86 protein-coding genes are annotated in these 115,343 nt (G+C 47.5%); 62 read left to right on the forward strand and 24 right to left on the reverse strand.

The window, feature by feature from the left end; all coding sequences use genetic code 11:
• Positions 1-626: 626 nt before the first annotated feature.
• Together M0L20_RS23485 and M0L20_RS23490 are read left to right on the forward strand one after the other, a co-directional pair.
• Positions 627-2,672: an outer membrane protein assembly factor BamB family protein gene (locus M0L20_RS23485; protein WP_248479451.1), complete on the forward strand. Its 2,046-nt coding sequence runs from the start codon at positions 627-629 to the stop codon at positions 2,670-2,672.
• Positions 2,673-2,746: 74 nt separating this feature from the next.
• Complete coding sequence (locus M0L20_RS23490) at positions 2,747-5,482, forward strand: glycoside hydrolase family 78 protein (protein WP_248479453.1); 2,736 nt, start codon at positions 2,747-2,749, stop codon at positions 5,480-5,482.
• A 239-nt stretch (positions 5,483-5,721) separates the two neighbouring features.
• On the opposite strand, the gene M0L20_RS23495 is transcribed toward M0L20_RS23490, so the two are convergent.
• On the reverse strand, positions 5,722-5,934 hold the full coding sequence (locus tag M0L20_RS23495) for a hypothetical protein (RefSeq protein ID WP_248479455.1): 213 nt from the start codon (positions 5,932-5,934) through the stop codon (positions 5,722-5,724).
• A gap of 250 nt (positions 5,935-6,184) precedes the next feature.
• On the opposite strand from M0L20_RS23495, the gene M0L20_RS23500 reads away from it, so the two are divergent.
• The 9 genes from M0L20_RS23500 to M0L20_RS23540 all read left to right on the forward strand — a co-directional run bounded on the left by M0L20_RS23500 (position 6,185) and on the right by M0L20_RS23540 (position 18,724).
• On the forward strand, positions 6,185-7,237 hold the full coding sequence (locus M0L20_RS23500) for a glycoside hydrolase family 5 protein (protein WP_248479457.1): 1,053 nt from the start codon (positions 6,185-6,187) through the stop codon (positions 7,235-7,237).
• A 100-nt stretch (positions 7,238-7,337) separates the two neighbouring features.
• A complete protein-coding gene (locus tag M0L20_RS23505) occupies positions 7,338-10,529 on the forward strand; it encodes a SusC/RagA family TonB-linked outer membrane protein (RefSeq protein ID WP_248479459.1) in 3,192 nt (1,063 codons plus the stop codon).
• Positions 10,530-10,553: 24 nt separating this feature from the next.
• The gene (locus M0L20_RS23510; protein WP_248479460.1) at positions 10,554-12,245 is read left to right on the forward strand and encodes a RagB/SusD family nutrient uptake outer membrane protein; all 1,692 of its coding nucleotides are present in this window, start codon (positions 10,554-10,556) and stop codon (positions 12,243-12,245) included.
• An 87-nt stretch (positions 12,246-12,332) separates the two neighbouring features.
• Entirely contained in the window at positions 12,333-13,190 is an 858-nt protein-coding gene (locus M0L20_RS23515; protein ID WP_248479461.1) for a sugar phosphate isomerase/epimerase family protein, read from the forward strand.
• A 2-nt stretch (positions 13,191-13,192) separates the two neighbouring features.
• Positions 13,193-14,353, forward strand: coding sequence for a Gfo/Idh/MocA family protein (locus M0L20_RS23520; protein ID WP_248479462.1), 1,161 nt, complete (start codon positions 13,193-13,195; stop codon positions 14,351-14,353).
• A gap of 128 nt (positions 14,354-14,481) precedes the next feature.
• On the forward strand, positions 14,482-15,375 hold the full coding sequence (locus tag M0L20_RS23525) for a phytanoyl-CoA dioxygenase family protein (RefSeq protein WP_248479463.1): 894 nt from the start codon (positions 14,482-14,484) through the stop codon (positions 15,373-15,375).
• Positions 15,376-15,394: 19 nt separating this feature from the next.
• Positions 15,395-16,312 (forward strand): sugar phosphate isomerase/epimerase family protein, encoded by a 918-nt coding sequence (locus tag M0L20_RS23530; protein WP_248479464.1) that lies wholly within the window; start codon positions 15,395-15,397, stop codon positions 16,310-16,312.
• A 26-nt stretch (positions 16,313-16,338) separates the two neighbouring features.
• The gene (locus M0L20_RS23535; protein ID WP_248479465.1) at positions 16,339-17,727 is read left to right on the forward strand and encodes a glycoside hydrolase family 140 protein; all 1,389 of its coding nucleotides are present in this window, start codon (positions 16,339-16,341) and stop codon (positions 17,725-17,727) included.
• An 85-nt stretch (positions 17,728-17,812) separates the two neighbouring features.
• Positions 17,813-18,724 (forward strand): ThuA domain-containing protein, encoded by a 912-nt coding sequence (locus M0L20_RS23540; RefSeq protein WP_248479466.1) that lies wholly within the window; start codon positions 17,813-17,815, stop codon positions 18,722-18,724.
• 217 nt (positions 18,725-18,941) lie between these two features.
• Here M0L20_RS23540 and M0L20_RS23545 read toward each other — a convergent pair whose 3' ends face one another.
• Both M0L20_RS23545 and M0L20_RS23550 read right to left on the reverse strand, forming a co-directional pair.
• Complete coding sequence (locus tag M0L20_RS23545; protein ID WP_354004269.1) at positions 18,942-20,012, reverse strand: substrate-binding domain-containing protein; 1,071 nt, start codon at positions 20,010-20,012, stop codon at positions 18,942-18,944.
• A gap of 520 nt (positions 20,013-20,532) precedes the next feature.
• On the reverse strand, positions 20,533-21,219 hold the full coding sequence (locus M0L20_RS23550; protein ID WP_248479470.1) for a CAP domain-containing protein: 687 nt from the start codon (positions 21,217-21,219) through the stop codon (positions 20,533-20,535).
• A gap of 736 nt (positions 21,220-21,955) precedes the next feature.
• On the opposite strand from M0L20_RS23550, the gene M0L20_RS23555 reads away from it, so the two are divergent.
• Together M0L20_RS23555 and M0L20_RS23560 are read left to right on the forward strand one after the other, a co-directional pair.
• Positions 21,956-23,851 (forward strand): YgiQ family radical SAM protein, encoded by a 1,896-nt coding sequence (locus M0L20_RS23555; RefSeq protein WP_248479472.1) that lies wholly within the window; start codon positions 21,956-21,958, stop codon positions 23,849-23,851.
• A 619-nt stretch (positions 23,852-24,470) separates the two neighbouring features.
• On the forward strand, positions 24,471-26,093 hold the full coding sequence (locus tag M0L20_RS23560; RefSeq protein WP_248479474.1) for a GAF domain-containing hybrid sensor histidine kinase/response regulator: 1,623 nt from the start codon (positions 24,471-24,473) through the stop codon (positions 26,091-26,093).
• A 108-nt stretch (positions 26,094-26,201) separates the two neighbouring features.
• Here M0L20_RS23560 and M0L20_RS23565 read toward each other — a convergent pair whose 3' ends face one another.
• The 5 genes from M0L20_RS23565 to M0L20_RS23585 form a co-directional block, all read right to left on the reverse strand.
• Positions 26,202-26,903 carry an ABC transporter ATP-binding protein gene (locus tag M0L20_RS23565; RefSeq protein WP_248479475.1) on the reverse strand — a complete coding sequence of 234 codons (702 nt, stop codon included), beginning with the start codon at positions 26,901-26,903 and terminating at the stop codon, positions 26,202-26,204.
• Positions 26,904-26,923: 20 nt separating this feature from the next.
• Positions 26,924-28,276, reverse strand: coding sequence for a DUF3526 domain-containing protein (locus M0L20_RS23570; RefSeq protein ID WP_248479476.1), 1,353 nt, complete (start codon positions 28,274-28,276; stop codon positions 26,924-26,926).
• A 1-nt stretch (position 28,277) separates the two neighbouring features.
• The gene (locus tag M0L20_RS23575; protein ID WP_248479477.1) at positions 28,278-29,726 is read right to left on the reverse strand and encodes an ABC transporter permease; all 1,449 of its coding nucleotides are present in this window, start codon (positions 29,724-29,726) and stop codon (positions 28,278-28,280) included.
• Positions 29,727-29,730: 4 nt separating this feature from the next.
• Positions 29,731-32,190: a TonB-dependent receptor gene (locus M0L20_RS23580; RefSeq protein ID WP_248479478.1), complete on the reverse strand. Its 2,460-nt coding sequence runs from the start codon at positions 32,188-32,190 to the stop codon at positions 29,731-29,733.
• A gap of 678 nt (positions 32,191-32,868) precedes the next feature.
• Positions 32,869-33,303, reverse strand: coding sequence for a hypothetical protein (locus M0L20_RS23585; protein WP_248479479.1), 435 nt, complete (start codon positions 33,301-33,303; stop codon positions 32,869-32,871).
• Positions 33,304-33,785: 482 nt separating this feature from the next.
• Here M0L20_RS23585 and M0L20_RS23590 point away from each other — a divergent pair, with 482 nt between their 5' ends.
• Both M0L20_RS23590 and M0L20_RS23595 read left to right on the forward strand, forming a co-directional pair.
• On the forward strand, positions 33,786-34,757 hold the full coding sequence (locus tag M0L20_RS23590) for a TIGR03885 family FMN-dependent LLM class oxidoreductase (RefSeq protein WP_248479480.1): 972 nt from the start codon (positions 33,786-33,788) through the stop codon (positions 34,755-34,757).
• Between the two features lie 50 nt (positions 34,758-34,807).
• A complete protein-coding gene (locus M0L20_RS23595; RefSeq protein WP_248479481.1) occupies positions 34,808-37,423 on the forward strand; it encodes an MGH1-like glycoside hydrolase domain-containing protein in 2,616 nt (871 codons plus the stop codon).
• A 101-nt stretch (positions 37,424-37,524) separates the two neighbouring features.
• Here the strand turns inward: M0L20_RS23595 and M0L20_RS23600 are convergent, their stop codons facing one another.
• From M0L20_RS23600 to M0L20_RS23610, 3 genes are all read right to left on the reverse strand, one after another.
• The gene (locus M0L20_RS23600) at positions 37,525-38,439 is read right to left on the reverse strand and encodes a helix-turn-helix domain-containing protein (RefSeq protein WP_248479483.1); all 915 of its coding nucleotides are present in this window, start codon (positions 38,437-38,439) and stop codon (positions 37,525-37,527) included.
• A gap of 44 nt (positions 38,440-38,483) precedes the next feature.
• Positions 38,484-39,317, reverse strand: coding sequence for an SDR family NAD(P)-dependent oxidoreductase (locus M0L20_RS23605; RefSeq protein WP_248479486.1), 834 nt, complete (start codon positions 39,315-39,317; stop codon positions 38,484-38,486).
• A gap of 163 nt (positions 39,318-39,480) precedes the next feature.
• The gene (locus M0L20_RS23610) at positions 39,481-40,668 is read right to left on the reverse strand and encodes an MFS transporter (protein WP_248479488.1); all 1,188 of its coding nucleotides are present in this window, start codon (positions 40,666-40,668) and stop codon (positions 39,481-39,483) included.
• Positions 40,669-42,450: 1,782 nt separating this feature from the next.
• On the opposite strand from M0L20_RS23610, the gene M0L20_RS23615 reads away from it, so the two are divergent.
• From M0L20_RS23615 to M0L20_RS23795, 37 genes are all read left to right on the forward strand, one after another.
• Positions 42,451-43,317 (forward strand): polysaccharide biosynthesis/export family protein, encoded by an 867-nt coding sequence (locus M0L20_RS23615; RefSeq protein WP_248479490.1) that lies wholly within the window; start codon positions 42,451-42,453, stop codon positions 43,315-43,317.
• A 79-nt stretch (positions 43,318-43,396) separates the two neighbouring features.
• Complete coding sequence (locus M0L20_RS23620) at positions 43,397-45,754, forward strand: GumC family protein (protein WP_248479492.1); 2,358 nt, start codon at positions 43,397-43,399, stop codon at positions 45,752-45,754.
• 31 nt (positions 45,755-45,785) lie between these two features.
• Positions 45,786-47,057 (forward strand): nucleotide sugar dehydrogenase, encoded by a 1,272-nt coding sequence (locus M0L20_RS23625; protein ID WP_248479493.1) that lies wholly within the window; start codon positions 45,786-45,788, stop codon positions 47,055-47,057.
• 72 nt (positions 47,058-47,129) lie between these two features.
• Complete coding sequence (locus M0L20_RS23630; protein WP_248479494.1) at positions 47,130-48,236, forward strand: sugar transferase; 1,107 nt, start codon at positions 47,130-47,132, stop codon at positions 48,234-48,236.
• Positions 48,237-48,257: 21 nt separating this feature from the next.
• Positions 48,258-49,400, forward strand: a complete 1,143-nt coding sequence (locus tag M0L20_RS23635) for a DegT/DnrJ/EryC1/StrS family aminotransferase (RefSeq protein ID WP_354004266.1) — start codon at positions 48,258-48,260, stop codon at positions 49,398-49,400.
• Positions 49,351-49,977, forward strand: a complete 627-nt coding sequence (locus M0L20_RS23640; protein WP_248479496.1) for an acyltransferase — start codon at positions 49,351-49,353, stop codon at positions 49,975-49,977. The genes M0L20_RS23635 and M0L20_RS23640 overlap by 50 nt, the downstream gene beginning before the upstream one ends.
• A 45-nt stretch (positions 49,978-50,022) precedes the next feature.
• A complete protein-coding gene (locus M0L20_RS23645; protein WP_248479497.1) occupies positions 50,023-51,000 on the forward strand; it encodes a Gfo/Idh/MocA family oxidoreductase in 978 nt (325 codons plus the stop codon).
• A 1-nt stretch (position 51,001) separates the two neighbouring features.
• A complete protein-coding gene (locus tag M0L20_RS23650; protein ID WP_248479498.1) occupies positions 51,002-51,853 on the forward strand; it encodes an ABC transporter permease in 852 nt (283 codons plus the stop codon).
• A gap of 14 nt (positions 51,854-51,867) precedes the next feature.
• The gene (locus M0L20_RS23655) at positions 51,868-53,139 is read left to right on the forward strand and encodes an ABC transporter ATP-binding protein (RefSeq protein ID WP_248479500.1); all 1,272 of its coding nucleotides are present in this window, start codon (positions 51,868-51,870) and stop codon (positions 53,137-53,139) included.
• Positions 53,136-53,987, forward strand: coding sequence for an FkbM family methyltransferase (locus tag M0L20_RS23660; protein ID WP_248479502.1), 852 nt, complete (start codon positions 53,136-53,138; stop codon positions 53,985-53,987). The genes M0L20_RS23655 and M0L20_RS23660 overlap by 4 nt, the downstream gene beginning before the upstream one ends.
• 9 nt (positions 53,988-53,996) lie before the next feature.
• Entirely contained in the window at positions 53,997-54,998 is a 1,002-nt protein-coding gene (locus M0L20_RS23665) for a glycosyltransferase family 2 protein (protein WP_248479504.1), read from the forward strand.
• An 81-nt stretch (positions 54,999-55,079) separates the two neighbouring features.
• Positions 55,080-55,946: an FkbM family methyltransferase gene (locus M0L20_RS23670; protein WP_248479505.1), complete on the forward strand. Its 867-nt coding sequence runs from the start codon at positions 55,080-55,082 to the stop codon at positions 55,944-55,946.
• Between the two features lie 51 nt (positions 55,947-55,997).
• The gene (locus M0L20_RS23675; RefSeq protein WP_248479506.1) at positions 55,998-56,936 is read left to right on the forward strand and encodes a nucleotide-diphospho-sugar transferase; all 939 of its coding nucleotides are present in this window, start codon (positions 55,998-56,000) and stop codon (positions 56,934-56,936) included.
• Positions 56,937-56,978: 42 nt separating this feature from the next.
• Positions 56,979-57,959: a hypothetical protein gene (locus M0L20_RS23680; RefSeq protein WP_248479507.1), complete on the forward strand. Its 981-nt coding sequence runs from the start codon at positions 56,979-56,981 to the stop codon at positions 57,957-57,959.
• A 57-nt stretch (positions 57,960-58,016) separates the two neighbouring features.
• Positions 58,017-58,874, forward strand: coding sequence for a glycosyltransferase family 2 protein (locus tag M0L20_RS23685; RefSeq protein ID WP_248479508.1), 858 nt, complete (start codon positions 58,017-58,019; stop codon positions 58,872-58,874).
• The gene (locus M0L20_RS23690; protein ID WP_248479509.1) at positions 58,871-59,578 is read left to right on the forward strand and encodes an FkbM family methyltransferase; all 708 of its coding nucleotides are present in this window, start codon (positions 58,871-58,873) and stop codon (positions 59,576-59,578) included. The genes M0L20_RS23685 and M0L20_RS23690 overlap by 4 nt, the downstream gene beginning before the upstream one ends.
• A complete protein-coding gene (locus M0L20_RS23695) occupies positions 59,575-60,426 on the forward strand; it encodes a glycosyltransferase family 2 protein (protein ID WP_248479510.1) in 852 nt (283 codons plus the stop codon). Before M0L20_RS23690 ends, M0L20_RS23695 begins: the two co-directional genes overlap by 4 nt.
• 1 nt (position 60,427) lies before the next feature.
• Positions 60,428-61,354 (forward strand): nucleotide-diphospho-sugar transferase, encoded by a 927-nt coding sequence (locus M0L20_RS23700; protein ID WP_248479511.1) that lies wholly within the window; start codon positions 60,428-60,430, stop codon positions 61,352-61,354.
• A 3-nt stretch (positions 61,355-61,357) separates the two neighbouring features.
• Positions 61,358-62,599, forward strand: coding sequence for a glycosyltransferase (locus M0L20_RS23705; protein ID WP_232563204.1), 1,242 nt, complete (start codon positions 61,358-61,360; stop codon positions 62,597-62,599).
• Positions 62,596-63,321 (forward strand): NAD-dependent epimerase/dehydratase family protein, encoded by a 726-nt coding sequence (locus tag M0L20_RS23710; RefSeq protein ID WP_248479513.1) that lies wholly within the window; start codon positions 62,596-62,598, stop codon positions 63,319-63,321. The genes M0L20_RS23705 and M0L20_RS23710 overlap by 4 nt, the downstream gene beginning before the upstream one ends.
• Before the next feature lie 37 nt (positions 63,322-63,358).
• Positions 63,359-64,165, forward strand: a complete 807-nt coding sequence (locus M0L20_RS23715) for a glycosyltransferase family 2 protein (RefSeq protein ID WP_248479515.1) — start codon at positions 63,359-63,361, stop codon at positions 64,163-64,165.
• Between the two features lie 171 nt (positions 64,166-64,336).
• Positions 64,337-65,308, forward strand: a complete 972-nt coding sequence (locus tag M0L20_RS23720; RefSeq protein WP_248479517.1) for a glycosyltransferase family 2 protein — start codon at positions 64,337-64,339, stop codon at positions 65,306-65,308.
• Positions 65,309-65,318: 10 nt separating this feature from the next.
• On the forward strand, positions 65,319-66,329 hold the full coding sequence (locus M0L20_RS23725) for a glycosyltransferase (RefSeq protein WP_248479519.1): 1,011 nt from the start codon (positions 65,319-65,321) through the stop codon (positions 66,327-66,329).
• Between the two features lie 26 nt (positions 66,330-66,355).
• On the forward strand, positions 66,356-67,510 hold the full coding sequence (locus M0L20_RS23730) for a glycosyltransferase family 4 protein (protein WP_248479521.1): 1,155 nt from the start codon (positions 66,356-66,358) through the stop codon (positions 67,508-67,510).
• Between the two features lie 36 nt (positions 67,511-67,546).
• Positions 67,547-68,977 carry a glycosyltransferase family protein gene (locus tag M0L20_RS23735; RefSeq protein ID WP_248479523.1) on the forward strand — a complete coding sequence of 477 codons (1,431 nt, stop codon included), beginning with the start codon at positions 67,547-67,549 and terminating at the stop codon, positions 68,975-68,977.
• Between the two features lie 2 nt (positions 68,978-68,979).
• A complete protein-coding gene (locus M0L20_RS23740; protein ID WP_232563197.1) occupies positions 68,980-69,915 on the forward strand; it encodes a glycosyltransferase in 936 nt (311 codons plus the stop codon).
• Positions 69,916-70,028: 113 nt separating this feature from the next.
• Positions 70,029-70,772 (forward strand): TauD/TfdA family dioxygenase, encoded by a 744-nt coding sequence (locus M0L20_RS23745; RefSeq protein ID WP_232563196.1) that lies wholly within the window; start codon positions 70,029-70,031, stop codon positions 70,770-70,772.
• Positions 70,773-70,823: 51 nt separating this feature from the next.
• Positions 70,824-71,450, forward strand: coding sequence for an imidazole glycerol phosphate synthase subunit HisH (gene hisH, locus M0L20_RS23750; RefSeq protein WP_232563195.1), 627 nt, complete (start codon positions 70,824-70,826; stop codon positions 71,448-71,450).
• Positions 71,443-72,210, forward strand: coding sequence for an AglZ/HisF2 family acetamidino modification protein (locus tag M0L20_RS23755; protein ID WP_262924003.1), 768 nt, complete (start codon positions 71,443-71,445; stop codon positions 72,208-72,210). The genes hisH and M0L20_RS23755 overlap by 8 nt, the downstream gene beginning before the upstream one ends.
• Entirely contained in the window at positions 72,207-73,364 is a 1,158-nt protein-coding gene (locus tag M0L20_RS23760) for an N-acetyl sugar amidotransferase (protein ID WP_232563193.1), read from the forward strand. The genes M0L20_RS23755 and M0L20_RS23760 overlap by 4 nt, the downstream gene beginning before the upstream one ends.
• Positions 73,361-74,452 (forward strand): hypothetical protein, encoded by a 1,092-nt coding sequence (locus M0L20_RS23765; RefSeq protein ID WP_248479524.1) that lies wholly within the window; start codon positions 73,361-73,363, stop codon positions 74,450-74,452. The genes M0L20_RS23760 and M0L20_RS23765 overlap by 4 nt, the downstream gene beginning before the upstream one ends.
• 34 nt (positions 74,453-74,486) lie before the next feature.
• Positions 74,487-75,503, forward strand: coding sequence for a lipid II:glycine glycyltransferase FemX (locus tag M0L20_RS23770; protein ID WP_248479525.1), 1,017 nt, complete (start codon positions 74,487-74,489; stop codon positions 75,501-75,503).
• The gene (locus tag M0L20_RS23775) at positions 75,500-76,681 is read left to right on the forward strand and encodes a DegT/DnrJ/EryC1/StrS family aminotransferase (RefSeq protein WP_248479526.1); all 1,182 of its coding nucleotides are present in this window, start codon (positions 75,500-75,502) and stop codon (positions 76,679-76,681) included. Before M0L20_RS23770 ends, M0L20_RS23775 begins: the two co-directional genes overlap by 4 nt.
• Entirely contained in the window at positions 76,662-77,741 is a 1,080-nt protein-coding gene (locus M0L20_RS23780; protein WP_248479527.1) for a DUF354 domain-containing protein, read from the forward strand. Before M0L20_RS23775 ends, M0L20_RS23780 begins: the two co-directional genes overlap by 20 nt.
• A gap of 22 nt (positions 77,742-77,763) precedes the next feature.
• Positions 77,764-78,516: a hypothetical protein gene (locus tag M0L20_RS23785; protein WP_248479528.1), complete on the forward strand. Its 753-nt coding sequence runs from the start codon at positions 77,764-77,766 to the stop codon at positions 78,514-78,516.
• A 14-nt stretch (positions 78,517-78,530) separates the two neighbouring features.
• Positions 78,531-79,673, forward strand: coding sequence for a non-hydrolyzing UDP-N-acetylglucosamine 2-epimerase (gene wecB, locus M0L20_RS23790; protein WP_248479529.1), 1,143 nt, complete (start codon positions 78,531-78,533; stop codon positions 79,671-79,673).
• Positions 79,674-79,786: 113 nt separating this feature from the next.
• Positions 79,787-80,296: a UpxY family transcription antiterminator gene (locus M0L20_RS23795; RefSeq protein ID WP_232563187.1), complete on the forward strand. Its 510-nt coding sequence runs from the start codon at positions 79,787-79,789 to the stop codon at positions 80,294-80,296.
• 257 nt (positions 80,297-80,553) lie between these two features.
• On the opposite strand, the gene M0L20_RS23800 is transcribed toward M0L20_RS23795, so the two are convergent.
• Positions 80,554-82,275 (reverse strand): GH39 family glycosyl hydrolase, encoded by a 1,722-nt coding sequence (locus M0L20_RS23800; protein ID WP_248479531.1) that lies wholly within the window; start codon positions 82,273-82,275, stop codon positions 80,554-80,556.
• Between the two features lie 785 nt (positions 82,276-83,060).
• On the reverse strand, positions 83,061-83,477 hold the full coding sequence (locus tag M0L20_RS23805; protein ID WP_232563185.1) for a hypothetical protein: 417 nt from the start codon (positions 83,475-83,477) through the stop codon (positions 83,061-83,063).
• Between the two features lie 506 nt (positions 83,478-83,983).
• On the opposite strand from M0L20_RS23805, the gene M0L20_RS23810 reads away from it, so the two are divergent.
• Genes M0L20_RS23810 through M0L20_RS23820 form a run of 3 tightly spaced genes read left to right on the forward strand, consistent with a single transcriptional unit; the run spans position 83,984 to position 87,325 of the window.
• Positions 83,984-84,337, forward strand: coding sequence for a PadR family transcriptional regulator (locus M0L20_RS23810; protein WP_248479533.1), 354 nt, complete (start codon positions 83,984-83,986; stop codon positions 84,335-84,337).
• 44 nt (positions 84,338-84,381) lie between these two features.
• Entirely contained in the window at positions 84,382-84,873 is a 492-nt protein-coding gene (locus tag M0L20_RS23815) for a hypothetical protein (RefSeq protein WP_248479534.1), read from the forward strand.
• Positions 84,874-84,922: 49 nt separating this feature from the next.
• Positions 84,923-87,325, forward strand: a complete 2,403-nt coding sequence (locus M0L20_RS23820) for an ABC transporter permease (protein WP_248479535.1) — start codon at positions 84,923-84,925, stop codon at positions 87,323-87,325.
• Positions 87,326-88,201: 876 nt separating this feature from the next.
• Here the strand turns inward: M0L20_RS23820 and M0L20_RS23825 are convergent.
• A complete protein-coding gene (locus M0L20_RS23825; RefSeq protein WP_248479536.1) occupies positions 88,202-89,947 on the reverse strand; it encodes a DUF885 family protein in 1,746 nt (581 codons plus the stop codon).
• A 39-nt stretch (positions 89,948-89,986) separates the two neighbouring features.
• The gene (locus M0L20_RS23830; protein WP_248479537.1) at positions 89,987-91,396 is read right to left on the reverse strand and encodes an APC family permease; all 1,410 of its coding nucleotides are present in this window, start codon (positions 91,394-91,396) and stop codon (positions 89,987-89,989) included.
• Positions 91,397-91,637: 241 nt separating this feature from the next.
• On the opposite strand from M0L20_RS23830, the gene M0L20_RS23835 reads away from it, so the two are divergent.
• Both M0L20_RS23835 and M0L20_RS23840 read left to right on the forward strand, forming a co-directional pair.
• On the forward strand, positions 91,638-94,073 hold the full coding sequence (locus M0L20_RS23835; protein WP_248479538.1) for a glycoside hydrolase family 127 protein: 2,436 nt from the start codon (positions 91,638-91,640) through the stop codon (positions 94,071-94,073).
• Between the two features lie 199 nt (positions 94,074-94,272).
• On the forward strand, positions 94,273-96,591 hold the full coding sequence (locus tag M0L20_RS23840) for a glycoside hydrolase family 127 protein (protein WP_248479540.1): 2,319 nt from the start codon (positions 94,273-94,275) through the stop codon (positions 96,589-96,591).
• A gap of 110 nt (positions 96,592-96,701) precedes the next feature.
• Here M0L20_RS23840 and M0L20_RS23845 read toward each other — a convergent pair whose 3' ends face one another.
• From M0L20_RS23845 to M0L20_RS23855, 3 genes are all read right to left on the reverse strand, one after another.
• Positions 96,702-97,943 (reverse strand): NAD(P)/FAD-dependent oxidoreductase, encoded by a 1,242-nt coding sequence (locus M0L20_RS23845; protein ID WP_248479542.1) that lies wholly within the window; start codon positions 97,941-97,943, stop codon positions 96,702-96,704.
• 80 nt (positions 97,944-98,023) lie between these two features.
• On the reverse strand, positions 98,024-99,028 hold the full coding sequence (locus M0L20_RS23850) for a 4-hydroxyproline epimerase (RefSeq protein WP_248479544.1): 1,005 nt from the start codon (positions 99,026-99,028) through the stop codon (positions 98,024-98,026).
• Between the two features lie 43 nt (positions 99,029-99,071).
• On the reverse strand, positions 99,072-99,995 hold the full coding sequence (locus M0L20_RS23855; RefSeq protein ID WP_248479546.1) for a dihydrodipicolinate synthase family protein: 924 nt from the start codon (positions 99,993-99,995) through the stop codon (positions 99,072-99,074).
• A 146-nt stretch (positions 99,996-100,141) separates the two neighbouring features.
• Here M0L20_RS23855 and M0L20_RS23860 point away from each other — a divergent pair, with 146 nt between their 5' ends.
• From M0L20_RS23860 to M0L20_RS23870, 3 genes are all read left to right on the forward strand, one after another.
• Entirely contained in the window at positions 100,142-101,017 is an 876-nt protein-coding gene (locus tag M0L20_RS23860; protein WP_248479547.1) for a helix-turn-helix transcriptional regulator, read from the forward strand.
• A gap of 448 nt (positions 101,018-101,465) precedes the next feature.
• Positions 101,466-104,495 (forward strand): SusC/RagA family TonB-linked outer membrane protein, encoded by a 3,030-nt coding sequence (locus M0L20_RS23865; RefSeq protein ID WP_248479549.1) that lies wholly within the window; start codon positions 101,466-101,468, stop codon positions 104,493-104,495.
• Between the two features lie 19 nt (positions 104,496-104,514).
• On the forward strand, positions 104,515-105,906 hold the full coding sequence (locus M0L20_RS23870) for a SusD/RagB family nutrient-binding outer membrane lipoprotein (RefSeq protein WP_248479550.1): 1,392 nt from the start codon (positions 104,515-104,517) through the stop codon (positions 105,904-105,906).
• Positions 105,907-106,278: 372 nt separating this feature from the next.
• On the opposite strand, the gene M0L20_RS23875 is transcribed toward M0L20_RS23870, so the two are convergent.
• On the reverse strand, positions 106,279-107,181 hold the full coding sequence (locus M0L20_RS23875) for a ClpXP adapter SpxH family protein (protein WP_248479551.1): 903 nt from the start codon (positions 107,179-107,181) through the stop codon (positions 106,279-106,281).
• Between the two features lie 427 nt (positions 107,182-107,608).
• On the opposite strand from M0L20_RS23875, the gene M0L20_RS23880 reads away from it, so the two are divergent.
• Both M0L20_RS23880 and M0L20_RS23885 read left to right on the forward strand, forming a co-directional pair.
• A complete protein-coding gene (locus M0L20_RS23880; protein WP_232563169.1) occupies positions 107,609-107,902 on the forward strand; it encodes a winged helix-turn-helix transcriptional regulator in 294 nt (97 codons plus the stop codon).
• Positions 107,903-108,199: 297 nt separating this feature from the next.
• Positions 108,200-109,189, forward strand: coding sequence for an acyltransferase family protein (locus M0L20_RS23885; RefSeq protein WP_248479552.1), 990 nt, complete (start codon positions 108,200-108,202; stop codon positions 109,187-109,189).
• 25 nt (positions 109,190-109,214) lie between these two features.
• Here the strand turns inward: M0L20_RS23885 and M0L20_RS23890 are convergent, their stop codons facing one another.
• The 5 genes from M0L20_RS23890 to M0L20_RS23910 all read right to left on the reverse strand — a co-directional run bounded on the left by M0L20_RS23890 (position 109,215) and on the right by M0L20_RS23910 (position 115,340).
• The gene (locus M0L20_RS23890) at positions 109,215-110,294 is read right to left on the reverse strand and encodes an FAD:protein FMN transferase (RefSeq protein WP_248479553.1); all 1,080 of its coding nucleotides are present in this window, start codon (positions 110,292-110,294) and stop codon (positions 109,215-109,217) included.
• 21 nt (positions 110,295-110,315) lie between these two features.
• Entirely contained in the window at positions 110,316-111,530 is a 1,215-nt protein-coding gene (locus M0L20_RS23895; protein ID WP_248479554.1) for a Gfo/Idh/MocA family protein, read from the reverse strand.
• Positions 111,520-113,109, reverse strand: a complete 1,590-nt coding sequence (locus M0L20_RS23900; RefSeq protein WP_248479555.1) for a beta-N-acetylhexosaminidase — start codon at positions 113,107-113,109, stop codon at positions 111,520-111,522. The genes M0L20_RS23895 and M0L20_RS23900 overlap by 11 nt, the downstream gene beginning before the upstream one ends.
• Positions 113,110-113,126: 17 nt before the next feature.
• Positions 113,127-114,443, reverse strand: a complete 1,317-nt coding sequence (locus M0L20_RS23905) for a sugar MFS transporter (protein WP_435531844.1) — start codon at positions 114,441-114,443, stop codon at positions 113,127-113,129.
• Positions 114,444-114,572: 129 nt separating this feature from the next.
• Positions 114,573-115,340, reverse strand: coding sequence for a glucosamine-6-phosphate deaminase (locus M0L20_RS23910; RefSeq protein ID WP_248479557.1), 768 nt, complete (start codon positions 115,338-115,340; stop codon positions 114,573-114,575).
• Positions 115,341-115,343: the final 3 nt, after the last annotated feature.

The raw sequence follows: 115,343 nt of genomic DNA on the forward strand, positions 1-115,343 counted from the left end.
AGCCTCGGCTTCATCGGCTTTTCCATAGATATCCCTGTGGGCCATTGCAGTCATCCCCATGCAGCCCAGACCAAGTGCAGGCACCACCAGCCCCTGGCTTCCTAAGTTTACCCGTTTCATAAGTTGGTATTATCGTTTATGTTGACCGCCACAAAAGTAGGCAAGCGCTGGGGGGGCAGAGTAACCGTTTCTTGGAGGATTGTATCCGAATTCAGGACACTAGAGCTTTATAGGCATTCAGAGAGGAACGGTTGTTGACCACGTCTTCATGTAATGCATAATCCTTTGTCTGGTTAAGAGAGTAATAGCCAGTACTCAAAGATGCTCTGCTCATTACGTTGGCAAATTTGCGACAAACTAATTCTCAAATTTAGCAGACAAGCCAGTAGATAAACGACTATTTATGGCTTTAGTGTACGTACACTATGTATATTTGCCGAAGTCAAACCCCTGTTTAAAGCAGTGGAAGCTATCTGGACAATGCGCTGACTCGTGTAGTTTGTCAATCATATACCATCATAATGCAGCATCTAATGGCATATAGGGTTTTCCTTCGAAAACGTACGCCGTATAAGTACGCCATAGCCTTTCTAAGTTTTTCGTTGTTGGTCTTTAGTTGCCAGCGGATGATTAGCAATCGTAGCAAAACCACCCATAATTTGGATTGGGCTGTTACGAATGGGGATGCCGGTGTAACGCGTTATTCAGAAGCCGATCAGATTACAAGAGAAAACGTTGCCCGGCTCAAACCAGTGTGGACGTATCATTCAGGAAATGCCAAAGGAAACGTACAATGTAACCCGTTGATCATTAACGGAGTGATGTACGTAACGACCCCGGCTCACGAGGTTGTGGCCGTGAACGCGACTACGGGACAGGAAATCTGGAAATATAATCCGGCTCGACCCAATGAGAAAATGGGTGGGATAAACCGGGGACTCGCCTTCTGGCGGGACGGTGAAAATCAACGCATTTTGTTTACCGCCAACAATTACCTCTGCGCTATTGATGCCCGTACCGGAAAAACGGTAGACACTTTTGGGCAGAACGGCCGGGTCGATTTGAATGAAGGGCTGGTCCGGCCAGCGTCCGACATGAAGATCACCTCGCCAGCTTCGCCCGTAATCTATAAAGACATTGTCATCCTGGGTTCAATGAGTTGGAGTGCCCCGGCCAACGTCAGCGGATTTGATATCCGAACGGGTAAAAAACTGTGGACATTTTATACCATCCCTAAGCCGGGTGAGTTCGGGTATGAGACCTGGGATAATCCCCATTTCTGGAAAATAGGGGCTGGGGTAAATGTGTGGGGAGGACTATCCGTCGATCCGCAAGCGGGCATGGTCTATTTCGCGACCGGGCAGCCAAAGGATGATTTTTACCGTCCTGGAAAGAAAGGTTCCCAACTCTACGGCAACAGCATTGTTGCCCTGAACGCGACGACTGGCAAACGCGTCTGGCATTATCAGGTGATCCACCGTGATCTGTGGGATCTGGATTTGCCGAGTGCGCCTATTCTGGCTGATTTCAGTTACAAGGGAAAGAAAGTGCCCGGCGTCGTACAGTTGACCAAGACGGGTACTATTTTTCTGTTCAATCGACTGACAGGAGAGCTGCTTTCAGACGTAGAAGAACGCCCGGTTCCAGCGTCCAGTTTGGCCGGAGAAAGTGCCTACCCAACCCAGCCGTACGTGAAATGGCCTAAGCCTTTCGCAAAACAGGTTGTAACGGAGGCTGATCTGACTAATCTGTCGCCCGAAGCACACGCCGATGCTTTAGCTCGATTTCGCAGCGCTGATACAGGCTGGTACATGCCGCCTTCGCAGAAAGGGGTTATTTATTACGGAATACATGGTGGGGCCGAGTGGAGCGGAGGAGCTTACGATCCAACTACGGGCATGCTGTACGTGAATGCCAATGAATTAGCCTGGCATATCAAAATGATTGATATTAATGCGAAAGAAGGCGTTGCCGGGGCGTTGCAGCAGCATCCGGGTCGGCGGGTATACCTTGAAAAAGGGTGCGTAGGATGCCACGGCGCTGAGCGGCAGGGTAACGGTGGTATCCCCGCATTAACCAGTCTGACAGGTAAGTATAAGAAAGCCGACATCGTGCAACTGGTGAAAAACGGTCGCGGAGCCATGCCTGCGTTCTCCCAAATTCCAGAAGACGAGATTCAGGCACTCGCCGAATTTTTGTTGAACATGGACAGCCAAACGGTAATAAAAAAAGAGAATCGTCAACCCGTGTACCGAGCGGCTAACTACACCAAGTTTTTGGATAAAGACAACTACCCGGCGACGGCTCCGCCTTGGGGTACGCTCAATGCCGTCAATCTGAATACGGGCGAAATAGCCTGGAAGAAACCGCTGGGCGAATACGCTGCCTTGGTGGCAAAAGGAATTCCACCAACGGGTACCGAAAATTTTGGGGGCTGTATCGTTACCAAAGGTGGACTAGTATTCATTGCCGCTACACGAGACGAAAAAATCAGAGCTTTTGACAAAGACACCGGTACCATTTTATGGGAAGCGCAACTACCTTTTGGCGGTTACGCTACCCCCAGCACGTACACCGTCAATGGCAGGCAGTACGTCGTTATTGCGGCAACTGGCGGGGGAAAGCTCGGCACAAAAACGGGCGACACCTATGTTGCTTTCGCCCTGGATTGACCGTCTCGTTTTAAGTTTAGTTTCTCGCTTATTCAATACGTACCGGGTATACAACAGCCCGTTTTTACTTCAACATGTCTGCTCTGAACCTTACCGCTATTTTTTTAAAACCTGCCTTTCAAATCGCCCGTATAAGCATCTGTATTTTGCTCATGGCTACCACCGCTTATGGACAAACGGCTGGCAAGCCGGTTCATTTAAAATGCGAACACCTGGTCAATCCGTTAGGTATTGATGCGAACAAGCCACGACTGACCTGGCGGTTGGATGACAGCCGGCGGGGAGCAGCCCAATCGGCTTACCAACTCACGGTTGGCACCGATTCAATAGCCGTGAGCCAGGGTCAGGCTAATGAGTGGACTTCGGGCAAACTAACGTCAGGGCAACAGCTTGTGCGCTATGCCGGGAAACCGTTACGTCCCTTTACCAAGTACTATTGGCGGGTAGAAGCATGGGACCAGGACGGCGTAAAGTTGGTAACGAGTAGCGTAGCCAGCTTTGAAACCGGCATGATGGATAAAAAAAACTGGCAGGGGTCATGGATCAGCGATAGCCGGGATATCAATCTTAAACCGGCTCCATATTTCCGGAGGAGCTTTCAAGCCGCTAAGAAGATTAAATCAGCCAGGGCGTATATAGCCGTAGCAGGCTTGTATGAACTATACATAAACGGTCAGAAAGTGGGCAATCATCGCCTTGATCCCATGTACACACGTTTTGATCGCCGGACGCTCTATGTAACTCATGATGTTACGTCTCTTTTGCAATCCGGTAAAAACGCCATCGGGGTGCTGCTCGGTAACGGTTGGTACAACCACCAATCGACGGCCGTCTGGTACTTTCACGAAGCGCCCTGGCGCGGTCGCCCTACCTTTTGTCTAGACCTGCGTCTTACGTACGACGATGGATCGGTTGAAACCATCACGTCCGGTAAAGACTGGAAGACGGCGCTAAGCCCATTGCTGTTCAACAGTATTTACACCGCTGAGCATTATGACGCCCGACTGGAGCAACCCGGCTGGAATACCGCAAATTTTGATGACCGCAACTGGAAGGACGTTATTTATCGGGCGACACCCTCCGAAACGATTGTTGCTCAGGCGCTTCAACCCATCCGCAACGTCGAACGGATTCCAACGAAGACGTTTAAAAAGCTTAACGATACGACCTATGTTTTTGACTTGGGGCGTAACATAGCCGGTGTGAGCCATATTCGTGCACAAGGATCGGCAGGAACCGTGCTTCGCTTAAAGCATGGCGAACGACTTTACCCGAATGGACACGTGGACCAATCAAACATCGACGTTCATTACCGGCCTGTCGGTACCAGCGATCCATTTCAAACGGATCTGTTTACCTTAAGCGGCAAGGGAGACGAGTCGTTTATGCCGTTTTTCAATTATAAGGGATTTCAGTACGTAGAGGTGACCAGTAACAAGGCGGTCGAGCTAACGGCCGCGAGTCTGACGGGCTACTTTATGCACAGCGATGTACCACCAATCGGTCAGTTAAAATCGTCTAACCCAACCATTGACAAGATCTGGTGGGCCACCAATAATGCTTACTTATCGAACCTGTTCGGCTACCCAACGGACTGTCCGCAACGGGAGAAAAATGGCTGGACAGGCGACGCACACATCGCCATTGAAACGGGTCTTTATAATTTCGATGGTATTACGGTTTACGAGAAATGGTTGGCTGATCACCGCGACGAACAACAGCCCAATGGCGTATTACCCGCCATTATTCCAACTGGCGGCTGGGGCTACGAATGGGCCAATGGTCCTGACTGGACAAGTACCATTGCGATTATCCCCTGGAATGCCTACCTGTTCTACGGCGATTCAACGTTGCTGGCGGATTGCTACGACAATATCAAACGCTATGTTGATCACATCAATGAGCAAAGTCCGTCGGGTCTAACGGAGTGGGGGCTGGGCGATTGGGTTCCGGTTAAATCAAAATCACCCGTAGAGCTTACTTCGTCAACGTACTATTACACAGACGTTTCTATTCTGGCCAAGACCGCTAAGCTGTTGGGTAAAGAAGCCGATTATGCGTATTACTCCGCGTTGGCCGATAAGATTAAGTCCGCCATCAATGCTAAATACCTGAACCGGCAAACCGCTCAGTACGGAACAGGTCTGCAAACTGAATTAAGTATTCCGCTGTATTGGGGACTGGTTCCCGAAGAATTAAAAAGTAAAGTAGCCGCTAATCTGGCTAGACGTGTTGAAGCAGATAACTTTCATTTGGACGTTGGATTACTCGGAACGAAAGCGATCCTGAACGCACTCAGCGAGAATGGCTACGCCGATGTAGCGTACAAGATAGCCTCGCAGGAAACGTTTCCTTCCTGGGGATGGTGGATCGTTAACGGAGCGACAACGCTTTACGAAAACTGGCCGATTGATGCCAAGAGCGATATATCGATGAACCATATCATGTTTGGCGAAATTGGTGCCTGGTTATTTAAAGGCATTGGTGGTATTAAGCCCGATCCGCAACGACCCGGTTTTAAACATATACTCCTTAAGCCGCACTACGTCACCGGCTTAAATCACTTTGACGCTACTTATGAAAGTCCTTATGGGACAATTCGCTCAAGCTGGAAACGGGTAGGAAAAGGTATTGCTTATACCGTGGTTGTTCCGCCTAACTCAACCGCTACAGTAGACATCCCCGTTGCCAGCGGACAACGGGTGTTTGAAAGTAAAAAGCCTTTCACCCAGGCTTCACAAAGGGGTCAGAACGCCACTAGTTCGACATACACGCTCCAATCCGGTACGTATCAGTTCGATATAGAATAACGACCTGCTGCGTTGCGTCTTGTTCAGAACCTATGCTTTGACCGTACGTTTAGCAAATAGCACAGTGACGATTCTGGGTGCAAATTTTTAATAAAATAAGTACAAATAAATTTGGTCTGTTTCTTGATAGTTTATACTTTTGACAAGCATAGTTAACGTACACTATTTTAAAGTGTACGTTAACTATTAAAGCGACTGGTTCTTTTCACACCGTATTAAGCGAAAATTGAGTTTGGCCGTCAGATAGCATAAAAACGGGTTTGGTAGATAGTATTGTAGGTGGGGCCGTGGTATCGGCGGTTGGGTGGTGTCGGCGGGGCCGCCCGCGCGGTTCTTAAAACCGACACGAATTGCTGACGCCAAGGGTCGGTTTTGAGAACCGCGCGGGCGGCCCCGCTGATATTACCATTGAAAGACATCAGATTGGGTAAAGCCAACATTTCGGACAACATAGGTTTGGTAGACTAGCTTCGTTAACAGGAGGAGGATAAAGCCGCCTTAAATCGGTACATTGAAAAAATGCACTTGGTAATAGTACGTACAGTGAACAATCAGGTAGTACAAGCTGCTTAGATAGTATGCGTATATGCTGTACCGTTAGTAATTGCTAATTCAGTTTTGTAGACTGGTATTTGCTATTGACACTGTTGAAGGGCAACGATCTGAACCTGTACAGATGCGAAACATTCGGACCATACACAGATGAAGCAGTACTTCAGCGTGAGCTTACTATTTTTAGTTTCTCTTGGTATAAACTTGCCCCGTGAGCAGGATATGTCCACGTTGACCAAACGGCCGCCTGCCGCTTTCGGTCTTAATTTAGCGGGTGCTGAGTTTGGTTCCGAGATGCCAGGTAGATACGAAAAAACGTATAGCTATCCGGGAATTGCTGATCTGGACTATTGTAAAGCCAAGGGCATGACGTTGATCCGATTGCCGTTTCGATGGGAGCGAATCCAGTCCGAGAAAAATGGTGACCTGGATGCTATGGGACTGGCAAGAGTGAAAAAGTTTGTAGAAGGCGCCAAACAACGGGGAATTTGGGTGATTCTGGATTTGCATAATTATGGCCGACGGTTCATTGACGGAACGGAGCAACGAATCGGCTCGCCCCAGCTTTCGGTAGCTGATGTGGGTGACGTATGGAGAAAACTGGCTGGTGAGTTCAAGGAGTATGACAATATTTGGGGGTACGGGTTGATGAACGAGCCCCACGATATGCTAACGACTACGCCCTGGTTTACGATTGCGCAAAGCAGTATCAGGCAGATCAGGAACGTAGATACAAAAACGGCCATTCTGGTTGGAGGAGATAGCTGGAGTTCGGCGGAGCGGTGGCCTCGGGTTAGTGACAACCTGAAAAACCTGGTTGACCCGGCAAATAACCTACTGTTCGAAGCGCATATCTATTTTGACAACGATGCATCCGGAGCTTACAAACATAGCTACGACGACGAAAAAGCTAGCCCAACGACAGGCATTGAACGCGTCAAGCCTTTTGTTAACTGGCTACAAACAAACCAGTTAAAAGGATTCATTGGCGAATACGGCGTGCCCGACAATGATCCCCGTTGGCTGGTAACGCTCGACAACTTTCTGCAATACATCCAGACCAACTGTTTAGGTGGGACATATTGGGCAGCTGGTTCGCGCTGGGGTGATTATTTCCTGGCCGTAACGCCAAGGAAAGGGGTAGACCGGCCACAGATGCAGGTACTTGAAAAGTACAAACAAGCGAATAGAACTTGTCAATAAACCAATGATCCTTCGTGCTAATCCAGCTTCGAGCAGGCTAGGCTGCTATTGCTTTCTCTTTTCTAATCTCTAGTATATACCTTCTAAACCTTGATTTCTTATGAAGCAACACTATGTATTGTGGTTCCTCCTGCAACTTTTGCTCGTCTCATCAACAGGATGGGCGCAGTCAGTTACGGTTAAGGGGACCGTCAAAGCAAACGACACGGGTGAGCCCCTACCCGGAGTAAGTATTGGTATCAAAGGAACCACAACCGGTACAATAACGAACGCGGACGGAAAGTATACGCTGACGGCTCCGTCGCCCAACGCCGTTCTGATTTTTTCGTTTATCGGCTACACTCCGCAGGAGATTAAACTGGCGGGACAAAGTACCATCGATCTGTCATTACTGCCTGACGCCAAAAATCTGAACGAGGTCGTAGTTATTGGGTATGGTACGGTCAATAAGCGGGACCTGACCGGTTCGGTTGGCGTCGTTAAAGGCCAGGACCTGCTGCGAAATATCCCGATCAGCGTCAATCAGAGCTTACAGGGGCAGGTTGCCGGTGTAAATGTAAATAAAGGTGATGGCGCTCCGGGCGGTGGTATCAGCCTGTTGATTCGCGGGGCTAACTCCTTTACGGGTAGCGAACCCTTGTACGTTGTTGACGGCATTCCGTTCACGTCAGCCGGAACGCCAGCCGGTGCGGAAGGTACGATGCAGACGATCAATGTACTGTCGAGCCTTAACCCGCAGGATATTGAAAGTATCGAGGTGTTGAAAGATGCTTCAGCGACCGCCATTTACGGATCGCGGGGGGCCAATGGCGTCGTACTCGTCAATACCAAAAAAGGTCGGGCCGGTAAAGACCGCGTGGAGTTTACGGTTAATACCAGCGCAGCTCAAGTATCGAAGAAAATTCCAATGCTTGATGCGTATCAGTATGCCTTGTTGCAGAATGAAGCCTATGCTAATGCTAGTAAATACATTGGAACGGCGCTGGAAGTACCGTTTCCAGGGCAGACGGGCAAAGATCCCGTAACGGGAGAAACCGTATACCTACCCGGTCCAACCGATTACCTGAACGGTCTACCCCAAGGCACATCCTACCCGGCTGGTTTTAAAGGGACCAACTGGCAGGATCAGATTTTTCGAACGGCGCTGACGCAGGATTACACGCTGAACGTTTCGGGGGGTAACGAGCGGGGTACGTATTCGATTTCGGGAAACTACCTCGATCAGCAGGGCATCATTCTTAACTCGGGGTTTAAGCGGTATGGTATACAGTTCAACCTGGAGCGGAACATCGGGCGGTTCCTGACCATTGGGACGAGTAACAACATTGCCTACTCAACCTACCAGTTTGGTAAAACCAACACCTCCGGCGCGCAACCCAGCCTGATTAGTTCGACCATTTTCTTCCCGCCAACGTATCCGGTCGATGATCCGAATTCAGTACTGCGCGAATCGCAGATCAACAACTCGAACCTGGCTAACCCGTACAAAACGACGCAGTCTGCCCGTGACATGACCTACTCGACCCGCGTGTACACAACGGCGTTCGTACAGGCCAATTTTACGCCGAACCTGAACCTCCGTCAGCGCATGGGCTACAACTACAACCTCAACAAACGGGAGGTGTACTACGGTCGTGACCTGAATGAGGGCCGGGCACCCGTCAATGGCTATGGTATGATCGGCGATAATAACTATTCGCAGTTTACAACCGAATCGATCCTGACCTACAAGAAGGTGCTGGCTCAAAAGCACAGTATCAACGCTGTCGGCGCGTTCACGTACGAAAAAGGGGTATCTGATTTCTACACGATGTCGGCTACGGGCTTCCCCAACGACCTCAACCAGAACTTCAACTTACGGGCGGGTCTTCGTCCGTCACCGCTGCAAAACGGTCGGAGTGATAATTCGCTTATGTCGGTACTGGGCCGGATCAACTACGGCTATAATGGCAAATACCTTTTTACTGCTTCGTTCCGCCGGGACGGTTCGAGTAAGTTTGCCACCAATAACAAGTGGGCTAATTTCGCATCGTTCGCACTGGCCTGGAACGCCGATCAGGAAGCGTTTATTAAAAATCTTGGTATCTTCTCTACCCTTAAATTCCGGTCTAGCTACGGACAGACGGGTAACCAGGGCATTGGTCCGTACGGAAGCCTGTACACGACTATCATTGCTAACGTACCGTTTAACGGGGTGGAGCAAAGTGGTTTCGCCGTCGATAACGGACGCGGACTCGTCGATCCGAATATCCGCTGGGAAACAACGTCTCAGTACGATGTAGGAACCGACATTGGGCTGCTTAACAACCGGCTGAATCTGACGGTTGATCTGTACTACAAACGCACGAAAGACCTCCTGCAAACCATCCAGATTGCACCTAGCAACGGTTTTTCGACCATGCTAACCAACTACGGTACGGTTGAAAACAAGGGGCTGGAAGTAAGTGCTACGGCGGCTCTTATGCAGGGGCCAGTCTTCAAGTGGGATTTCAACGGAAACATCTCGTTCAACCGAAACAAAATTTTAGATCTGCCAGCTGACCAGTTTGCCCCCCGACTGTACTACCAGTATGACAACATCTTTATTCAGCGGAACGGCTACTCAATCGGTGCCGTGTATGGGCTAGTCGAAGATGGCTATTACAACACGGTGGAAGAAGTGAGAGCCGACCCGCAGTTTGCTAAACTTAGCGAAACGCAGGCTAGAGCCAAGCTTGGGGAAATAAGATACAAACAAATGGACAACAACCCGTCCAGCCTCAGTGAAAGCACGGATCGAACGATCATCGGTAACACTAACCCGAATTTTACGTACGGCTTTACGAACAGTTTCAGCTGCAAAAATTTCAGCCTCAGCATTTTTTTCCAGGGCGTACAGGGCGGGAGTATCATCAATACAAACCTGTTTAAAATTCGGATGAACCAGCTCGGAAACGCACCCCAATGGGCTTACGACACCCGCTGGACGGAAGAAAACAAAGAAAACGCTAAATGGCCACGAGCCGATGCGTCGCAGCTCCGGGTTATGCTGTTCTCGGATCGCTATCTGGAGGACGCTTCGTACCTGCGGCTGAAGACCGTCAATCTGGGCTATACGTTCCGGTCGCCGTTTAAGTCGGTCGAAAGCATCAACGTGTACGGTAGTGTTGGTAATTTATTCACGATCAGTAACTACAGCTGGTATGATCCGGATGTTAACTCGTTTGGCGCCGATGCGTCGCGCCGGGGGGTAGACATGAACTCGTACCCCAATAACCGAACCTTTACCCTGGGCGTAAAAGCCGCTTTTTAACCAACACCTAAGCCTTACCTCGCCATGAAAAAAATACAAGTAGTCACCAGTTTGCTGATCGCCCTGTTGAGCAGTGCCTCCTGCAAAGAAGCACTGGAAGAAACACCCTACTCGTTTGTTGGTCCTGACCAGATTGGTACGACTACCGAAGCCGATGCGAAACTATGGGTCAACGGTGTGTTGAATACGCTGAACAGCGGATCGTTTTTTGCCTATGCCGTGTACAACCGGCCACTGGAAGTTGATGCCGATGACATTACCGGAAAAGATTTCGCTTTTCAGGCCATGGGGGCAGGTAACTTTCAGTCTACGTCCGACATCAACACGTTCTGGGGTGGCCCCTACACGCTGATCGAACGGAGCAACTACGCCATCACCAAGATTAACCGGATGACGATTGACGAGGGTGTGAAAAACAATGCGCTCGGTCAGCTATACTTTCTGAAAGGATGGGCTTACTCCCAACTGGTAAAAGCTTTTGGACCCGTCCCTATTTTCAAAAAATCGGTTACAGAAGGCGAGAACGCCAACCAGCCCCGCGCTTCCGTAAGTGATGTGTATACGCATATCGTTGAGAATCTGAAGCAGGCGGAGCAATTGCTGTATACCCGCACAAACGCCAAATACGAAGCGGGTCGGCTAAGTCAGGAAGCCGCCAAGACGCTGTTAGCCAAAGTCTACCTCACGATGGCATCGGGGGCGTTGAAGGGAGCGCAGGTTACCGTATTAGGTGGCAAACAATATGAAACCGTTGGTAACGTGAGACGCCGGATTCCACCAACGGCGCATACTTATACCAAGCAGGTGGTAGCTGGTCATGAGTCGTTCGATGCCGCTGCGTATTTTGAGTTGGCCCGTCAAAAAGCCAAGGAAGTGATCGACATGCAAAAAGCCGGTTCGCCTATCGGCCTTTTTTCAAAGTACATGGATGTCTGGAGCATTGCGAATCGCAACCGGGGAGAGCATCTCTGGCAGATGAACGCTATTTCGGGTTCTGAGCAATTCGGCAATTTCCTGTCCTATCATTACGTAGGGTTTCTGATGGCAAACGGAGCTATCGACGGAGCGCTGTACGGTATGTCGGACCACTGGTACGAGCTATTCGGCGACAACGACCAGCGGATTACGGACGGGGTTCAGCACCGCTGGCGCATGTTCAGTAATGCAGCCTGGCATTATTATCCGGGTAAAGACAGCTTGAAGGTAAAAAACAGTGCGACCGTTTCCACGCGTGAAGGCTATCTGCCAACGGATATTTATTCGCCCGATCAGTTTCACGTAGCCAAACTCAGCAAGTACGCGCAAGTTGCTGATCGCACGGTTCAGCGGGCTGATATGCCGTTTCCGTTTATCCGCTACGCCGAGACGTTGCTAATTTTTGCCGAAGCTGAAAACGAAGTAAGCGGGCCAACGTCAGCGGCTTATGACGCACTCAATGCCGTACGTACCCGGAGTGGCGCTAGTCCTGCACCCACCCTGAACCAGCAACAATTGCGATCCTATATTCTACAGGAACGTCAGCGGGAATTAGCGCTGGAAGGTCACCGTGCCTGGGACTTACGGCGTTGGGGCATCTACCTGCAAGCCATGAACGAAATTGATATTGATGCCAACAATATCATCAAGCGTCGTCAGGAAAAACACTTGCTGTTACCGATACCACTGAATGAAATCAACGGTAATACGAGTATAAATGAAAACAATCCGGGTTGGTAAGTAATGTAGTTTTTGGCGAGCCGTTGCCTTCGTACCCAAAATAAGGCAACGGCTACGACTGTTTGATGAACAATTAACCCGTATTGTATGAAAGTAGGCATCGATAGTTACTGCTATCACCGTTTGTTTGGCGAGGTGTACACCGGACAAAATCAACCCGAGCACCACCTTTCGTTTGAGGATTTTCTGACGAAAATTAATGACCTCGGCATTGACGGCGTTTCGCTGGAATCCTGTTTTATACCCCAGTTTGACGATTTGTATCTGCAAGGTGTAAAAGCGCATCTTGATGCATCCGGCATGGATCGGGTGTACGCCTGGGGCCACCCCGATGGTCTGGAAGGAGGCAGCAATGAGCGGGCATTCGACGAAATGGTACAGCACATCGAATACGCCCGGCTGATTGGTGCCGATGTGATGCGCGTTGTGGGTAGTAGCCTGATGTTCCGCTTCGAGCCGCACGAGCCGCAGTTGGAAAAACTGACCCGGATGTTTACGGAAGCGACCCAGATTGCCGAGCGAAATGGCGTGAAGCTAGCCGTTGAAAATCACATCGACTATAACTCCGACGAAATCTTGCAGCTCGTGAAAGGAGTGAACTCACCGTACTTCGGAGTAAACTTCGATTCCGGTAATTTCCTGCGGGTTTTGGATGACCCGATTCAGGCAATGGAAAAGCTGGCCCCTTACGTGTATGCGACGCACATTAAGGATTTACGACCCGTCAAGGGTGTTCCAGTCAATGAGTGGTATTTCTTTTCCTGCGTACCCACGGGTGAAGGTCTGATTCCGAATGAAAAGCTCGCACAGCTATTGAGTCAGCACAACTACCAGGGGTTTCTGGCGGTGGAGGTCGATTTTCTGCATCCCGATTACACAGACCGGGAAGAGGACGTGGTCAGGCAAAGTATTCAGGCACTCAGAACGATAACGGCAGGACTCTAAACATGGCAAAGCAACTCAACATTGGGATCGTCGGCTACAAGTTCATGGGCCGCGCCCACAGTAATGCCTGGAAAAAGGCTCCTTTATTTTTCGATGTGCCAAGCCAGCCGGTGCTGAAAGTTGCCTGCGGACGGCATCAGGCGTCTTTACAGGAATTTGCGCAGAAATGGGGTTGGGAGGAAACCGAAACCGACTGGAAGAAAATGATCGCCCGACCCGATATTGACATTGTCGATGTGGCGCTTCCTCAAAATCTTCACTACGAAGTAGCCATGGCTGCGGCACGGGCTGGAAAGCATATCTTTTGCGAAAAGCCGCTGGCCATGAACAGCCGGCAAGCCGAAGAAATGCTGCGGGTGTGCGAAGAAAATCACGTAACCCATTATCTCAACCACAATTACCGGCGTTTGCCAGCGGTTCTGCTGGCGAAGAAAATGATCGAGACTGGTAAGCTCGGTCGGCTCTTTCACTGGCGTTGTGCGTATCAGCAGGACTGGATTGTTGATCCCAACTTCCCGCTGACCTGGCAATTGCGAAAAGAAACCGCACAAGCCGGTCCGCAGTGGGATTTGAATTCGCACGCTGTCGATCTGGCGCATTTCCTGATCGGCGACATAGACACGGTTTCGGCCCTGACCACCAATTTCGTTACCGAACGTCCACTTGCCGATGAATCAACGTCGGGCAACCTGACCGCTGAAACGCTCGGTGACCAGAAAGGCCCTGTTACGGTTGAAGATGCGGCTTTGATGCTGGTTCAGTTTCAAAACGGTGCGGTCGGCTCCTTCGAAGCGACGCGTTTTGCCACCGGTAAAAAGAACGGCCTCACCTTCGAAATCTACGGCAGCAAAGGAAGTGTCAAATTCGATCTGGAGCGTATGAATGAGCTGCAATATTATTCGCTAAATGACGAGGCCGGTGAGCAAGGCTTTCGGACGATTCAGGCTACTGATCCCACTCACGCGTACATGCAGGGCTGGTGGCCGCCGGGGCACATCATTGGCTACGAACACACGTTTGTGCATGCGGTCGTTGACTTCCTTTGGGCTATCGACGGCAATAAACCAATTGAACCGAATTTTTCGGATGGCTTACGAATCCTGACCGTGCTCGAAGCGGGTCTTGAATCAGCTGCGACAGGTCAGCGCGTTAAACTCAATTAATACCAACTAAGTACTCAAGCACAAATAATTCAGAGTATTCTGCATGTACGTTTTTTGTCATGCGGACCGGTCCGCATGACAAAAAATAATCTAATGTATTTTCAATAAACTACTTAAATCTCAATGCCATGAGTGTGTCTAACAAAGAGAAATTCGAAACGGATGGCTACGTGATCATCGACGTACTGACCGAGACTGAAATCGGTGAATTTAGAGCGTTGATGGACGCGTTAATCAGTCCCAAAGTTAAATCGGCTGATACGGAGAAACGGAGTTCGTCTTTTCAGCATCTAGGTGATGAAATTCGGGATTTTGGCAAAGAAGCGCGACAATATTATTTTCATCTACTGACCAAGCCCGGAACCGAAACCATCCACCACGCCTTTCATCATCCGGTCATTTTGAAAGCGGTGGAAGAACTAATTGGACCGAACCTCATTGTTAACAATGCCTCTATTCTGGCCGCCAACGAGGGTACGGAATACTCGTTAGGGTGGCATAGGGACATCATTCAGATTCCACAGGCTGAAATCGAAGACTGGTTGTTTTCGCCCGAGCGGTTCCACAATAGTGTACAGATCAACCTACCCTTGGTGGACGAAAATTCACTCTGGGTTGTTCCGGGTAGTCATAATCGCCCGAACACGGAAGCCGAAAATCAGGCTTTCCAGGGTTCCAAGCATTATGCTCCCATTGGCGTCGAGATGCCGGGTGGAATCGCGGTCCCGTTGAAAGCCGGGCAAGCCGTATTGTACAACAACAACCTGATTCACCGGGGTTTTACGGAAACGATGAAAATTCCGCGCCGGACCCTGCACATGGGATACCACAGTGCTGCGTACCCACCAACCTGGCATTTTTACCTGCTGAATGGTGATCTGCTTACGCCGGAATACATGACAACGCTCAGTCCTACCATGCGTGGCATGATGGAAGAATACCTGGCTTGTCGTGAGCAATATCCCGACATGAGCCAAACCTGGAAACGTGAATATAATTTTCCAGATGAGCAGTTGGTGTAACTTCTTTATAATGAGGCTTGTGAAACGATTGTCCCACATTAATTCATTACTAACTGTCGCCCTTTTCCTGCTAACGATGGGCAGTCAAACCGTCAACGGACAGGGAAAGGGCAGCACGAACAATATCTACGCGCGCGATAATCTGGTGGCCTGGTGCATTGTCCCGTTCGACGTCAAAGAAAGAGGGCCTGAGGAACGGGCGCAAATGCTCAATACGCTCGGTATTACCAAACTGGCCTACGATTGGCGCGAGAAGCACATTCCTACGTTTGACGCCGAACTGGATGCGCTTAAAAAACACAACATCGATTTGCAGGCTTTCTGGCTTTATTCAGGTCCTAATCCCGAAACCGATAAAGGCTTGCTGGCCGTGCTGGATGTGTTGAAGCGGCACAACGTGAAAACGCAGATCTGGTGCATGATCGGCGGTATAAAAGGACTGGACGCCATGACGCAAGACGAGAAGATAAAAGCAGTAGCTAAACCCGTGCGCTATATTGCTGACAAAGCCGCCGAAATTGGCTGCACAGTCGGTTTATACAATCACGGCGGTTGGTTTGGCGAACCCGAGAATCAACTCGCCATCATCGACTTCCTTAAAAAGCCAAACATCGGAATCGTCTATAACTTCCACCATGCCGAGGAGCAGATCGACCGTTTTCCTGTTTTCTTACCCAAGATGCTGCCCCACCTGATGGCCCTAAACCTGTCTGGACTGAAGAGGGGTACACCAGTCAAAGTGGTGCCCATTGGTCAGGGTGACGCCGAATTGAACATGATGCGCATCCTCAAGGCAAGTGGGTACCGTGGCCCGATTGGCATTATCAACGAAGAGACTGCACCCGACGCCGAAGTGGGCTTGCGTATGAACATGGATGGCCTAAAACGCGAACTAAAGAAGATGGGGGATTCGGCAGCGCTTAAAACGTATAACTAGATTTGCTCATTAATCAATTACCCTACTTGAAAGTCTCCATTTCACCCTTTATTGCAGTACTGGTACTAAGCCTGATGGTAGGTATTACGTTGACGCCAACGGTCGCTCACGCGCAATCGGATCTTCGCGTGAGTGATAATGGTCGTTTTCTAGTGTACACCAGCGGCAAGCCCTTTTTTTACTTAGGCGATACGGCCTGGGAACTTCTCCACCGACTTAACCGGGAAGATGCCGTCAGGTACTTAACGAACCGGGCGGATAAAGGCTTCACGGTTATTCAGGCCGTTGTGCTGGCGGAACATGACGGCCTGCGCGATCCTAACGCGTATGGACAGGTGCCCTTCGTGGATACAGACCCGACAAAACCGAACGAAGCTTATTTTAAGCACGTCGATTTCATAATTGAGCAAGCAGAGAAGCTTGGGTTACATATGGCTTTGCTACCAACCTGGGGTGACAAGATCAATAAGGATAAATGGGGAATAGGGCCAGAAATTTTCGACGAACAAAACAGCTACCAATACGGTAAATTTATTGGCAATCGCTACAAAGCAAAGAAAAACATTATCTGGATAATCGGCGGTGATCGTAACCCTCGTAAGGGCTCGAATGATGTCCAGGTTTGGCGGGGGCTGGCCAATGGAATCACGGAAGCGGCTGGCGGTAAAGACAACGTGTTGATGACGTTTCATCCGCAAACGGGATCGTCGACCTGGTTTCACCAGGATGATTGGCTAGACTTCAACATGTTGCAGACGGGCCATTGCCCGGATGTGAACGTTTGGGAGAAGATAAGCCACGACTACAATTTATCGCCGACCAAACCGACCATGGACGGAGAGCCTTTGTACGAGGATATACCGGTTTGCTTTGATCTGAAGAAGAATGGCTATGCCGATGTAAACGACGTACGGCGCAAGGCTTATCAGGATTTATTTGCAGGAGCCCACGGCCATACGTACGGGTGCAATAGCGTCTGGCAAATGTATGAGCCCGGTCGGAAACCCTACATTGACCCTGCCAAACCCTGGTTTGAATCACTGGATTTGCCAGGGGCAGCCTCGATGACGTACGTGCGGAAGCTGATGGAGTCACGACCCTTTCTGGAACGTATTCCAGATCAGTCGATGGTTATAACGAATTCCGATAACCCTAAAAATCGTATTCAGGCGACGCGCGGTAATGGCTATGCGTTCATTTACTCGTCATCCGGTCAGGCATTCGAGGTAAAGATGGGTATCCTATCAGGTAAGAAAGTTAAAGCCAGTTGGTACAACCCACGCACCGGCACAGCTATGGCGGGAAAAACGTATCTAAACACGGGTATTCAGAAATTTACACCACCAACGCAAGGCAACGATCAGGACTGGGTATTGATCCTGGACGATGCCAGCCAGGGGTTTACCAGATTGTAGAGCGAAGCGAGTCTGTTTATGTACTTCATTGTCTAGAAAATCCCCTAACGCTATTCTTTGGGTGATGCTTAAAAAGTTAGTATTCATGAAAATTAGTCCGGCAAAACGAAGAACTCAAGCCATTCTACAAGTTTGGGTGAAGGTAGTCATGGTAGGGTTGATATGTAGTCTGCTGGCGAAAAGCTCGGTGGCTCAATCAGCAAAAACACCCAAAAAGCTCGTCTTGATCGCGGGTAAGAAATCACACAACCCCGGCGAACACGAATACCTCAAATCGGTACGGTTACTCAAGGTAATGCTGGACCAGGCGCCAAACGTGAACGGTATGTCAACCGAAGTACACGCCGACGGATGGCCCGCCGATCCGTCTACGCTGGATGATGCGGACGTTATTTTTATGTATGCTGACGGGAGCGATTTCGGTATGGCCAATGATCCACTTTTTGTGGGTGACCATTGGCGCATCCTGGAGAAGCAGATGAAACGAGGGTGTGGCCTGGTGCTTATGCATTATTCTACCTTTGCGCCACAGTCTCATAGCCAGGCGTTTTTAGAATGGGTAGGGGGGTATTTCGACTATGAAAGCGGAAAGCCGGGGGCTTCGGGAAAAGAAGCCTGGTACTCAGCCATCACTACGGAGACGGCTCTGTGTAAACCTGCCGTGCATCCCGTTGCACGGGGCCTAGTCCCTTTCCAGCTTCGCGAGGAGTTTTACTATAAGATTCATTTTCAGGAGAAGGATACTCGCTTGAAACCAGTACTAACCGCTAAGCTGTCAGGCGTTGACGAACAAACGGTGGCCTGGGCGGTGGAGCGCAAAAACGGTGGGAGAGGATTCGGTTTTACGGGCGGTCACTTTTATGCCAACTGGGAGGAGCCTAACTACAGAAAAATGCTTCTGAATGCCATTGTATGGGCCGCCGGGGGGCAAGTACCCGCCGGTGGGGTCGAATCAAAATTCTACACCGATAAGCAGATTCAGGAGTATTTGAGATGATTTTGTCGCTGTAAGGGTCAGCTTATGATGGTATACAGTTGCCGAATGTATCGGCCGCTGCTCCGGCAATGCGTATTGAACGACCGGTATCTGAATTGAAGCCAAGCTACGTTGACTTTATTTAACGTGAATAATCATTAGTTTTTGTCGTTCCTCGGGATGACAAAAAAAGTGGCGCCTAATGAATTAATTATCGATAAAAACTCCATTACTCGCGTTATTTCGTGTAATACTTCAGATTCGATTTCATGACAATATCGATCGGGAGGTAGTAATTTTTATTGAGCTGTTTTTTTAAAAGTACGTTTTCGTACAGCAGTTTTATGCCATTATACGCTTGAATCTTAGGCTGTTGACTGATGATAAAGTTGATGATGCCGTTTTGAAGATAGTGAATCGTTTGGGGTATAATGTCGTACCCAATAAGTGTAAGACCAGTAAGATTCTGTTTTTCAACAATTGGGGCAATGTGCTGAACGCCGTTGACGGTGAAAATGCCTTTCAGACGCGGATTGGCATGGATGAGCTTCGTTAGCTTGTCTTCGAACTCTTCCTTCATGCCCTGCCGGGATTCCATCTTAACGAGTTCAAACGAATGGGGTTGCGGAAGTTGGTCAAAGAACGCTCTGAACCCTTCTTCGCGCTGATCGAACTGAAGGTAGTTGTCGTGTTCCTGAACAATATTAACGATAAGCACGCAGGAGTCACTAGGTAAACAGTAACTAAACAGTTCAGCCGCTAGAAAACCACTATCATAGGCATTTTGCCCAATGAAACAAGTTGTGTTCTGGTCCGGAATATTAGTGTCAAACAATAGGCAGGGAACACCTCGCTCCTTACAGTCTGTAATCAGCTTCACCGACTCCTCATAAAAAACGGGTACCATAAAGACACCATCAAACGTGTCGCCTATGATCTCATCAACCTGCTCCTGAAAAGATGTTTTACTATTTTGATCAAAGTAGAATACTTTGGTGTAAACGTCGAATGAACTGATTTCTTTTTCGGCCTGAGTAACACCAACAATGTGCTCGTTCCAGAATGGTATATCAGCAGTAGCCTTAGGGAGCAACACAGCGAGCAAATATTCTTTTGTCGATTTAAGGCGACTGGCCATAAGATTGGGCTGATAATTCAGCTCTTCAATGGCTTTCAGAATACGTTCGGTTGTTTCTTTGGATACGCCACCCCGGTTATGCAAAACACGGTCGACGGGGCCAATTGAGACGTTGGCTCGTTCGGCAATATCCTTGATACCTATCGTTTTGTTCTTATGTTTGATGGCGATTTGCGTTTTCTCAAAATTAGTGAAATTTGCTTTTTATTGGGTGAAATAGTAAGTTCTATATTCGTATAATTTTGAGTAGCGCAACCATAATATTTATTAAGCATGTTTCTGTTTTTCGTGAGAGGATACTATTGGTCAGTAATAGAACGTGAGGCAGTTGGTCAACAAACAATTAGGCACAAATCTTATCGCTAAAATACTAGACTAGCTTACCCGAATCATCGATTAGCCGCTTCAATTAAACAAAGGACTTCATTTCAGGGAGCATTCTGTCAAACGATCAGCTTTACGCTATTCAAAAAAAGCTTAGACTGGTAATGGCCTGGACTAAGGTTTATCAGGTACGGACAGAAAATAAAAAGAATTAGGGCCGTAGCAGCTTGACCAGTTGGCGATGTGTATTCGTAGTCACTTTCAGTAGAAGCAACCTTTGGACGTTGCCTAATAGCAGGCTGACCCATTCAACTGAACTAGCTTCCTGGATAGAGTGTCTATACAATGTAGGAAATTGAAAAAATAATTATCGGCTTTCCTGAGCTAACAAATTGAATGAGCCAAAATTCTGAACTAACCGACCAAAGGGGGCTTGACGCTGTTGATAAGGATCGATGGAAAGACGACCGGCAGTGCCAAGATGGGTAAAAGAAGGGTTTAACAGGTTAGCCCGGTGATGGGGCGAATTCAGCCATTGCTGCACGGCATAACGTGCATACTGCGCATACGTGTAAGGCTGGCAAAGCGTTTGGCTTTCCAAATCAAGATATTGGTAGCGTTTACTCCGCCTGTTGAAACGTACCCCATACCAATCAGTGGTGTTTATGGTCGAGTATTGACCAATGTTTTCGGCTAGACGACTGATGGATTTAGTTTGGTTCTCAATCCGCTTAACCGGGTTTATAGCTATTAGTTGGTGATAGTTTTGATGACTATAAAAATCAAAGCGAATCATGGATTGGGCATGATGGCGAGCCGCTTTATCTAACGACTGATTATAAAGAAGAATGGGCATTTTTGCCGCTCGTCGCGCTTCATTAGTAGCCTGAAATAAAGCTGCGTCGAGCAAGAGCGTATCTGGCTGGTCCAGGTTGATGGGTTGATGGCAACTTGACTGAGCAAAAAACACTTCATCGTTGAGCAGGTATAGATCAGGTGTGTTCTTGGTCGAAGAAACCCATTGTAAGAATTGGAAAAGCACCCACCAGTTCATAAGATTTAGCCGGGCTAAGTAGATGAGCGCAAAAGCATTTAAACACAGCCATTTACTTGCCTCTTAGGGTGATCAATCCTATCAATCTTTCTGGGGCTTAAAGGAAGTTTTAGAGACGGACTACTTACAATAACTGTTCGCTAGACGGCTGGCTGATCGTCGCCACTGCGGTCCCGTTCGAAGCTTTCGGTTCATAGTCGACCGTAGGCGCTTTGCTGATAAAGCTCGCTTGGATGAACTAGCGTGATAATACCCGCTAATGCCTTTTACTTGTCCGTGACTTTGTTGTAATATGACTCGTAAATCCGAAAACTAATTGTGTAGCCTAACATGCCCGGACGCTTGAGTTTTAAATCAGCTTGAGCCAGAAACCAGTTCGATAATTTTCCTACTAAACTGCTCCGGCAGTTCGGTCGTCGCTGGGCTACAAAAGTTCTGACCAGCTCGAACAGCAGCATTACACACATCGGACAAATTCAGTGTGCTGCTAAATCGGACTACCTCATAGAAGCTATTTTTGGGTAGAGCCATGCTTATTTCAACGCAACTGAATCAAGGGCCAATGGCTTTGTCTTTCAGTGCGTGAGCCAGTAGGTTCGTTGTTGGTTTCTATACGGATGTTTTAGAACATCGCTCTGACAATCAAGATAACTGCCGGGAATAATCACAATTCATTATAGATCATTGAATTATTTCGTAGAATCTACGTTTTCTGAGGAGATAGTTTCACGTACTCATGATTGAAAGACCCCTTACAGATTGGTTGCCTCTGACAATGAAAGAAGTCGAGAAAAGAGGCTGGGATGAAGTTGATATTGTGCTGGTATCAGGGGATGCTTATGTAGACCATCCTGCTTTTGGAACCGCTGTGATTGGGCGCATCATGGAAAGCGAAGGCTTTCGCGTGGCTGTTATTGCTCAGCCTAACTGGAAGGACGATCTTCGCGACTTCAAAAAATTTGGCCGTCCCAAGTATTTCTTTGGTGTCACGGCGGGCTGTATGGATTCGATGGTTAACCATTACACGGCCAATAAGCGACTGCGTTCGAACGATTCTTATACGCCCGGTGGCGAAGCGGGCTTCCGTCCTGATTACGCCACGATTGTTTATACCAATATCTTAAAGAAACTGTACCCCGATGTTCCTGTTTTACTCGGTGGTATCGAAGCGTCCCTTCGTCGGGTGACGCATTACGACTACTGGCAGGATAAGCTGATGCCGTCTATCCTGGTCGATGCCGGAGCGGATATGCTGGTGTATGGTATGGGTGAGCAACCCCTGCGCGAGATCCTGAAGCTGGTACAGAAAGGCGTCCCCTTTTCCTCCATGCGGAACGTCAATCAGGTAGCTTATCTGCACGATAACCGCACGGAATTACGCGATTACAATAGCTGGAATACGGTTGAGTTGACGAGCCATGAAGAATGCCTGCGGGACAAGATAAAGTACGCAGCTAACTTCAAGATTGTTGAAGTAGAATCAAATAAGTGGCAAGCCAACCGGATCATACAACAAGTAGGTAACCAAGTGCTGGTGATCAACCCGCCGTTCAAAACAATGGACGAGGTTGAAATTGATAAATCGTTTGACCTGCCTTATACGCGTCTGCCGCACCCGAAATACAAAAAGCGGGGAACGATTCCAGCGTACGAGATGATCAAGTTCTCGGTCAATATGCACCGGGGCTGTTTCGGCGGTTGTAGTTTCTGCACGATTTCTGCACATCAGGGCAAGTTCATCGCGTCCCGAAGCGAAAAGTCGGTTCTGAAAGAAGTAGACGAGATCACGAAACACCCGGAATTCAAAGGCTACATTTCCGACTTAGGCGGTCCGTCGGCCAACATGTACAAGATGAAGGGCAAAGACGAATCGATCTGCGCCCGCTGTCAGAGTCCAAGTTGTATTCACCCGGTTATCTGCTCGAACCTCGATACATCGCACAAGCCGTTAACTGAGTTGTACCGCAAAGTTGACGCTAATCCAGCCATTAAGAAAGCCTTTGTCGGTTCGGGCGTGCGGTACGATCTGTTGGTTGACGACTTCAATAAAAATAATGAAGACGGTAACCACGATGAGTACATGGAACAGCTCACCACGCGCCATGTCTCGGGTCGGTTGAAGGTTGCTCCGGAACATACGGCGGACGATACACTGCGCATCATGCGGAAGCCATCGTTCAAATATTTTAAGCTGTTCAAGCAGAAGTACGACCGAATTCAGGAAAAGCACAACCTCAAACAGCCGCTGATTCCTTATTTCATTTCGTCGCACCCCGGCTGTGAGGAACAGGATATGGCAAACCTGGCTGCCGAAACCAAAGATCTCGGTTTTCAGCTGGAACAGGTACAGGATTTTACGCCGACGCCCATGACGGTGGCCGAAGTAATCTATTACTCTGGCGTTCACCCATACACGCTGAAACCCGTTAAAACGGCGAAAACGCGTGAGGAAAAGCTATCGCAAAACCGGTATTTCTTCTGGTACAAGTCTGAACACAAAGACTGGATTCGGAATCGGCTCAATAAGCTGAAACGTCCAGACTTGGTGGAGCGGTTGCTGGGTAGTCCAAAAAAAGAAAACACAGGTAAGCCGAAAAATCAAGGAAGCTATTTCGGTAAAAAGAAGCGGTAAAAGAGCGTTTGCAGTCTTGAGTACCATCCTTTTTCGCTTGTGTATACGGCAAGAAGGATGGTATTTCTGTTTTTGGATTTTTGCTGAAGGCATTCCTAAAACCGGCTGGTCTTTGCCGTTAGTACCTGATAAACAGGTAAGTGAAAACGGAGTTGTATCATCATCCAGCGTAGCTTATTAGCGGACCATTGGGTAATTTTACTCAGTAATTAAGTATATGAATAGTAAAAATGAGGCTTGGTCTATCAGGCGTTAAACAAATGTTTTGCTCTGAAAACGTTAGGGCGCAAAAGGAGGATAGCGCTTTAAAATAAGCTAAGTTCACCTAGTACATAGATCGCCCTATAAATTTAGTTGTGGTACTATAAGATATTGTAAATGTGTACCTTATATTAAGCGGCTCACAGGTTGCTATATGTATTAATTTTTATCGTTCTTTGCGTACTAATAACTTTATTATTGATATTTGAGTAATTAACTATATATACGTTACAACGCAAGCACCTTTGTTGAAAATGTTGTAGCGATGGTATACTAAATATTAACCAATGTAGCAGGAAGTAGATAAGCAAATATTGCTTACCTTTCATGTGTAATTGTACTTAATAATCTACTTCGTATGTTAGTTGCGCCTATTCCTGTCAATGAAACCAAACGGTTAGAGTCGTTATACCAATATAATTTACTGGATACTGCCCCAGAAATCGAATACGACCGTGTTTCTCATATTGCCTCTCAACTCTGTCAAACGCCCATTGCTATGGTTAGCTTTATTGACCGGGAGCGGCAGTGGGTCAAATCGTTTCACGGGCTGGGGGTTGAAAATATTCCACGGGAAATTTCACTTTGCGCGCATACCATTACAAACGTGCATCCATTGGTAGTGGAAGACACAACGAAAGACAACCGTTTTTTCGATAATCCAGCCGTTATTGGTCAGCCAAACATTATTTTTTATGTGGGTATTCCGCTACTCTCAGCCGAGGGGATGGCTATTGGGTCTATTTGCGTCATCGATCACCAACCCCGCAAGCTGAGTCCATCCCAACAAATGGCGATGCTGGCCTTAGCCGATCAGGTCATGTTGCTGATGGAGTTACGCCGGACAAACAATCAACTTAGTCGGGCGCGTGCAGAAGCGGAGGAGCTGGCTCGTCAAAAGGCGCATTTGCTAGCAACATTGAGTCATGAAATCCGGACTCCCCTGCATGCGTTAGAAGGGCATACGCAAATACTGCTGGATCAGCAACCCCGGACAGATCAGCAAGGGGGGCTTCAGCGTCTACAGACGACCGGGCGCACACTCGTTCGGCTCGTCAACAACATTCTGGATTACAGCAAATTACAGGCGGGTAAACTTGCTTTGGAGAAGATGCCATTTTCGCTGCAAGAGCTGATTCAGCAGGCAGTCGAGATGCAGTCCTGGCAGGCACAGCAGAAAAATCTTCAGTTGGTTACCCAGATTGATCCCAAATTACCAAACCGGCTGGAAGGCGACGCGACTCGTTTGTTGCAGGTTTTGTTGAATCTGGTAAACAACGCCCTCAAGTTTACAAAAGTGGGTGAGGTGCGCATAGCGGTGCAGGTCGAATCGATCAGCTCTTCGGAAGTAAGCCTAAGACTAGAAGTCACCGATACCGGGATTGGTATACCGGAGGCATCATTGTCTATGTTGTTCAACGAGTACACGCAGGTTTCCGCCGAAACTACCCGGCTTTACGGTGGTACGGGGCTTGGTTTAGCGATAACACGCCAGTTGTTGGAAATGATGGGCAGTAAGCTGGAAGTACGCAGCCAGGAAGGAAAAGGGTCAACGTTTGGGTTTTCGTTGGTATTACCGATTGCCGAAGCTGTAGCAATTAAACCGAATGGCGCATTGCTCAGCGCAGAAGACTTATTTCTAGCGGTCGACGACAATCCATTGAATACAAAGGTGCTATCACACTTTATCGGCAAAAATGGTGGTCGGGTAGATACGTTTAACTCACCGCTCGATGCGCTGGAAGCGGCCAAAACGACTTCGTACCGGGCCATGCTGCTAGACTTGTACATGCCCGAACTGGACGGTTATGAGCTAGCCCAGCGCTTACAGACCGTGCAGCCTGGAATCCCCATTATCGCTTTGTCCGCTGACGATAGTGTTGAAACAATGGAACGGGTAAAAGCGTCCGGGTTTCATTCGTTTTTGCGAAAACCCTTTTTACCCCACGAACTGATGCACACGCTGACCGAATTGGCTTAATTAGGCACCGCCTGATTAAGCTTTTCCTGATATTAGCCAAAACAGGCTTAGAAAATGGTATAGCGATCTGTCCGTAGCATAAACCTGTAATGATACAGTCAGGTGTCGTTATACGGTCTGTAGATAAATTGCTTCGAGTTCATTCGCCGTCAGGTCGGCGGCTGGTAACGTTTCGACCAGGTGCCCCGCTCGCATGATACCAATGCGCGTACCAACTTCTTTGGAACGAAAAATATCGTGGGTAGCCATCAGAATGGCCGTTCCTTTGTCACTTAGTTTCAATAGTAAATCCGAAAATTCGTTCGAAGCTTTCGGATCAAGGCCGCTTGTCGGCTCGTCAAGCAACAAGACCTTTGCTTGTTTAGCCAGGGCAATGGCAATGCCTACTTTCTGGCGCATACCTTTTGAATAGGAGCCAACCCGTTTAGCGTGGGCTTCGGTTTGCAGTCCAGCCTCCGCTAAAATCAAGGTCAACTCATCAAGCTTGTAGGAAAAGCCAGCCAGTTTGGAGAAGAATTGTAGATTTTCCAAGCCCGTCAGGTTCGGGTACAACATGACCGTTTCGGGTAGGTAGGCTAGAAATTTTTTGGTTTCCTTCGGATGATTGGCTACGGTTAGCCCATTGATCGTAGCTTTTCCTGATGTGGGTTGAATAAAGCCCAGAAACAGATTGATGGTGGTGGTTTTACCGGCTCCGTTCTGACCCAGCAGACAAAAAATTTCGCCCGCGTTGACCGTTAAGTTCAATGCATTCAGGGAGGGGGGAGCTTCGGGGGCGTAGCGTTTGGTGAGATCAATGGCTTGCAGCATAGTAGTAACGTATTAGAAGATTAAAGGCTGTACAAGGTTTTTCTGTAATTCCGCCAGCCTAAAGTGGCCAGCAGAGCAGTAAATAATAGCAAGGGCCCGAGAATGATTGCGGGCCGGATTGGCTCTGAATCAGAAAAGGTTTCCTCCGGAAAGTCCGTCCATCGTTCGGCTTTCACCGGAGCATTAGTGAATATTTTGGGGTAAAAATAAAGCCGTAGCTTTTCGTGGAAGCGGGTGGTGTGATCCAGAAACCGTAGCTGGTTACCCAATCCTGTACGGGCTAGCTCGTTGAGTTGAAGCTGCGTGTGAAGCGTAGGAACAAACTGAGCAATAACTCGGCTGGCGTTGTCCCGCTGTTGTAGTTTCGCCCGTAATTCGCCCGACTCCCGTGCCGACTCGTCATCACCGAGTTGCTGCATCGCATAATACCAACGCCAATCCGTTTCCATGACCGCAGTGGGAAGTTTCCTGAATTGTGGGTAATGCGTATAGAAGGCTTCCAGCGTCGTTTTTTTGTCCAAGTCCCATTTTTCGTGGTATCCTTTTCGCTGTTTCAGCGTAGTTGCCAAGGCTTCAGGAACCGGATAGCGATTCTCCAGGTAGGTGTTGATCAACGCTGGTAGTAAAATGACGAGACTCAGCCAGATACCAAGCAGCAGCATGGCACTGACGGCGGAAGTCTGTTTCTGCGAAGCGACCCAAAAACTAACGCTAAACCAGAATAGCCCATACAGCACTGAGGTAGCTACCAAGACCACAAAAGCAGTATCGAAAGAGATACCCAGTATCGGGATGGCCAGCAGCAGGATGACAAGCAATACGCCAAGCAGGGGCAACGCTCGGATGGCAAAAAGCTGTAAAACAACGGTAAACAGTTTTTGGCTCTGGACCGCTACCAACTTCCAGGTACCACTTTCCCGCTCCTCTGAGATTAGGTTATACGTAAAGGCAATGATCAACAGGGGAAACAGATAGATTAGCACAAAACTAAAATCGAGGTTACCCAGCAGCAGATTCAGAGGGTTGTTCAGGTCGGCGTCGTATTTCTGGCCTTCCAGCGCCCGAATCGTCACACTCTGCACCGACGCGTTTACGTCGCGTTGACCAATGGACAGTCCTGCCAGTGGCGATGTTTCGTTGATCAGGGAAAATTTCAGATAATACAGCAACAACCCCAAATCATCGTGGTGCAGTGCCGCCTTTTGCACAAAGTCTTTCTGTTGAAAAGCCTGCACATCGGCGATAGCCTGATTTTGCCGAAGCACAAATTGCCGACCGACCAGCAAACTGGCTATGCCCGCGATGAGCAGAAAGGACAGGCCGATCCGAACTCCTCCTGTTCGAATAAACTGCTTAAACGCTAGTGAGATCATCTTAAACGACGCGTAGATTTTTTGACTGGTGATGCACGAGATAAAGCAGGACAAACGCCCAGAAAGCTAGCGCAAAGAGAGAAATCGGTTCATTGGCCAGCACCGAGCGAACACTCATTTTAGTGTAGTGAAATTCAGGAATTTCTTCCCAATGCTTGTTGTCGATGGTAATCGGGGGATCGCCAGGGCCGGGTTTGTAATTGCTGACGTATTTCATTTGCAAGGCATTGAGTTTCTGAGCCATATCGTACCGGTATTGCTCGGCCTGCTGTCCAAAGTCGAGATAGTTGGCGTAGTCGGTACCCGACAGTGCCATCGAGAGGTTTCTGATTGCCATGAAGGGGTCCAGAAAGGCTACAGCCCGCGAAAATTCGTTCTGTTGGTCGTAGATAGTCAATAGTTCGTCGAAGTGCTGGTTGTAAATAGTAGCACTGATTTTTTCGCCCTCGGCCATTACAAAGCCACTGTAATTAAATGGTAGCTGCTGAACGGAGTCAACTCGATACGCAGCCAGCAGCGAATCTTTAAGGGCTTTATAGTGCGGATCGTTGGGGTTATGACTATTCCCTTCTTTGTGCACATCCTCGCCAACCTTGTCGAAGAAAGCCACCTTTGAAGGGGCGGCAAACAAGGTAGCTCCCAACGCTTGTGAAGCTCGGGGCAACACCAGTGTCAACATCAGCCATAGACCAATCAGCGTGACTAAAGCGGCTTTTGCTGATCGGCTACGCGCCGAAACGAGAACTGCTATTAGGCAGAAAAACGTCAGGTATACGAAGTAGGCAACGATAAGTAACCCGAGCCGGATGGCTTCATCCAGCGTTACCGAGCCGCTCTGCGCTATTAACCACAGCGCCACCGTTGCCAGCATGACCGGAATAAACAGAGTTGACATGACGCCTATCAGACCAAGGCTTTTGCCGACAAGGAGTGCCTGTCCGCTTACCCCCTGACTCAAAACGATCTTTAGCGTGCCGTTGTCTCGTTCTGAAGCGACACTGCTAAAACCCACAAAGAAAATGAGCAGGGGAAGTAACAATTGAAGAATCATGGCCAGACTAATCTCCCCAAAGCGCAGCAGTCCAGTTGAAAAACCTGCTTCGGAGAAGTTGACCGAATTCTGCTTGTGCGCTTCCAGAAACAGAGTGCTGCCCAGAAAGCTTTCCATGCCTCCATCGAACATACTCAATGGGGCTTTCGGTCTAAAAACAAAGTGGCCGTAGTGCGCCATGCGGTGGGGGTGCTTATCGGGATTGCTTAGCCAATCCTGCCGTGCCTGCTGTTGATAAGCGGCCCGTAGTTGGTTTTGCTGGCGAAAACTAACCCACCCCGAATAAGCTGCGTACGTAATCAGCAGTCCTACAAACAAGCCCAGGTAAGGGACAATCCGGTTTGTAAACACGGTATCCCACACTTGCCCGGCAATCAGTCGTTCTTTCCGTAGACGCATCGTATCAAAAGCGGTAAGTCAGGGTTAACATTGTCGTACGCGGAGCTCCTGGGAACAGGCGCAGGTAATTCTGAGCGCCGATCCAGTACGTCCTGTTGGTTAAATTGTTGACGTTGAGCGCAACCTGAACGTTACTTCGCTGGGGTGTGTAATAGACGGCCATATCGAGCAGCGTGTAAGCAGGGACCTCGAACGCCCTCGAAAACCAGGGAATCTTGCTGTCGCTGTACTGAACGCCAAGCCCAACGCCCAGATCGCTCAGTGCGGAGTTGGAGGAAAAGTTATAGCGGGTCCACAGGTTACCACTGTGTCGGGGTGTGTTTTGCTTGCGAGCCCCAATCAGTGAAGCTTCCCGATCGTTGACAATAATGGCATCAATAAAACTGTACGAGGCATTGATTTGCCAGTTGGGTGTCAGATAACCGGCAAGATCGAGTTCAAAGCCCCGGCTTCGTTCAGCGCCCCTGGTAACCAACAGGTCTGGATTGGCTGGATCATTGGCATTCATCAGCAGGTTCCGCTGGTTGATCTCGTAAATCGCCGAGGTAACATGAACCCGATTTCCAAACAAATCGGCTTTAAGACCCACTTCTTTTAAATCACTCTCCAGCGGATCGAACGTGCTGCCAGTCGGAGCGGCAACGGGTAACAACGTTACTGTGTTCGATTGGGGTTGGTAGCCTCGTAAATACGTGCCATATACGTTTACTTGAGGTGTCAGGGCGTAGGTGATGCCCAACCGGGGTAGCAAGGCAGACTTGTTGACCGTAATCGGATTCGGGGCGTTAAAATTGGTAATATCTTCATACCATTCCTGGCGCAGTCCCAGCAAAAGAATCAGGTTATGCCAGGTCAATTGATCCTGAATATAGATTGCTTTGGTTGTCGTCAAGGCGGGTTGCAGCGCCGTCCGAACGTTGAGCACATAATCCTCGACGTTCCGAATGGTGTAGGTCGGATTGGCTAAATCAAAATGTGGGACGTTCGGTTTCGGTATGGTGACACCCGCGACGGTCTGGGTCTGATAATTGGCTGCGTTGGCTACAACGAACGAAGCCGCTACCGACTCGTCTTTCAGCAGATAACCCCGCGCAGCGTTCTGTCCACCTCCTTTTAGCTTTTGCCAGCGATTCAGATCATAGCCAATCAATAGCTTGTGTTGGATCGCACCTGTATTCCCATCAAAATTGAGATAACTGCTCAGGTTGTCGACGTTCCAATATTGCTGACGTTGCACAAACTGCATGGCCGCCAGCGACTGAACGGGTTGCCCCGTAAGATCAACGCCAAATGCATTGGTCGTACGGTGTTCCTGCAAATTTTCGGTCCAGGTCTGTTTCATATAAGCCATGTTCAGACTGATCCGGTCGTTGAACTTATGCGCCAGATTTCCCATCATGATCAATTCTTTCGAGCGAAAGAAATCGTTCGGTGCGCCTAGATTCAGACTGATTGGCGTACTATTTAAATCTGTTACTCCCGCTACCGCTCCGAAAATAGGTTGCCCCCGGTCCAGGTTCCCATTCATGTTGCTGTAAATGAGTTCAGCATTGAGGGCGGTTTTGGTATTGGGGATGTAGGAAAAAGACGGCGACAGCAAAAAGGATTGGTTGCCGACCAGATCGCGATAGCTGCGGGCTTGCTGATACGCTCCGTTTAACCGATACAACAGCGTTTTCTTGTCGTTGAGCGGACCCGTAAAATCAAGTGTTCCCCGTAGCGTACTAAAGCTGCCCACGCTTAAACTTACTTCGTTCCGACGAACTGCCAAGGGTTTTTTCGTGACGAGGTTGATACTGCCTCCCGGATCGACCGACGAAAATGACGCTGAAGCGGGTCCTTTCAGCACCTCCACCCGTTCGATGTTGGCCGTTAGTGGTTGAAGAAAATAGTACTGGCGTGTACGCATGCCATTGATAATCTGACCTTCTTCGTTTTGGCTAATGCCACGGATTGCGTACTGGTTGTAGTAACTCGATGGAATGACCCCACTAACCAGTTTGACGGCGTCGGCCAGCTGAAACGCCTGCCGGTCGGCAATCAATTCTTTCGTTACCGTACTGATTGACTGTGGAATGTGTTTATTGAGTGCCGCAATTTTTGTCGCCGAAAATGAGTATTCGCTGTTGTAGTCTTTGGCTACTCGGCCCACCACTTCAACGGTTTGCAGCTCTTTGGTATCTGGAATCAAGGCTACCGTAAAAAATCGTTCTCGGGCTCTGACAGTGAGCGTTTGGTAGCCAACAAACGACACTTGTAGCATACCTTGCCCCGACAGACTAAACCGTCCGGCGGAGTCAGTAACCGTTCCGGTTTGCGAATTTAACCAGCGAACCGTGGCACCGACGATAGCTTGCTCCGTAACGGCATCCGTCACACTACCCGTGATGGTTTGTGCCTGAACGCATCCTAGGGTTATTAGGAAAAATAAGGTAAATAAGTGCTTCATGTAATAGAGTTTCATGGGAGCAAATGGCGATTAAAAAAGTGAGCCGAATGGTGTTGACAGAGGCTTCTACACGCTTCAACAAATGCAGCTGTTGGAAATGTGGACTAGATAGCTTTCTAGGGGTGAAAGCGTTTTGGCTGGTTGACGAATTGCCCGTTAACGAATGAAGTACTAGATCCTGTAATGGCAACTCTTTCCCAATCCTGATTTACAAGCAGGATTGGATATGCAATGGAGTCATAAAACGGCAACGATTATCAAATATGCAACAATGTTGCAAAAATGAGTTAAAAACTTAACAATATCAATAAGTCTGGCCTTTTTTTGCAGCTTAGTTGCATCAATACAGGCTATGAAGTCCCTATACGCACGCGAATAGCTAGCGGGAAATGTAAACCTGAGTGGTTTAGGCACTGCTGGTGAGCCTTGCGGTTCGTTCAACGGCTAAGCTGTCGGATAAAGCTAAAGGAGCACGTCTGATGGTGCGGCTGTTGGAGCTGAAACAGAAGAAAACCTGGATGATTGATCAAAGAAAGCCGTGAGCCCGATGAGAAGTAAAGGGCTGTGTTAGATGGTAAACAAATTACGACATTACAGACGTTTCCGGCTCAGCCTGTATTGACTTATATCTGCAGAAAGTAGTGAGCAGTAGGGTTGTAAACGGAGATGAGCAATTTAGAAAGTATACGCTATTTAGTTGGTTCGCACTCGCCAGATAGTACAGTTTCCAGTTGTCGAACTAGTTTTCGTTAGACCGTAGTATTTCGAGTGTTTTAGTTGGCCCTGGCAATTTGTCGCTACCTTGATGATTAACCCTTCATAATTACTGACTAAGCTATCCGGTATCGTAAACGTGTCGAGCCCGGTCATGATGATCTTTTCATCTTTAGGAGTCCATCCCCAACTTTCTGAGGTGTCTTTCAACGCAATAACGTTCCACTCAAAACCGTCAGGTATATTGCCATAGTCAGTAGCTGTTAGTCTCAAACCGTTTCCGGTATAACACTCAGGATCAATCGTTACCTGGTGAGCATATGTGCAGGCCGATACCTGTTTATCTTGCTGGCAGGCACCACTAAGGAGTAAACAAACAGAAAAACAAAGCGATGAAAATAGTGAAGTTCTCATAACGTACGTGCTTTTATAGCTTGTCTTTTCAAAACGTATAAAGCATTTAAAAATACTGCTACTGAGATGCTATAGGTTTTTAAAAGAGCAATTCACATGAGTATTTAAACTTATTCACGCGGACAAACGAATGATGCGCGACAAACAAGGAAACTATTACTAGCGAGTCGCTAATCACAAACTCATAGCTTATCTAAGACCTGTTTCTTCCGTTTCCCTGTGAAGATCTAAAAGGCGATAATACGTCAGGGAATGGCCTCAATTAGTAAAATGAGGCCTTTTCTTAGCTGAAATAGCCATAAAAGTTACGTTTTGACACCGGTTTTAAATGCTTCATTTAGACAGCGTTCGATTAGCTTGATTTCAGCAAACAAATTACCTAGCAACGCTTTCTGATTGCTTTCACGACTAATTGAAATTACTCATATCTAAAAACATTTTAACTGATCAGGGTCTTTTGATTAAAATTCCATTAAAATCAGATGATCAAAATTGGGTATCACGCTTCCCATGAACAGTTTAAGCCAAGCGAGTTGTTGTCTCGCATCCAGCAGGCGGAGCAAGCCGGTTTTACAGCTGGAACATGCTCTGACCATTTTCATCCTTGGAGTGATAAGCAGGGTGAAAGTGGTTTTGCCTGGAGCTGGCTGGGCGCTGCTCTACAGGCAACGTCGTTGTCTTTTGGCGTAGTCAATGCGCCCGGACAGCGCTATAATCCGGCTATTATTGCACAGGCTGCGGCTACTTTAGCCGATATGTTTCCGGAACGTTTCTGGATTGCCGTCGGGACGGGCCAGTACCTGAACGAACACATAAACGGAGAACGCTGGCCTTCGAAAGCAGATCGGAATACGCGCTTGAAAGAGTGCGTCGATATCATGAGGGCTCTGTGGAACGGCGAGACGGTTACCCATCGTGGCCTGGTGACCGTTGACGACGCGCTTCTGTACACACGCCCCCATATTAAGCCGCTTATTGTAGGAGCAGCCGTTACCAGTAAAACTGCCGAATGGGTAGGTAGTTGGGCAGATGCCCTGATTACAACATCCCGGCCAATCGACGAATTGCGACAGGTTGTGGACGCTTTTCGGCAAGGTGGAGGATCAGGCAAACCGATGTTTCTCAAGGTTCAGCTTTCTTATGCATCCGATTTAGAGCAAGCGCGGCAGGGAGCTTATGACCAGTGGCGCGGCAATGTTTTCCCCAATAGTGTAATGACTGAACTACGGATGCCTAGCTACTTTGATGATGCGGCATCAATGGTTGACGTTGCTGCGGTCGAGAAGTTCGTCCACGTGTCAGCTGATCATAACCAATATGTCGACTGGCTGCTTGAATACCAATCCCTAGGGTTCGAACAGCTATCGTTACATAATGTCAATCTAGAACAGCAGGCGTTCATCGACGACTTTGGTACGCATGTGTTGCCCCACGTTTTTAAGCATGTCAATTAATTAACACCCCTTACTCAACGACGAATTACCCCTAAAACAACAATTTACGAATGGATAACAACCTGGAGAAACAACGATTATCGAGACAATGGGCTAAAGAAGAAAACTGGTACAAATGGGGACCTTACCTTTCTGAACGGCAGTGGGGAACTGTTCGGGAAGATTATACGGCTGAAGGAGAAGCCTGGGATGCTTTTCCGCACGAGCACGCCCGGATGCGGGTATACCGCTGGGGAGAAGATGGCCTTGGCGGAATATCCGACGAAACCCAAACGCTTTGTTTTGCACTCTCGCTCTGGAACGGTCAGGACCCTTACCTGAAAGAACGGATGTTCGGCATTTCTAACGAGCAGGGTAATCACGGGGAAGACGTAAAAGAATTGTATTACTACCTGGATAATACGCCGACTCATAGTTACATGCGGATGTTATACAAGTATCCGCAGACGGCTTTTCCCTATGATCAGCTCGTTGACGAAAATGCAAAGCGTGATCAATCCGAGCGGGAGTTTGAACTACTGGATACGGGCATCTTCAACGACAGCGCTTATTTCGACGTAGAGGTAGAATATGCTAAAAAAGATACCGATGATATTCTGATTCGCCTGACAATCCACAACCGGGCTGACAAAGAAGCAACATTGCACCTGTTGCCTACGCTGTGGTTTCGAAATCGGTGGTCGTTTCATCCCGAAACGCAAAAGCCAACCATCGAAAAAGTTGATGCAAGTCACCTGCGGGCTGTGCACGAAAGCCTGGGAACGTACACGCTTACCTTCCACCCAACCGATACCATCTTGGTTACCGAAAACGAAACGAACCAGGAGCGCGTATTCGGTAATCAAAACGAATCACCTTTCGTGAAAGACGCTTTTCACGATGCGATAACCACAGGACAGACTTCGCCGTTCGATGAGCAACCAACAGGTACGAAATGCGCACCAGTCTACAGGCTTACACTCGACGCTGGACAGTCGACAACGGTTTGTTTGCGGTTAAGTCAGCAGTCGGATGCATCATTAGACGACGAGTTCGACGCCATTTTTGCTGAGCGCAAGAAAGAAGCGGATGATTTTTACGCACCGCTTACCGAAGGCAACACGCCCGATGACGCTCAAATCAAACGCCAGGCCTGGGCGGGTTTACTCTGGTCGAAACAGTATTACCATTACAATGTACGTCGCTGGCTGGAGGGCGATCCCGGCCACCCAATTCCACCTGCCGAACGTTGGAATGGGCGTAACGCCGATTGGCAGCACCTGAACGCAGAGCACATTATGATCATGCCCGACAAGTGGGAGTACCCTTGGTTTGCGGCCTGGGATCAGGCGTTTCAATCCATTGCCGTCGAGGATATTGATCTTGAATTTGCTAAACACCAGCTTTACCTGCACGCCGATCCTCAGTATCAGGCTCCTGATGGGCGCCTGCCGGCCTATGAATGGGATTTCTCAGCGGCCAATCCGCCCTTACGAGCAGCCATTAGCTGGCTTTTCTACCGCCGGGAGCGCGAACTAACGGACAAAAAGGATTACGACTTCCTGATAACCATGTTTGATCGCCTGCGTCCGAACTACGAATGGTGGACAAATCAGGTGAGCGGAAAAGAAGATGGGTTGTTTCAGGGTGGCTTTTTGGGGCTGGACAACATAAGCCTGTTTGATCGTAACGAAGAAATACCGGGCGGAGGAACGTTGGATCAGGCTGATGCTACTGCCTGGATGGCTACATATACGCTTTACATGATGCGTATCGCCGTTGAACTAGCTCAGAAAGATCCCGACGTTTACGAGCCACTTAGCTGTTACTACTTTGATCATTACATTCGAATTAGTAATGCGCTACAGCGGGTAGCGACGCTGTGGATCGACGACGACGATGAGGAAAGCAACAACGGATTTACCTACGATGTGTTGCACATGCCCGAGGGTGAAAAAATTCCGATTCCGCTCCGCTCCTTAGTCGGGCTGGCTAATTTGTTTGCGGTCATGACACTCGATCACGAGACAGCTTCGGCGTTACCTTCGTTCTACCAGAAAGTACAAGACTATCTTAAAAATCCGCCCTCGGAAAATCCGTGCTATTGCGTCATCAACGAAGATCCGGAGAAAGACTGTATTCTTTTCGGGCTGTTATCTGCCAATCAGCTAGAACGACTTAGTGGTTTCCTTTTCTCGGAAGCTGAATTACTCGCACCGGGTGGAATCCGTTCGCTGTCGAAAGTGTACGAAGAGCCATTTACGATGGAAATTGCCGGAGAAGAAAACGAAATTCACTATACGCCAGGCGAGTCGGATACGAAGATGTTCGGTGGTAACTCGAACTGGCGCGGGCCGGTCTGGTATCCGCTTAATTTCTTCATCGTAGGGGCCTTGCAGGAATTCGGTAATTACTACGGTGATCGTGTACAGGTGGCTTTACCATCAGGGAGCGATAACAAAGGTACGCTAAATGACGCAGCTGCATTTCTGTCGAAGCGGCTATGGCATGCGTTCCGACCGAATGAGAAAGGAGAACGTCCGTGCCACGGCACCGACACCATTTATGCGACGGACCCGCATTTCAAGGATCTGATCTTGTTCTATGAGCATTTCGATGGCGACACGTCCCGTGGCTTAGGGGCGAGCCACCAGACGGGATGGACGGCGCTCGTGACTCGTTTGTAGTAAGTAAGCCGGATAATTCTGACGCCCACACCAGTCAACCGGTGTGGGCGTCTTTGTTGATCAAAAAAGAAGGCAGATGGCTGAAAATAGGGCTACGTCTGTCAATGAAGTCGGTGCACACTACGAAAGCGAAGCGGTGATTGCCGGGTTTTATTCTTAAACAACTTGTTGAACGATTGAGCATGGGCAAAACCTAGTAAGTAGGCTACCTCGCTAACGGTCAGCTCCGTAGTGATTAGCAATTCCTTCGCTTTCTCAATCAGGCGGTTATGAATATGCTGTTGCGCGTTTTGCCCCGTGAGAGAGCGCAACATATTGCTCAGGTAGGACGGGGACATTGCTAGTTGATCCGCCAGATACTGGACCGAGGGTGGTCCCGATTCCGCTAATAGCACGCTGTTCACATAGCGATTCAATGCGTCTTCGAATCGCGCCAATAAGGTTTTGTTGACAAGCTTACGGCTGATAAACTGACGGTTATAATAGCGGGCGCAGTAATCAAGCAATACCTGAATCTGTGAGCTAATGATATCATACGAATACGTGTCGATGGCCGCACCGATTTCCTGTTTGATTGTACTCACAATAAAGTCCAGAATGGTTTCTTCCTTTGCCGAGAGATGCAATGCTTCGTGGACCGCATAAGAAAAGTAATCGTACGTTTTAATTTTCCGGGCAAGCGGAGCATCCTGCACAAAATCAGGGTGCATCACCAACCACCACCCCGTCAGGCGAAGGTCATCAACAATCTCGGTGGTAACCACCTGACCCGGTGCAAAGAACGTCATCACACCCTCGTCAAAATCATACGTGTTCTGACCGTATCGCATCTTTCCCTGAAAGTTTTTCTTTAAGGCAATGCAATAGAAATTGTATATCACACTACGTAGCTGCTCGTCGGAGAAACAGGTTATTTGAGAAAAGTCAATGACGCTAACTAGAGGGTTATCCGGTTTGTCGATACAAAGTAGCTGATGCAACTGGGAAATGGATTGGATGAAATAAGGAGAAGCCATCGGTTGAGTTACAAATCGTTTAAAACCTAATGTAGAGCTTGACCTTAATCAAAATTTGTCGATAAACTTACGGTTTTCCAGGCATCAAACTCTTCTTTTTCGCGCTGGCGATGGGTCTGGATTAACTCGTATGTATCAGGCCCTAGCAGTAAATGCAGGGGTGGGGCAGGATGATTGACTAACTCCATCAAAATGGTGACGAGTTTCTGAGGGTCACCCGCCTGTTGGCCGCTGAATTCACCCCATTGCTGCTCGGCTTTGTCGAGTTCATAAGCTGCTATCCGGTTTTTGGCAAACTGCATAGAGCCTTTGTCCATAAAGTTGGTTCTGAACTGACCCGGCGCGACTACTGTCACCTTTATACCGAACGGTTGAGTTTCCAGCGCGAGCGCTTCCGAGACACCGATCAAGGCAAACTTAGCCGCATTGTAAGCTCCCGCATTACCATAGCCGACATAGCCTGCATTTGACGAGATATTAATTACATGCCCGTTGTTCTGATTGCGCATAGGTGGAATCACAGCGCGTATTACGTTGATCGCGCCAAACAAATTGATATCCATTGATTGACGAAATTCTTCATCGGTCACTTCTTCGAGGCTACCAAGCAAAGCATATCCAGCGTTGTTAATCACGATATCCAAGCGGCCAAAGCGGTCAATAGCCTGCTGAACAGCGCTTATCACACTAGCTTCGTTCGACAGGTCTACGGGCAAAGCCAGCAGGTGTTCGTGAGGGCCACCCAGTGCATCAAGTAAAGTGTCTGGTTGGCGCGTTGTAGCGATCACGTTGTGACCCGCCTGCAATAGCTCTTTGACTAACATGAATCCGATTCCCTTGGAGGTACCGGTGACAAACCAGGTTTTCGGCTGATTCATAATTTTGATAGAGTTTGATTACAGGACAAAGTTCCGCTGTTTCCAATCCGTAAGAGTAGCCGAAATGAAGTTAGTTGTAGCCATAGTCGGGCTAGCTTTCAATAAAAAATAGCTGTCTTCTGGAAAACAGCTATCCCAACAATTAACCTGTGGCAGTAATGGCTCAGCTTTTTTTCAGGCCATAACTTAGTGCTACCAGCAACAAAATCAAGGTTATAAAACCTAATGCAATACTCAACGAAGCCTGTTGAGCGATAAAACCTAGCAAAGCCGGACCTGCCAGCATTCCCGTATAGCCAATAGTTGTAATAGCAGGTAAACTCACCGTTGGCGAGACACCAGGTAACCTCCCTGCTTCGCTGAAAAATACGGGTACAATATTAGCCGCACCCAAGCCTAGCAGGATAAAGCCGATCAGCGCCCCTGCTATCCAGGGACTCAAAACCGCGATGCCCAAACCCACGGCTCCCAACAAGCTACCTCCGACCACAACCGTTCTACTGTTCAGACGGGCTACCAGCCGATCACCGACCAAACGCATCGTTGCCATGGCAACCGAAAAGGCCGAGTAGCCAACGCCCGCTAACTCCGGCTCAATTCCTTTGGTATCCCTTAGAAAGATTGCACTCCAATCAAGAACAGCTCCTTCGGCCAGAAAAACGGCAAAACACATTAACCCCAGAAAAATAACCCGACTGTCTAACCAACCCATCCGCTGGTTAGTGGTTGTTGGCTTCTCATCGGCAGCCGAGAAATGCGCAATCGCCTGTTGTTCTACTTTTAAAGGAAAAAGAGACTGGTATTGCGTCAGCGTAATAAGTATCATCAGCGCGGCAATACTCGTTGCGGCATAGACGGGGTTTAGTCCGAGCTTAATCAAAAAGCCTAAACACAGCGAACCCAATAAGCCGCCCACGCTGAATAAGCCGTGTAATGACGACATAATCGGCTTACCGTAGAGGTTCTGCACTTGTACCCCGTGAGCATTCATCGCCACATCAATAGCGCCAATACTTTCTCCGAATATAAACAGCGTTAAAGCCATGCCTATCGTGGAGGAAAGAATAACCAGTAGGGGTAAGGCGACCGCCATCACCAGTGCCGCACCAGCCATAACAGTACGGCTGCCCAGGCGAGCAACCAGCCAACCCGACGTGGGCATCATCAGCATGGATCCACCACCCAGTAGCAGTAATAACAAACCTAAATTGGCGTCATTTAGACCTAAGCGATCTTTGGCAAACGGAACCATTGGCGCCCAACTGGACATGCCTAGTCCGCAAACAAGAAAAATCAGTTGGGTGGCCAAGCGTGCCTTAAGTACTTGTCCTGGTTGTGTAGCTACACTCATGAAGCAATAAAATCAAATGGGTTTATACCCTGAACGTCGAAAACGAGTGCGCTAATTTAGCATTTGTACTCTGGTGTTGTCACCTTGTAAGAAATTATTCATACTTCAGTACCAAGTATTCGTGGCTATTGATGAATTAAGTTGATCTTTATTTACCGTTGTACGAAGTCCCATATTTTAGCCGATAATTCGTATGCTGACAGATCGTGCGGTCAGGTTTTACTTATCTATGAAATAATGATAGAACTATTACTGCCTAAAGTAAACTCGCAAAAAACTTCAGTTAAATAACTTACTAGCGTAATTCCAACTTTGCTTTTATAATTGTTTGATTGCTATACTAAATTTGTGCATCAATTTATGAATTATTAAAAATAGCTTTCTTAGTTTAAGCTAAGTGTAAAATAGGTAGTATAAAACTAGTTAAAAAGTTGAATTGTGAAAGATAGACTGATAGTAATAAGTATTCCACCTTGTATTTATACATAGAAGTTTTTTTCAATAGTTAGACATTGATCAATTTCTATAGATTGGATATGTATAACGTTTTGATTTTTAAAATAAGAATTTGTTTTTGCAAAGTAATGACTCGCTAAATAAAGGTAATATTCCATACTGACCGTTACTATTAATAAATAAAGTTAAGACACTTTATAGATATACACTAAAAATGAGATGTCAAATATCAACATTAAACAGTAAAGCTATCATATGAAATATTTAGTTTTGTTTGGCTACTCATTAAAAAATTATTGATTTTCATTGAGCAGCTTGTTGATCAAAAAACAGTGTTATCTTTTTTATTTGTTTTAGTTCTAGATAGCCGGTTATAGACCATTTTTCGGAACCAGATAGTATATTTTGCTAACTCCACAATTTTTTAGAGAATAAATACGGCTTTAAGAGTCGAAAAGATACTGTTATGAGAAATAGCTAACAATACGTATAGAAAGTGTAGAAATAGTAATGCAGTGAGAAAGTTGTGAAAATAAAGTTTTAATTATAATCAACTGATTAACAACAGGTTTATTCTTTAAAAGTTTGTCTGGTAGGACACTTAAAGCAGCTTCTACGTATAATCCTTTTGAATAAATAACTTACGCATTTATTAATCACAGAGTATATGATAGCGAAAAATATTAAACAAAAATTCATGTTTAAGTATATCTGGTATGTATGTGGACAATTATTGAAGATAGTAGGTTACCGTCCATTAAAAGACAATAATAATTTATGTGTTGACACTAAACAGTTGTGTAGATAAATTGCACCTAGGGGCTAGTGTAGAAAATTAAGTATAGTTTAAAATAATTTTTACGTTCAACACTAGAAAATTAAATACCTGAACTTGTACACAAACAATCAATTATATATTATTATTCTGATGGGATTATGTTCATGTGAATGTTTATGTTTTCTCACCGATGAAGGAATAGTTTACTTTAGTTGTAGGCATCAACTTGCATTTATGCACCGGTTAATAAAGTGGAATTCTACGATTTTTTATTATAATTATTTTCATTTTACATTTGTCTACTGTTTCGCAGGCGGTAGAAACTGATGCTTTGAATAGTCCTTGTACTTACCGAAATAAAGACTGACGGATAGAGAAGTTTCAGAGATCCAATATGATCTCGCCAGTAAAAAATCACTTCGTTTTTGTAAATTTTTGAGTGGAAGTCTTCGTATGGGACTGAAGTGGCGGAGCCATACCAAAAACAGTACATGTGAACGTCTTTTTTAACTTATCATATAAGGTTTTCACTCGATCTCTATTCATTTATGATTGCAAGTTTTGTGGCTATTTTTAGGGCTGCTACTGGTTTTTTTTTAGTCTGTATTGCTACTTTTCTTTTAGGTTCATGCGTGGTCGTAAAGCCTGTTGTACTGCCTGCCAAACTTGAATATTTTCAAAGTAAAGACTCGTTGTTTCCCGCCACCATCCAGACAATTGCGCCAAGTGTATCACGGATACAGGTGGGCGATATCCTCGGAATTATAATCAGTAGTCTGAATAAGGATTTGAATGAGATTATGAATGCATACAACATTAGTTCACTGCCAATCGCCAGTTTTACACCTGGGGCAGCATCAAGTGGAGCTAGTGGTCAGCCGCTGGGGTATCCAGTCGATTCGCTGGGGTATGTATCGATTCCTTTACTGGGCAAACAAAAACTGGACGGGTTAACGATTCCGCAGGCAGAAGAAAAAATTCGTGTAGAAGTTGGGAAAACCATTAAGAGCCCGGCGGTGAGCATCCGGTTTGTAAATCATAAATTTACCGTTCTGGGCGAAGTGAGCCGGGTAGGTACGTTTAACCTGCTGAACGACCATACTACAATTATTGAAGCAATTACGGCAGCCGGCGATTTGACCATCTTCGGTAAACGAGATAGTGTCAAAGTTATTCGTAGCGTTGCTAATCGACGCGAAATTGGACTGGTGAGTCTGCGTAATCGGGATGTTTTTTCGTCACCTTACTTCTACGTGCAAAACGACGATATTATCTATGTGGAGCCGACAAAACAGAAGACAATACCAGAGTCACAGCCACCGCAGAAGCAGCCAAGTCTGTTTGTACAGCGCGCTCCCTTCTACCTCACTTTTGTCACAACCCTTGTGACAGTGGTTTATCTGTTTTCACGATAAACATACGTTGGCGTTTCTTTATTAAACCTGGCAGATTAACTTATCTGGGCCAAATTGCCTAGTTGGGTTCGGATTGTATATGAGTCAAGACGATCAGGCTTTTATTGACGACCAGGAGGACACTAGCATTCTCGACTACGCTTTTAAATACCTGAGATACTGGCTTTTAATTCTGGTGTCAATGGTGATCAGCTTAGGGTGTGCTTATTTTTATCTGAAGTTTTACACGCCAGTTTATGAGGTTAATGCTACGTTGCTGATTAAAGACACCAAAAAGGTAAACAGCGATGTACTGGAAAAACTGGACATGGAAAGCTCCAGCAAACTGGTGGAGAACGAAATAGAAAAGCTGAAATCGCGGGTTTTGCTTGGTAATGTAGTTGATAGTCTCAAATTAGGTGTAACCTACTGGCGAGAAGAAAATCTGCGTGATAGTGAGCTGTTTAACGAATCTCCTGTTCAGATTAGTGATACCAGACTAACCGACTTCGCTTATAGTAACCCGTTGTTTATCCAACTAGACTCAGCGAACGAATACACGCTCTTTGATCGTGAACGAAATAACTTGGGTCGGTTTGCCTTCAATCAGCTGGTAGAAACCAAGTACGGCAAGTTCAAAATTAATAATCACGATAGTTTAGCTAAAGCTCACCTTACAAGCGTAAAAGTTGTTTTTCAGAACCGAGATGCGCTGATCAATAACCTGACGAACCAGCTTCAAATCACATTACTGAATTACGAGAGTAGCCTTATTTCGTTGAGTCTGGAGACCACCATACCCGCCAAAGGTAAAGCGATATTGTCCAGATTGGTGGATGTATATACCGTTTCATCGCTAGATGACAAAAAGCGGGAGGCTGCCAGTACCCTGAGTTTTATTGAAGAACGCCTGAAACTTGTAACGGCTGAATTAGGTGGAGTCGAACATAACATCGAGCACTATCGACGAGTCAAAGGCATCACAGACTTAAGTTCTGAAACGAATCTTTTACTAAACAAAGTAAAGGAAAACGACTCTAAACTGAATGAACTAGAGATTCAGGTAAAAGTGCTGGACGGCGTTGAAGGGTATCTCAACAGTGCGCAAGTGGGCGTTGTGGCTCCGGGTATAATGATGGGTTTTAACGATCCCGTTCTAAAATCGTACATTGAACAGCTAGCCCATCTGGAAGCCGAGCGTAGTAAATTAGCCCAAACGGTTCAGCCGGGTAATCCGTATCTGGAATCAATTAACAACCAGATGCACACTGTAAAGCAAGCGGTTCGGGATAACCTCAGCAACCGAAAACGCGGTCTGAACGCCAATAGACGTGGTTTGATTAATCTCAATAACCGGCTGGAAGGAGCTATTGCGGCTATACCACAAAAAGAGCGTGAACTTGTTGGAATCAAGCGGCAGGCCAACATTAAAGAAAACCTGTATCTGCTCCTGCTGAAAACACGCGAACAAACGGCAATCCATTACGCATCAGCCGTAGCCGACAGTCGCATTGTAGACGCCCCGTATTCGACCGGTGAGCCAATTAAACCCAAAACAAAAAACATTTATCTGATGGCGTTACTGCTGGGGTTCGCTATTCCGATTGCTTTTATCACGTTGAACGATTTATTGACCAGTAATATACAGTCGAAGCAGGAGGTTGAACGTAAAACTGGATTGCCCATTTTTGCCGAGATCAGTTCGAAGCCGAAAGGTAAAGGAAAAGAGGTTGTCGATGTCCACGCTCGTAGCCTGATGAGTGAACAAATCAGAATGCTTCGTTCCAACCTGCACTATCTATTTTTAAACACAAAAAAAGAATCGGGGCGGACTGTGCTAATTACTTCTTCCACGTGTGGTGAAGGCAAAAGTTTTATTACGCTTAACCTGGCCGCTTCTCTGGCTATGTTAAACAAGAAAGTAGTCATACTCGGACTTGACTTGCGCAAGCCAAAACCAGACGACTATCCCGGCACAACAAACACCGCTGGTATCTCGTCCTATCTGGTTGGTGAACTGGAAATTGAGGATATTATCCTCGACACAAACACACCTAATTTATACATTATCCCCAGTGGATACACACCGACGAATCCGTCGGAACTGATTGCTAATGGCAGAGTTGACGAGTTGATACATTCATTGCAACGCTCGTTCGATTACATTTTGATTGATACCGCCCCCGTTGGGTTAGTTACCGATGCCACGTTACTCGCTCCTTTTGTGGACATCTGTTTCTACATTGTCCGGCACAAAGTAACGCCAAGGTTCTACCTGAAAAACCTTAATGACTTACACAAGCAAGGTATTTTCAAATCGTTACATGTTGTTTTCAATGCCGTTGACTACAAGCATTCGTCCGATCACAGATACGGGTACGGACACGGTAGTAACGGTTATTACAAGGAGGATACCAGAAGTAAAGGTTGGTTGAGACGCCTGCCAGCTCGCCTGTAAGTTCACGCCATTTGTCCATTTCCAACATAGTATGGCCCCTTTAGAAGAAGTATCAATTGCCGTTATAGGGCTGGGATACGTTGGCTTACCGCTGGCAGTCGAATTCGGTAAAAAGTACCCGGTTATCGGTTTTGACATTAACCCGGAACGTGTTAATCAGTTGATGACCGGCCATGATCGGACGCTGGAAATAAGTGAGGAACAGATTGCCGTTTCGCGACAGCTTTGTTTTACCACCGACATCAATAGGTTGCGTTCCTGTACGGTCTTTATTATCACCGTTCCAACACCCGTCGATAACTTCAAAAAGCCCGACCTGAGTTACCTGCTCAAAGCATCGGCTGACGTTGGTAAACTGCTTAAACCCGGCGATACGGTGATCTATGAATCGACCGTTTATCCGGGCTGCACCGAAGAAGATTGTGTGCCCATATTGGAAAAATGCAGCAAACTGACTTACAATCAGGACTTCTTTTGTGGCTATTCTCCCGAGCGCATCAACCCCGGCGATAAGGAACAAACGCTCACTCGTATTCCTAAAATCACGTCTGGATCAACCGCAAAAGCGGGCGAGTTTATTAACCAGCTTTATAGTTCTATTATTGTAGCCGGCACGTACAAGGCACCATCTATCAAAGTTGCTGAAGCGGCAAAAGCCATCGAAAACGCGCAGCGTGATCTCAACATCTCTTTTGTGAACGAACTCGCTCTCATGTTCGACCGGATGGGGATCGATACCAATGACGTGCTCGATGCTGCCAGTACCAAATGGAATTTCTTGAAATTTAGGCCGGGGCTAGTGGGCGGCCACTGCATCGGGGTTGATCCGTACTACCTCGTTCACAAAGCGCAGAGCCTGGGCTACTATCCACAAGTAATTGCATCCGGACGGTTGGTCAACGATAGTATGGGGGTATTCGTCGCGAAGAAGATCCTGAAGAAACTTATAGCCAACGGGCTACAAATTCAGCGAAGCCGGATTCTGGTGCTGGGCTTTACGTTTAAAGAGAACTGTCCTGATACGCGTAATACTAAGGTGACCGACATTTATTATGAGCTTACTGATTTTGGCATTCAGGTAGATGTGTATGACCCCTGGGCTAATCCCGAAGCCGTGAAACATGAACACGGAATAGACCTCCTAGAGCAGATAGGCAGTCGCCGGTACGATGGAATTATACTGGCGGTTGCGCACAAGCAGTTTATGGAGTTAGACATAAATGGCCTCAAAAAAGACGAAAAGTCTGTTCTCTTTGATGTCAAATCGATTGCAGATAGAAGCTACGTCGATATTCGGCTATAAACATGTACAGGCACAGGATGCCTTGGCATGTCATACAGCACTCTTCTTTTTTGCACCTATACCCGCACCAAAATGTCTGTTAATGAAGCTATTCTACCAGAACGTTATTCGGGTGGCGCTCCCCAACCCCCATTAATTTCGTTACCGATCACTGTCACGACAACTGATCGTCATCTGTTACACAGGCAAATACCAGCGGTATTGAACCAGTATGCACGGCAGGAGTCATGGCAGTTTGTTTGTTTGGAGGAGGTGCACCAAAATAAGCTCCAGCCAACTATACAAAACCTGTACATCGATGAGATGCTGCTCAAGGCACATGGGCCCAATTGGCTTTTCGGACAAGTGCGCAGAACCTTGGCGAGTGATAGTTACTTTGCTTTTCGGGTGACAACGGCCGAAAATATAAAAGCCTGTATTCAGCAACGATTGTCGGGTGTGTCGTTTTATGGCTACTATGGCGTACATTTCCTGGTCAGGCGGGCGTTGCCTAAACTCAAAGGGTTTCGAAAGATTTGTCGCTTGCTTAACGCACCCGTCGATATGTCGAAAGCGGAGATCATAGGACGTTTGATGTACAATGGTTTTGAGCTTGTTGATATCGTTGAAACCGTCGACGAGACACTGTTCGTTGCCAAAATCAACCCGCTAAACAATCCAAGTGAGTCGAAACCCGAATCGAACGAAGGGTGTCTGTTTCGTATGCAGCGGATCGGCAAACACGGAAAACCAATTACCGTGTACAAGTTTCGGTCCATGCATCCGTACGCGGAGTACGTTCAGGAATACCTTCACAAAACCAACGGCATTGATCTCGGCGGAAAATTTAAAAACGATTTTCGAGTCAGCACGGGAGGTCGTCTGATACGCAAGTATTGGATTGACGAACTGCCCATGTTAATCAATCTGCTTAAAGGCGACATTAAATTATTGGGTGTACGGCCTATCAGTGAACATTATTTTAGCCTGTACCCGGAAGCCGCCCAGCAACTCCGGCGTCAGCATAAGCCCGGTCTGCTCCCTCCGTATTATGCCGATCTACCGACAACGTTCGAGCAGATTGTGCAATCAGAGGTGAACTACCTCACCCGTTATGAACGTGATCCTGTCGCAACTGATTTAACGTATTTGCTGAAGATTATGAAAAACATAGTCATTCATAAAGCGCGCAGTAAATAACGAAGTAACGAACCAATGCCCATGCTGACCAGTTCCGTGGAGTCTATTCAGATGGTTGATCTGAAAAATCAGTATCTGAAAATTAAGCCCGCCATTGATGAGGCCATTCAGGAGTGCGTTAATTCGGCGGCTTTTATCAAAGGGCCACAGGTAAGCGCGTTTGAACAACAGTTAGGACACTACCTAACTATTGGGAACGTAGTAGCCTGCGCCAATGGTACCGATGCCTTACAGGTAGCCATGATGGCTTTAAATCTTCAACCCGGCGACGAAGTGATTGTGCCGTCGTTCACGTATGTGGCAACTGCTGAGGTGATTGCTTTATTACGGCTGCAACCGGTCATGGTTGATGTAGATCCCAAAACGTTCACAATTTGTCCGTCAGCAATTGAACAGGCAATAAGTCAGAAAACAAAAGCTGTCGTTCCTGTGCATCTGTTTGGTCAGTGCGCTGATATGGAACGAATCTCCGATTTGTGTTCTGCTTACGATCTGTTTGTTATTGAGGATGCTGCTCAGGCGATTGGTGCTACTTATTCCTACACAAATGGCAACACGGTTTCGGCGGGGGCAATGGGTATGCTCGGAACAACGTCCTTTTTTCCCTCGAAAAATCTGGGATGCTTCGGCGATGGGGGAGCGGTGTTTACAAACAATGACACAATTGCCAGCCACGTTAGAATGATTGCCAATCATGGTCAGGCTAAAAAGTACGAACACGATGCTATCGGCATCAACTCCAGACTCGATTCAATTCAGGCCGCTATTTTACTCGAAAAGCTGAAATTTCTTTCAACGTATACACTATACCGTCAGCAGGTTGCCGACATGTATGATGCCGTTTTTAGCGGTATAACAGCAATAGAAATTCCTTACCGGATGCCTGGCTCAACGCACGTTTTTAATCAGTATACGCTCAAGGTACCGGCAGCAGAACGTGATGAACTAAAAGCTTATTTAGATGATCGGAAAATTCCGAGCATGATCTATTATCCCATGCCGCTGCACAAGCAGAAAGCGTATCGGGGGTTGGGTCGGGTGGTCGGCGAATTGTCCGCAACAGAAGAGTTGTGTAAGCAAGTGATTTCACTACCCATCCATACGGAGTTATCGAATGAACAAATCCAATACATTACTGAGTCAGTCACTACCTACTTCAACTGAGCCTGTAAATGCTGTATTGATCCATCCAACGGCTGTTGTTGATGAGGGTTGTCAGCTTGGCGAAGGCACCAAAGTATGGCACTTCTGCCACATTATGTCCGGTTGTATCATTGGTGCAGATTGTAACATTGGACAGAATGTCGTGATTTCACCGCAGGTAGTGCTTGGCCGGAATGTGAAGGTTCAGAATAACGTATCCATATACACGGGAGTTACCTGCGACGACGATGTATTTCTTGGGCCATCCATGGTGTTTACCAACGTAATTAACCCCCGCAGCGCTATCAACCGACGGGGACAATACCTGAAAACGCACGTTGGCAAAGGCGCGAGTATTGGCGCAAATGCCACCATCGTCTGCGGTCATACCATTGGTGAATACGCTTTTGTGGGAGCAGGAGCAGTCGTAACCAAAGATGTGCCGCCTTACGCGTTGGTCGTTGGGAATCCTGCCCGGCAGGTAGGCTGGGTAAGCGAATATGGTCATCGACTCACTTTCGACCCAGACGGACGAGCTACCTGTCCCGAGAGTGCAATAAGCTATGCGTTAACAAACGGACTTGTCCATCCGATCTGATTAATATAAACAGTTTTCATTGATTACGGCTAATTGTCTTCCTCTATGCACACTTTTGCCCTGATTGGTGCGGCAGGCTTTATTGCTCCCCGCCATCTCAAAGCCATCAAGGATACTGGCAATCAACTGGTTACAGCCTTCGATAAGTTTGATTCGGTCGGCATCATGGATAGTTATTTTCCAGCAGCTGAGTTTTTTACCGAATTCGAACGATTCGACAGGCACATTGATAAACTACACAGATCGGGTCAAGGGGTTGATTTTACGAGTATTTGCAGTCCTAACTACCTGCACGATGCACATATCCGGTTTGGGCTACGAAACGGAGCTAACGTTATTTGTGAAAAACCGTTGGTACTAAATCCGTGGAACATTGATGGACTGGCCGAAATGGAAGCCGAAACTGGCAAGCAGGTCAATAACATTCTGCAATTGCGGTTGCACCCAAGCATCATAGCGCTCAAAGAACGGGTGTGTAACGGACCAGCCGACAAGATATATGATCTGGATTTGGCTTACATAACCTGTCGTGGCAAATGGTACAACATTAGCTGGAAAGGAGATCCGGCAAAGTCGGGCGGTATAGCTACCAACATTGGGGTGCATTTTTTTGACATGCTTACGTGGATTTTTGGGCCGGTTAAATTAAACCGTGTTCACGTTCACGAGGAAAACACAGCCGCTGGGTATCTAGAACTGGCTAAAGCACGGGTTCGCTGGTTTCTGAGCACCGACTACGATAACCTGCCCGAAGCCGTGAAAGTTGCCAACAAAAGTACGTTTCGTTCGCTCCAACTGGAAGGTGAAGAAATCGAATTTAGCGACGGATTTACGGATCTACATACGAAGAGTTATGAAAACATTCTGGCGGGAAAAGGCTTTGGATTGGCCGAGGCTTACCCTTCCATTGATATCGTACATAACATCCGGAATGCCAGTCTTGCCCGCTTAAGCAGTGATTACCATCCGATGGCGCGTAAACAACGTTTGCTAGTCGGCTATGATGCGGCAATCAATGGCTGATATGAACGCTGATAAACCAGTTTACGCTCATTCCATTACGCCCCAGCGCAGCTTACTCGACTTGCGTTTGGCTGAAATCTGGCAATACCGCGATCTGCTGTTACTGTTCGTCCGACGCGATTTTGTGGCGAAATACAAGCAGACGATTTTAGGACCTATTTGGTTTTTCATTCAGCCCATTTTTCAGACGGCTGTTTTAGCTATCGTTTTTGGCGGTATGGCTAACCTTTCGACCGATGGTGTTCCCCCGATTTTGTTCTACCTGGCGGGAATAACAGCCTGGAACTACTTTTCTAATTGTTTACGAACCACTTCGAATACGTTTACAGCCAATGCATCTCTCTTCGGAAAGGTATACTTTCCAAGGGCCGTAACCCCCTTGTCCATTGTGATCAGTAACCTGATTCAATTCGGCATTGGCCTTTTGTTGTTCCTTCTGATCTATGCATTCTACGCATCTGATGGCAATCCGTTACAACCCAACAGAGTCCTGTTGTTGTTGCCCCTACTTATTGTGATCATGGGCGCAATGGGTCTGGGTTTAGGGATGCTGGTTTCGGCCATGACGACCCGTTACCGCGATCTGCAATACTTGGTAGAATTTGGCGTGCAATTGCTGATGTATGCAACGCCAGTTATTATTCCCTTATCGGCTATTCCTGAAAAATACAAGCTCCTCATGCTGATCAATCCAATGACCGGAGTCATTGAAACATTTAAATACGGCTTTTTTGGGACCGGAACGTTTTCCTGGGGCTCACTCGGTTACTCCGTTGGTTTTACCGTAATCTCTTTTCTACTCGGACTGATGGTATTTAATCGAACTGAGAAAAATTTCATGGATGTCGTATAAGGCTGATTTCGTGTATGAAACCAATTATTAAAGTAGAAAATGTGTCTAAACAGTATCGGCTGGGTGCAATTGGAACCGGAACCATACGCGATGATGTGCAGCGATGGTGGCACCGCGTCCGGGGAAAGGAAGACCCATTTCTAAAAGTAGGTGATACCAATGACCGAAGTACGAAAGCTAACAGTGACTACGTCTGGGCGTTGAAAGACATCAATTTCGAGGTAATGCCCGGCGAAGTGCTCGGCATCATTGGCAAGAATGGAGCGGGTAAATCGACGCTGCTTAAAATACTCTCGAAGGTAACCGGGCCAACTACCGGTCGTATTGACTTTAATGGCCGTATCGGTAGCCTGCTTGAAGTGGGCACTGGTTTTCATCCTGATCTGACCGGACGCGAAAATATATTTTTGAATGGAGCTATTCTTGGCATGACCAAGCGGGAAATCCGCTCTAAACTTGACGAAATCATCGACTTTTCGGGTTGCGAACGTTACATCGACACTCCCGTCAAGCGTTATTCGAGTGGAATGACCGTTCGTTTAGGCTTTGCCGTAGCCGCCCACCTCGACCCCGAGATTCTGATTATAGACGAAGTTCTGGCTGTTGGGGATGATGAGTTTCAAAAAAAAGCGATCGGCAAGATGCAGGAGGTAAGCCGCAATGAGGGGAGAACGGTATTGTTCGTAAGCCACAGCATGGGAGCGATAAAAGCTTTGTGCAACCGAATAGTTATTATTAGTAACGGAACTGTTGGTTTCGTTGGGGATGTCGATGAAAGCATCAATAAATACCTTGAGAATCAGGATAGAAACAGAGGAAATGTATGGATGCGAAATAAAAGAAGTGGTAAGCTAAAAAACAGTAAACTTAGTATTCTTCGGGTAGAGCAAAGTTTAACCAACCGTATCCTTTCGCTAGACATAGATTATGTCAGTAACGATATGCATAAAGATGCTTTTGTGGCGGTTGATATAGTCAATCAGCAGGGAGTAGCCTTGATGCAAGCGTTGCCTACACTGAGAAAATTGATTCCGTATTCAGCGCTAACAAATAGATTTTTTATCACCATTGATTTGCCTAAACTGATTCCCGGTGAATATTTTACAAACATCTGGATTGGTAGCCATAATACGGAGACACTGGATTGGGTTGAATTTGCTACATCATTTACAATATACAGTTCACCAACTGAGGGCAGAACATTTCCGCATACAGCCGATCACGGTTATATCGTACCCGACTCCAAATTGATAGTACACCAGAGTAGCCCCCAGATTGTATCATGAACGTCTACCGTAAACTGCGAAGGTTCGTAGCTAAACAACTTGGATATCTGGCAGCTAAAATGGAGCCTTTTTCGAGCCAAGATGATTTATCAAAATTTAAGGGGTACTATTCTGATGCCGTTGAGGATGCGTCAACTATTCGATTGACTAGGAATGGCCATACCATAACGCTGCGAAAAGCATCAAGCGACTTGATGGTGTTTGAGCAACTTTTTATTTACAAAGAGTACTCGGAGTTAGTTGACTTAATACGATTAAATAAAATTTCGATAAGAACGGTAATAGATTTAGGTGCGAACATAGGGTTAGCTACAATCTATTTGCGGGAAAATTTTCCAGACGCCACATTCATATGTGCCGAACCCGACGAACGAAACTTTGAGTCTCTTCAAGCGAATTTATCAGGCTATGATAAGACTGTACTGTATCAAAAAGCTATATGGAGCACACAAAAAAATATTTACCTCAACAGAAATTTTAGGGATGGCAAAGATTGGGCAATCTCCGTATCTAATAACAAGTCAGGCTCCTACGCAGAAGTAAATACAATGACAATTGACGAAATCATTCTGCATAACAATCTAGACGAGATCGATTTAATAAAGATAGATATAGAAGGAGCTGAAGCTGAGTTATTTAAGGGGAGTGAACAAAATGATTTTCTCGACAAAGTGAAGGTAATAGCGATAGAAATACATAATGAGTTCAATGTAAGAGACAGCATTATATCGCAACTGATAAATCATAACTTTCTTTTGGTTGAGTCCAAACAGACCTTGGTTGCTATCAGCGCTAGCTGTATACAGAATAGTATGAACCATGTGACAAACAATCAGTCTGTTATTTAAACTGGCTTCATGCTGTTTTCTATTATTACGTGCGCTTATAACCCTAACCCTGCTGTTCTGGCAAAACTCGTCAAGGCGGTTAACGCACTGCGCATTGATACACGTTTCGACTACGAGTGGTTGATTGTTGATAATGGGAGTAAGCCTTTCGTCAACGATGTTTTCTTACTCAAGAAGAGTTTATCCGAGCAAAAACATATTTCCATTATCAGGGAATCTAAAGCCGGCTTGACTAATGCCCGAATTACTGGTTTGAACCAAAGTAAAGGCGACTGGATACTTTTCCTGGACGATGACAATGAACCCGTTGACGATTATCTGCTCCACGCCTATACTCTGATTCATAAATATCCATTTGTAAAATGTTGGGGTCCAGGACATGTAAATGTTAGGCTGCTTGACCCGCGTATCCAGTCCTGGATTGCTAATCGAAAAGACATGTTTCAGGAGAAGCATATCAATAACGTAATCTTTTCGAATGAGAAAATGTGGTCTATCTGTCATCCTGCCGGTACAGGAATGCTTATTGACAAAAACATACTCACAGGCTACGTAGAAAGTGTAGAAAAAGGACGATATACACTGACTGACAGATTAGGCAAATCTCTTTCAAGTGGAGGAGATACGCAGATCGTTTTTCATGCTGTTGATCAGGGTATGCATGTTGGTTTGGCACCTGATTTGGTGATCAATCATAATATTGAGCCAAGAAAAAGCACATTTAAGTATTTAAAAAAACAGACTTACGCCGGTTGCAAGTCATTCATAAAAGCACATAATGAAGTGCTGACTAACAACAGGTATGAACTTATCTATAAAGACAATGTGGGCGTAGCCAAACGGGTTGCTCGCTGGTTGATTGGAAATTACAAACAACTCTTTAGCCCAATCGTCGCGTTAGATTTCTTCGCCCTGCTTGGGAATTTACACGCGCCTTATTTTGCGTCAGACCAAAACCCACCTCGTTTACTAAAGTGGCTCGTTTATGTGTTTGTTAATGATAAAAAGTAGTAATAAGGTCTGATCATCAGCGTATTCCTGGAATTTGTTTAGGCTGGTTAAGATGTTTACAGCTTTAACTATTACTATAAATTGATTCAGCAAGTCAAAAAAATTCTGGATATAAGACGGCTAGATCCCGCAACGGCAGCTGCCATGCTTGGGTTATTGCTCAGGAAAAGGGCTGGTCTGCAATTGTCAGAACAGCAGCTTCAGGATTTAGAATTCTTCGATTGCCTTCGTCTGGCGAACGGGTATATCAGTCAACAGGAACAATCTTCAATTACAATATCCTTTCGTGGTATTTACAACACACCCGTTCGCTTAAGAACTGGATCTGATAGCAGTGATGTGGCTGTTTTTAAACAGATACTTGGCTGGGAAGAATATAAACCGGTTGTAGAGACATATAAAAATCATTTTGGGGCAGACGCGGCTTCTATCATAGACGCAGGCGGTAATATCGGGTTGACGTCAGTGTATTTTTCGGCTCATTTCCCGAATGCGTCAATTGTTAGTGTAGAGCCCGATATAGATAATTTCAACGTATTAACGGCAAATCTGGCCCAAAAAAACGTAACCTGTGTTTGGGGTGCGGTCTGGTGTCACAATGGTCAGCTAACATTAGTTAACGATTTTAGAGATCAACTTAGCTGGTCTCGTCGGGTCCAAGAAGTTGAGCAAAATACAAACCACGTCGTACCGGCTTATAGCATAATGCACATCAAGGAACAGCATAACTTTGATTGTATTGATATCTTAAAAATTGATATCGAAGGGGCCGAAAAAGAACTCTTTGCTGAACCTACTTTTCTGAAATATACGAAGTGCATTGCACTCGAAATCCATGACGAGTTCGATTGTCGTCAAACCATTTATCAATGCCTGTCCGATTACGGGTTCGACTTCATCAACACGGGCGAGTTGACGATTGGAATTAACCGAAATTTTCTGGCGTAGAACGTTTCTGGCGTTTGGTCCATAAAAGAGAATTACTAACGTGCTGTTTTTATGCAGGTACCGATTCTATTCATCATTTTCAATAAAAGAGAAGAGACCAAGCGAGTTTTTAACGTTATTCGAAGTCAGCAGCCAAAACAACTTTTTATTGCCGCCGACGGCCCCAGGGTTGATAAAGAAGGTGAGGTAGATACTTGTCGATATGTGCGGGAATGGGTGCTAGGGCAGATTGATTGGGAGTGTGAGGTTAATACCCGATTTCTCGACCAGAATATCGGATGCGGGCGTGGGCCATCCAAAGCCATATCGTGGTTTTTCGAACACGTCAATGAAGGTATAATTCTCGAAGACGACTGTTTGCCTAATGAAGCGTTTTTCCGGTTTAGTGCGGAGCTGCTCGAACGATACCGGAACGATTCGAACATTTCAATCATCTCGGGCAACAATTTCCAACCAGTACAGCCTATGCAGCTAGGGGCTGACTATTACTTCTCGCTGTTTCCGAGTACCAACGGATGGGCAACCTGGAAACGAAGTTGGGACGCTTATGAATACCATATCGCATCCTGGCCAACGCTGGACCAGAAGAGATTTCTAAACTCACTTTTTCGGGAAAAGAAATACCAGTTGTTCTGGAAACAACTCTTCGATTGGGCGTATGAAAAAAAACCGGATGATACTTGGGACATCCAATTCCATTACCACTGCATGAAGCGAAATCAACTTGCGGTTATACCGGCGGCAAACCTGATTTCTAATATTGGCTATGGTCCCGACGCAACACATTCGAAAGATCCTACTAATTATTTTGCGAATGTGCCCACTCATGATCTAGCGTTTCCGGTACGTCATCCAGGCAAAATTCAGCGTAATTATGAAGCTGATGAATTCATTCAAAACACGCTATTTGGTGCTATGGATGTTGATACCCGTTTCAAGAAATTCAAAAGGTTGATAAAGCGAATAATTCGTTATAAACAAACTGCCTGACGATTCGCGCGGTTGCGCTGACAGGTTGTAAAATAGCTGAGTATGAATGTGGTTGAGCGAAAAACCTTGTCGTTATTAAAAATACTAGTTAATAACCTGCATCCTCAAAACGGATCGTACGATGGTGTATCGTACCATTTCGAAGATGCCCAGTTTCGGGGGCAGGTCGCGTCTGACTTAATTAAAGAACGGATCACAGCGGGTAAACCTTTGATGGTTGCCCGCTTTGGAGCAACCGAACTTGCATTCCTGACAACGTATCTTATAACAGAAGAAAAGAGCTGGTGGCTTCGAAAAAGGCTTTACTATGTTCGTAACCAGATCCGAGCATTCGGCTGGGAAAATAGGGTTATCGATGATATGATAAATGTTTCGGGCTTCTTTCCGTACAGTTTAACAAACGCTCACCGATACACCAGCTTAGTGTTAGAGGATATACGACAATTAGATATTTTGGGTTCTTGGCTATACCGCGAGCGGTTGCTTACTCCCGAACTTCGTCATGTAATAAAAGTGCAACTGCCAGACCTTGAGCCTTATTATCATCAAAATCCCTGGAGCGAAGTGCTAGCCGGGAAAAAGGTTTTGGTAGTTCATCCGTTTGAGGACACCATCCGAAAGCAGTACTTGCTTCGCCATCTTTTATTTGACGATAAGCGCGTTTTACCTGACTTACAGTTGGATGTATTAAAGGCTGTGCAAAGTGCTGGGCAATCAAAAACGCAGTTTGCTGACTGGTTTCAATCGCTCGACTACATGAAAGCACAAATGGATCAGCGAGACTATGACATTGCTATTGTTGGATGCGGTGCTTACGGGTTTCATTTAGCGGCTCATGCGAAACGAAATAATAAAATTGGTATTCACTTAGGCGGGGCTACCCAAATGCTTTTCGGCATAAGAGGCAAGCGCTGGGAGAAGTACGATGGTAGTCGCGAGTTGATGAATGACCATTGGGTAAGGCCCTCGGATAGCGAAAGACCCCAAAAATTTACGTTGATTGAAGACGGATGTTACTGGTAAGTTTTGCTACCAAGACCCTCATCATTCGAAAAGCGTTCGGCAGATGTCTTGTGAGTTATGAGTTTAGTATCGGTTATTACTGTTAATCTGAATAATGTTGACGGGTTAGCTAAAACAATCCAAAGTCTCCTCGATCAGACATTTGTTGATTATGAATTTATTATAATCGATGGCGGCTCCACCGATGGTAGTGTTGAACTAGTGAAATCACACGTTGATAAACTGGCGTATTGGGTATCCGAACCCGACAAGGGTATCTACCATGCGATGAACAAAGGAATACAAGCATCTACAGGTGAGTACTGCCTGTTTTTAAATTCGGGTGACTGGCTTGTGGAGTCAACAACGCTGGCAACTGTCTTTGCCAAGAGGCCGCAAGCCGACATCGTGGCAGGCGACATTTATTTTTTCGATACCCAGACGAGCGCGATTAAATGGTTCGTCTCTTCACCCGATAAGCTCACTGCTAAAACCTTGTTTCTGGGTACGTTGCCTCATCAAGCCACCTTTATTCGGCGCAGTTTGTTTGACGCCGTTGGTTTGTACAATGAACACTTGAAAATCACGTCCGACTGGTTGTTTTTTTTAGAAGCGCTACTCATTCATGGTTGTTCGTACCAGCATTACCCCGTTACAGTTGCGAACTTCAACATGGACGGAATAAGTTGCAACCCCAACACAGCCTCGTTGCCGCGCCGAGAGCAATTGAGTGTTCTGCAACAACGATATCCATTATTCGTGGCTGATTATGAAGAGCTTAGCGGCCTTGAGAGCCAGAGCCAACTGTGGTTACAAAGCCGAGAATATCAGGTTTATCACTTTCTGAAACGTGCGGGCGTTATCCGCGTAGGCGTGTTTGGTCACCGCTTGAAGCGTTTTCTACAGCGAACTTTTTTTAATCAGCGTACTTCGTGAGGAAATTAGTAAAGAACGTCGCCCAGCGGTTCGGCTACGACATCCTGCATCTGCCAACGGACCCGATTGTCCGGCAGTGGCTCGACTTAATAAATGCCTTCCAGATTAACCTAATTTTTGACGTGGGCGCCAATACTGGACAGTTTGGACGAAGAGCCCGGACGTTAGGTTATTCAGGGGAACTTGTCTCGTTTGAACCAATTGCTGATACACACCAGCAACTACAGACGAATGTGGCTTCCGATCCAAACTGGAAAACGGTGCATTGTGCAATAGGTCATTATGATGGTTCTACTGAAATAAATGTGTCGACAAATTCATACAGTAGTTCAATACTTGATATGCTGCCCGTGCATATTGAAAGTGCTCCTGACGCCGTCTACACTCGACAGGAAACCATTCGTGTGCAGAAAATTGATTCAATCATTGATCAGTATTACAGACCTGGCAAAAACTTATACGTAAAAATCGACACGCAGGGTTTTGAGCGACAGGTATTTGAAGGAAGTCGGCAGTCGTTCAACAAAATCAAAGGATTCCAGATGGAACTTTCGCTCCAGCCAATGTATGAAGGGGAAACGTTAATGGATGAAATGATAAATCTGCTGCGGGAGGAAGGATATAAGCTAAAACTTATCGATAGTGGACACCGTAATTATGAAACAGGCGAACTGCTACAAGTGGAAGGCTATTTTTTTCGATGAAGACTACGCCACTCCTGTCAATTATTACGGTTAACCTAAACAACCGGGCAGGCCTAGAGCAAACAATACAAGGTGTTATAAATCAGAAATTTACGAGCTTCGAGTTTTTAATAATAGATGGTGGTTCCAATGACGGAAGTCACGAAATAATTGACTTCTATACCGATGCGATTAGTTATTGGGTATCTGAGCCCGATAGAGGTATCTACCATGCGATGAACAAAGGCATCGAACGGGCAACGGGGCAATATTGTCTTTTTCTCAATTCGGGGGATTGGTTCGTAGATGAGCAGGTTCTTGAACGGTGTTTTAACGAAAGACAAACGGCTGATTTATTGATTGGTGGTTGTCATGTATCAAAAAATGGACGCATCATTCATACGTATAAACCGACTGGAGAAATAACATTCAATTCATTTTATAAAACTACGATTCCACACCAGTCAACTTTCATAAAAAAAGCGCTTTTCGATAGGCTGGGTAATTATAGGGAAACATACAAGATCCACGGTGACTACGAATTCTGGATTCGATCCGTTATTACGCATCAATGTTCTGTCGCTATGCTTGATTGCGTCGTTGCCGATTATAATTTGGAGGGCCTCTCGAACAGACATGAATATAGCGTTCAATCGCAGGAAGAGATCCGGCAGATTCTCCAACAGGTAGTTCCTGAACGGGTATTAGCTGATTATGAAACCTGGATGGCCAAAAGGATTGAATTAAGCATGTGGGAGTGGGTAAAATCGAAAGGACTGCTTTATGGAACAATACAGTTCATATATGATCGAGCGGTTGGAATAGTCGCTTTGAAGCAAAGATTGTTCGCGCGTAAGTCTGACCAATAATATGTTCGAGATCCCTATCTTACTACTTATTTTTAATCGCCCCGACACCACCCAGCGAACATTCGACGCCATTCGTGCCGCAAAGCCTCAATACCTGTTTGTAGCTGGTGATGGCCCACGCTCCGAAAAACCGACGGATGTAGTGCGGTGCCAAGCTGCGCGGGCAGTAATCGAACAGATTGACTGGCCCTGTACAGTTAAGACGTTATTCAGAACCGAAAACCGGGGGTGTGGCCGTGGTCCGGCGGAGGCAATCACTTGGTTTTTCGAGCAAGTTGAAGAAGGTATTATTCTGGAAGACGACTGTGTACCAGACCCCAGTTTCTTTCCGTACTGTCAATCATTGCTTGAAAAATACAGGCATGATGAACAGGTATATATGATTACGGGTACCAATGCCTTACGAAAATGGGGTTACCAGAAATGCAGCTACTTTTTTAGTTATATGGCTCATAGTCTGGGGTGGGCTACCTGGCGAAGAGCCTGGAACGCCTTTGACTATGAGATGACTGGCTGGGACACTTCTGCCGGCCAGCAAAAGGTGAAAAACACGCTATTTAATCAAGCGTATTTCAATCATTATCAGACCGAATTTTCGAAGTATCAGGCGACAAGACCGGATGACGTCTGGGACTTTCAGTGGGCTTTTGCCAGATGGGTAAACGGCGGGAAGACAGCCGTTCCAGCCGTTAACTTAGTTGAGAACATAGGCTTTAATGCTGATGCAACGCACTCGTTTTACGAAAACGATCTGTTAGCCAATATTCCCTTATATCGTATGGACCTCCCGTTAAAGGCACCTGCAAAAAAGCTGGATAAGCTGTTTGACTGGTATCTGTTTGAGCGGTTTATCAGCCAGGAAAAGCGCACTACTTTTAAAAGGGTAACCCTTAAACTGATCAAGATTTTAACAGCATCAACGGTTTGATTAATGAAAAAAGTAGTACTAAATCTTTCGGCTTTTGACTACGGTGGTGCAGGCAAGTTTACGCTACATTTCAATGATCTCCTGAGAAAGACAGATTGTAATACGTATTTGGTTGTTATGGATGTGAAGACCAGTTATCCTCATCTGATACCCTATCCTAAAGGTCTTGAAAAACCTATCGCCAAACTGCAAAGAAAATTAGCAAAGCAGCAGTACACGGAATCTGATACAGCAAATGACTATTATTTTTATACACTTTATGATCGGTTTTCTACGATAACAGCCGGTAAAATACTGGCTTTGCTACCTGTTAAACCAGATGTTATTATTGTTCATTGGGTTAGCGATTTTATCAATGCTGAGACGTTGCATGAATTACAAAAGCGGTCTGGTGCCAAAGTATACATCTTGATGCTGGATAACGCTCCAATCACGGGGGGATGTCATTATCCCTGGGATTGTGCAGGTTTCGAAACAGATTGCAGCGGTTGTCCGGCGATGCTGAAAGCAAGTATCAAAGCGATTCCAAAAAAGAATTTAGCGCTCAAAAAACAATACCTTCCCGATGACGTGACACTACTGGTTTTTTCTGATAATGACCTGAAGAGAGCCAGAAATTCTGCCTTGTTTAAGCATAAATCAATTATAAAATTACCGGGATACCTTGTCGATGAAACCAAGTACAGACCAGGGAATCAGTCGGATGCAAAAGCTTTTTTTAACATTGACGAAAAACAGCGAGTCGTATTTTTTGGCGCTACTTCACTAGTCGAAAAACGAAAGGGAATGCATTTGTTAATTAATGCATTAGAACACATTGAAGCGAAAAATGTAACGTATCTAGTTGCTGGGTCGGCACCACTATCCGAAGAGCGTCCTCAGTTTAAGCTGGTAGGTAATCTAACCGAAGAGCAACTTATAAAGGCATATCAGGCTGCTGATCTTTTCGTCTGCCCCACCCTGGAGGATTCTGGACCAACAATGATCAATCAGGCAGTCATGTGTGGGACGCCAGTCGTTTCCTTTGAAACAGGTATTGGTGGTGATTTAGTCTATACCGGTAAGACAGGTTACCGGGCCAAGCATAATGATTCTCAGGACTTAGCGGCTGGTATCAACTATCTGTTGAACCTATCGGAGTGCGAGTTACAACAACTTCGTCAAGACAGTCGAAATTTCGTGATCAATATGTATGGTGGCAACGAAAGCTATCTCGAGAGGATGTCCCAACTGATACAGACATGAACCAGGTATTTAACTCGCTGTTAGCTCCAGCCACCGTCATTGGTAACGGTATGATTGCGCAACGCTTTAGTAAATATACAGGTCAAACTGATATTGTACTATTTGCCTCTGGCGTGTCGAACTCAAAAGAGACTCGTACGGCACCCTACATCCGAGAACGGGTACTCTTAGAAAAAACACTAGCCAAACTGACCGACCAGTTGTTCGTATACTTCAGTACGGCGAGTGTAAATGATCCAACGGAAAAAAACAGTCCTTACATACTTCATAAACTGGCCGCTGAACAACTGATAAGCACTTGGGCACCGAACTATTTGATTGTTCGGGCATCAAACGTAGTTGGTGGATTGGGAAATCGATACACCATTATGAATTATTTCTGGGAGCATATTCAACAAGGCAAGTCATTTGCCATTTGGCAACACGCAACACGTAACCTGATTGGCCTTGATGATCTGTATTTGGCGGTCGAACAGGCCGTTCTCTGTGGTTCCTATCAAAATCGAATACTTACTCTCGTTAATCCATACTCTGTAAAACCGCTTCAAATTGTTGAAGCTATTGAGACGTATATAGGTAAGCGTGCGGTGTTTGAGAAAGTTGAAAAAGGTATTTCTTTCGACATTCGCACCGATATTGAGCAACTGCTAGATGTAGAAGAAAGCTACTGGCAACCTGACCAATATATACATCGGCTGCTTTCAAAGTACTATGAATTATAGTCGCATTTCTGTGTCAAAGCAGTAAGTGTACATGTATATGCCTAGGCTATCCATCATTACCATAAACTATAACAATACGGTTGGTTTAGCAAAAACGATTGAAAGTGTGATCACGCAAACGTCAACAGATTATGAATACATTGTCATTGACGGAGGGTCAAGAGATGGTAGCCTCGACATAATAAAAAAGTACGAAAAGAGCTTAAGTTATTGGGTATCTGAGCCGGATCGCGGTATTTATCACGCTATGAACAAAGGGATAAGGCAGGCGACGGGCGATTATTGCCAGTTTTTGAACTCAGGCGATTATTTGATTACTCCTGAGGTAACTGAACGCATGTTGACGGATATGCCCAGCGATTGCAGCATTGTGTACGGTAATGAAATTAGAGACATTGGTAACAAATGGGTAGTTAAAAAAAGCTACGCCGGTCGGCCAATTACGTTTCTGGACCTGTACCGAGGCACAATTTTTCACGGCTCAGCTTACATCAAACGATCGCTCTTTGATAAGTATGGTCTATATGACGAGTCGTTTAAGATAGTCTCTGACTGGAAGTTCTACCTCGTTGCCGTTGGATTGCAAAATGAACAGGTAGCTTACTGCAATATCGATTTAGTTTGGTTCGACAATACAGGCATTAGTACCTTAAACCAAGCGCTGGATCAATACGAAAGAGCTGCTGTGCTAAAGCAAGAATTACCTCAACGCATTCTGGCTGATTACGAGCGTTTTGCTACGGATAGTATTATTTTAGGCCGTCTAAAAGCCAATCGGTTCACCTGGTTTTTGGTTGTCAATCTGTACAGAGTCCTGTTCTGGACTGATAAGCTGTTCGCCTAATAAGCTTAGCTAGTAACCGCTGGATGAAAAACAAAAATCGTTGACTAAAGTCAACGTCGCTTATGCCAACCGACTGCTAAATGTTGTTTCAAAAGTTAGGCTTGTTTTGGCGGATGCACACTTAAGCTTGAAACACCTTGCAACAGTGAAAAAAAGCTAAATGCAGAGCCTATGTTCTCGGTTGTCATTCCACTTTACAATAAAGCCGACTACATTGAAAAGGCTGTGGTGTCTGTATTACAACAGACTTACTCAACTTTCGAGCTAATTATCATCAACGATGGATCTACTGATGACAGTTGGCAACGAGTGGCTCGCTATAATGACGCTAGAATTCAGCTCATTGACCAACCAAACGCAGGTGTATCTGTGACTCGCAACCGGGGTGTTTTGGTCGCTAGCTTTGAGTATGTAGCTTTTCTGGATGCTGATGATTGGTGGGAGCCAACCTTTCTGGAGCAAATGGCACAACTGATTCAGAAATACAACGAGGCTATTCTGTTTGGATGCAATTACTACTATGTCAAACACGGCAGATGCAAAGTTGAGCCGAAGGGCTTAACCGAAACATTTAGGGATGGCTATATAGACTATATCTCGACGTATAGTTCGCAGTTTTGCGTATTGCTTAATTGTTCATTTGTGGTCGTTCAAAAGCAGGCTTTTCTAGTCGTTGGTGGCTTCAAACCTAACCTCCGGTTTAGCGAAGATTTCGATCTGTGGATACGCCTGGCTTTAGTTGGGAAAGTGGCTTATCTGAACACGCCTTTGGCTTACTCCAATCAAGACGTTATTGCCCAAAGCCGCGCCATTGGGGGGTACAAGTTGTATCATCCGGATGCTCATTTTATTTTCAATGCCGATTACCTAAAAGCTGCCGAGCAGCAATCAGTAGCGTTGAAACGGTTGCTCGACGGTCTGCGGGTTCGTACACTACTGCCGTATTATTTAGCCAATAAATACAAATCGGAAGTACAGGCGATTTTGGCGAAGGTCGACTTTCCTCAGCAACCTGTTTATTACCGGTGGACCTATCAAACCCCAAGACTATTATTGCAACTCTATTTCAGGCTAATGAAAATAGGAGCTCGAAGCAAACAGAAACTTGTGCGATTGGGCCGTCGTATTCCTACAACCCCGTAAATTTCTTTTCATGCCGCGTGTTTATATCGATCCGAGAGCTAACATCGAGTACAGCGCCTTTTACATCAAAGGGTTGTACGATCTGTTTGGTCGAACGAATGTACGTTTTAACCAGCACTATTTTTCCGAATTGCCCGACGATTCAAATCTGAACTTCGTGGTTCAGCAGGACAATATCATTATCCGCTACACAATCGACTACAATGATGTTTCGGCCATCAGCCAGGTTGCTTACTGCTGGTGCGACTGTTACGGGAAGATAAATCTGCGGGCGGGTTTGTTCGAGGACGATCAGCAGAAAATAGTTAATATTCCACCAAGCTTTGGTATTCGAATATGGGCTCTAATTCCTACGCTGTGGTTATGCTTTGTCAATATGCTTCGTACCGGTCTTTATTCGAAGCGGTTTGTATCAGGTTACGCTAAACAAATCAGGCATTTACCGATCACAGAGTACAGTCCAGGTGAAGTGAAACCGGACTACGCTTTTTCGTTCAATACGTTGTGGAATAGTGATGAGTGGATCAGGAACGACGAGACTGTAAACCAAAAACGCTACAATTTCTACAAGGTTGTCACGCAGCAATCGGGGTTAAACAATGAGGTTGGTTTTATCTACAGCACGAAGCGAAACTTGAATCCGCTCTTTCAGTCTTTTGTAACGGACAAATGGTTGCCTAAAACAGAGTACTTAGCGAAAACAAAGCAGTCGGTGCTTGTTTTTAATACGCCTGCCTGGGATCTATGTCATGGCTGGAAACTCGCTGAATACCTAGCGCTAGGCAAAGCCATCATAACAACGCCATTGGTCAACGAATTGCCCTTTGAATTGATTAATGGTAAGCATGTTCATTTTGTTTTGGGCTCAGAAGGTGAAATTCGGCAGGCTGTAGAGCACGTGCTTTCCGACACAACCTACCGAGAATCGCTCGAACAGGGGGCTCGGCAGTATTACCTCGATTACGTTCAGCCAAGAGCTGTTCTACAGCGCCTGCTGACAAAACACTTGGTTGTCGTTTGAGTAACCGAATCTCTCCGTTAATACACGTGTATAAAGTAATTCAGTATGGCGTCTATCCGCAAAGCTACGACCTGATTAAAGGGGGTATGGAAGCGTCGGTTTATGGGCTGACCAAGGCACTAACGCAACAGCCAAACGTACACGTAAAAGTAATTACCTATCCTGATCAACAATACCTGGTGTTTGAACGTGATTATTCGACGGCTAACCTTGAGGTGGTACGACTCCCTAACCGCTACGCTTATACAGTACTTTCGGTATTATCGGTTGGTACGTTGATTCGCGAAATCAGAAATTATGGACCGGATATGTGCCACCTGCACGGTACGACACTGCTGGTTTTTCTGATATCAATATATCTCCGATTGTCGGGGTGTAACTACGTGGTAACAGTGCATGGTATAGCCAATGTAGAATACCAGAAAGCCTATGAACGCAACCGGCGTAAAACCTTTTTAGTGAAGCAATGGCTTTACGGTTTTATTGAATGGCTACTTATCAACAATACAGCGAAGATAGTTGTCGACACCGATTACGTCAAAGAATGGGTACAACGACACCGGCTGCTGCCTTGTCGACAGTTGATGGTTGTTCCGCAAGGAATTGACGAACGCTATTACCAGCCGTCAATAGGCAAGCAGGAGCAACACCTTGTTTCTATTGGGTCCATCTCGGAACGCAAAGGATTTGAGTATACCATTCGTGCGTTTGGGCAGGTGCGGACATCCCTGCCCGGTCAGCATCTGTATATCATTGGCTTTCGAAACGATGAAGCGTACTATCAGAAGTTGATCCGCTTGATTGAAACATTGGCGCTACAGGATTGCGTACACGTTATTACCGATGCGAGCCAGGACCAGCTTTTGGCCTATCTGCAACAGGCTGCCCTTTTTATTTTGCATTCGCACGAAGAGTCGCAGGGTATTGTGTTTTGTGAAGCAATGGCACTCGGTAAGCCCATTGTAGCGACCAACGTAGGGGGTATTCCGTACGTAGTGAACCATGGTCTTAATGGGTTCCTAACGACCTATGGTGATGTTGATACCTTCGCTCGTAGTATTGTACAGATACTAATCGACAAACCGCTTCACGATTACTTTAGTCAAAACAATTTGATTCAGGCGGAGCAGTACCGCTGGAGTCATATAGCAGCAATACTCATCAACTTGTACAAAAGCTGAAGGATACAATTAACGCTCTACTTTTTGTTTATTTCCATGCGAGCTCCAGCAGCGTTACTTGGCTACCTACCTCGATTTTTTACGCAAAAAAGCATTACGGCTTTTTTTACCGCTTTTCTGCTTTGTTCAGCTTTCTTTTTTAGTCGATTATTACCACCCTTGTGGATTTTGTTCGGGTTTGCGGAGGTTTACTGCTTTTTCTTTTTTCTTCATAAACTGACCCGGCGATGGAGCCATGTTTCGAACGCCGTTTTTGAAAAAAAACTCTTCCGGACTTCGCTTTGGATTCGGATTGTCTGGGTTGTTTTCAGTTACGTTTTCTATACCACTATGTTGGGCGAACCGTTTGAGTTCGAAGCCGGCGATGCAAAGGGGTATCACGGGGAAGCGCTCTGGTTACTCGGTCTTATTAAGGATAACAAATGGAGTCAATACGTGTCGTATATCGGTAAGAATTACTCGGATATGGGTTATCCGATGTATTTGGGCCTTGTCTATTACATAGCAGGCGAAAACCTGCTGATTCCCCGTCTACTAAAAGCAGTGATCGGCAGTTTTGGGGCGCTCATTACCTACAAACTCGCTCGGAATAACTTTGGTGAAGCGACCGGACGAATGGCTGGTATCATGACCATGCTTGTTCCCAATCTGATTTACTATACCGGCTTGCACCTGAAAGAAACGGAAATGGTTTTTGTGGTAGTAAGCTTTATTTATTTGGGGGATCGGGTCATTCGATCGCGCCGATTGAGACTTGCTGATTTTGCCCTGCTCAGCTTGCTCGCTATCGTCTTGTTTTTCTTCCGAACAGTATTGGCGGCCTGCCTGATCGCTTCAATGTTCATAGCGGCTGTATTTACATCAAGCCGAATTTCGGGATTAGCCAAACGGATCGGATTAGTGCTTATCCTGTTAACCGGAATTATCCTCTTGGCAACCACACCGTTAGCGGACAATGTAAACGAATACCTGGCGAATAGTAGCAATAACGTTTCGAGCCAGATGCGTAATTTTTCTGCCCACAGAGCGAAAGGGGAAAATAATAAACTGGCCGTTTATGGCTCCACCAGTGTATTTCTGCCGCTGATGCTTATGGCTCCCTTTCCCACGTTAGTCAACATTGCTGAGCAGCAGAGTGCCATGATGCTGGCCGGCGCTTACTTCACCCGAAATGTGTATGCTTTCTTTGTTTTCGTAGCGCTCATTACTTTGTTCAAGCAAAGAAAACTACGCGAACATGTACTGTTACTGGCGTTCATTACTTCGTATATTCTCATACTAGCCTCAAGTGGTTTTGCGCTGTCGGAGCGGTTTCATCTGCCTCTGCTGCCGTTTCTGCTAACGTTTGCTGCCTATGGTATTTCACAGATGAACCAGAGAAACAAAAAATATTACCAGCCCTACTTAGTATTTATCGTTCTGCTGATTGTTGGTTGGAACTGGTTCAAAATAGCCGGACGGTCATAGCTATGCGTATTCTTGTTGTGTGCAGCGGCAACGCACTGAATTTCAATTTTGAGAAACATCAGGCGTTCATTTACGACCAGGTGGAAGCGCTGAAACAGGTGAACGATACGCTCCAGTTCGATTATTTTTTTATCAAAGGGAAAGGCCTGACGGGCTACCTGTCGTGCCTGAACGCCCTGGAACAACAGCTTGATAGTCAAATGTATCACTGCATCCATGCTCACGTAGCGGTGGCGGGTTTATTAGCTAACCTCCAACGAAAGGTGCCGGTTGTGACCACATTTCATGGATCAGACATCGTCGTACCCGTGTTGCGTGGAGTGTCCTCATTAGTCGATTGGTTAAGCCACCGAACGATCTATATTACGCAGCCACTGGTTGAGAAGGCCATTTTTACGGATCATCGTAAACGAGTTGTCGTTCCGTGCGGGGTCGATTTCGAACTATTCAGGCCACGACCCAAGCAACAGAGCCGTCAGCATATGGGTCTTTTGCCGCATAAACGCTACGTGCTATTTTCGTCGAACTTTGCTACAGCAGTCAAAAATTATCCATTGGCGAAACAGGCAATTGGCTTGCTCCATGATGATAGCGTCGAGTTACTAGAGCTGAAAAATTATAGCCGACAGGAAGTAGCCATCCTAATGACGGCTGTCGATGCGGCTCTGATGACCTCATTTTGGGAAGGATCACCGCAGTTTGTAAAAGAAGCCTTGGCCTGTAACTGTCCCGTTGTATCAACCGATGTGGGAGATGTCCGTACTGTTATTCAGTCAATTCAAGGCTGTTATATCACTACCTACGATCCTGTCGATGTGGCCGATAAACTGCGGCTAGTGCTGAACAATCCGCAGCCTATTAAGGCACGAGAACATATACCGCAGTTCGATAGCCGACTCATCGCGCAACAAATCAATGCTGTTTACCAGCAACTGTAATTGCTCACTCAGGTCGCTTCAGAAGGTCTTGATTAATGAAACAGGTAACAATACACCGAATATCTCGTACAGAACAGCCTACAATTCATTCACTTTATAGATAACTATTTATAATGGACTCCTTCTTTCTCAAGCATCTTATCGACGTTGATAAGGCGAACGAAGAAAGCATTCTTGATGCTTTAGACAAGCATGGTATTATAACGTTCAATGGCATTTTTGAGATAGATTGTTTTCTGGATCTTTGTAGTAAAATAGGTCCTCTTTTTAATCATCCCGACGCCGACGTAAACGGTCTGACCCAGATTACGCATAAAGTAGATGGCATCGATAGACCTGGCGTACCCGGTCTCACCGACAAAAATCTGGTGCCTCATACAGATCGGGCAACGGTAGCTGATCCTCCGTTTTATACGTCTCTGCTTTGTATAAAAACCGCTGCGCATGGTGGCGATACGATTCTGGCGGATGGTAAAGAGATATATGATGTAATGAAAAACCGTTTTCCTTCAGAATTAAGTTTGCTGGAACAGCCGGACGGAGCGATTTTTGGTAGGGGCAGTCACCAATATAGCTCGGCTATCTTTAATAGCCAGGGTTCTGCCAGTAAGTACATACGGTTCCGCTATGACGACATAGCCTATTTTTCAGCAGAAATAATTCAGGCGTTGAGCGTGTTCTTAACACTAGTTTATCAGTGCCAACATGTTTTCAAGTTAGATAATGGTCAAGGATATATTGTGCAAAACGGTAGATGGCTGCACGGAAGACATTCGTTTGAAGGCGATCGACTAATGAACAGAGCGTTAATTGATTCCAAATTTGGTACAATGAATTTTGGATTTAGCGTGTCTTAGTCGCTAAAACAAATACGCTCTTTCCCTTTATAACATTCATAAAGCGTAGCAATGAGTCCGTCCGATCTGATTGTGATTGTTGATTACGGCATGGGTAACTTGCGGTCGGTACAGAAAACGTTTGATCGGCTCAAGGCTAATGTCCGCATTTCGTCGGACCCTAACGTACTGGCTCGAGCTGATAAACTCGTACTACCCGGCGTGGGTCATTTTGCCAATGGCGTTCGCAAATTAAAAGAGTTGGGGCTATGGAATGCGTTGAATCACAAAGTGATTATCGAGCGCACGCCTATTCTGGGTATTTGTCTTGGCATGCAGCTGATGGCTCGCTGGAGCGAAGAAGGTGACGTTGAGGGGCTCGGGTGGTTTGATGCTGACGTTAGGCGATTTGCTGTTAGTAACTGCCTGACCTACAAAGTGCCGCATATGGGTTGGAACACAGCCGAGACGGCGAAAACATCGGGTCTGTTCGCGAATATGTCGCCGGAAGCCATGTTTTATTTTGTCCATTCGTACCACGTGGTTTGTCGGCAACCGCAGGATGCACTGGCGCTAACCACCTATGATTACGCGTTTGCATCGGCCATCCAGAAAGAGAACATCTACGGTACACAATTCCATCCAGAAAAAAGTCACGACTGGGGCGAACAACTAATCGCAAATTTTCTGAATGTTTAGGCCCCGTGTTATACCGCTGTTGTTGCTGCGAAATAAAGGTTTGGTCAAGTCGATGAAGTTTCGCGATTATACTTACGTCGGTGACCCAATCAATGCCGTTAAGATTTTTAACGACCTGCGCGCCGATGAGTTAGTGTTGGTCGATATTCTGGCGACGAAAGAAAATCGCGTCATCGATCTGGATTTTGTGCGGCAAGTGGGTGATGAAGCGAATATGCCGTTTGCGGTGGGCGGAGGTATTCAGACCATTCAACAAATCAAAGAGTTGATTAACGCTGGCGCCGAAAAAGTAGTGCTGAACACATACGCATTACAAAACCCCGCTTTCGTGAAAGCCGCTGCCGATGAGTTTGGCAGTTCGACTATCGTGGTGGCTATCGACGTAAAGAAAAATTTCTGGCGAAAAGCGCAGGTATACACAGCAGGTGGCAGCCGGGCAACTGGTCATGATCCGGTAGCGTGGGCACAGCAGATGGAAGCCAATGGCGCGGGTGAATTGCTGGTAACATCCATTGAGCATGACGGTATGATGCAGGGATATGACCTGACCCTGACGCGTACCATAGCTGCTGCCGTGAGCATTCCGGTTGTAGCCGCTGGCGGGGCCGGGCAATTAGCTGATTTTAAATTGGCTGTCGAGGAAGCCCATGCGTCAGCCGTAGCGGCTGGGTCATTGTTTGTCTATCATGGTCCTCGCAAAGCTGTTCTGGTGAATTACCCGAAAAACGACGAATTAGTAAATCTTTTCAATCTGGCATGAAAATCTGTACCAAAGGCGTTTGGGATGAAACAATTCCGGGTATCACGTTTGATGAGAACGGCGTATCAAACTTTTGCAAATTGCAGGAAACCATGATGGATACCTATCCACGTGGTGAAAAGGGTTTGGCTACGTGGAATGCGTTCGTTACGGCAATCAAAAAGGCTGGACATAACCAACGCTACAATTGTGTGGTAGGCGTGAGTGGGGGCGTAGATAGTTCATATCTTCTGCACACTGCTATTCAGTACGGCTTGCGCCCTCTGGCCGTTAATCTCGATAACGGATTTAGCAGTGAAATCGCGGTTCAGAATATCTATAAAGTGACGTCGGCGCTGGGTATCGACCTCGAAACCTACGTGATCGACTACGCAGAAATTCAGGATCTTCTACGGTCATATATGAAAGCCGGTATTCCCTGGATTGATGCGCCTACTGATCTGGCTATTAAAGCCTGCATGTATAAAGTAGCGCAGGCTGAAGGTATTCAATATATTTTGCGGGGAAACGATTTTCGGTCCGAAGGCAAACAACCCAAAGAGTGGACTTACGCTGACGACCGGCAGTTACGTTATATTCACAAGCGGTATGGGTCAGGCGTGCCACTAAAAACGTACCCGATGCTGACACTACCCCGTATGGCTTATTCGGGACTGATCAAAGGTGTTAAAGATGTTCGCCCATACTACTATCTGGATTACAAAAAGCAGGATGCCCGGCAGTTGATGATGGAACTGTACGATTGGAAAGACTACGGAGGCCATCATCACGAAAACCTGTTTACAAAATTCGCCATGGCTTATTGGCTGCCGCGTAAGTTTGGCATCGACAAACGAAAGATTAACTTGTCGGCACAGGTGCTCAGCAACGCTATCACACGTGACGAGGCACTAGCGCAGTTGAATAAGCCGTTTGCACCGGATCATGAACTGGAAGCAACCCGCGCCTACGTGCAGAAAAAACTGTCGCTAACCGATGACGCTTTCGGAAAGATCTGGTCAGCAGTGGCTAGAAATACGTTCGATTATCCGTCGAATTACAGTCTGATTGTCAAGCTTGCCAGTGGCTTAAGACCACTTGTTCGCCGATTGTATGCGTTCACACCGATGACTGTAATGGCTAATGAAGCACTGGGTTCATCCCGTCAATCATGAAATTTCTTTTCTACTTTGGCCATCCGGCTCAGTACCTCGCCATGCGCGAAACCATCCGCAGTTTACTGGCCAAGAATGAAAATCAGGTGACCGTGCTAATTAGAAGTAAGGATGTACTGGAGACACTCATTCAGAAAGACGGTATTCCCCACCGCAACATTCTGCCTGTCGAGCGTGGCCACTCCAGGCTAGCGATGCTGATTAGTTTGTTGAAGCGCATGGCCATCATGCTGCCCGTGCTGATCAGAAGTAAACCTGACTTACTGATTGGAACTGATGCCGCCATCGCTCAGCTTGGCCGACTGCTTCGCATCAACCGGATTACTATTGTTGAAGACGATTATGGAGTTATCAAAAAATTAGCCGATCTGACTTATCCGTTTACCCAAACAATCCTGTGCCCGGAAATCTGCGAGGTAGGCAACTGGGGGGCAAAGAAATTTGGTTACCGAGGCTATATGAAACTGGGCTATTTGCACCCAACTGTATTCAGTCCCGACGCTTCTGTCCTGGCCACGTACTCGCTTACAAAAAAATACGTACTTATCCGACTTTCCCGCTTGGCGGCCCACCATGATATTGGTATGCGGGGAATTGATCAACGGTTGCTTGATGAAATCATTCACGAAATTATGAATCGCTATGGCTACCAAGTCTGGATCAGTGCAGAAGGCAAGCTTGCGGAAATGTATAAAGCCTATCAATTGCCGATCCATCCATCTGATATGCACCATGTCCTGGCCTACGCAACGTTGCTGATATCAGACAGTCAGAGTATGAGCGTCGAAGCGGCAATGCTAGGCATACCGTCAATACGGTACAGCGGTTTTACAAGCAAAATATCCATATTAAGCGAACTGGAACATCGCTACGGATTAACGTTTGGGATTACAACCGGACAACCTGATCTGTTGTTGTCAAAACTCTATGATTTGCTGACAACCAATAATTTAGGGGAAGTCTTTCAGGAAAAGCGGCAGAAGATGCTTGCCGATCAGATTGACGTCAGTGCATTCCTGACATCGTTTTTTCAGAATTATCCGGCTAGTAAGCAGGGTAAGTACGAAGCATCATCAACGCCTGAATAACAAAGCGCGACGAACCGCTTTCGTCCACTACCGTATGTATCAGTATAGTCTGCTACGCAAGTTAACCCCGACAGACGAACAGGCTATAACTCAGTTTTTACTGACCTGTCCCGGCTTTCATTATTTTCAGTCTCCGGTTTTTTTCAATGTATGCCGGTCCTCAGAACGGTCAGAACCTTTTTACGTGATTGCCAGACAGGGAAACGAAATGGTGGGTGTTTTGCTTGCGTATCGACAATTGCAGCTTGGTCTGCCGGTTGTTCGTTTTCTGAGCAGCCGTAACCTAATCATTGGTGGTCCAGTGGTTGCTGACAACAGTGCAGTGATTACAGAGGGTTTGCTGAATGCTTACCGGACGTACGGATTAAAGAGCCTGTATACCCAGGTGCGTAATTTTCAGGATACTAATTCCGTGCAGTCTGTGTTTGAAGAGGCTGGGTTTCACTATGATGATCACTTAAATATTTTAGTTGATCTGACGTACCCGCAAGATGAGCTTTGGAAACAGGTGCATACCAAACGGCGCAACGAAATCCGACGGGCCGAAAAAGAAGGTTGTACGGTTGTACTGAATAAAAATCCGGAAGCGCTGACCGAATGCTACGCAATACTCACCGAAGTGTACCAACGGGCAAAACTACCGTTGCCCAATTACAGCCATTTTGACGCTATCTGGCAGCATACAACCGATCAGATAGGACTTCGCCTTTTCACGGCGATGTGGGAAGGGCAGATCATCGGGTGCGTCCTCTGTCTGGCTTGTGGCGACACGCTATACGATTACTACGCCGGAGCCTACAGCCGCTATTACAATAAATATCCGAATGACCTATTACCCTGGGCAGTATTCATGTGGGGAAAAGAAAACGGTTTTTCCTGGTTCGACTTCGGGGGAGCTGGCAAGCCCGATGTGCCCTATGGTGTGCGGGACTACAAAAAGAAATTTGGCGGCAGCTTCGTCAATCATGGTCGGTATGAGAAAAACCATTACCCTGCTTTGCTCGCAGTGGCGAACAAATTATTTACACTTTGGAGAGTAGTGAAACGATGATCCCGCGATTTAATTATTCGTATTCAGTAGGTGATTTCTGGAATGCACTTCAATCGCTAATCGACAAGCAGCCTACAAATTATGAAACTATAAGCGCGTTATTTCCGCAAGCGACGCTTCATTTCGTTAGTCAGGCACGTGTGGGTATTTTTCTGGCGCTCAAAGCGTTTGATCTTGTACCGGGAGCCCGTGTAGGTGTGCAGCCGTATACCTGCTCATCGGTGCTGTCGGCCATTGTTGCGGCTGGATATAAACCCTTATTTATCGATATTGACGAACAACTGACTATCGATACGAACGATCTACAATGTAAACAAGTAGAGTTGGATGCACTGATCGTAACGCATACGTTTGGGAAACCCGCTAACATCCATCAGATCAGACAAATTGTAGGAAACCTGCCTGTCATTGAAGATTGTGCTCACGCGTTCTTAAGTTACTACGATGGTACGCCTGTCGGAAATTTTTTCGATTGCGCCGTTTTCTCGTTTGGTGATGGCAAGTTTCCGTCGTTCGGAAGTGGAGCATTGCTGGTCGTAAATAATCCCGTCTACGGCAGACGTATTGCGGAGATGGTGAGCGAACTAGCTGAGCCCGGTCTGCTGAGCGAATTGGCTTTAATTGGCAAACGAATCTTAAAAGCTGCGGTCCATTCCCGAATGGGTGGTATTCTTCAGAAATGGTTAGTGAGCGAAACGATTGTCAGTAAGCGAAACAGTGCTGTTTCAGCCTTTCCTGATCGTTTCAAAAAAGCTCACCGTAGCGTAGCATCTGGGTTGCCAACTTACATCAGTCGGATTGTCGAACGTGCGGCAACGCAGCGCGAAAACGCCCGGCTCCTGATCGATCACAACCGATCAAGTTTTACCGTACTAAACAAATCAGCGCAGGAAAATGCATATGTTGTAGTCCTGCTGTTTAAAAACCGCAACGACCTATATAATTACTTGCGGGAAAAGGGCATTGGTGGTGCCAAACACTTTCAGCACGCCAAAATCTGGACTCGGGAATTTGGCTATCAATCTGGTCAATGCCCGCAGTTTGAACAACTTGTTGACAACCTATTGACCATACCGTGTCACTATGGCTTAACGCAGCGCGATTTAGAAATCATTAACCAAAGCCTGCACCATTTTACGCGGCATCCACTACCCACCCATGAAGAAAGTTTTAGTTGACATCAATCATCCGGCTCATGTACACCTGTTTAAGCATCTTATAAAAGAGCTTAAAAGTAGGGGATACAAAGTCATTGTCACGTCAAAAAACGTTGAATCAATTACAAAGCTGCTGGATCTGTACCATATTCCCTACATCAGCACGGGCCGCAAGAAAGATCACCTGTTGTGGAAATACGTCTATGAGTTTTTTCACCTGCTGAAAGTGCTTGGCATTGTGCTTGGCCGACGAATCGATTACGGTATCGGTATATCGATGGTATTGCCTGTCGTATCGAAGCTAACCGTCATGAAGTCGTTTGCGCTCGACGACGACGATCTGTTAGCTACGCCTATCTTTGGTAAGTTCACGTCATACGCCAATGTCATCCTCACTCCCAGCGCGCTGGCTCACGAAGACCGAGGAAAACAACGCATCTCTCATCCGAGCTATCACGAACTGGCGTACCTACATCCCAATCGATTCAGACCTGATCCTGACGTTTTGACCGAACTAGGGTTAACGCCTGGTGACGCCTACTTTGTGTTACGATTCAATGCGTTCAAAGCCCACCACGACGGCGGGGCGAAAGGCTTGACTCTTGACCAGAAAATTGAACTGGTTGACTTTCTGAAACGATTCGGTCGGGTTTTTATCACCACAGAACGAACCACTGAGCCGGAGCTGGCCCTGTATCAATTGCCCATTTCACCCGAGAAAATACACACCCTTCTTTACTACGCAACGCTTTTTGTTGGCGATAGCCAGACTATGACTACGGAAGCGGCTTTGCTGGGTACACCGGCCATAAAACTCAATACGTTTGCCGGTCAACTGTCAATTCCAAACGAAATCGAGCAAAAATACCAACTCTGTTATTCCTTCCAGCCTGACAACTTTCCGGCTATGATGCATACGGTCAAGGAACTGGCTATCAACAGTGATAGTAAAGCGGTGTGGCAGGATCGTAAAGAAAGTATGCTGGCCGATAAAGTTGACTTAACCTCTTTTTTAACAGCACTGATCTTAAACTATCCACAAAGTGTAGCCGAAGCCAAAGCGGAAGTTGCTTATCGGTGAGCCAATCAGCATACCAACAGCGATGGACTTTACAATCCGCATGTACACCGAACTGCTTCAGGCCATGCAGGCTGCTGGCTATAGCTTTTCAACGCTCGAAGGCTTTTTACGCAATCCTACACCCAATACGCTCATTCTTCGGCATGATGTAGACGCCATGCCCCAAAACTCACTAGCGTTCGCCCAGATTCAGCACAGCCAGAACATTCGGGGTGTGTATTATTTTCGGGCAACTTCCGGCAGCTGGAATGACCGAATTATTCGGCAGATTGCTGATATGGGACACGAGGTAGGTTACCACTATGAGTGCCTGACTACCTGTAAGGGCAACAAAGAATTAGCTATTCTGGATTTCAAGAAAAATTTGACAGCCTTACGCAGACTGGCCCCAGTGTCCACTATATGCATGCATGGAAGTCCGATGTCGAAGTATGATTCCAAAGATCTTTGGAAAACCTATTCATACAGCGACTTCGATATAGTGGGCGAACCGTATCTGGACGTTGACTTCTCGAAGGTTGCCTATCTGACCGATACGGGTAGACGATGGGATGGTCACAAGGTAAGCGTCCGGGACAAAGTAGATGCGGGTTTTAATCATCCGTTCAGAAGCACCGCCGATCTGATTGCTGGACTAAAAAACAAACAGCTCTCAAGTCAGGTCATGTTTACGTTTCATCCGCAGCGCTGGAATAACAATCCCATTTATTGGTTGCAGGAACTGGTTTTTCAAAAGACCAAAAATGTAGTCAAGCAATACTTCTACGTAAAATAACCTATCCTCGCGTTTTGGGAATCAAATTAATAACAATTATTGGAGCCAGGCCGCAGATTATTAAGGCATCAGCTCTCAGCCGCGCTATTCGGACGCGTTTTGCCCATCAGATTACTGAAGTTCTGGTTCATACCGGTCAGCATTACGACGAAAATATGTCGGGCGTTTTCTTCGACGAACTTGCTATCCCACAGCCAACCTACAACCTGGGTGTTGGTTCAGGCAATCATGGCGAGCAAACTGGCCGGATGATCAAGGGTATTGAAGAAATTGTACTTACTGAACGTCCCGATTTTATCGTATTATACGGCGATACAAATTCGACGTTAGCTGGTGCCATTGCAGCCTCTAAGGTGTACGTTCCCATTGTACACATCGAAGCAGGACTCCGGTCGTACAACAAAACCATGCCCGAAGAGATTAATCGCGTTCTTACCGATCATGTGTCTACCTACCTCTTTTCGCCAACGCAAACCGGTGTAAATAATCTGATTCGGGAAGGATTTAGGACGGATAATCAGCCGCCTTACACCATCGATAATCCTGGGGTGTTTAATGTGGGCGACATCATGTACGACAACACACTTTATTTTGCTGGCCTGGCTAAACAGAAAACGTATATACTGGAGCGTTTGGGTGTTCAGCCGGAAACGTATGTGCTCGTAACGCTCCATCGAAATGCTAATACCGACGATGCTAGTCGATTAAATTCAATTTTTGATGCCCTGCTGATACTGGTTGAGAAGTATCGTATCAATCTGGTTATGCCGTTGCATCCGCGTACGCTGAAACAGATGAGTGCCCTGCTATCACCCGAACTGCATCAGTCGATAAGTACCCATCCTGCTATACAACTGTGTCCACCGGTATCGTACCTGGAAATGATTGTACTCGAACAGCATGCCAAACTAATTATTACCGATTCAGGGGGTGTTCAGAAGGAAGCCTACTTCTTCAAAAAACCGTGTATCATTTTACGGGCAGAAACAGAGTGGGTTGAAATAGTGGATCAGGGGGCTGCGGTGCTTTGTGACGCCGATCCAAATCAGATTTTACAGGCTTTTCAATTCTTTGAAGGGCCTACTAGCATCACTTTCAACCCAATTTATGGGGAGGGCGATGCGGCTGCGCAGCTTTTAAATCTATTAATTCTATAGGCCCTACCACCTTTAGATAAATTGGCAAGCTATTAGGGCTTAGTTCTACTCCTTCTACAGAAAAGTGAAGTCTAAAAAATAAAACGAGTGATACTCTTTATCCAAAAACGCGCATGGCATGGTTTGTTCTTTACACGAAATCAAAATCAGAAAAATTAGTCGCAAAAGGCTTACGGCAACTTGGGCTGGAAGTATACTGCCCGCTCCGAATAACGAAACGGCGTTGGTCGGATCGAATAAAAACAGTCGAGGAGCCACTGTTTCGCTCGTATTGCTTTGTCAATCTGGAGGAGCGCCAGCGTTCGCTGGTTTTTGGTGTACCTGGGGTAGTTAATTACCTGTACTGGTTGAAAAAACCGGCTATTGTCAAACAGCACGAAATTGATCAAATAAAAAATATGCTGAACGACTTTGAACATGACGCGCTCGAAGTAATTGATTTCAAACCAGCTGATCGACTCAAAATTACGTCGGGGGTCTTCATGGACCAAGAAGGCGAAATGGTTTCCCAACAGGGAAAAACAATTGTTGTGCAACTCGAGTCAATGGGCCTATGTATCTCGATTGATAGTAGCAAAACCAAAATCGAGAAGGTAGGCGCTTTCGGTACAATAATTAACTAGTGATCGGGATCAAAGGCGATACACAAACCGAAGTTTATAGGCCAGCGAACGTTATGCATCTGTAGGCTTATTAGTCACCAATTAGCCGGTAACAAATGGAGCCTATTACTAGTTGAAAACGGCTTCAATCCAGCCCATTCGTACAATCGTACTAGGTGCTGGATTGAAGCCGTTTTCGTTGGTTAACAGCTAAGCAGGACAACCGATAATACAGTTAATCAGAGAAGTAAAGTATCGTGTAGCCAACAAACCGGGGTTTAATCCCAGGTTAATTTCAACAGCGAAACGCCTTGTCGAGGTAGAGCAAAGTTGAGAGTAGCCTCCTGATTCGTTACTTGTAAGCGTTGTGGTGCCGCAAATTGTTGCAGTTGTCCCGCCTTTTCAAGCTCAGCGATCTGCTCTTTCGTAGGTGTTTTGGGTGACCCCATTTTTTTCCAGGCCTCGTATGAGTTGCTGAATTTTTGATCAATCCGGTAATGATGCACGGTAACGCCTTTGTTGGGCAATCCGCTTAAACGAAGTGAAACGGATGCATCCGGGCCAGCTACGTTATCATCGTGGTAGTTCCATACCATCACCGCTGCCGATTCATTATTTTTAGAGGCCAATGCGTTGATATCCGCTTCTTTTCGGACGCTTTCGTCCCGCACCCGGACGTAGTCATAAGCAAGGTCATTCTTTACTTCGACGCGGGTGGTTGGCATCATGCCAAACATGCGAAAGACATTCAGTACAGGCTTATCAACGCCATTGGTCGCCAGATCGCGGAAGCCCCGAAACCAGGGTTGATTTTCAAACTCGAACGCCCACGTAACAGCCCCCGCCAGATTCACACTCCGTGCCTGCGCTAAGTCATACTTGCGCGCGAATGAAGCCGCCGTATAACTGGAATACATCGTGCCATTGCGGTAGGCGTTTTCTGGATTAACATCTTCGGAACAGGCCGCACAGCCCTCCGGGTCGGACTCGCCGATAATGATTGGCAAGTTTTTTAGTTTTGGGTAAGAAGCAACGATCTCGAAGCCTTTATCAATGTCGCGCAGTTGCGTGCCCATGTTCATCTGCACATGCCCATCCACCACTTTAGGAGCACCTTTGGCGTGAAACGTTATAAAATCGATTGGGCTACCCGTTTCACCTGTTACGTAGTTTTTCCCGTTGACTACGTGTTCCATAAACGGAATGAAAAACTTTCTTGAACCCTCCCAACCAGGTCCGGTTACCTCAGGACCACCTATTCGGGCAGTGGGTAGCGCCCGCTTAACCGCATCGGCTGTATAATCGTAGAGTTTAATGTACTCATCCACAGTTCCTTTCCAATAGCTAATATTAGGCTCATTCCACAATTCCCAGTACCAGCTCTCCACTTCTTTCTGGCCGTACCGCTTGACCGAGTGCTTTACCCACTGATAAACCAGTTCGGCCCACTTGTTGTAATCTTTAGGCGGATAAGCCCAACCCAGGTAAATATCATTGTAGTTATCCCCCGGCTTCCAGTGATGGCGATACGGTTCAGGCTTCACCGAAAGCGCTTGCGGCATGAAGCCAATCTGAGCAATAGGCTTCATGCCCCGCTGAATAAACGTATCGAAAATTTTGTCTACGATAGTCCAGTTGTAAACGGGTTTCCCATTGGCGTCTTCCGTATACGCATTGGTAGAGCCCCATTTCAACGCGGCCTCCCCATCGCCAGTCACCAGTAGGCTATGCACTCGAACATATACAGGGGCTTTGCCTATAGTGGATAATTCAGTGAGTAATTTTTTGCCGTCCTTCATGTAGGTGTAGTTCGGTTCGTCGTAACCGAACCAAGCCCATATAGGCTTCAGAGGTCCCATGCTTTTTGCTAAGTCTACCTGAATGGTGACGGGCTTTTCCCCATTAGCCTGCGCTAAGCAGTTGGTAAGAGTTGTCAGGTAAAGTGTTGACAGCAGTAAGGCGGACGAAACTCGCCGAAATTTTATCTTAAGTTGATTCATAAATAGGTAGAGATGAAACAGTGGGTCAATTGATAAATGATACTTAAGTGCCACATACATTTGTATACATTCTGGATAGACCTGTGTCAGGCACTATTTACATCAAAGTAAGTAGGCTTTCTTTAAGAATACGAGACATTGATTCCTGCTGTTAGTAAAACAGCCTGTTGATTTAATTTACTGCTATGATAGGAGGATAATTTTGTAATTCCTTATAGATAGAGCTACACAAGTCTGATTTACAAGTCTTTATTTATGACTGATAGTCTGGACAAAGCCAATCTTTCTGAGGTTATGCGTCTGACGATACAACTAGGACTTTATTTGATCATTTGTCTACAATATAGATCAGTAAAACGCTATAGATGAGCTTATAAAGCAGGCGGGTAAAAGATAGATTGAATTGGAGCAGATCGTTTATTGATTGAATTAGTGCCAATGAATAGTCTGGTAATAATTCGAGCAGAATTGAAACCAAAAATTGTGCAGAAGCCACCTATTCAGTTTTCTTTCTAAAAGCTTTTATGACAATTGCACAATTACTATTGATCTATTTATTCCGATAAAGTTGAATTATTGGACATAATGTTTGCACTTTGTGCGTGTTGTTGTAAGAATTCATATGAAGAGTCTGATTAATCTCCATTCGATCTCTTGAAACAAGTAAGGAGGAAAAAGCTTTCGCCTTATGATACCACTAGTTCGATGAATAGGCAGGGTTTAGCACTGCTCCTGCGAAACAGATAGAACACGAGTTGCTATGCGGTTTATGAGCGATCACTAACCTACCAATCCTCATCTCCTGGTAACGAAGCCAATAAGGTGGTATAAGGCTTTGGGGTTAACGAAATATAGTGCCCCTGCTCGTTACTCGTGACAATCCCGATTTGACTTTTCTTGTAAATCAAGCTAAACGTATCTTCACCTAAGTAGTTGCGTTCGTCATTAACGACATCAACATTGTGGTAAGAATAGTCAATTTTAGACTTTCCCGAAGAACCCTTAACTATGAGGTCAATGTGCTGCTCATCAACCACTGTCAAAGTGACCAAGCCTACAGGAGCCAGATCGTCTTTGCTAGCTGTTGAGTACTGAGTGAATTTGTAAGAACCGGCAATGCGAGATGAAGGAGCAATATTGGGGGGCGAACTGCAAGCATTGACCCAGAGCCAGACTACGAATAGTGAAAATCGTTTAATCATTGATGTAGAACAAATATCGTTTTTAATATAGATTTTTACGCATTAAGTTTATAAATGAATTAACTATTGAACACTTTTGTAAATTATTTATGCCATAAATCGGACAAATATATACATATATACTGTGATCGCACATAGCAAATGTAAAAAGTTAATCTATACCGTTGTCAAATCCTTTCGCATTGCTTAGGTGTATTCCATAGATAGGCTGAAATTAGCGAATAAAGTCGTAGGGCCACATATTCTTAACCCTGTCCTCTGTCGGTTTTCTGAATCGTGCATGCGATTCTAGTAACTGAACAGCACTTCTTAATTCTCTCCAAAAAGTGGAGAGAATTAAGAAGTGCTACGCAACTCATAAGTGCGTTGTAGCTACACTCATATAACCGATCAAGTAGGAATCGACCGCTTGAACGTAAATGATCTATGCGCGAAAATTTAACTTGTATATATAATTTTCCTTTATATATTTGTCTCATAATAGAGCTATGTAATCATCTGGACTTATGAACTCCGCGAACCAAGAATTTATCCGAGGGACGATCAAAACAATTGTACTTCAGTTACTGGCGCAAAAAGGAAGGATGTATGGTTACGAAATCACCCAATCAGTTGACGAGCGAACGGGTGGCGAGTTAATTCTTACTTTTGGTGCCTTGTATCCTGTACTTCACAAACTTGAAGACGAGGGTTTATCAATCACCCAGAGTCAAGAGGTAGACGGTCGGTTACGCAAGTATTATCAGCTTACTTCGATGGGTAGTGCAACAGCCGTTCGCAAAGCGGGTGAGTTTGAACGATTCATCCAGCTGATGAAGCTACTTATTCATCCTTCTCCAAACATGGCCTTTGGCAAATAACCCACTATAACCTTTCCTTAACTCAAGCAGCATCACTTTAACGTATGAACAAACTAACTCGCGCTCAACTCGACCTAGTTGTCCAACACATCCAGCAAGCCAAACCGCATCATGCGCTACAGGCCGAACTAATAGATCACATGGCCTCATTGATTGAACAGCGAATGGACCAGGGGGAAGACTTCTCAGCAGCTTATAATCAATTAACGCAACAGGCTACTGTACAGGCTATAAATCAGTTACGACAGCTTTATAGCCGGGAGTTTAGAGGTAGTACTGCGCGCACAACAAGGCTTAAAATAAGACAAAAACGGCGTCCGGCGACCAAACCGTTTCAATACATGCTACTATCCAGCGTACTCACGTTCCTGGTCCTGATGGGTTTTCTCATCGTAGTTAGTCGTCCTCTTTCAATACCAATTGGCGTCTTTCAAACAGCCTGGGGAATAGGTCTGACTAGTCTAACGGGTGTACTGATAATCCGCTGGTGGCTAACGCGTCGCTCTAGTAAATCAAAGCTGTTTACTATGGCTTAACGCTGCCTTGCTCCTACCACTCCGCTATTCATCATAACCCCCTTTTCTGATGATCATTCACTACCTCAGGGTGGCCAGGCGCCACTTATGGCAGCATTGGCATGTCAATTTAATCAGCCTATTAGGCTTAGCAATTGGCTTAGCTAGTGGACTAGTCATATTTCTGCTAGTCAATTACATGTTTAGCTTCGACCGCTACCATCCGCACCTTGATCGTTCCTACTGGATTGTTACGGACATAAAGCATGAAACAACACAGCCTACTGATGCAGCTCCCAGGCCATTAGCCGACGTATTGCGACGTGATTATGCCTTTGTAGAAAGCGCTGTCCGGCTGGAAACATTTTTCGGGAGAACCCTTAGCATCCCAAACGGAAAGCGGGGTTGGTTGAAAAAGTTTGGGGAGGCCCGTGTCGTTTGTTTTACAGAGCCCCAATATTTTGAAATGTTTGGTGTCGAGTGGGTAAGTGGCAATCCCAAAACAGCGCTGGCAGCCCCGAATACCATTGTGCTCAGCGAACGCTACGCCCGCAAATATTTTGACAACGCCCCAGCCATGGGACGGATTTTGCGGTTAGACAATCGAACGAACTTAACGGTAACAGGCATTGTAAAAAACCCTCCGGCTAATACCCAGCTTCGGTACGATGCTTTCGTTTCCTACGCTACCATTCCGGTTCTTGAGGGACCATCCGCTTTGGCCGACTGGCAGGGCTTACAGGCCATGTGTTTTGTCCGATTGCGAGAAGGTACCGATCCAAACCTGCTCCGCCAGCGCCTACCCGCTATCAGACGAAAGTATCTGTCTCCGAAAGAAGCGAGTATGTTTGACTACCACGTGCTGCCCCTGGCCGAACTCAATCACCAACGTAGCGGTATGGCTCCGAGACCGATCCTTTACGCCCTAATTGCAGTGGGAATACTCATGGTGATGGCAGGTTGTATCAACTTCATCAACCTGGCAACTGCCCGAGCGCTCAAACGGGCGCGTGAGGTGGGGGTGCGCAAAGTGATGGGTAGTACGCGCTGGCAGTTGATCGGCCAGTTCATGCTCGAAACCAGTTTGTTAGTTCTCTTGGCTATGGTTGTCGCGCTGCTGCTGACCCAACTAACCTTACCTCTTGTTAATCACACATTGGCGAATGCGGCTGACATGCTTCGGCCAGATCTTTCCATTGCCAATGTGATTCAGCCCCGGGCGATTGGCTGGTTTCTGGGATTACTTGTCGGCGTTATTCTTCTTTCGGGTCTATATCCTGCGCTTGTGCTGGCCCGTTTCAATCCCGCAAAAGCTCTCACCAACCAATTGACTACTCGATTTGTCGGTCGAATAACCGTCCGGCAGGGACTTATTTGGGGGCAGTTTGTTCTTATGCAGTTCTTTATCCTTAGCGTTCTGGTCATATCGACCCAGCTCCAGTTTATGCAGCGAGTCACCTGGGGTTTCAATCGCGAATCGATACAGGTAGTTTTCTTACCCCAACGAGGCATTGTACCAAGGGAACCCTTGCGCGAACAGTGGTTACGTGTACCGGGCGTCGAGGTCGTAACATTCGGGAGTGATCCCCCCGCGTCGCCCTATAACCGCCCTTCGGCATTCAGCTACCACACAGCCACTGAACCAGAATCGTTTGAAACACGGGTGCGGGCCATTGATGATCATTATCTGTCCCTCTTCGGCTTATCGCTGGTAGCTGGCCGAAACGTCCGGCCAACTGATACGACAGGGCATGATGTGCTGGTCAATGAAACATTGGTAAAGCAGTTGGGCATTTCCTCACCGAATGCGGTGGTGGGTAAATCCATCCGGGTGAAAGATACCGATCGGGTTATTGTGGGTGTCGTACGAGATTTTCGTAGCGGAGATTTACACCAGCCTGTTTTGCCCATCACACTTATCAACGATTTTCCGCATAGCCGGGTAGCAATGCTTCGCCTAAACCCGGCAAAGGCATCCAGCGCTCAGCGGGGTATCCAGCAGGCGTGGGATAAAGTGCTACCAGATGAGGTTTATCACGGTGAAGACCTGCTGACGATCATGAATCATTTTACGGAAATCGAGTATCTACTGGCAGGTCTGGTTCAGGCCCTTGCCTTGGTAGCGATTGGCCTGAGTTGCCTGGGTCTCTATGGGCTGGTTACGTTTTTAAGCGAAGCTAAAGCAAAGGAGATTGGTGTCCGGCGGGTGCTGGGAGCACGCACCGAGCAGTTGCTATGGTTGTTGGGACGGGAGTTCGGTAAACTTCTCGGGCTAGGTTTTCTGGTGGCCGCGCCCATCGGGGCGTGGGTGTTGTCGGGTTGGCTACAGCAGTATGCACACCGCATTTCGGTCAACGGCTGGTTATTAGCCGGAACACTTATCCTAACCGGGCTCATCACAGCCCTGACCGTATCCCGTCAGGCCTTAAAAGCGGCCCGTATGAATCCCGTTCATTACCTAAAAAGTGAATAGTCCTAGTTGATGTTTCTGAGTAAGTGCCTGTTAACCCTTTAGCCTTAATTTCTTATACCAGTTTATGAGATTGCTTACGATTTGCTTAGTACTGCTCAACTTAGTAGCCTATGCCCAATCCGGTGTTCACAAGTCATAAAAACGAGAGGCCCTACCCCATCCAACGTTGATGTTTTATGAGATACTGCTGGCGTACCTCACACTTACGGCTAGAGTCTTGACGCCATGTATTATGCTTTGGTTACGGCCAACGTGTTGTCTGCAATTTATCGGCGGAAGAGAAGCCGTAGCGGCTCAGGTAATGCTACTAAGATCAAACGCATACGCGATTGTACCCGCTAAATCAGTCTTCAAAAAAGCGACGCTCGTGGGTAATCCGCACCTCCCATGGGAGGGTTTTTTCCTGTTTTTGAAGCCCACCTGATCGGGTCCGATTTTGTGGCTTACGGCGCTTCGCTGATGGGTCAGCCAGTACTCAACATTGCCTTTAAAAGACAGCTCTGCTAAACGCACACGGTGAACCCACTGGACGCGGCCGACCGGTACACCTTGACATTATTCGTCAGAAAAAAGAGAGTCGTTACAATTCACTCCGTTTACCGATCATCATTAAATTAAAAAAGTTGTGTCGGACCGCTACCGCCGATCCGACACAAAAGGAAATTCCTAACAGTACAGACGGCTCGAACCTAATTTATGTCTATGATTCGACTCAGTAGTCATAAAACGGACGTTTCTTCACATCAAGTGGTAATATTGCTAGTGACGATCACCATGAACACCACCACTTGTCGTCTCAAACTCAATTTTCTTGATCTGCTACTCTAAAGCGTTAAAGCCAATTTGTTTAATTGTTGACACAAACCCAGTCACCGTTTAATTAAGATCATAAAACCGCCACTTAGTCCTGAAATCCTTTGGTAAAGACTGATTCGTCAGGATGGCACGGATCATTTCGACGGGCATGGAATTAATTTGCAGAACGGCATCATGAAACTGTTTGTAGGTCATTTTTCCTGTATCAACCAGTTCTTTTTTGAGTGCCAGAAACTGAAAACCGCCCGTCATGTAAGCCAGTTGATATAAAGGCGGATCAACACCGAGAAACGACCGTCGGACTTCACCGATAGCATTGGCCCGCTCATGACCTACACGGTTTACCAAAAAGTCAACGCATTGCTGCGGTCTCCATTTGCCAAGGTGGAAATTTAGCGAGAAAATAATTCGGGCACAGCGATGCATCCGCCAGAACAACATACCAATCCGATCTTCGGGCGACTTGGCAAAGCCCTGATCCCATAGCAGCATTTCCCAATACAAGGCCCAGCCTTCAATCCAGAAAGGTGTGTCGAAATTGCGGTAAACTTTGTACCGGTTATTCATGAATCCCTGCAAATGATGACCAGCGATAAGCTCGTGATGAACCGTAGCCCGCGAAAAATGAGGATTATTACCCCGCATGCTCATCACTTTATCGGCGTAATTCATGTCGTCAGTTGGGTAAGAGATCGACAGTTCTTCACCCCCGGTAAAAAACGGATTGACAAGCTGACGGCTCGGCGACATCATGCCCATACGCCACGTTTCTTCGGCAATTGGCGGAATCGTAATCAGGTTTTTTGCTTTCAGAAACGCAACGGACTCATTGAACAAGCCCAAAACCATTTCGGGTTGTCTGCCAATGGGAACGTAACTGTTTTTGACCTTTTCTTGGGCCGCTTTCCAGTCATCGCCAAACCCCATCTCGCGGGAGGCTTTCAGCAGTTCGCGGTCACACCAGGCAAACTCTTTATTGGCAATCTGGATTAATTCTTCCGGGCTGTACGGAATCATTTCAATCTGTAACTGCCGTACTAACTCGTCACGTCCAACCGGAACGCCCACGATACCGCTCTCATCGTTGAGGGGAGACGACTCCCGGCTTTTACGCCGAAAAACTGACTCGTAAGCCCCAAGCAGACTGTCTGCCTGCTGATAGGGTTTAGGTATCCACCAGCTAAAGCTGGGGTCGTAATGGTTGTAGAACGAGTAAACGCTACGTAACGCGATCTGCAATCCATTTGCTGTTGAGGCCGCTCGACGCATCAACGACGGATCGGGTTTGTCTTCTTTATCCAGTTTGATCTGAAGCTCGCTGATTTGTTTGGCAAGATCGGTCAGGTTGCGGGCAAACTGCTGGGCGTTGGGTAGATGACCCCGACGACGCCGTTTCTCGACGGCATACAGAGAATCCGCGAAGGGAAACCAGGCGTTGATACGGTCTCGTTCAACGGCTTCAATGTTTAGCTTGTGCAATTGCTCGGCCAAGTCGCGTTTGAAAAGCAGGTAGTCAACCCGACTGTCGGTGTTCATCCGGTCAAAATTCAGCGCTTCCAGCCGGTTCAGGTAATCGGTATAGAACGTCTGGAAGCGCACCCGACGCTCCGGCGACCCCGTGACAATGTAGAAGCGGTTCAGGCTTCCCCGATCGGCGTGGAATTGTATGAGCAGATGGTGTACGGCGCTGGTTTGTGGATCAACACCGGCTATCGAATTGGGTTGAGCCGTGATACTGGTACGGACAACTAGCAGTAAACCAATGGCTAACGCGCCAGTGTATAAGCGAAAGGTAGATAGAGTCATAAGAATAAAACGCTATTGTATGTTAGGTATCACAACTCGTTACCGTCGCACGATCACGTAATACACGGGTATACCCGCCAGAATGACACCCAGCCCCGGCAGGGTGTAGCGCGTCTCGAAAATGAGCAGCAGAACCGCCAGCGCGAGGGCCGTCACGACATAAATAGCGGGCAGAAAAGGATAACCGGGCGTTTTGTACGGTCGGGGTAAGTCGGGTCGACGCTGGCGTAGGCGATAAATTCCTAAAATAGTCAGGACGTAAAAAATCAGGACACCGAAAATTACCAGCGCCAGCAGGTTATTGTATTCGCCCGTCAAGCAAAGTATACTCGCCCAAATACACTGGGTCCACAGACTGTAGCCTGGTACCTCATTTTTATTGAGCGTACCAGCCTGCCGGAAAAATAGCCCGTCTTTAGCCATGATGTAGTAGACCCGTGCCCCCGACAGAATCAGCCCGTTGTTACAACCAAACGTCGAAATCATGACCATTACGGCAATAATCACGGTACCGCTGTTGCCAAAAATGTAATCGGCCGCCACTACGCCTACCCGGTCACTGGGCGCAAAGGCAATGTCTTTCAGCGGCACGACGGCCAGAAACATGATGTTGGTCAGGACGTAGATTACTGTAACAATTAGCGTGCCCAGCACCAAGCTCAGGCCGATGTTGCGCTGAGGCTGTTTGACTTCACCCGCAATCGATGTAATACTGTGCCAGGAATCACTCGAAAATAAGGTTCCTTTCATGGCAATGGCGATGGCGCCAAAAGCCGCCAGACCAGAAAGCGAAGAGGACGAAAGTGCCCCGCCCGACAAGGTCAGACTTGATAAATTCCAGGCGTTCTGCCAGTTGGCGTTCCAGATATCAGCACGGGCTCCCCAGATAAATCCACAGCTAATCAGCCCAAACAAGGAAACTAGTTTAATAATCGTCAGGAAGGTTTGCAGGGCCGCGCCGTGTTTCACCCCCCTACTATTGATGTAAGTCAGCAGGGTAATGACGCCAATCGAAACGAGCTGCGCAGCCGACACATTGACAAAACCGAGACGAAACAGAACATTGGTATCACTAAAGGCGGGGACCAGGTAAGCCGTGAACTTGGCGAACGCTACACCCACGGCGGCAATGGTACCAGTCTGAATAACAGCGAAAAAAGACCAGCCGTATAGGAACCCAACCAATGGATTATAGGCTTCACGCAGGTAAACATACTGACCACCCGCTCGGGGAAACATGGCCGCCAACTCGCCATAGCTCACCGCAGCAATAACCGTGATCAGACCGGCCAGCAGCCACATACCCAGCATCCAGCCTGCTCCGCCAACACTACGGGTAATTTCGGCTGGTACAATAAAAATACCCGATCCGATCATAGAGCCAGCTACGATCATGGTAGCATCTAGTAAGCCCAAACGGGGTATAAATTCGTGAAAAGGTTTATTCATGGCGGGGGTTCTCGTAGTGGGTAGTAACAACCAGTTAGGCCGAATAAATTTTGGGTCAGCTGGCGTTAGCCAGTCAATTATATGGTAAGTAAATGGTTTAGCCGCATAGTCAAATAGCCTGATAGCTGCATTTGTTAATAAACTATTACTACCGGCGAATCTTTGCAAAACCCGCACCTAAGTAGCCTAGTATCTTCGTTGTGCTGTTTAATTCCCCTAGCTTGTTGTTACCTTTTTTCTCATGCATCTACTTCATCGACCTCTGCTGAGCCTGCTTATTACCGGGCTAACCGTTGTAAGTCTGGTCCGTCCGGGTACGGCTCAACCAAAATTGGGGGGCGATTATCCGATTCAGCCCGTTCCGTTTACGGCGGTGAAGGTGACGGATCAATTCTGGGCACCCCGCATTCGGCTCAACCACGATGTAACAATTCCGATTGCTCTCAAGCACTGCTACAGTACGGGGCGGGTCGATAATTTTCTGGTAGCGGGTCACCTGAAACCGGGCACGAAGTTTTGCACCGAGTATCCGTTCGATGATACCGACATCTACAAGATCATCGAAGGGGCCAGCTATTCGTTGCAAACGTTTCCCGACAAAAAACTGGATAAGCAGGTCGATTCGCTGATTAGCTACGTAGCCAGCGCGCAGGAGCCTGACGGTTATCTGTACACGGCCCGCACCATTGACCCGGCCCATCCGCACCCCTGGTCGGGCCTGAAACGTTGGGAAAAAGAATCCGATCTGAGCCACGAACTCTACAACAGCGGTCACCTGTTTGAAGCGGCTGTCGCCCATTATCAGGCTACGGGCAAGAAAACGCTGCTCGACGTAGCCCTCAAAAACGCCGATTTGCTGGTGAAGGATTTTGGGCCCGGCAAGCTCAGCTACGCGCCCGGCCACCAGATTGTGGAAATGGGTCTGGTGAAGCTCTACCGCACAACGGGGAATAAACAATACCTCGATCTGGCTAAATTTCTGCTCGACGTACGCGGTAAGGGCCAGGAGTATAGCCAGGATCACAAACCCGTAACCGAACAAACGGAAGCCGTGGGTCACTCTGTACGAGCTACGTACATGTACTCAGGCATGGCCGACGTGGCCGCTATTACGGGCGACAAAGCGTATCTGAAAGCCATCGACCAAATCTGGCACGACGTCGTGTACGACAAATATTACATTACGGGCGGCATCGGCGCGCAGGGGGGACACGAAGGGTTTGGCCCCGCCTACGATTTACCGAATATGTCGGCTTATAACGAAACCTGCGCGGCCATCGGCAACATCTACTGGAACCAGCGCCTGTTTCTGCTGCACGGCGACGCGAAGTTTTACGACGTACTGGAACGTACGCTTTTCAACGGCATGTTGTCGGGCGTATCGCTTAGTGGCGACCGCTTCTTTTACCCCAACCCTCTCGAATCAAAAGGCCAGCACGCTCGTAGCGCGTGGTTTGGCTGTGCCTGCTGCCCCAGCAATGTCTGTCGGTTTATTCCATCGATGCCGGGTTACATCTATGCCCAGCGGGGGAATCGGCTCTATGCCAACCTGTTTGTCAATAGTACCGCTAACGTGACCCTCGATGGTATGCCCCTTAGCGTAGCCCAGGAAACCCGCTACCCGTGGGAGGGTGCTATTGCGTTTACGGTTAATCCGGCAACGGCGAAAGCCTTCGAACTGGCCATTCGGATTCCGGGCTGGGCGCGTAATCAACCCGTGCCGGGCAATCTGTATGCCTTTGCTAATCAGTCGTCAGCGCCTGTTGAACTGACTATCAATGGCAAAAAAGTGGATTACAAGCTGGAAGATGGGTACGCAATTCTAAGCCAGACCTGGCAACCGGGCGACGTGATTCGGTTGTCGCTACCGATGGAAATCCGGCGCGTAATGGCCAGCGAAAACGTGAAGGCCGACGAGGGTAAGGTAGCCCTGGAGCGGGGACCGATTGTGTACTGCGCCGAATGGCCCGACTCGCCGAACGGACACGTACTGGATCTTGTACTGCCCGCGCAGGCTTCGCTTCAAGCCGAGTTCAAACCCGATTTACTGGGCGGAGTAGAGGTGATTACCGGTCAGGTTGAAAAAGTAAAGCGGACAGCGACCAATCAGTTGGAGACCAGTCCCGCTACGCTTACGGCCATTCCGTACTACACCTGGGCAAACCGGGGTGCGGGCGAGATGGCAGTCTGGATGGGGACCCGCCCTGCCGCAGCCAAACCGACAGCCGCGCCCACCATTGCCTCGACCAGCAAACTCACGGCTTCTTACCCGACTAAAACCCTGATGGCCCTTAACGATCAGGATACGCCCAAAAACTCCAACGATCACGACAATATTTATTACCACTGGTGGCCTAAGAAAGATACGCTGCAATGGGTGCAGTATACATTTGCCAAACCCGCAACGGTATCCTCATCGAAGGTGTACTGGTTCGACGATAGCCCGTGGGGCGGTTGCCACATTCCGGCCTCGTGGCAATTGCTTTACCAGACCGCAACCGGCGAATGGAAGCCCGTCAAAAACAAAAGCTTGTACGTAGTCAGCAAGGATGCGTTCGACACGGTGACGTTCGAGCCAGTGCAGACCCAGGCCCTGCGGATGGTCATCCAACTGCCCAAAGAAGCCTCCAGCGGTATTCTGGAATGGAGCGTCGAGGAGCCAAAACGTAAAAAATAAGGGGTTTACTGGCTTTGTCGGTGTGGTATCGGCGAGACCGTGGTGTCGGTTTCGAGAAACCGACACCTGCCATTGCCCAGATGTGTCGGTTTTGAGAACCGCGCGGGCGGCCCCGCCGACACCACAGTATGCGGTGCGGGCGGCCCCATTGACACTACAAAAAGAGACCCATTCATTGACGAAAAATATAACCTGTGCTATGTCCTTATCGCGTAAATACCTTAATAGAAAGCACGCTCTACTTTTTTCCGTTACAATATTCTTTCACTCGTCCGCACTAGCCCAGACGTATCTGCCTGAAAAAAACGATGCTCGAATCAAGGTAAAAACGGCGGTTCCGATCAAGGCCTATACATTCCCGCTCAACGAGGTCAAGGTGCTCGACGGCCCTTTTAAAACCGCGCAGGAAGCTGACGTTCGCTTTCTGCTTGACCTCAAACCTGACCGGCTGCTGTCGGATTTCCGGGTCCATTCGGGACTAGCTCCGAAAGACAAGAAATACGGTGGATGGGAATCGTCGGGACTGGCCGGCCATTCGCTGGGGCACTACCTGTCGGCGCTAGCTCTGCACTACGCGGCCACAAACGATCCCGAATGTCTGAAACGGGTCAATTACATGGTCGATGAACTAGCCGAATGCCAGAAAGCGCGGAAGACGGGGTACATCGGAGCCATTCCGAAAGAAGATTCCGTATTTGCCGAAGTAGCACAGGGGAATATCCGGTCACGGGGGTTCGATCTCAACGGAGCCTGGTCGCCCTGGTATACTGTACATAAGGTGATGGCGGGCCTGCTCGATGCTTATCTGTATTGCCACAACGACAAAGCCTTAGCCGTCAACGTAGGCATGGCTGACTGGACAGGTGAAACACTTAAAAACCTCAATGACAGCCAAATTCAGAAAATGCTGCTCTGCGAATACGGGGGTATGAATGACGCGCTGGTCAATACCTATGCGTTGACGGGTACTAAAAAATACCTCGATCTGTCATACAAGTTTCACGACCGGAAGATCCTGGATTCGTTGGCGATTCAGAAAGACATTCTACCGGGTAAGCACTCGAATACTCAGATCCCGAAGTTGATCGGTACGCTCCGGCGCTACGAATTAACGGGTGATTCAAAGGATTTTGCCATGTCGGATTTTTTCTGGAAAACCATTGTCAACCATCATACCTATGCGCCCGGTGGCAACAGCAATTACGAGTACCTGAGCACGCCCGATCAGTTGTCCGATAAGCTGACCGACAACACGATGGAGACTTGTAACACGCACAACATGCTTAAACTAACCCGGCATCTGTTCGCGCTGCACCCCAACGCATCGTACATGGATTTTTACGAGCGGGGTTTGTACAACCACATATTGGCATCGCAGCATCACAAGACCGGTATGGTTTGCTACTTCGTACCGCTCAGGATGGGTACGCGGAAGCATTTCAGCGATGAGGAAGAATCGTTTACCTGCTGCGTAGGTACGAGCATGGAAAACCACGTCAAATACGGGGAAAGCATCTATTTCAAAGGAGCCGATGGTAGTCTGTACGTCAACCTGTTTATTCCGTCCGAACTAAACTGGGAAGAGAAAGGGCTACGGGTAGCGCTAACCGCTAACCTGCCTACCGACCCGAACGTAGCATTGACTGTCCAGACAAAAAAAGCCCAATCGTTTCCTATTCGGATTCGCAAACCGTACTGGCTTTCGGGCGATATGGTCGTGACCGTTAATGGCAAACCGGTGTCGGGCAAACTGGGAGAAGGGTATGTCGTACTGTCGCAAACCTGGAAAACCGGCGATAAAATCGAGCTGACTTTACCGGCCAAACTACGCTCCGTACCAATGCCTGATAACTCGGCTCGCCAGGCTTTTTTCGTTGGCCCCGTACTTTTGGCGGGCGACCTGGGAGCCAGCGAGCCTGATCCAATGCAGGGCGTACCCGTATTCGTGACGAGCAAGGCTGACCCGAACGGCTGGATTAAACCCACGAACGAACCGCTTTCCTTTGAAACAAGCCAGACCGGCGATGGGCGTACCGTTGGCCTAAAGCCATTTTACGACCTTCAATCCAATTATTACACCGTGTACTGGGATGTGTTCACGCCCGAAAGCTGGAAAGACCAACAGGCAGTGTACGAGCAGAAGCGCCGGGAAGCCGCCGATCTGGAACGCCGAACCATCGATCTGCTTCGTCTGGGAGAAATGCAGCCCGAACGCGACCACACACTCACCGGCGACAAGCTGGAAACGGGCGAAGACCATACCCGTAAGTTTCGGGTGGCCAACAACGGAGGCTTTATGACCTTTACGATGAAAACCGATCCCAACGCCAAAAATACCCTGATTGCTACGTATTGGGGCATGGACAACCGGGGTCGTCAGTTTAGCGTGCTGGTCGATGATAAGGAGATTGCCAGCGAAGACCTGAACAAGTACAAGGCGAGCCGTTTCTACGATATTTCGTACCCGATTCCGCCTGCGCTGACGGCCGGTAAAACGTCGGTTACCATCAAACTTTAGGCTAAACCCGCTAACTCCGCCGGACCTGTTTACGGAATTCGCCTGGTAAAAGAATAAGGCATCGGTTAGATGCCTTACTTACAAAACGAAATAGTATGAGCAGTATATCACTAAAACCGATTGGGATCGAAGGCGGAAATATCCATGCTTGATACGTGATTGCCGACCACTTCGCTAACCAACTTACCCGTTGCGGGTCCCAGGCTAAGCCCCATCATGCCGTGGCCCGTTGCCAGTACGACGTTATCGAAGCGGTCGGCCTTGCCGATATAAGGCAGCCCGTCGGGTGAACAGGGCCGTAAGCCCCGCCAGACGGCTTCAACTGCTGGCATATCGACCTTGACATCCGGGTAATAGTTGTTAATGGATTGCACAATACCCCGAACCCGGTTCATGTTGACGGTCATGTCCGTACCCGCCACTTCCAGCGTACCCGCAAACCGCAGATCGGTTCCCATCGGGGTTGCTGTAGCGCGGGCTTCGAGCATGATGGCCGGAACATGCACGTTGTTGGTCATGTTTTTGAGCATAAAACTATACCCTTTTCCGCCCTGCATCGACAAGTTCATCCCTAGCTGCCGCGCCATATCGGCCGACCAGGCACCACCCGCTACCACCACCGCATCGACGTTGACAGGTCCCTGCGCTGTTTTTACTTCCGTAATCTGGGTACCCCTCTTTGTAAAACCCGTAACCGGGCAGCTTTCCCGGATTTCTACCTTATTTTTCCGCAGATAAGCCACCAGCGACCGAACCAGCTCGCCCGGATTGACGTGGGCGTCGCCGGGGTACCATATTCCACCGCGCACGTCAACGCGAACATTAGGCTCCATGTCCTGTACCTGCTGTCCGTTCAGGATTTGCGCGTCGATACCGGCACGGTTGGCAATTTCAGCCTCTTCGGCCATTTCGTGTTCGGATAGGGCTGTTTTGTACAGCATCAACAGGCCACGCTCCTTCCACTCAAATGACAGATCATCGGCGGTTGCTAAATTCTGAAAAAGCGTTTTGCTCAACAGACTCAGATCGCGCAATACCGGAATCGACCGTTCGACGTGTTCAGGCGTAGCGTGCCGGTAAAAAAGCCAGCCCCAGCGCATCAAGTCTTTGTTGAGCCGAGGTTTGACGTAAAACGGACTGGTCGATTTAAGCATCCAGCGCATACCTTTAGCCATCATCCCCGGCTGTGCCAGCGGTATAATGTGGCTAGGCACAATCATACCGGCGTTTCCGAACGAACAGCCGTCTGCAATCGGATTCTGGTCGAACAGGGTTACCTGATGACCCGCTTTCTGTAAATAATAGGCTGAGCAAAGTCCAACGATGCCTCCGCCCACAATACCAACGTGCATTGTAGAAAGATCGATAAAGTGAATAACACGGTGAACGAGTGAGGGGTCTTTGACAGACCCCTCACTCGTTCGATACTCGTTTAAATTACCTGAAATCCATGAACGTAGGGGTCGTCTTCGTCGAGCAGAATGTGGTTATACCCGTGAATACGCGCCCACCCTTCGATGCTCGGAATGATGGCTGACTTGCCCGCCAGTTCGGTTTCGGCTTCGATTCGCCCGTTGAAAATAGAGCCGATGATGCTCTCGTGCACAAAAACGTCACCCGGTCTAAGCAATCCTTTTCCGTAACGCTGTGCCATCCGCGCGGAGGTTCCCGTGCCGCAGGGGGACCGGTCGATGGCTTTATCGCCATAGAACACGGCATTGCGAGCCGTTGAGGTTTCGGCCAGCGGTTTACCCGTCCAGAGAATGTGACTCAATCCGTTGATGGTCGAGTTCTCTGGATGGACGAACGTGTACTGTTCGTTTAGCCGCTGCCGCATTACCCGCGCCCAGGCAACAAGTTGTTCCGCTTTGTAATGTTGCAGCCCCGGAAAGTTCGGCTGCGGATCGACGATGGCGTAGAAGTTTCCTCCATAAGCCACATCGACAGTCAGCGTACCCAGATCAGGACATTCGACGGTTAAGGCTTCGGCCGCCAGATACGATTTGATGTTCGTGATCTTTACCGACGTTACTTTCTTACCTTCCTGCACGTACTCAGCCCGTACCAGACCAGCGGGTACTTCCAGATTCAGAACGCCCGGCGTTTTGGGCCGAATCAGATTTTGCTCGATGGCTACCGTTACGGTTCCGATGGTGCCGTGACCGCACATGGGTAAACAACCCGATGTTTCGATGAACAGCACCCCGGCGTCGTTGGCCGGATCAGTGGGTGGGTACAGAATACTGCCCGACATCATATCGTGCCCGCGCGGTTCGAACATGAGCCCGGTACGAATCCAGTCGTACTCGCGCAGAAAATGCTGCCGCTTCTCGCTCATGCTTTCGCCTTGCAAAAACGGAATACTCCCACCCGTTACGACCCGAACGGGATTACCACAGGTGTGGGCGTCGATACAGAAGAAATGATACTCAGCCACGTTTTTTTGTACTAATGAATGATGAGCTGGACAGCCAACTCAATTATTTATAACTCATCAATTTTTCCGTCGTTGGGCGCTTAGCCAGGGCGGTGTTAATTACGTTCAGAACCTGCTCGCGTTCGGTGCCGATGAGGGGCAGACGAGGGGCGCGTACGTATTCTGAACCGATACCGGTAGCCTGAGCCGCCAGCTTGATGTATTGTACCAACTTAGGGTGAATGTCTAATTCCAGCAGGGGCATAAACCAGCGGTAAATCTCCAGCGCGTCGGCAACCTGACCTGCTTTGGCCAATTCATAAATCGCCATCGTTTCCTGCGGGAACGCATCGACCAGGCCACCTACCCAGCCATCACAACCCAGCAACAACGCTTCCAGAGCCAGCGTATCGACACCACCCATTAGTTTGAACCGATCACCAAACGCGTTCCGCATCCGGGTGATGTTGGTCAGGTCACGGGTCGATTCTTTCACGGCCTGGATATTCGGCAACTTAGCCAGTTCGTCGAACATGGCAACGGTGGTCATGATTTTGTAATCGTAAGGATTATTGTAAATCATGATTGGCAAAGCGGTTTCCTGCGCCACTGTCTTAAAAAACGTAACGGTTTCGCGGGCATCGGCGGGGTAACGCATGGGAGGCAGCAGCATCAGACCATCGGCACCAGCCGCTTCGGCTTCCTGCGCGCAGGCAACCGCCTGTTTGGTAGCCTGCTCGGCGATGTTTACCAATACGGGAACGTTGCTTTCGCAAACCGCCAGTGCAGATTGAAGCAGGTCAATTTTTTCGTGATTCAGCAGCGTGCTGGCTTCTCCCAGCGATCCACCAATGATAAAACCGTGCACACCGGCATCGAGCTGGGCATGTAAGTTTTTCTCGAATAAGGGTAAATCAAGCTGATCGTCAGCAGTAAACGGGGTAAGAAGAGCAGGATAAACACCCTCCCAGGCGACAGAAACGTTCATACGATTGATCGATATAAGTGCGATTACGATTTCTTTACAAAGTTACGTGCAGACGGTATGAATGTATTATTCACAATTAGTCAATAATAATATTATTTTCACTACATTGGCGCAAAACACATGGTCTGGATGCGAAAAAACTACTAATGAAGCCACTATTATTCAAAGTTCCGGCAATCGATGATCGCACCTTTCGGGTTGAACAGCATAACTCCGCCCATTTTTACAGATTGCTGCATTTCCACCCCGAAATTCAGCTAACGCTCATTCAGGAAGGCGAAGGCACCTTGATTGTCGGCGATAAAATTGACCGATTTAGCCGCAACGATGTGCTGATGCTTGGCTCTAATCTCCCCCACGTACTCCGCAGTGACCCGGGCTATTTCGCCCCTGAATCGACCCGGCGGTCAACCTCGACTACGGTGTTCTTCCGGGCCGAGCACATGGAATCGACCGTATTCAGTTTGCCCGAGACCCGGCATTTACTACAGCTCCTGCACGAGTCGCAGCATGGCGTTCGGTTCCGGTGCGGAGAAGGGCATCCGTTGACAGCTCAGTTCGAATCCTTACCCACGCAACGCCCCCTTGAGCAGTTTTTGACCCTGTTGAGTATTCTGGATTATTTAGTCACCCACTCCAACCGCGAGGTTCTGTCGGTAACGGCCTTTACGCATCCGCAGCGGCCCGAAGATCACCAGCGGCTCGAACGGGTTTTTTCGTTTATTCTGGACAACTACCATTCTCCTATCACGCTGGAAGACGTTGCCAACACGGCTAATCTGACGCCGGGCGCTTTCTGCCGTTTCTTTCGCCAACACACCCGCAAAACCTTTTCGACGCTGCTTAACGAAGTCCGGGTCGAACACGCCTGTCGATACCTGCGTGAATCCAAGCAGACCATCAGTCAGATTGCCTTTTCGTGCGGCTATACCAACCTGTCTAATTTCAATCGCCAGTTTAAGGAAATCACCGGTATGCCCCCCGGAGAGTACATCCGCAGTTACAACCGGTCACCCGACTAAGGTTTGTTCTTAATCCGGCTTTACTTGACAAGAATTATCGCGCCATAAGATTAAGTAAAGCTTGGGTAACAACAGGATCTTACCTTGATAAATCGGCCCTCGGTTTACGGGACAAGTAGTAAACCGGTGAGAGGTCACTATTCACGCAATTGATTACTTTAGGTACCTACAGTATAGAATTTCAAAAGTGTCCAAAATGGATTATAAATAGGTATAACAAGCAAAACGACTTAATAAAATAATAACATATACTGGTACTATTTTCACAAACAAGATGCCATTAAACATTAATTTTATTTCGCTTAAATAGTTATTTATGCATTATTAGACATAATCAACTGGTTAATTTAATATTATGTTTGGCTAATCGCTGATAAATCAAAAAGGTGGTGCATAGGTAATTTTGCTTAGCGATTAAGCGAGATCTCTAACCTCACTATTTGATCAGATGAGAAAGCAATTACTTCACGGGTGCATATGTCTAATGCTCTGCCTTACGGTGGTTCAGGGCTGGGCACAGGCCGTAAAGATGACGGTTACGGGTAAAGTAACCGAAACCGGTGGTTCACCCGTACCGGGCGCAACGGTCGTCTTGAAAAATACACAGAAGACCGGTACGACAACGGCTGTCGATGGCAGTTTTATGCTCAGCGTTCCGCCTAGCAGCACATTAATTGTCAGCGCTATCGGATTTAGTACGCAGGAAATCGCCCTTCAAAATCGTACGGCTATCGATGTACAATTGACCCAGAGCAGCAGCGTATTAAACGAAGTCGTAGTAACAGCGCTGGGTGTCAGTCAGGAAAAACGTACGCTGACCTACAGCACGCAGGAACTGAAAAGCGAGCAGATCATGAAAGCCAAAGAGCCGAATGTCCTGAACGCACTGACGGGAAAGGTAGCGGGCGTACAAATTACCAGTTCATCGGGGATGCCGGGTGCTTCGGCCCGGATTGTAGTGCGGGGCGCTACGTCGCTGCTGGGAAATAACCAGGCACTGATCGTGCTCGATGGCATTCCGATCAACAACGACGAAACGGGAAATGCCGACCAGGGCGGTGGTGGTAGCCGATTGGTTGACCTGGACCCGTCGATTATTGAAAGTGTCAACGTACTGAAAGGAGCAGCCGCTACTACGTTATACGGATCAGCCGGAGCGCGTGGAGTTGTAATTATAACGACTAAAAGCGGATCAGGCAACCGTAAACCTACTGTTGCCGTTTCCTCTGATCTATCGTTCGACAAGGCGTTGTACCCCGATTTGCAGCAGAAATACGCACAGGGTAGCCGGGGCGTATTTTTTAACGGAGAAGATCAGAAAACAAGTCTCTCGTGGGGACCGCTGATGGATACCTTGAAAATCAACGGCCAGCCAGCCCCCCGTTATTTTTTGCCCGACCTCTTTTTCCGCACGGGCGTGAGCACCAACAACTCTGTCAGCCTGAGTGGCAGTACCGGCGACCGATCTACTTACTTTACATCGTATACGTTCTTCAAGCAATTAGGAACTATTCCAACGACCGATCTGCTCCGGCACACGCTCTTTGCCAAATACGTCACCCAGATTTCGCCAAAGGTCAATGCTACGTTTCAGCTGAATTACTCAAGTACTGATAACAACCGCGTGCCGGAAGGCTACGGTCTGCAAAGTCCACTCTGGACCGTATACTCAGGACCCGTTTCCTGGAATCCCTTTCCAACCACCAATTCCGATGGTAGTCAGCGCGTGTTCCGGTTTTCGCGAAATAACCCGTTCTGGGGGCTCGATAATATTCACAACCGTTCGCTTGTCAGCCGCTACATTCCGGTCGTAACGATCAACTACCAGCCAACGAGCTGGCTGACAATTACCGAACGGGCCGGGGCCGATATGTACGGCGAACAGGTAAAATATTCCGAAGCGCGGGGATCGACCAACGTACCTACCGGGCAAATTGTTGACCAGGTCAACACGTTCCGGCAGTTTAACAACGACCTGATTGTACGGGCCAGCAAACAGGTTCGTGACCTGGACATGAGTCTGACGCTGGGCAACAACCTGTATTCGTCGTATGGGCAGTACATCACCACGAGGGGCGTTGGGGTAGCTATCGCAGGCTTCGACAATATGTCGAACACCGAAAAACAAACGTATGCGGAGAATCATTACCTCACCCGCAAGATTGGCTTTTACGCACAGGCCAATTTCGATTACCGCCGGATGCTGGTACTGGCATTAACAGGCCGCTACGACGGTAGTTCGGTCTTATCGCAGGAACGCCAGTTTTACCCCTATGGATCGGCTGCTTTTGCTTTCATTTTCTCGGAACTACTCCCGGCCAATCTGTCATCGGCGATTAGCTTCGGTAAACTGCGGGTGTCGATGGCCAGCGTTGGTAACGATAACATTGGTGCTTACCGACTCAATACGCCGTTTCAGGCGGCTAGTATCAGCTACGGAGCCTATACTTTTCCTTTCCATGGACAGAACGGCTTTCTGCTAAGTCCAAACCTGGGCAATGCGAATCTGCGTAACGAACGTACCAACGAGTTTGAGGTAGGACTGGAAATGCGCTTCTTAAAAAACCGCCTGAGTTTTGAAACGTCTTACTTCCGCAAGAACAGCATTGACCTACTTACCGACGGAATACCCGTTTCAGCGGCTTCAGGCTACGGCAGTACCATTCTGAACGCAGGATCAATGCAAACTAAAGGGTTTGAGTTTCTGCTGAACGCAACGCCGGTTCGGGCGGGCAAATTTGCCTGGGATCTGACCTACACATTCACCCGGATTCGTAGTGTCGTTACGCAGGTCAATGGTGGTCTGGACCGGGTACAGATCGGTACGTCATGGGCCGTTGTCGGCCAGCAGTATGGCGTTCTGATCGATAATAAGTTTGCACGGAACGACAACGGCCAGTTATTGATCGACGCCCAGGGACTGCCTTACAGCGGTGGCACCGGTATACTCGGTAACCTTTCGCCCGACTGGCTGATGGGTCTGAACAACAGCCTGCGCTACGGTGCTTTCTCGCTCAACGCCTTCGTTGACATGCGTAAAGGTGGCGACGTGATCAACTCCGACGACCGCTACGGCTATTTCTACGGCACGCCTAAAGTCACCGAAAATCGCGAGTCACGCGTAGTTGCCGGGGTCAATGCCTCGGACGGAAGCACCAACACGAAAGTAGTTCAGGCGCAGGATTACTACCAGCGACTGAATGCTGTCGGTGAGTCAGTTGTTCAGGACGTTACGTATCTCAAACTCCGAACCCTGGGCCTGAGCTATTCCGTTCCATCGTCCTTATTAGCCAAGACACCGTTTAAAACCGCATCGCTGAGCGTAACAGGTCGTAACCTGTTCATATACCGGCCACATTTCACTGGGCCAGATCCCGAAGTAAGTTCTTACGGTTCGTCGAATTCGGCGCAGGGAATATATGCCAACTCGGCCCCTACGTCGCGCTCGGTTATGTTCTCACTTCGTTTCAGTTTCTAACGATTCAGCTCACCAAATCATGAAAAAATACAGTGTTATTGCCCTGGGAAGCCTGCTGCTGAGTCTGACGGGCTGCCAGACCTATATCGACGTCAACAAGAATCCCAACCAGCCCCTCACCGTTCAGCCCGCGTTGTTACTAGCCCCGCTGGAACTGGCTGTCGCCAACGAACTGATGGCGGGAGATGCAGCCCGGTTTACCAACCACTGGACTCAGATGATTGCGTCTAACCAGCCGGTTCCCAACGAAGGAACGTATCGGCAGTTGAACGAAGAGGTTAACAACCAGTGGTGGATTAATTATACGACCTGTCTGCAAAATATGAAGGTGCTGCGTGAGCGAGCCGAAGCCGACAACAGCTACAATTACTCAGCCATTGCCGATATCCTAACCGCGCTGACGCTGGGAATGACAACCGACTTATGGGGCGACGTGCCGTACTCGCAGGCATTTCAGGGCAGCGCCAATTTCCGGCCCGCTTACGATAAACAGGAAGACATTTACAAAAGCATCGACTCCCTGCTTGATCGAGCCATCGCCAGCATCGACAAAAAGTCTTTGCTGAAACCAGGTGGCGACGATTATTACTACGGCGGTGACATGAGCAAATGGCGCCGGGCGGCCTATACGCTCAAAGCCCGCTTTGCCATGCACCTGATCAAAGCGCCGGGTCGTACTGCAACTGCACAGGCTGATCTGGCATTGGGAGCGCTGCAAAACGGAATGGCTGCCAACAGCGACGACATGAAGATGTTTTACCTGGGTGGCGCGGGCCAGCAGAATAAACAGAATCAGAACTTCCTGCCGGTATCAACGCAGATTATGTCGAAACAGGCGGTCGATACACTGGTGCTTCGGAATGATCCCCGGCTGAGTAAAATTATCGCACCTGCTACCGAAACCGGCAAATACACGGGTCGGGCCATTGGTTTACAAGATATTGGCTCGCTGGCCTCCTATTCTATTCTGGGCGATTTCTACGGAGCCGCCAGCGCAAACCTGTATATCCTGACCTACGCCGAAGCCTTGTTCCTGAAAGCCGAAGCTACGCTCTACAAATCGGGGGCAACGGCGGCCGAACCCATCTACCAGAGCGCGGTGAAAGCCAACATGAGCGCGTTGGGCGTATCGGATACGGATGCGAGTACGTACCTGAACCGGCGGGGTAAACTCACGAGCAGCAACGCCCTCCGTCTGATCATCGAAGAGAAAGTAATTGCCAATTACCTCTCCCCCGAGAACTATACCGATTGGCGTCGGACGGGGTATCCGCTCCTGGCTAAAGTACCAAATGCGTTATCAGACATTCCCCGCCGTTTTCTGTATCCGCGCTCCGAGCTGACGACTAATCCGCAAACCGGGCAGGACGCCAAGCTCACCGACCGGGTGTGGTGGGATGTAAGCAAATAACGGCCGCCGAGATAAGATTGAGACCATACACACCGTCCTGAGTAAGTCAAAACCAGTGTTCGTTGTGGCTTACTCAGGATGGTCCAACCGAGCAACATAAATCGGCGAATCAATCAAAAACAGCCTGGTTTTGATTTAGTCAGTATCTTTTCACAATCGTTAAAGTCGCTCGATCTTACTTGTCCATCGTAACATTACGACAGACAAGTAAGATCGAGCGATTCTTTTCAAACGGTTCAGGACCATTTCAAACAAATGGTTGATTTGGTATCGTACTTACTAAACCTGGCAATAGACAACCATGGGTGCTGTTCTATTGGTGAATTTGACTCACTCACCGATAGACGCACGGAAGACTACAAGTAAACGCGTTTATTGGCGAATCCACAAGACGCCGTTCTTGGTGGTTATTTTTCTCAACTTCCCCCCATCAGCCAAGTGTTGAAGATAGCTGTCAACCTCCTGGCGTTTGCGGCCCGACAGTTCAGCGAACTCGCGGGAAGTAAGTGTGTGATAGACGGAAAATAAGCTTTCCCAGGTTGGATCAATGGCAGTCTTTTTCACGGAGGGTAATTGCTTCTGAAGGGCATCTTCGTAGGCGATATACGGTTTGGAGCCGTATACTTTTTCCGGCCGACCCTGGCTATCAACAAAAAACATCGTGGGAAAGCCACGCACTCCTAACTGCTTGCCCAAGGCCAAATCTGCTTGAAAAAGCGTTTTAGCTTTACCCTGATAATCAGTCTTTAACTGTTCAAGGTCCAAGCCTACTGTTTGCGCAGCCGTTGCCAGATGCTCCCATTTGGCGATATTCTTTTTATGCAGAAAAACCATTTCGCGCATTTCCCGCAAAAAGAGTACTGCTTTGTGGGGATCTTGCAATTGAGCCGCTTTGAAAGCAATGGATGCCGGGTAGGACGAATCTAGTGGATCTTCTAGCCACACATCTCCGTCAATTGGCATATCATAATGCAGACTTACTTCATCCCAGTGGTGGGCCACATCGGAGGGTTTACTAATTCCACCACTGTTATAACTCCAGTCGGGCAGAAGTCCGCCCATCCGGTATTCTAGCTCAATGCTTTTGCCGTACTCAAGTTTTAGCTTACGCAATTGCGGTTCTATGCCCCAGCAGGATGAGCAAATGGGATCGGTAAAGTAAATGATTTTTACGGGCGAAACGGTCTGTACGGCTACAGTGGTCGCTGAGTCCGGCATTTCACACATACCCGTTTCTATATCACACAAAAGTGGGTTTTGAGTCTTGTTTTCCATTGTTTTCTTCGTTACTTGGTTCAACTGATCGGCCTGTGCACTGCATTCACTGGTCAAAAAGCCAATCAGGCATAAAGACAGTAGATGCACTATAGCCAAACGTGCTCGAATATAAAAACTCATCCGTTTGGAATAGTTATCTCGTTTCAAAGCAGCTATGGCTTGTTTGTAGACCAAATGACTGGTATTCATTGTTTGGTATGAAAGAACTGAATGTTATTTGTCCCGCAATACGTCAGGTTGAATTTTCTGATACGGTCTGCGTTATAGCTTTGATGTCGCACTCTGCCAGTGCACCAGCCATAGTTTGCTCAACTGCTGAAGGTTAATTGCTCATCGTATTTTGCTGTGCTGGTAATTGTCCCACAAAGTTGGTTTAGTAGTAGGCAGCAAGTCAATTAGTCAAAAAAACCTGACTATCAGAAAAATGCAAAAAGTTGGAAATAGGTGTCCAGCCGAAGAACTGTTGAAGTTGCTTTCCGGAAAGTTAAAACCGCAAATCTTTCAACTTGCGTTGAGTGGTCCTTTGCGGTTTAATTCATTACTACGCGAAATTGAAGGTGCCAATAAACAGTCTCTGGCCATTGCCCTCAAAGAGTTGGTAGATGAAGGCTATTTAGCGAAAGAAGTGATTAGCCAAAAACCTTTACATATTGAATACATGCTTTCTGACCAGGGCAAAGCGTTGATCCCTATTTTTCAGCAATTAGAGCGATTATAGCAGAATTACTCGGATCAATTCGGCAAGCACGACTTAACCTTTACGAGTCAGCTATTGGGGGAGTTCTCCATACTATTTTTTATGTAGCTCACCTCTTTACTTTCTGCTCAACTAGGTTAATCAGGCGCTTAGTCTATTAAGAGACTTCATATCAAAGACAGCTTTACTACTTAGATTGAGTCTGCCAGAAAGTGAAGCAACACCCGCAAAAAAGAAACACTAAGATTTAAATGTTTACTATTATTTAAAATAATAAATAATAGATTTACAAAAATATATACCTGAAAATACAAAATTGTGTCCGTTACCTCTAATCGGAATGCAAGCATTGACCTGTTTCGACTGCTAGCAGCTTTAATGGTCTTTGTGAACCATAGTGCGTATTCCGGTCAAGCACCTGCTCTCGCCCTGATAGGACGATGGACGGTCCCTTTCTTTTTTATGGTGAGCGGTTACTATTTTCAGCAAGCTTATACGAAGCTATCGATCAGCGCTTTTGCGAAGACACTTAAATCTGTATTGACCATCTATGTGTTGGCTAATTCTTTTTATCTGCTGTTTGTGGGCGTTACAGATGGCTCGATCAAGTCACTCACGACTCATTTTACGTTGGTTGTAGGCACTTATTTTCACCTCTGGTTTCTAACATCACTCTTGTTGGGTTATGGTGTGCTCTGGCTTTTTCTAGTGTGCAATAATGAAAAATACATACCGCATCTGACCGGCCTGGTTATTCTGCTCATCCTTTGTCTAAACCCTTATAGTAGCCTGATCGGCTTGCCCGCGCATCCTGTTTACGCCCGTTCCCTTTTGTCGATTCCTTTTCTTTGTATTGGTTTTATGATTGCCAAGTACACGCTGGAAATAAATGTTTCACTGCGCATGGCTTGCCAGATGGTTGCTGTTGGAATTGGAATACAGCTAGTCGAAGCCTGGCTATTAACCAAAAGCTGGCAATACACGCTAAACTTCAATTTTGTAGTTGGAACCTTGATCTTTTCGGTAGGTATGTTCTTCGTAGCCCTGCAATCACGGATACCCGAAAATAATGTGCTAAGCCATTATGGCCGTCGGTACTCCATGGCTTTTTACTTGTACCACCCTGCGGTTAATTACTTGCTTTCCAAAGCGTGGTCGAAACCGGGCACGATTTCTTACTGGCTTAATCCGTTTTTATCCCTGCTAATTCTGTTTTGCCTGTTTCTCTTTCTAGATCGGATTAGCCCCCGTTGCTTTCGCCTATTGACGGGTAATTTTCGGCGCTATGCCCTGGTCGAAAAAGTATAGTATAGTTCCAGGCACAGTGGGACCACTACCGGTTCGATTTATAAAAGCCAGCAGTCGCTGTGTCACCGACCGATCCATCCTGTTTTTGGTAGATAATGTAAGCGTTCAGAGACGGGTGGCGTTTGAGGAAAGACAAGGCTTTTGGTAAACCCATAGCCAGCAAGGCGTTATCATACCCATCGGCAGTCAACGCGTCCTTGGCCAGAACCGTAACGCTGATGATTTCACTTTGCGTCGTAAAACCCGTTTTCGGATCAATGATATGAGAGAGTCGGCGGGAGCCAATTTGCCGGTACTTGCGGTAATTCCCGGATGTTGTGATACCCCCCTGATCGATTTCAATGACACGCTGAATGTCGCCCGATTCGAAATCGTTTTCGGTTGGCGTCTGAATGCCAATGGACATAACCTTGTTTTCAGGATATTTTCGGCCTTTCACGCGTAGTTCACCGCCGACTTCTACCAAGTAGTTTCGAATGCCTTTTCTTTCGAGATAAGCCGCGACAACATCAACGCTGTAGCCCTGTGCAATACCGTTCACGTCAATCTGTGTACACGGTACAGCCTTCACCAACTGGCTCTGGACCAATCGAATTTTTCCCGAACCCACGCAAGGCAGTATGGAACGGATCGTAGCAGAGTTGGGTAATAGTGCTACTTTCTCTATGCCAAACCCCCATTTTTTAACCAGCGGATAAACCGTTATGTCAAATGCGCCATCGGTATCGTTGAAAATCTCCAGCGATCGTTCAGTTACCTTCCGCAAGTGAATGTCAACTTCGATACCCGTTGCGGACTGATTGAACCGGCTGATGAGCGAAGTCGGCGAATAGATGGAAAGCGATTGGTCGAGCCGGTTGAAAATACTGTCGATTTCCCGCTGATGCACTAGTTCCCGCTGGTGGTAGTACGTGATGGAATAGCTTGTTCCCTGAGCCAGACCCGTTATTCGGAAAGGCTGTAGCGATCTATTATCCCGAAACGACGTAAAAGTCAAGCACAGCATCAACAGGCCGACGCCCGACCATAACAGGGTGTTACTACCTGGCGGTCGGCCAATAGCAGGCGAAAATTTCGCCGACTTGTTGATGGATTGTGCAACCATGCCCTTTGAGAGAATGTGGATTTAGACTGAGTACTCAGGCTTCCAGAACTGAACCGTTTCGGTATCTGCTGCCGCGTTACCCAAGTGAATGGCAATAGACCCATCGCGGCCAGTCTCTACGTTCGAGAAGGGTTGTTTTTTGGTACGGATGCAGGCAAAAAAGTCCTGAAGCGCATAGGTTGTTGGTTCAAGCTTGGGTTCACCGGGTTTTCCAAAGTCCAGTTCAACGCCTTTACCCTGGGTCGTTACGGCAATGGTCGCTCCCGTCACCCCATCGACCGTACCGCGAACGTTGTTGGTTGATTCGGCGTAGATGTACGCTTTATCCCGCAGGATTTCGACAGTTGCTTTGTCGCCCAGGATCCGGATGCTATAGCCATTGTACGCGTTCGACAGAACCGACGTAACGCTGGCCTTAACGCCATTGGGATATTCATAAACGGTTCGAATATTATCGTATGTATCGCGTCCGTCTTTCCAATAGTTGATTCCGCCAACACCCACCACTTTGGCGGGATGCGCGTTCAGCATAAAATTCACCACGTCGATTTCATGCGCACACAGTTCAGACAGTGGCCCTCCGCAGTATTCCCGGTGCATCCGCCAGTTGATAGCCCGTTCCAGCTTTGGATCACTCACTGGAAATCGCCAGTTAGAGTTTCGGTTGTACTGACACTCAAAGTGGGTAATCTTGCCCAGCCAGTTCTGGTTAATCACTTCCTTCACCCGGTGGTAAAGATCATAATAGCGATACTGATACCCTACCTGAAAGATCAGATTGGCGTCGCGTACTTTCTTTACCAGATCAATCGCCTGCGGAATATCATACGTCATCGACTTCTCCAAATAGATATGCTTGCCAGCCTGAATGGCTGCCACCGCCATTGGATAGTGCAGATACAGCGGAGTAGCAATGACAACCGCATCAATGGTTTTGTCATCGAGTAGTTTTCGGTAATCCGTATACGCTTTTGCACCCTTAGCGGCCAGAGCCATGCCTTTTTGTAAGTGCTCTGGAATGGTGTCGCAGCAGGCTACGAGTTCAACGCCCGGCATGTTCCGGATAAGCGTAGCCAGCCCCGCCCCGCGAGCCCCCGTGCCAATCATGCCCAGCCGAAGGGTATCCGCTTTGGCGGTCGGTCTGGCCCAGGCTGCGGAGCCAACTGCGAGTAGACCCGTAAGGGCTGTAGCCCCCGTTTCAATAAACTGTCGGCGGGAAGTCAAATTAGTTGCCATGATTTGAAGGGAAATCGGTGGGAGTCTGACTCGTTACTCGGGCCAGGCGTTCGTACAGTAAACGGGGTTTAATTGTCCGCCAATAAACTTCCTGTTCGAGTTCAGCTGGATGGAAGTAATTTTTGTTTAAAGCGATAAACCGATTGCTGATCTTTTCGGAATCGGCGATCAGGGTTTTTAGCTTGGACAAAACAGTCGGCATCTGCGCGGTTGTAAAACTAGGCTCATTGACTTCCTTTTCGAGCGCCTGATAAGTCAGGTATTCCAGTCGAATGTCCATCATAAGGCGGTACTGTTCAAATTCTGGCTTGTTCCTGACGGGGTTTAAGTCGTGTAAGGTTTTAGCCGCCCATCGGGTGCTGTCCAATAATGCCTGGACCGTCATGGGTTTGGGGGAAGCAACCACACCTTGTTTCACTTCATAAGGAGCCGTGATCAGCGCCTGCCAGAATTGATTTGCCTGTTCTTTCGTAAACCCGTAGGTGTCTCTCGTGTATGTCTCAACAAACTGCCCGATATTTAGCGGCTGCGTCGTTTTCAGACTTTCGCCATAAGCGGCCAACAACATAGTAAAACCAGACAGGGGATAAACGTGCCGAATGGCGTACAGGTCAACGATGTCGGAGCCGGACTCGAAAACAGGCGAATACAAGCCTGACGTAGACCAGGAAGTCATCACAATACCTTTGTAACCCAGTTGCTTCGTGGTGGGAATAAAGTCACGGATATTCTTGAAATGCTTTTCCCACTGGGTCACGAAGTAGTTATCGGGACCACTTCGCAAAGCAGGGGCTCCCCAGATTTCAAACCCGGTTTCGATTAATTTGCGGGGATCACCAAAGCGGTTCAACGCCCAGCCGTAGTTCCAGTCAATCAGAATCGTTTCTTTCGGAAGCAGCGATAGCGATTCAGGATGTTTCAGCGCGATGTCGGCCCAGAGAACCGGACGCTTGCCCAAACTCGTAACAATGTCGCACAGCATCTTGATGTGATCGACAAACAGTTTTGACTTTCCTTCTTTGGCGGCTTTTGCCTGGCACTTGTGGCAATGACCGAGCAGATACGTTTCGTCCCCGCCAATGTGAAAATAAGGTGAGTTATGCGTAGACACCAGATCACGAAAGAGATCCGTGAACAAGGCTTTATTGGCTTCGCTTTCGATGGGACACACCTGCGAAAAGTCTTTCTGATCTTCCCGTAAAGTCGTATACCGAGGGTTGCGCAGGATGTACTCTACGTGTCCGAAGCTTTGTTGCAGGGGAATTACGTCGATACCCAGACCATTGCAATACTTCACGAACGACGTCACATCCGACCGGCTGTACGCGTATCGGTTGGGAATCATCGGATGCTTCTCAAATGGATAGGTGGCTTCCCATTCCATGATCAGGGTATTGACGCCCTGCTTTTGAAGCTTCTGGGCCAGTTCTTTGAGGGCGCTCATCGTCATGACCTGAATCCGCAAATCGAGGTGAAATCCTTTCACCGTTTTCGATGAGGAGCTTTGGGCAAGTTGCTGGCTTAGGACCGGCTGGAATCCCAGCACGATGAATAGCAGGGCGAAAAAGAAATGTTTCATAATACGATAGAATCAGATTACCGCCAGCGTTTTATGGTATGGCCGTAAACGGCGTAAAAGAGCAGGTAGAGATAACAGGGTACGAGCACCCAATACGCTTCGCGAAGGGATAAAGAATCCGCAAAGTAGCCGTAGACAAGCGGCATCAGAGCGTTCCCGCAAAGGCCCATGATCATCAGCGAACCGCCCGCTTTGGTAAAACGTCCCAGCCGGTCCAACGCCAACGGCCAGATACCCGCCCAAACCAGCGAATTCGGGAGGCCCAGGCTTACCAGAAACCAGAACGATAGCGGCATAGCATGCCCAAACAGGGTAAGACTACCTGATGCAAACAGGATACCAACGCTAAATAATACACCCAGCAGGGTACAGATTCGGAGCGCGTTGACCTGCCGGATGAACCGGGGAATAGTAATGATGCCAATCACGTAGCCGCAGATCGTGGCAAACAGGATGTAGGACGGAAACCCTTTGGCTTCCAGCAACGATACTCCCATCGAACTGGCGTAACCAATGACGGTATCAATCGCAATAACCTGGGAACCAACGTGAAAAAAGATGGCCAGCGCACCCAGCACCAGATGCGGGAATTGCAGAACGCTTGTCTTGTCGGAGTTGGCAACGGAAACTTCCGCGCTTTCCTGTTCCGTGTCGATCTCGGGCAGGGAGGAATAGCGGATGAATAACCCCAGACCAAACAGTACGATGCTTACGCAGGCGTAGGGGACCATTACCCGGCGAATCAACTCATCGAGCACCACGCTACGCGCTTCGGCTGTCATCAGGGGCAGTTGCTTAAACAAGGCAGCGTCCGAAGAGCGCAGAATAACGGCGGCAAACAGGAGTGGCGCCACAATGCCAGCTGTCTTGTTGCAAATTCCCATGATGCTGATTCGCTGGGCGGCCCGCTCAATTGGTCCTAGAATCGTTACGTACGGATTGGAGGCTGTTTGGAGCACCGCCAGTCCCGTTCCGATGGTGAAAAGACCCGTCAGAAACAGTGCGTACGTTCGCGTGTACGCAGCCGGAACAAACAGCAGCGCCCCCAGCGACATAATGAAAAACCCAACCATCATGCCCCGTTTGAAACCAACCCGTTTTAGTAGCACCGATGCGGGCATCGACATCACCAGGTAGGAGATGTAAAACGCAAAGGCAACCAGATACGACTGAAAGTGTGTTAGCTCACAGGCTATTTTGAAATAAGGGATCAGGATGGAATTGATCCACGTCACAAAACCAAACACAAAAAACATCACCCCAATGATGATAATGGGACCCGTTGTTCGCTGCACTTGGGTAGCCTTGTTATCTACTGCGTTTGTGGTAACCATAGTCGAAGGGCAGAAAAGCTGGGTTAGGCCGTTTAGGTTGACGTTTATTACGATCAGTTACTCCCGCGATTTAGCTGCGGTACGATACGGGAATGCGCGGGGGTAATTGATCGCGCGGATAAAACGTATTTACTCCGTTATAGCTCCGTATGAATCCTGATCGACATACAGGGTACAGTCAGGATGCTGACGAAGTATGGAAGCGGGACAGGCCGTTGTAACTGGACCATTGAGCACTGCTTTCACCGCCTGATGCTTCGTTTTGCCGGGAACCACACAAAATAGGTGACGACCGGATAACAACGTCGGAATGGTCAGGGTCAGCGCTTCTTCTGGAACGTCGTCGAAGGTATCGAAGCAACCGTCATTTACCTGTTGCTGGCGGCACACATCATCAAGTTGAACGCGCTTAATCACTTCAGGATCATCAAAATCAGCTACGGGGGGATCGTTGAATGCCAGGTGCCCATTTTCTCCTATACCCAGGCAAACGATGTCGATTGGCCCTTCCTCCAGCAACTGTTTGTACCGCTGACAGGCTTCCGTTGCGCCTGCCGAATCATCGATCAAATGGACAGTACGGGGTGATACCCGGCTAAACAGCTTTGTGGTTAAGAAAGAACCAAACCGCTGGGGTGCATCTGCGGGTAGGCCCACGTATTCGTCCATGTGAAAGGCATCAATCCGTGACCAGTCAATACCCTCGGCGGTGGCCAGATAATCCAGCATTTCGTTTTGGGAAGGGGCTGCCGCAAACACCATTCGGAGAATTGCCTGCTCGGTTTGTAGCTCTCTGATTTTAAGGGCAACATCCGCGCCAGCAGCGACACCCATTTCTTGTCTGGTTTCAAAAACGCGCACTTGCAGAGCGTCAACCTGTTCGACTGTTAATCTCATTAT

Source organism: Spirosoma liriopis (assembly GCF_023196085.1).
Taxonomy (GTDB): Bacteria; Bacteroidota; Bacteroidia; order Cytophagales; family Spirosomataceae; genus Spirosoma; species Spirosoma oryzicola.

Coding starts and splice junctions, on each gene's coding strand:
- M0L20_RS23485 (WP_248479451.1), top strand. CDS start 627: ATGATTAGCAATCGTAGCAAAACCACCCATAATTTGGATTGGGCTGTT.
- M0L20_RS23490 (WP_248479453.1), top strand. CDS start 2,747: ATGTCTGCTCTGAACCTTACCGCTATTTTTTTAAAACCTGCCTTTCAA.
- M0L20_RS23495 (WP_248479455.1), bottom strand. CDS start 5,934: ATGTTGTCCGAAATGTTGGCTTTACCCAATCTGATGTCTTTCAATGGT.
- M0L20_RS23500 (WP_248479457.1), top strand. CDS start 6,185: ATGAAGCAGTACTTCAGCGTGAGCTTACTATTTTTAGTTTCTCTTGGT.
- M0L20_RS23505 (WP_248479459.1), top strand. CDS start 7,338: ATGAAGCAACACTATGTATTGTGGTTCCTCCTGCAACTTTTGCTCGTC.
- M0L20_RS23510 (WP_248479460.1), top strand. CDS start 10,554: ATGAAAAAAATACAAGTAGTCACCAGTTTGCTGATCGCCCTGTTGAGC.
- M0L20_RS23515 (WP_248479461.1), top strand. CDS start 12,333: ATGAAAGTAGGCATCGATAGTTACTGCTATCACCGTTTGTTTGGCGAG.
- M0L20_RS23520 (WP_248479462.1), top strand. CDS start 13,193: ATGGCAAAGCAACTCAACATTGGGATCGTCGGCTACAAGTTCATGGGC.
- M0L20_RS23525 (WP_248479463.1), top strand. CDS start 14,482: ATGAGTGTGTCTAACAAAGAGAAATTCGAAACGGATGGCTACGTGATC.
- M0L20_RS23540 (WP_248479466.1), top strand. CDS start 17,813: ATGAAAATTAGTCCGGCAAAACGAAGAACTCAAGCCATTCTACAAGTT.
- M0L20_RS23550 (WP_248479470.1), bottom strand. CDS start 21,219: ATGAACTGGTGGGTGCTTTTCCAATTCTTACAATGGGTTTCTTCGACC.
- M0L20_RS23555 (WP_248479472.1), top strand. CDS start 21,956: ATGATTGAAAGACCCCTTACAGATTGGTTGCCTCTGACAATGAAAGAA.
- M0L20_RS23560 (WP_248479474.1), top strand. CDS start 24,471: ATGTTAGTTGCGCCTATTCCTGTCAATGAAACCAAACGGTTAGAGTCG.
- M0L20_RS23565 (WP_248479475.1), bottom strand. CDS start 26,903: ATGCTGCAAGCCATTGATCTCACCAAACGCTACGCCCCCGAAGCTCCC.
- M0L20_RS23570 (WP_248479476.1), bottom strand. CDS start 28,276: ATGATCTCACTAGCGTTTAAGCAGTTTATTCGAACAGGAGGAGTTCGG.
- M0L20_RS23575 (WP_248479477.1), bottom strand. CDS start 29,726: ATGCGTCTACGGAAAGAACGACTGATTGCCGGGCAAGTGTGGGATACC.
- M0L20_RS23580 (WP_248479478.1), bottom strand. CDS start 32,190: ATGAAACTCTATTACATGAAGCACTTATTTACCTTATTTTTCCTAATA.
- M0L20_RS23585 (WP_248479479.1), bottom strand. CDS start 33,303: ATGAGAACTTCACTATTTTCATCGCTTTGTTTTTCTGTTTGTTTACTC.
- M0L20_RS23590 (WP_248479480.1), top strand. CDS start 33,786: ATGATCAAAATTGGGTATCACGCTTCCCATGAACAGTTTAAGCCAAGC.
- M0L20_RS23595 (WP_248479481.1), top strand. CDS start 34,808: ATGGATAACAACCTGGAGAAACAACGATTATCGAGACAATGGGCTAAA.
- M0L20_RS23600 (WP_248479483.1), bottom strand. CDS start 38,439: ATGGCTTCTCCTTATTTCATCCAATCCATTTCCCAGTTGCATCAGCTA.
- M0L20_RS23605 (WP_248479486.1), bottom strand. CDS start 39,317: ATGAATCAGCCGAAAACCTGGTTTGTCACCGGTACCTCCAAGGGAATC.
- M0L20_RS23610 (WP_248479488.1), bottom strand. CDS start 40,668: ATGAGTGTAGCTACACAACCAGGACAAGTACTTAAGGCACGCTTGGCC.
- M0L20_RS23615 (WP_248479490.1), top strand. CDS start 42,451: ATGATTGCAAGTTTTGTGGCTATTTTTAGGGCTGCTACTGGTTTTTTT.
- M0L20_RS23620 (WP_248479492.1), top strand. CDS start 43,397: ATGAGTCAAGACGATCAGGCTTTTATTGACGACCAGGAGGACACTAGC.
- M0L20_RS23625 (WP_248479493.1), top strand. CDS start 45,786: ATGGCCCCTTTAGAAGAAGTATCAATTGCCGTTATAGGGCTGGGATAC.
- M0L20_RS23630 (WP_248479494.1), top strand. CDS start 47,130: ATGTCTGTTAATGAAGCTATTCTACCAGAACGTTATTCGGGTGGCGCT.
- M0L20_RS23635 (WP_354004266.1), top strand. CDS start 48,258: ATGCTGACCAGTTCCGTGGAGTCTATTCAGATGGTTGATCTGAAAAAT.
- M0L20_RS23640 (WP_248479496.1), top strand. CDS start 49,351: ATGAACAAATCCAATACATTACTGAGTCAGTCACTACCTACTTCAACT.
- M0L20_RS23645 (WP_248479497.1), top strand. CDS start 50,023: ATGCACACTTTTGCCCTGATTGGTGCGGCAGGCTTTATTGCTCCCCGC.
- M0L20_RS23650 (WP_248479498.1), top strand. CDS start 51,002: ATGAACGCTGATAAACCAGTTTACGCTCATTCCATTACGCCCCAGCGC.
- M0L20_RS23655 (WP_248479500.1), top strand. CDS start 51,868: ATGAAACCAATTATTAAAGTAGAAAATGTGTCTAAACAGTATCGGCTG.
- M0L20_RS23660 (WP_248479502.1), top strand. CDS start 53,136: ATGAACGTCTACCGTAAACTGCGAAGGTTCGTAGCTAAACAACTTGGA.
- M0L20_RS23665 (WP_248479504.1), top strand. CDS start 53,997: ATGCTGTTTTCTATTATTACGTGCGCTTATAACCCTAACCCTGCTGTT.
- M0L20_RS23675 (WP_248479506.1), top strand. CDS start 55,998: ATGCAGGTACCGATTCTATTCATCATTTTCAATAAAAGAGAAGAGACC.
- M0L20_RS23680 (WP_248479507.1), top strand. CDS start 56,979: ATGAATGTGGTTGAGCGAAAAACCTTGTCGTTATTAAAAATACTAGTT.
- M0L20_RS23685 (WP_248479508.1), top strand. CDS start 58,017: ATGAGTTTAGTATCGGTTATTACTGTTAATCTGAATAATGTTGACGGG.
- M0L20_RS23695 (WP_248479510.1), top strand. CDS start 59,575: ATGAAGACTACGCCACTCCTGTCAATTATTACGGTTAACCTAAACAAC.
- M0L20_RS23700 (WP_248479511.1), top strand. CDS start 60,428: ATGTTCGAGATCCCTATCTTACTACTTATTTTTAATCGCCCCGACACC.
- M0L20_RS23705 (WP_232563204.1), top strand. CDS start 61,358: ATGAAAAAAGTAGTACTAAATCTTTCGGCTTTTGACTACGGTGGTGCA.
- M0L20_RS23710 (WP_248479513.1), top strand. CDS start 62,596: ATGAACCAGGTATTTAACTCGCTGTTAGCTCCAGCCACCGTCATTGGT.
- M0L20_RS23715 (WP_248479515.1), top strand. CDS start 63,359: ATGCCTAGGCTATCCATCATTACCATAAACTATAACAATACGGTTGGT.
- M0L20_RS23720 (WP_248479517.1), top strand. CDS start 64,337: ATGTTCTCGGTTGTCATTCCACTTTACAATAAAGCCGACTACATTGAA.
- M0L20_RS23725 (WP_248479519.1), top strand. CDS start 65,319: ATGCCGCGTGTTTATATCGATCCGAGAGCTAACATCGAGTACAGCGCC.
- M0L20_RS23735 (WP_248479523.1), top strand. CDS start 67,547: ATGCGAGCTCCAGCAGCGTTACTTGGCTACCTACCTCGATTTTTTACG.
- M0L20_RS23740 (WP_232563197.1), top strand. CDS start 68,980: ATGCGTATTCTTGTTGTGTGCAGCGGCAACGCACTGAATTTCAATTTT.
- M0L20_RS23745 (WP_232563196.1), top strand. CDS start 70,029: ATGGACTCCTTCTTTCTCAAGCATCTTATCGACGTTGATAAGGCGAAC.
- hisH (WP_232563195.1), top strand. CDS start 70,824: ATGAGTCCGTCCGATCTGATTGTGATTGTTGATTACGGCATGGGTAAC.
- M0L20_RS23755 (WP_262924003.1), top strand. CDS start 71,443: ATGTTTAGGCCCCGTGTTATACCGCTGTTGTTGCTGCGAAATAAAGGT.
- M0L20_RS23760 (WP_232563193.1), top strand. CDS start 72,207: ATGAAAATCTGTACCAAAGGCGTTTGGGATGAAACAATTCCGGGTATC.
- M0L20_RS23765 (WP_248479524.1), top strand. CDS start 73,361: ATGAAATTTCTTTTCTACTTTGGCCATCCGGCTCAGTACCTCGCCATG.
- M0L20_RS23770 (WP_248479525.1), top strand. CDS start 74,487: ATGTATCAGTATAGTCTGCTACGCAAGTTAACCCCGACAGACGAACAG.
- M0L20_RS23775 (WP_248479526.1), top strand. CDS start 75,500: ATGATCCCGCGATTTAATTATTCGTATTCAGTAGGTGATTTCTGGAAT.
- M0L20_RS23780 (WP_248479527.1), top strand. CDS start 76,662: ATGAAGAAAGTTTTAGTTGACATCAATCATCCGGCTCATGTACACCTG.
- M0L20_RS23785 (WP_248479528.1), top strand. CDS start 77,764: ATGGACTTTACAATCCGCATGTACACCGAACTGCTTCAGGCCATGCAG.
- M0L20_RS23795 (WP_232563187.1), top strand. CDS start 79,787: ATGGCATGGTTTGTTCTTTACACGAAATCAAAATCAGAAAAATTAGTC.
- M0L20_RS23800 (WP_248479531.1), bottom strand. CDS start 82,275: ATGAATCAACTTAAGATAAAATTTCGGCGAGTTTCGTCCGCCTTACTG.
- M0L20_RS23805 (WP_232563185.1), bottom strand. CDS start 83,477: ATGATTAAACGATTTTCACTATTCGTAGTCTGGCTCTGGGTCAATGCT.
- M0L20_RS23810 (WP_248479533.1), top strand. CDS start 83,984: ATGAACTCCGCGAACCAAGAATTTATCCGAGGGACGATCAAAACAATT.
- M0L20_RS23815 (WP_248479534.1), top strand. CDS start 84,382: ATGAACAAACTAACTCGCGCTCAACTCGACCTAGTTGTCCAACACATC.
- M0L20_RS23820 (WP_248479535.1), top strand. CDS start 84,923: ATGATCATTCACTACCTCAGGGTGGCCAGGCGCCACTTATGGCAGCAT.
- M0L20_RS23825 (WP_248479536.1), bottom strand. CDS start 89,947: ATGACTCTATCTACCTTTCGCTTATACACTGGCGCGTTAGCCATTGGT.
- M0L20_RS23830 (WP_248479537.1), bottom strand. CDS start 91,396: ATGAATAAACCTTTTCACGAATTTATACCCCGTTTGGGCTTACTAGAT.
- M0L20_RS23835 (WP_248479538.1), top strand. CDS start 91,638: ATGCATCTACTTCATCGACCTCTGCTGAGCCTGCTTATTACCGGGCTA.
- M0L20_RS23840 (WP_248479540.1), top strand. CDS start 94,273: ATGTCCTTATCGCGTAAATACCTTAATAGAAAGCACGCTCTACTTTTT.
- M0L20_RS23845 (WP_248479542.1), bottom strand. CDS start 97,943: ATGCACGTTGGTATTGTGGGCGGAGGCATCGTTGGACTTTGCTCAGCC.
- M0L20_RS23855 (WP_248479546.1), bottom strand. CDS start 99,995: ATGAACGTTTCTGTCGCCTGGGAGGGTGTTTATCCTGCTCTTCTTACC.
- M0L20_RS23860 (WP_248479547.1), top strand. CDS start 100,142: ATGAAGCCACTATTATTCAAAGTTCCGGCAATCGATGATCGCACCTTT.
- M0L20_RS23865 (WP_248479549.1), top strand. CDS start 101,466: ATGAGAAAGCAATTACTTCACGGGTGCATATGTCTAATGCTCTGCCTT.
- M0L20_RS23870 (WP_248479550.1), top strand. CDS start 104,515: ATGAAAAAATACAGTGTTATTGCCCTGGGAAGCCTGCTGCTGAGTCTG.
- M0L20_RS23875 (WP_248479551.1), bottom strand. CDS start 107,181: ATGGAAAACAAGACTCAAAACCCACTTTTGTGTGATATAGAAACGGGT.
- M0L20_RS23880 (WP_232563169.1), top strand. CDS start 107,609: ATGCAAAAAGTTGGAAATAGGTGTCCAGCCGAAGAACTGTTGAAGTTG.
- M0L20_RS23890 (WP_248479553.1), bottom strand. CDS start 110,294: ATGGTTGCACAATCCATCAACAAGTCGGCGAAATTTTCGCCTGCTATT.
- M0L20_RS23895 (WP_248479554.1), bottom strand. CDS start 111,530: ATGGCAACTAATTTGACTTCCCGCCGACAGTTTATTGAAACGGGGGCT.
- M0L20_RS23900 (WP_248479555.1), bottom strand. CDS start 113,109: ATGAAACATTTCTTTTTCGCCCTGCTATTCATCGTGCTGGGATTCCAG.
- M0L20_RS23905 (WP_435531844.1), bottom strand. CDS start 114,443: ATGGTTACCACAAACGCAGTAGATAACAAGGCTACCCAAGTGCAGCGA.
- M0L20_RS23910 (WP_248479557.1), bottom strand. CDS start 115,340: ATGAGATTAACAGTCGAACAGGTTGACGCTCTGCAAGTGCGCGTTTTT.